This window comes from Mycobacteroides chelonae CCUG 47445, from assembly GCF_001632805.1.
In the GTDB taxonomy this organism is placed as follows: domain Bacteria; phylum Actinomycetota; class Actinomycetes; order Mycobacteriales; family Mycobacteriaceae; genus Mycobacterium; species Mycobacterium chelonae.
The window spans coordinates 1,607,729-1,723,071 of sequence record NZ_CP007220.1 but is presented as its reverse complement, the minus strand read 5'-3'; the positions used below and the strand labels follow the sequence as shown (position 1 = coordinate 1,723,071).

Sequence of the window (115,343 nt, the reverse complement as noted above, 5' to 3'; positions counted from 1 at the left end):
AGCTCGTCGAGTGTGGCCATGGGTCTCCTCCTAGATAACTGGGGTTTGGTAAACCTTAGCCAAGCAGATCAGCCCCTAGTGAACGAATGCCGAACATCACAACCCCAGACCCTTTACCGCTGTGGGGTCCACCCATAACGTCGAGCTATGAGCGACCACATCGTCGTGGTTGGTGCCGGTATCGCCGGCCTTGCCACCGCAGTCGCGTTACAACAGTCCGGACGTGATGCCGTCGTTCTCGACGATCGTGACGGCTCCTCCGCCGGATACGCGATTACCTTGTGGCCCAACGCACTAGCAGCCTGCGACGCCCTCGGCGTTGGTGATGACGTGCGTGATGTGAGTGCGCGCGTGGAGGCCGGCATGGTGCGCTGGCACGACGGACGAATACTGCGAGAGCCTCCGAACGGACAGCTCACCAAGGCCGTGGGCGAGCCGGTGGCGGTCACCGAACGTGATCAACTCCTCGCGATTCTGGCTGCCCGGCTGGCACCGGGAACGGTGCGCTATGGCGCCCGGGTGAGCAACGTTCGGGACGGGCTGCACGGAACTTCCGTCGAGCTCGCCGACGGCCAGTCACTGACCGCCGCCGCCGTCGTCGGGGCCGACGGAATCGGATCGTTGGCCGCGCAATATCTCAACGGGCCACTGTCCTTCCGATACTCCGGATACACCGCCTGGCGCGGCATCGCCGATATCGCGATTTCGGATGAGCTGGCCGGGATCACCGTGGGACCGGGAATCGAATTCGGCCACCTGCCTATGCCCGGCGGCCGCACCTACTGGTTCGCGGGTGAACGGTCGCACGAGGCGCAACGCGCATCCGGCGGCGAAATCGACTATCTGACAGGAAAGTTCGCCGAGTGGGCGAAGCCCATACCCGACCTGCTGGGCCAGAGCGGCGAGTCCTCGGTGCTGCGTGGAGACATCTACGATCGCGGACGACTGCGGCGAATCACCGGCGGCCGGGTCGTGCTGGTGGGTGACGCCGCGCACCCGATGCGACCGCACCTGGGCCAGGGCGGATGCCAGGCACTCGAGGATGCGGCGGTACTCGGGGCGGCCATATCCGAACGATCCTCTCTCCCAAGCGCTTTCCGCGAATACGCGCGCAGACGAAAGTCTCGCACTCGCACGGTGGTCGCCCGCAGCCGCCAGATCGGACACGCGACATACGCGCGCCCCGTGGCGTTGAGCGGATTGTTGATGCGCGCTTCGGGACGGGTACCCGCCTCTCTGTTCTGGCGACAGCTGCAGAACATCGCCGGATATGACGCATCTGACATCGCGGTTCACCCATAGGATTCCCCTGTGTCCCACCCCGAGCCCGCGCCCAGCGCCAGCCTCAAGGACTTCTGTATCGACGCGATACAGCCCGTTCCCGTCGCCAAGTTCTGGGCGGCGGCCATCGGCGGCGAGGCCGATATCGACGAGGCCGGTGAGGCGCTGATCCGGCGCGGCAAGGATGTCGACATCTGGGTCAATCGCGTACCGGAGGCCAAGTCCGTCAAGAACCGTGTGCATTTCGATGTCTACGCCCGCGCTGCCGAGGATCTCGTCGCGCTGGGCGCGACGGTGCTGACGGAGGAGCCGGAATGGGTCGTGATGGCTGATGTCGAGGGCAACGAGTTCTGTGCGTTTCTGGACCCGGGACTCGAAAGTGACACGCCCGCAAAACTCTTCGCGGTGTGCACCGACAGTGACAAACCGGTCGAAATCGCCCAGTGGTGGCATGGGCTCGTGGGTGGAACGCTCACGCCCGGGCCCGACGGCACACCGCGGTGGCTGCGTGGCGCCGCCGGCTGGGGTGAGCTGATCTGGAAATTTGTCCGGGTTGCCGATGAGCGCGTGGTGAAGAACCGCTGGCACTGGGATGTACGAGCCGACGCCGCCGAATTGGTGCACGGCGGCGCCCGCGCACTGCGCGGTCCCGATACCGATATCCGCTGGACCGTGCTGACCGACCCGGATGGAAACGAGTTCTGCGCCTTCGGTTAGGCCGCCGTGCCCGCCTTCAGTTAGGCCGCCAAGCCCGCCTTCAGTTAGGCCGCCGTGCCCGCCTTCGGTTAGGCAGCCGTGCCCGCCTTCGGTTGGACGCGCTTGCCCGGAGTCGCCAGGGCCGCTGCGATCGCGGTCGTCAACGGAACCGAAAGCACCAAGGCGATACCGCCGACCGCGGATCGGGCGATCTCGATCGCCACACCCTCACTGGTCAGCACATCCCCCAAGGATCGATTGGCGACACTGAACAACAGCATGAGCGGTAGCGAGTTCCCCGCATATGCGAGCACGAGGGTGTAGACCGTACTGGCGATGTGGTCGCGCCCCACCCGCATGGCACCGAGGAACACGTCCTTGCGCGTAGAACCGTCGCCCAGCTCGGCCAGTTCGAAGACCGTTGAGGCCTGCGTGACGGTCACATCGTTGAGAACACCGAGCGACCCGATGATGAACCCGGCCAGCAGCAGCCCCGATATCGACACTCCCCCCATGTACGCGGCAACTTCGTTGTTCTGCTCGTCGGAGAGACCGGTCAGGTGCGTCACCTCGATAACAACCCAGGACAGGGCCGCCGCGAAAAGCATCGCGGTGAGCGTGCCCAGGAGCGCCGCACTGGTACGCATGCTGACACCGTGGGCAAGGTAGATGACCACGAACAGGATCGTCGCCGACGCGACCAGGGCCAGCGGCAAGGCGGGCCCACCGTCCCTCAGCGCCGGAAGCAGGAACACCGCCAGCACCAGGAATGCCACCAGGATGCCTACCAACGCGCGGAGCCCACGCCAGCGCGCCACCAGACAGATGACGATCGCGAACGCCGCGGCGACAGCGACCAGCGGCCAGGTGCGTTCGTAGTCGTAGAAGCTGTAGGTGGTGGCGCCCTGCGCGTCGACCTGTCTGGTGATCCGGATGTGCTCGCCGGCGGCGAGAGTCGGTTGTCCCCCGCCGGAGGTGAACTCCAGCTGGGTCTTCGCACCCGAATTCGGGCCGGACGTGATGGCGATCAGGTCGAGCGCACACGTCGATTCGGGCGTCTGTCCCCCGGTGGGATCGGCGGTCAGCACCTGCCCGGTGGATGGACTGCCGCATTCGCCGAGGCGCGTCGACAGCACCGTGCCCGACTCCGTGGTCACCGCGCCACCGTGCGCGTTTTGGTAGGGCAGCGGAATGTCCACGGTGCGGTGCTCGGGCCACAACGTCACCAGCCCGATGAGAACCGCGACGCCCATCGCGGCGAGCAGGCCCACCACGATCCGGGCCGCGTTGGATCCAAGGGGCGCCGGCCCTGTCGACATCGCGTGGGAATGGCTATGAGAATGCGACACGCCTGTCAGGGTAGAGGTGGCAACGCGTTCAGCTCCGCCTCTGTGTTCACGTTCACGACCCAATTCGGGTCGGATATCGAAATTCGTTGCGCACCAACGTGCTCAACGAGTGCGCCGAGTCGGCGTTCCCCGGCGGTGGTCAATTCATCAATGGTGTCGCATAGGCCTACGTCATAGACGCCGGCCAGGTAGTGATCCCGGCCGCCGGCAGTGGCAAGGACGATGCGGCCGGTGCCGGTCGCGAGCTCCTCGATGAGTGCCGCGCGCACCAGCGGCATATCGACGGCGCAGACAAAGGCTCTGCGTGCCCCCACTCGCGCCGCGGCCCGTAGCCCCTGCCCCAGCGCCACCAGTGGACCCTGGCCGGGCTCACGGTCGGCGATGATGACCGCGTCCACATCGGCAATGTCCTGAGACGGCCCGCGCACCACAATCACCGGTGCGCATCGTGAACCCACCGTCTGCACGATGCGTTGTGTCAGCGTCTGTCCGCCCCAGCGGATGGCCGCCTTATCGCGCCCCATGCGGCGCGACGCCCCGCCGGTGAGCACCACCGCCGCGAGTTGGTTCATGGAAGAAAGGTACGCACAGATGCCAACAAGCCACCAAGAGGCGGGTCACCGAAGGTTCCGCTCTTGATGGCTTGTTGGGGTGGTTCTCTGTTGCTCGGGGTCTAGCCGCGCCGTCCGCAGACGGGCCATGCGCCGATCCCCTGACGGGACAGCACGTTCTCGGCAACCCGGATCTGCTCCTCGCGCGAGGCGAGGTGCGGGGAGCCGGCTCCGCCGTTGGCACGCCAGGTGCCCATGTTGAACTGCAGACCGCCGTAGTAGCCGTTTCCGGTGTTGATTCCCCAGTTGCCACCGGACTCGCACGCGGCGATGGCATCCCAGTTGACCGGATCCGCACTCGCTGTTCCAGCCAGTGCCATCGGAGCCGCGACAAGTGCAGCGGCCATGGCCCCGAAAGCAGCACGCGTGGTGAGCGTTTTGCGGATGTAATTCATGTCTTTCCTCTCGCCGGGTACGCACCGAACACCACCCGCTCGCGGATACCGCGGCGGGTTCAGGCACACCTCCAGCGAGGTGGACATCGTCGTCGGATCGCGCCGTCTCGGTCGGGCGCGACATGGGAGGCGGCTGCTGCCTCACCGGCTCATGGTGACCGGCGGCCAGCACCGCCTAACGGCGTTCCTGGCCCCATTTACACACAGGGTTCACGGTTCGGAGTTTTGCTCCGATTTCTTGACGTGTCGGACCGTACGGAACCATTCAGCGAAAGTCATCTCGCGACACGCGGATCCCAAACCAATAACGAAACAATTACAGAACCAATCTTCAGCGACTAACCCCAGGTCGCTTAGGAAATTCTCAGGTTCTCATAGGTTCGCCTCTACCAGGGATAAGTGAGTTAGATCACGGTCAATTTGTGAGCCGCGCCACGAATGCGGCAAATCACTCAAGTAACATTAGGAACTTTAACAACACACGGCGTGGCGAATTGACAAGTTCACTCTATTCACTCTGTTATCAATTGCACCACTATTTGCCATTTACCAATTGCGGCACACTATTAACGAGAAAACAATGCGGCCATTCCCTCGCCTCGTTGGCAATGCAAGTGAGACACACTGACATGCAGACTGATTCGCCGCTCGAATGCCAAAAGCGCAGTGCGCGTGCATCATACGCGACACGACTGCCGCAACTAGGGCGTCTCCCGGCTTGCCACTCAGAACCACTTGCGGCAGAGGGCCTTTCAGTACTACTGGATTAGCAGCGTAATGCGACGACAGCGATCTTGCGCGACGTCACCGGGACGGTGGTCGGATAGTTCTGCGCATCGCGCCCCGCCCCCACATCCGTCACCGGGGACTGCTTCTCCACAGAGGTGACCGTGCACTTGCTCAGGTCGCCACCCCCGCTTCGAGTGATGATCACCCGATACCCGTTGGCCTTGAGCTCGTTGATGACATCGTTGGCGTTGCCACCCGAAGGAGCGGCTGCCGCTGTGTCTGCGCCCCCCAACGAGACACCGATCATCGCCACTACTGCTGCTATCGCAATCAGCGACTGCCTCACGGCCTTCTCACCTCGCATCTAGGGCATGAAGGTTGCGTTCCACACCGGCTGCCCGGAACATCAACGTCTCTGCATCCTACGAGAGCAACCGCACATTGCGCGCGAGGAGACGCCGAAGCATCCGAACGAGCGGACGACAAAGAAGCCAAAATGCGTGCTGCCGACGCTATTTCCTCGGCAGCACGCCAGCACCTAGCTGACGGTCCAGGTGTCGCGACCGGTCAGCAGCGCCTGCAGCGCCGCGGTGTCGCTCGGCTTGGCGGCCGCAGCGGTGGTCAGCTGCTCACGAGCCAGATCGTCGTACGTCGGCCGCTGCACGCTGCGGAACACACCCATCACGGTGTGCTCCAGATCCTGCTCGGACAACCGCGACAGCGCGAAGGCGTAGGCCGGATCATCCGAGTGTGCGTCGTGCACCACGATGTCCTCGGCCTTCACATCCGCGGTCTTGGCCACTTCGAGTCCGAAACCCGAACGGATGACGCAGAGTTCGCCCTCGGCACCGAAGGTGATCGGCTGGCCGTGGCTCACGTTGATGACGCGCTGCTCGGCGCCTTCCTTACGCAGCAGGTCAAAGGACCCGTCGTTGAAGATCGGGCAGTCCTGCAGGATCTCCACCAGGGCCGAACCGCGGTGCGCGGCTGCAGCACGCAGCACCTCCGAGAGACCCTTCTTATCCGAATCCAGGGCCCGTCCCACGAACGTGGCCTCGGCTCCCAGGGCCAGCGACACCGGGTTGAAGGGGTAGTCCAGCGAACCCATCGGGGTCGACTTGGTGACCTTGCCGGTCTCCGAGGTCGGCGAGTACTGGCCCTTGGTGAGTCCGTAGATCCGGTTGTTGAACAACAGGATCGTCAGGTTCACGTTGCGGCGCAGGGTGTGGATCAGATGGTTGCCGCCGATGGACAGCGCGTCACCGTCACCGGTCACCACCCACACCGAAAGGTCCTCGCGAGCCAGCGCCAGGCCCGTCGCGATGGCCGGGGCACGCCCGTGGATCGAGTGCATGCCGTAGGTATCCAGGTAGTACGGGAACCGGCTCGAGCAGCCAATGCCGCTGATGAACACGATGTTCTCGCGCTTGAGTCCTAGCTCCGGCAGGAATCCGCGGATGGTGTTGAGGATGACGTAGTCACCGCAACCGGGGCACCAGCGCACTTCCTGATCGGAGGTGAAGTCCTTCGACTTCTGCTCCACATCGGTGGTTGGCACCAGAGCATTCGCGGTCAGGCCCAGATCGGTACCGGCCAGGCCACTGATCCCGTTGATTCCATTCAAAACGTCAGTCATGCTCGATCCCCTACGGCCACCGCGGATTCACGCGCGAGAACGGCCTTCTGGCTTTCCTTTTCGGCGAGCGACCCGTCCAGGGCCGCATCGATGATTTCTTCGACCTCATCAGCGAGGAAGGCCATACCCTGCACCTTCGTCACCGACTGCACATCCACCAGGAACTTGCCGCGCAGCAGCAGCGACAACTGTCCGAGGTTCATCTCCGGCGCGACAACCTTCGGGTACTTGCGCAGCACCTCACCCAGGTTCCCCGGGAACGGATTGAGATGGCGCAGGTGAGCGTGAGCCACCTTGAGTCCCTTGCGACGGGCGCGCCGGCATGCCTCGCCGATGGGGCCATAGGAGCTGCCCCACCCGATCATCAGCATTTGTGCGTCACCGGTCGGATCGTCAACCTCCAAGTCCGGCACGGTGATTCCGTCGATCTTGAGCTGGCGCAACCGCACCATCAAGTCGTGGTTGGCCGGGTCGTAAGAGATGTTGCCCGAACCGTTGGCCTTCTCCAGGCCACCGATACGGTGCTCCAGACCCGGGGTGCCCGGAACTGCGAACTGGCGGGCCAGCGTCTCCGGATCCCGGTTGTAGGGTGCGAAGTCCTGGTCAGGCGAGGCGAAGGTGTGCTCAATCGCCGGATAGCTCGCGATGTCCGGAATGGCCCACGGCTCAGAACCGTTGGCGATCGCGCCATCGGACAGGATCATCACCGGGGTCCGGTAGATCAGTGCGATGCGCACCGCCTCGATGGCGATGTCGAAGCAGTCCGAAGGCGAACGCGGTGCGAGCACCGCGATGGGCGACTCGCCGTTGCGGCCGTACAGCGCCTGCAACAGGTCGGCCTGCTCGGTCTTGGTGGGCAGGCCCGTCGACGGTCCGCCACGCTGCACGTCGATGACCAGCAGCGGCAGCTCTGTCATGACCGCCAGACCCACGGCCTCGCTCTTGAGCGCCACACCGGGGCCGGAGGTGCTGGTGACGCCCAGGGCACCACCGAACGACGCCCCCAGAGCCGCGCCGATTCCGGCGATCTCGTCCTCTGCCTGGAAGGTCAGCACATCGAAGTTCTTGTACTTGCTCAGCTCGTGCAGGATGTCCGATGCCGGCGTGATCGGGTAGGTACCCAGCACCACCTTGGTGTTCGCAAGCCGACCCGCAGCCACAACGCCGTAAGCCATCGCGGTGTTACCGGAAACCTGTCGGTACTCGCCCGGCGGCAGCGATGCCTTGGCCACCTCGTAGGTGGTGCCGAAGGCCTCCGTGGTCTCGCCGTAGTTCCACCCGGCACGGAAAGCCAGGATGTTGGCCTCGGCCACATCGGGCTTCTTCGCGAACTTCTCGCGCAGGAACTGCTCGGTGCCCTCGAGCGGGCGGTGGTACATCCAGGACAGCAGCCCCAACGCGAACATGTTCTTGGTGCGTGCGCCGTCCTTCTTCGAGACGCCGGCAGGCTCGACGGCGCCGAGCGCCAGCGTGGTCATCGGAACCTGGTAGACGACGTAATCCGACATGTCGTCGTGCTCCAGCGGGTCGGACTGATAGCCGACCTTGGCCAGGTTGCGCTTGGTGAACTCATCGGAATTGGCGATCACCATGCCACCGCGCGGAAGGTCGCCGATGTTGGCCTTGAGCGCCGCCGGGTTCATCGCCACCAGCACGTCGGGCCGGTCGCCCGCGGTGAGGATGTCGTAGTCGGCAATCTGGATCTGGAAGGACGAAACTCCCGGGAGCGTGCCCTGAGGGGCCCGGATCTCTGCGGGATAGTTCGGCTGGGTCGCGAGGTCATTGCCGAAGACGGCAGCCTCAGAGGTGAATCGGTCTCCGGTGAGCTGCATACCGTCACCAGAATCTCCAGCAAACCGGATGACGACCTTTTCCAGCTTCTCCGATACGGCTCCGTCGCCCACCGGTGACCTACCTTTCACGACGAACTCTGGCGGTGACGGTACGTACGCCACCATTCCGCAGAGTTTTCTGTCACTCTCGGTACCGATTATTGCACTTTCATACCGTTGACCTTGACGAGGGCATACCGGCAGGCACAGAACTTGACACCTGTCGAGTTCTGCCCTGCCGCCTGGCCTGTGCCGTTGCCTCACTACCCGCCAGTAGACGTGAGGCAAATCACAGGGAGAGGCCAAGCATCTGCTTGGTTGCCTCGTGGTGCCGTCACCGCGGGCCGGCCATCCAAGGGTGTGACACCCCGGCTCGACAACAGGTCCAGAATGAGAAGCATGACCGGGCACCGGATACCGACGGTTGGCCACCACGAGGAAGTCGGGCCGGGCGAGATCGGCGAACCCGATATCGCCGTCACCGGCGCGAAGGACGTCGCCGCGGGAATGACCGCTGTCGGCGTTTCCCTGCAACGCGGCCTCGAACAGATGGGTCCATTGCGCACCGCCGCAACGCTGTCCAAACTGAATCAACGCCACGGCTTTGACTGTCCCGGATGCGCCTGGCCTGAAACCCCGGGGCACCGCAAACTTGCCGAGTTCTGTGAGAACGGCGCCAAGGCAGTCGCCGAAGAGGCCACCAAACGCACGGTCACCCCTGCATTTTTCGCCCAGCACTCGGTGGAGGAACTCCGCGAACTACCCGAGTACTGGCTCAGCCAACAAGGTCGTCTCACCCACCCCATGGTGCTGCGCCCCGGCGAATCGCATTACCGGCCCATTGAGTGGGACGACGCGTACGCGCTCATCGCCGATGAGATCAGGGCGGCCGCCGATCCGGACCGGCTGGTTTTCTACACCTCAGGGCGCACCAGTAATGAAGCCGCGTTCTGCTACCAGCTGCTGGTCCGCAGCCTGGGCACCAACAACCTGCCCGACTGTTCCAACATGTGCCACGAGTCTTCGGGCACCGCGCTGACGGACTCGATCGGAATCGGCAAGGGCTCGGTGTCGGTACCCGATATCGAGCACGCGGACGTCATTCTCATCGCCGGCCAAAACCCCGGCACTAACCATCCGCGCATGCTTTCGGTACTTGAGAAGGCAAAGGCCAACGGCGCCAAGATCATTGCCGTCAACCCACTCCCCGAGGCCGGACTGCTCCGGTTCAAGGACCCGCAGAAGGTCAACGGCGTGGTCGGGCACGGTGTGGCCATCGCCGACGAGTTCGTACAGATCCGGCTCGGCGGCGACATGGCGCTCTTCGCAGGGCTCGGCAGACTGCTGCTGGAGGCCGACGACGCGAACCCCGGCAGCATCGTCGACCGGCAATTCATCGACGATCACTGCGCAGGATACGAGGAATGGGCCGCGCGGACACGGGCGGTTGATTGGGACACCGTCACGCAGGCAACGGGTATCGACATGGAGCAGCTGACCAGGGTTGCCACACTCCTGGCCGAATCACAGCGCACCATCTTCTGCTGGGCCATGGGCCTGACCCAGCACCGGCATGCGGTCGCCACCATCGGTGAGGCGACCAACCTGCTACTCATGCGCGGCATGATCGGCAAGCCGGGGGCCGGGGTGTGCCCGGTGCGCGGTCACTCGAACGTTCAGGGTGACCGCACCATGGGCATCTGGGAGAAAATGCCCGAATCCTTCCTAGCCGCACTGGATTCCGAGTTCGGCATCGAGACTCCCCGGAAGCACGGGTTCGATACGGTAGATGCGATCCGCGCCATGCGGGACGGCAAGGCCTCGGTCTTCATCGGCATGGGTGGCAATTTCGCCTCTGCCACCCCCGACACCGCCGTCACCGAGGCCGCGCTACGCAATTGCGCACTGACGGTGCAGATCTCCACCAAGCTCAATCGCAGCCATCTGGTGAATGGGCGCACCGCGCTGATCTTGCCCACCCTCGGACGCACCGATCGAGACATCCAAGAGTCGGGTAAACAACTTGTCTCCGTGGAAGATTCGATGTCCATAGTGCACCTCTCGCGTGGCAGTCTGCATCCACCGAGCCCCGTGCTACGCAGCGAGGTCGCCATCGTCTGTCAACTGGCGCGCATCGTCCTGGGACCGGAACACCCCGTGCCATGGGAAAGGTTTGTCGACGACTACGACACCGTCCGCGATGCCATCTCGCGGGTAGTACCCGGATGCGCCGACTACAACACCAAAGTCCGTCAACCGGATGGGTTCGCCTTGCCGCATCCGCCGCGCGACGATCGCCAATTCCCCACCCACACCGGTAAGGCCAATTTCTCTGCGGCACCGCTGGAGTGGGTGCCGGTACCGGCAGGCCGACTGGTGCTGCAGACACTGCGCAGCCATGACCAGTACAACACCACTATCTACGGCCTCGACGACCGCTACCGTGGCGTCAAGGGCGGCCGCCGGGTCGTCTTCGTCAATCCCGAAGACCTTGCGGCATTTGGGTTATCCGAGGGTGCGCGAGTTGATTTGGTGTCCGAATACCCGGGCGCCGACGGAGTGCTCGAGGAGCGGCGCGCCGAGGACTTTCTGGTGGTGCCGTACTCCACCCCGCGCGGTAACGCCGCCGCCTACTATCCAGAGACCAATCCACTTGTGCCCCTGGACCATGTTGCAGAACGGTCCAACACTCCGGTGTCGAAGGCCGTCGTAATCCGTCTGGTGGCTCGTGGGTAGGGTCACCGACAGGCGCAAGATACGCCGCATCGACGGGGTCGGACGGGGCGAGCGCAGCGAGACTCTCGTCGTCGAGGAGCCCTTGGAGATCCGGGTCAATGGGCAGCCAGTAGCCGTCACCATGCGCACCCCTGGATCGGATGTCGAACTCACCCAGGGATTCCTGCTCACCGAGGGGGTCATCACCGGCCGCGACGATCTGCTGACCGTGCGCTACTGCCAGGGCGAAGGGCCCGACGGCCTGAACACCTACAACGTCCTGGATGTGGCCCTCGCCCCCGGCGTTCCCGCCCCCGACCCGGCGGTGACGAGAAACTTCTACACCACCTCGTCCTGTGGTGTCTGCGGCAAGGGATCGCTGGAGGCGGTGCGCACCATCAGCCGCTTCTCCCCCGGCGACGACCCGTCCACCATCGAATCGACCACGCTGGTGGGCCTGCCCGACAAACTTCGCTCGGCGCAAAAGGTTTTCGCAACCACCGGCGGGCTGCATGCCGCGGCCCTGTTCACCACGGACGGCACCATGTTGGTGGTCCGCGAGGACATCGGACGGCATAACGCGGTGGACAAGGTCATCGGGTGGGCACTCGAAAACAGCAGGGTGCCGCTCACCGGGACCGCACTGTTGGTCAGCGGGCGGGCCTCCTTCGAACTCGCCCAGAAGGCCACCATGGCGGGCATTCCCATCCTGGCCGCGGTGTCGGCGCCGTCGTCGTTGGCTGTGGATCTCGCGGCGCAATCCGGGATGACGCTGGTGGCGTTCCTGCGTGAGGACAGCATGAACGTCTACACCCGGGCGGATCGGGTGCTCTAAGCCTCCGGCACCTCGACGGCGATCTCCCTGCCCAGCGAGTAGCCCGGCGCCAGCGGTAGGTCATCTCCGCTCCAGAACGATCCCGGATCGAAGTAGTTCGAGCGCTTCTCGGTGATGAGCAACCCCATCTCCTCGAGAGTGATCGCCACCGTCTCGGCGCAGAACGCCGTCTCCAGCCCGGCTTGCCGTTTCTTCGTGATGTCCCGCTCGGCCACCTCGCGAACCTTCTTGTGCACGAAGGGAAGTCCTCGCGTGAGATCGCTGACCGTGGGAAGCCGGCCGCGCATCCAGCGACCGGTCAGCCGTGCGGTGGCCGGAAACGGCGTCCCGTCCATCCGGGCCACCACGCGCAATGCGATGTCTTCCTGCTCACGGGTTATCCGCGGGCTCAGCTGCCGCAGCCAGCACCGCTGTCCATACACGTGCGCCCATCGCTCGATCGCCTGACGCGCATCGTGCAGTTGCACCCCCCGATGGTTATCGCCGGTCCACACATCGGTGAGCTTGTTACCGAGTTCGGCATGCCACATCAGCGGCGGCAGATCATCGATGGCCACCGTCATACCGACGTGGTTGACCGGGCTGTTCGACAAGGTCTGGATGAGGCGATCGGGACCCGACCGTCCACGGAACACCCAGATGTCGCCCGTCCGCGTCGCATCGAGCGCCTCGTCGATCGACACGGCACCTATCTCACTCATTCCCGCACCGTAGCCTGGAGCGATGGCCAACATGTGGAAGTGGCTCGGGCTCGCCGGGGCTGTCGGGGTGGCAGCAGGAGGCGTGCTGGTCGCCCGCGATCAACGCAAACGCGAGGCGTACACGGTCGATGAGATCCGCGACCGGTTGCATCAGCGACTCGGTGAATCGGGCGCGGGGGCTAGCGAGTCCTCACACTAACTGGAGCGCCAATTCTGCAGGCCGACGAAGGCCATGGTCAGGGCGCTGGTGGCACTGTCGACGACATCGTTGGTGTCGGCGTCGGGCTGTACCAACTCGGCTACCGCGTTGGCGCCGATCGATAGCAGCAGGCTGGCCGCCGTCGTGAGATCGGCGGAATCCCAGAGTCGCATCTTTTCGCGACGCGCCAGGTCGATTGCCAGCTCGCCGGCGAGCAGCCGCATCTCGATGTTCACGGCCCTTCGCACCTCGGTGGGTGCGGTGTACCGCTCGGTGACGACAAACCGCAGCTGATCAGGGTTTTCCTGTACCTGCTCGGCAAGGATGCGCATGGCTTCGGCCAACGTCGCCGGTTCGCGTCGACGTATCTCCCGGGCGATCCCCCGGGCGATACGCATTCCCTCTTCGGCCAGCGCGACACCCAGGTCATCCAGGGACGCGAAGTGCCGGTAGAAGGCCGTCGGCGAGATTCCTGCGCCCCGGGCGACGTCGCGCAGGCTCAGTCCCGAGAACGCCTGGGTGCGTGAAAGCTCGAGAGCGGCTTCCATCAATGCGGTGCGGGTGCGCAGTTTCTGCTCACCGCGAACCGTGTCACGTCGCGCGGAGGCGCCCGCATGCGAGCTCCGCTCTCGACGACTGGTCATGGCGATCACTGTATCGCTGTGATGACCGACACGGTGATTACGGCTTGACTCAGTGTGGGCATGTTGGTTCACAATTTCAGTGTACATTCGTTAACCTAACGGAGGGAGTTCGAATGACATTTCTAACTAAAGCCACCCGACGCATCCTCACTCCCGAGTCGTCACTGGGCCGGTTGTTGACCGCCGCCCTCACCCCCCACGCCGTCGACCGGTATCTCGAGCTGGTCGACCCGATGATCACCTGGGAAGAGGCTCGCGCCCGCGTCGTTCGCGTGCAGCGCCGCACTACCCGATCGGTGACCTTGACCTTGCGCACAACCCACCAGTTCAAGGGCTTTCGCGCAGGTCAGTTCGTACAGCTGGGCGTCGTGATCGATGGCGTGCGCCACGTCCGCTGCTTCTCACCGTCCGGCGCCGACGACGCCCGCGACCTCATCGAGCTGACCATTGCCCGCAGGCCCGAAGGGCTGGTGTCGAACTACCTGTACAAGCACGCCGCGGTGGGTGACGTGTACAGCATCACCCCGGCCGCCGGCACGTTCGTCCTCCCCTCGCCGCGCCCCATTCGGACAGTTCTGATCGCGGCCGGTAGTGGGATTACACCTGTTCTCTCAATGGCGAGAACTCTCATCGGCAATGGATACCCCGGGCAACTCGCAGTGCTCTACTACGCGCCGACAGCCGCGGACAATGCCTACGCACGCGAGCTCACCGCTCTCGGCGAGGTGCCATCGGTAACGGTGCACACGGTGTACACCCGTGACGGCGGGCGGCACTTCAGCGCCGAGCAGCTCGATGCGCTCGCGCCCTGGAGCGCGGACGCTCAGACGTTCCTGTGCGGGCCGCCCTCGCTGCACGACGCGGTGAGCACGCTGTACGCCGAGCGTGGACTCTCCGACCGTCTGCACACCGAAGAGTTCTATGTCACCACGTCGAGCACCACCGGGGAGGCCGGAGGCGTGCTGCGATTCGCCACCTCCGACATCACCGCCGACAACGACGGCAGGCCGATCCTCGAACAGGCCGAGGCCGCCGGACTGCGGCCCGAATTCGGCTGCCGGATGGGAATCTGCTTCGCCTGCACGGCGGTCAAGACATCCGGGTGCACCCGGAACCTGCGCACGGGCGATGAGAACGACGACCCCGATCAGCACATCCAGCTCTGCATCACCGCCCCCGTCGGTGACGTCTCGATCAACCTCTAAACAGACCCAAGGAAAGCAGCCAGATGCCAAGCAACGAAATCACCATCAGCGCATCGGATATCGAGGCGCTGGGCAAGGATCTCGATGAATTGCGCGACCGCATTGTCGCCGATCTGGGCGAGCGCGATCGCGAGTACATCTACTCGATCATCAAGACACAACGCGGCTGCGAGGCCGCCGGACGCGCCCTGATGTACCTGGGGTTCATCCCACCCGTGTGGCTCGCCGCGGTGGGCGCGCTGTCCGTCTCGAAGATCCTCGACAACATGGAGATCGGCCACAACGTCATGCACGGCCAGTACGACTGGATGCGCGAAAAGGGCCTTAACTCACGCGAGTTCGAATGGGACACCGTGTGCCCCGCCGACCAGTGGCGGCACTCGCACAACTACATGCACCACACCTACACCAACATCGTCGACATGGACCGCGACGTGGGTTACGGCATCCTGCGGATGGCGCCCGAGCAGAAGTGGAACCCCTACTACCTGGGCAACCTGGCCTGGGCGACCGCCCTGATGGTGCTCTTCGAGTGGGGCGTCATGGTGCACGAGCTTGAGGCCGAGAACATCGTGAGGGGCAAGCGCAAATGGTACGACCTCAAGCCGCTGATCAAAGGCATGTGGCGCAAGGCCAGTAAGCAGGTTCTCAAGGACTACGTGATCTTCCCGGCGCTGACCGGCCCGCTGTTTCCGATCACCTTCCTGGGCAACTTGTCCGCCAACTTCGTGCGCAACGTGTGGACGTTCTCGATCATCTTCTGCGGGCATTTCCCGTCCGGCACCCAGACCTTCTCCAAGGAGGAGACCGCCAACGAGACGCGTGGCGAGTGGTACATCCGGCAGCTGCTCGGTTCGGCGAACATCGAGGGCAGCAGGCTGTTTCACATCATGAGCGGCAACCTGTCCCACCAGATCGAGCATCACCTGTTCCCGGATCTGCCGGCCAATCGCTATCCGGAGATGGCCACCGAGGTGCGCGAGCTGTGCCAGAAGTACGGCCTGCCCTACAACACGGGGGGCCTCTTCGCCCAGCTCTCGTCCACCTGGAAGAAGATCGCTCGCCTGTCCTTGCCGAACGGCTGGTTCCGTGACGACGAGGAGCTCGTCGTGCACATCGAGCGGGACAAGCGCAAGGAACCGGCCGCCGAACCCGAGGTCGTGGTCGTCAACGAGCGCGGTGAGCTGGTCGACGCGTAAGTTAGGTGACGTGGTGAGCAAGTTCGAACGCAACAAGGACCTGGCCCAAGAGGTCGTGTCGTCAACCGCCGAGCACGTCGGCGAGATCGCCAAGATCATCACCAACGCGGTGGTCGATGTCACCCGGCAGATCGGCGAGATCGCCACGGACGCCTTCGAGATGCGCGAGGCGGCCAAGCGCGCCGAGCAGGATCAGTCTCGGGACGCCGTGGACGTCGACGAGGATCCGGCTCCGCACTGATCGGTCATCGGCCGAGCGCGACGTTCCGCTCCGCAGTGGACGTCGCGCTCAGTCGGAGGCATCTCGCCAGTCGGCGGCGGTAATGGTGAAGTACACGTAATCCTCCAGCGCGCCGTTGATCTCACGCTTCTGACGGTGATGCTCGTGCGCGCCGATCTTGGCGAGCGCCTTCTGCGACCGCAGATTGTCGGCAGCCACGTGGAACCACACCAGGTCGGCGTTGATGAACGCGTAGTCCAGCATGAGCGTCTTGAGCTCAGCGTTCACCGTGCCGCCCCAGTATTCGCGCGTGAGGAACGTGTACCCGATCGCGACCTCGCGCTTGTCTGCGTCCCACTCGTAAAAACGGGATGAGCCGATCATCTCCCCGGTGGAGTGATCGATGATGACAAGCGATTTTGCGGCGAGGGCGTCCACAAACCATTTCTCGAAAACCGGCCGCTGGTGACGGTCCGAGCTCGGATGCTGCGCCCAAATGAGCGGATCGCTGGCGGCACGGTACAGCGGCTCAAGGTCGTCGTCTGCCAATGGACGCAGGGTGAGCGTTGGCCCCTCCAGCGTCGGCTGGCTCATGAACTCGGTGGACATCACTACCAGCTTACGAGGGTTTACGAAATATGTTGCGCCAGGGTCGATTTACCCGGGCCTTCGAGATCCGCAAGCGCGCAGGGTCGCGCGGCCATCGCCATCAGCAGCGCCTCGGCAGGGCCGGTGACCTCGGGCCCGCTGCCGCGTGACCAGTCGAGGTCGGTAGCCACGAGCCGCACACCGCGGGCGCGCAACGCGCCCCGGATCGGGGGTGCCCAGCGCGCGAAATCCATGGCGACGCGCATCCGCTCCCCCGGAATGTCGCGCGGGAGCCCCAGTGGGCGACGGATGTCCTGTTGATGGACGATGCCGTCCAGCAAGGCAATCCGGCCGCCGAATCCCGATGTCAACGCTCCCGGCACTTCCGCCGCCCGAACCATTTCCAGCAGCTGCTCGGGGGTCCGTCCAGCCAATTCGGCAACACGATTCGCGTTGGCCTTATTCGGGTTGAAACCCGCCTTGGCCACCCGCGAGTAGAACGCTGCCCGGTTGAGGTCCTCGTACCCGATCATGTGTGTCACCACATCGCGCACCCGCCACTGGGTACACAGCGACGGCGCATCCCACTGTTCGGGGGTTAGACCCGCAAGGAAATCGGCGAGGTCGATACGTTCGGCCCGCGCCAGCTCCATGGCGCTCAGCACGGCGAACTACGCGGACTTATCGCGCCGTTCGGCACGTGAGGGCTTGCGCGGCACGATCGTCGGCAGCACGTTGTCGATGACGGTCTCCCCGGTCACGACAACCTTGGCGACATCGTCGCGGCTGGGGATGTCGTACATCACCGGCTGCAGCACTTCTTCCATGATGGCGCGCAGACCGCGAGCGCCGGTGCCACGGTGGATGGCCTGATCGGCGATGGCTTCCAGCGCATCCTGGCTGAATTCCAGCTCAACGCCGTCCATGTCGAAGAGGCGGGTGTATTGCTTCACCAACGCGTTCTTCGGCTCGGACAGGATCGTGATGAGCGATTCGCGGTCCAAGTTGGTCACCGAGGCGACGATCGGCAGACGACCGATGAACTCGGGGATCAGCCCGAACTTGATCAGATCCTCGGGCATGACTTCGGCGAAGTGGTCGGTGGTGTCGATATCGGCCTTCGACTTGACCTCGGCACCAAAGCCCAGGCCGCGCTTGCCGACGCGGTCCGACACGATCTTCTCCAGGCCCGCGAAGGCGCCGGCGACGATGAACAGCACGTTGGTGGTGTCGATCTGGATGAACTCCTGATGCGGATGCTTACGGCCGCCCTGCGGGGGCACCGAAGCCTGCGTGCCTTCCAGGATCTTCAGCAGCGCCTGCTGCACGCCCTCACCGGAGACGTCGCGGGTGATCGACGGGTTTTCGCTCTTGCGGGCGATCTTGTCGACCTCGTCGATGTAGATGATGCCGGTCTCGGCACGCTTCACGTCGTAGTCGGCGGCCTGAATCAGCTTGAGGAGAATGTTCTCGACATCCTCGCCCACGTAACCGGCCTCGGTGAGTGCGGTGGCGTCGGCGATGGCGAAGGGCACGTTGAGCATCTTGGCCAGCGTCTGGGCCAGGTAGGTCTTGCCGCAACCGGTGGGGCCCAGCATCAAGATGTTGGATTTGGCCAGCTCAACGGTCTCACCACGGGCGTCGCGGGCCTTATCTCCGGCCTGGATGCGCTTGTAGTGGTTGTAGACGGCGACAGCCAGTGTCTTCTTCGCGGTGTCCTGGCCGATGACGTAGTTCTCCAGGAACTCACGGATCTCGGCGGGCTTGGGCAGCTCATCGAGCTTGACGTCGTCGGCGTCGGCCAGTTCCTCTTCGATGATCTCGTTGCAGAGGTCGATGCATTCATCGCAGATGTACACGCCGGGGCCGGCGATGAGCTTCTTGACCTGCTTCTGGCTCTTTCCGCAGAACGAGCATTTCAGCAGGTCGCCGCCGTCTCCGATACGTGCCATGGTGGCCAGTCCTACTTCCTGTCACATGGTGGTGGATCGTGGTGTCAGCACGTCCTCTGACCTGTTGGTCCCGACGCTACCCGCTATACCGGACACCCCGCGACCGATAAACCGAATAGCACCGACGGCATTTACACCCTGCCGTGCTGGAGAACATATCGCCTCGCACCGACCGAAGCCGCCGATGACGCGCACCCGAGACCGGTGTGTTGCAACTGTTATCCGAGCCCGCCGGCAGGCAGCTAGGAAGCTGCCTGCGCGGAGAGCTTGCGGTACTCCAGGACGACGTCGATGATCCCGTACTCCTTGGCCTCCTCGGCCGTGAAGATCTTGTCGCGGTCGGTGTCCTTACGGATGATCTCGGCATCCTTACCGGTGTGCCGGGACAGGGTCGTCTCCTGCAGCACCCGCATGCGCTCGATCTCCTTGGCCTGGATCTCCAGGTCGGTGAACTGACCCTGGATCACACCGGACAGCGCGGGCTGATGGATGAGGACACGCGCGTTCGGCAGCGCCATCCGCTTGCCGGGGGTACCGGCGGCGAGCAGCACCGCGGCGGCCGAGGCGGCCTGGCCCAGCACCACTGTGCGGATGTCGGAGCGGACGTACTGCATGGTGTCGTAGATCGCCATCAACGAGGTGAACGAACCACCCGGGGAGTTGATGTACATGGTGATCTCACGGTCGGGATCCAGCGACTCCAGCACCAGCAGCTGAGCCATGATGTCGTTGGCCGAGGCGTCGTCCACCTGCACGCCGAGGAAGATGATGCGCTCCTCGAACAGCTTGTTGTAGGGGTTCGACTCCTTGACACCGAAGCTCGAGTGCTCGATGAACGAGGGCAGGATGTAGCGGGCCTGCGGAGCCAGTTCCGGGTTGAGGTGCTTCGAGATCACTTGGAGGCTCCCTTGCTGCCGTTGAGATTGCCGCGGGTGATGATCTTGTCCACGAACCCGTATTCGAGTGCCTCCGGGGCGGTGAACCAGCGGTCGCGGTCGGAGTCCTGTTCGATCTGCTCGATGCTCTTGCCGGTGAACTCGGCATTAAGCCGGAACATTTCCTTCTTGATGACCTGGAACTGCTCGGCCTGGATGGCGATGTCCGAGGCGCTTCCGGTCACACCACCGAGGGGCTGGTGCATCAGGATGCGGGCGTGCGGCAGGGCGTGGCGCTTGCCCTTGGTGCCGGCGGCCAGCAAGAACTCGCCCATGGACGCGGCCATACCCATCGCGTAGGTCGCGATATCGCACTCCGAGAGCTGCATGGTGTCGAAGATCGCCATACCCGCGCTGATCGACCCGCCCGGGGAGTTGATGTACAGGTGGATGTCCTTGGTGGGGTCCTCGGCTGTCAGCAGCAGAATCTGCGCGCACAGCTTGTTGGCGATGTCGTCGTCCACCTGCTGGCCCAGGAAAATGATGCGCTCGGAGAGCAGACGCTCATACACCGAGTCGATCAGGTTGAGCCCGGCTGTCGCCGAACGCATTTCAGTCACTGTGCAACCTGCCTTCGTCTAGCTCTTCGGGATTCCACTTAAGAAAACAATCTTGAGAACCACTTTGCGTACTGCCGACATTAACCAACATCGGGTGCTGTGCACTCCCCGCCACGGGCGAGTTCGCTCAGAGCGTGACGCGTACTACTCGGCCTCGTCGTCCTTGCTCTTCTTCTTGGCCTTCTTCTCGGCCTTCTCGGACTTGTCCTCGTCCTTGCTCTTCTTGGCCTTGGCTGGCTTGTCTTCGGCGGCGCCAGCCTCGGCACCGGCCTCTTCGGCCCCACCCCGGCGCGGCCCCAGGACGGCGTCAACGTCCACGTTGGCACCGGTGGAGTCGGTCACCTTGGCCTGACGGATGACCTCGGCGATGGCCTTACCGCGGCGCACGTCGACGTACAGTCCGGGCAGCTGCTGCTGCTGGGTGAGGTACTGGATCAGCTGCTGCGGCTCGATGCCGTACTGACGCGACATCAGGACCAGGCGCTCGGTGAGGTCCTGCTGGTCGACGTTGATGTCGAACTTGTCGGCGATCACGTCGAGCAGCAGCTCGGTCTTGATCGACTTGGTGGCGGACTCGCGCATGTCCTTGTCGAACTCTTCGCGCGAGGTGCCCTGCTCTTCCAGCAGTTCGTTGAGCTTGTCCTCGTTGTGGTCGAGGCCGTGGACAGCCTCATGCAGGCTGTTGCCGATCTGCTCCTCGAGGATCTTCTCGGGGACCGGAATCTCGATCTTCTCGAGCAGCGCGGTGATGGTCTCATCGCGGATCTCGTCGGCCTGCGCGATGCGCTTGCGACCCTTCACCTGCTCGGTGAGGCTCTCCTTGAGCTCGCCGATGGTGTCGAATTCGCTTGCCAGCTGGGCGAAATCGTCGTCAGCTGCGGGAAGCTCGCGCTCCTTGACGGAGCCGACCTTGACGGTGACCTCGGCGTCCTGTCCGGCGAATTCACCGGCAGCCAGCTTGGTGGTGAACACCTTCTCCTCGCCGGCCTTCAGACCGATGATGGCCTCGTCGAGGCCGTCGATCAGCTGTCCGGAGCCGATCTCATGAGACAGGCCAGTGGTCGAGGCCTCCTCGACCTCCTTGCCGTCCACGGTGGCCGACAGGTCGATCGAGACGAAGTCGCCGTTCTCGGCGGCACGCTCGACACCCTTGAGGGTTCCGAACCGCGCGCGGAGCGCTTCCAGCTCGGCGTCGACCTCGGTGTCCTCAACGGTGACGGGCTCGACCGTGACCGCGACGGTGCTCAGGTCGGGCAGCTCGATCTCGGGGCGCACGTCCACCTCGGCGGTGAAGGTCAGCTCCTGGCCGTCCTCGATCTTGGTGACCTCAATCTCCGGCTGTCCGAGCGGCTTGACGTCGGAGGCGGTGACGGCCTCGCTGTACCGGCCCGGGAGGGCGGAGTTGACGACCTGCTCCAACACCGCGGCGCGACCGACGCGCGCCTCGAGCAGCTTCGCGGGGGCCTTGCCGGGGCGGAAACCGGGCAGGCGGACCTGCTGGGCGAGCTCCTTGTAGGCCTTTGAGAAATCTGGTTCGAGCTCTGCGAAGGGAACCTCGACGTTGATGCGAACCCGGGTCGGGCTCAGCTTTTCGACGGTGCTCTTCACGTGCAGTGCTCCTTTATGGTTCGCGGCAGATCGTCGTGACCTGCGGTTCTTCGTGCTGTCGTGCTGTCGGGGTGACAGGATTTGAACCTGCGACCCTCCGCTCCCAAAGCGGATGCGCTACCAAGCTGCGCTACACCCCGTCGGACCTGCGTCCATACTTCGTCCAAGACTCCGTACGAGACCAAGCGATCTTACGGCCTCGACATGCAACGGTATGAATTGGATTTGATCCGCCCCGGCGCTGTACATTCGTCAACGCGTGCGGGACAACCTCGCAAGCATGCGGGTGTAGCTCAATGGTAGAGCCCTAGTCTTCCAAACTAGCTACGCGGGTTCGATTCCCGTCACCCGCTCCACACATCAGTACCGTAGGTGCCATGGAAATCATCCTGGGCCTGCTTCTCCTCGGCGTGATCGTCGGCGGCGCGATCATCTACACACAGGGATCGAGTCGCCGCCGTGGCGACCAACTCGAGGATGCCAAGGCAGACGCCCGCCGCCTCACCGAACGCCTCGGCGGTCAGGTGCTGGGACTGAGCGGGAACGATGACGCGTCCCGGCAGGCACTCGCCGACGCCTCCGAGCGCTACACCGCGGCGTCCTCGGCCATCGAGCAGGCCCGGACGCCCGCGCAGGCGACGCTGGCCAAGGAAAGCGCCATCGAGGGGTTGTACTACGTGCGGGCGGCTCGCCTGGCCATGGGCATGGATCCCGGACCTGAACTTCCCTCCACCGCCGGGCAGAGCAAGGCCGGGTCCGTCAGTGAGGATCGGCGCATCAACTTCGAGGGACGCGAGATCGAGGCTTCCCCGGAGCCGTCGGGCCGCACTCCCAACTACTACCCCGGCGGCACCGTCGCCGGGCGTCCCGTGCCCGCGGGCTGGTATTCCGAACCGTGGTGGAAGTCCGCTCTCGTCGCCGGCGCCTGGGGCGTGGGTTCGGCGCTGTTGTTCAACTCGCTCTTCTCCGGCATGCACGGCGTTGGGTACGGCGCCTCCGGCTTCGAAAGCGGTTTCGGCCAAGGCTATTCGGACGGATATGACGCCGGCCTGAACGCCGGCAACGACGGCGGCGCAAATCAAGGCGGTTGGGATCAGGGTTCGGGCGGAGCCGATCAAGGCGGCTGGGACCAGGGTGGTTCCAGCTGGGACCAAAGCGGCGGAGGCTGGGACCAGGGCGGTGGCAGCGGTGGCTGGGACGGCGGCGGTTGGGATGGTGGCGGCGGCGACTTCGGCGGGGACTTCGGCGACTTCTAGTGCGCGCTAATGCGCGTTAACGGGCACATTGGGCGCGAGCAGGATCGGCGCGAATGTCTCGCGCGCCAGCGCACGCACCTCTTCGGTGTTGCCGAGGTCGATCGTTGTCGCGGGCGAGGCCATGTACCCCAACACCAGATGAATCAAGACGTCGACCTGCCGCCTGGAATCACCCGGCGGAATACGCCCTTCCGCCCGCATCTGGTCGATCTGAGCGGCGAGATAGTTGCGCGCCAGCTCGATGGGGGCGGGGTCACCCTGAGTGATCGCTTCTATCGCCGTCATCCTGGCGACGAGTGAATCACCGCGCAGGAGAGGGTGATTCACAACCTCGATGCAGACCGCGAACCCCTCGGCGACCCGCTCACCGATGTCGTCGAAACCGCCCGCGCGTTCCTGCAGCTCGTCAAGGAACTTCTGCATTTCCTGAGCAAGGGCTCGCTCGAACAATTGATCCTTGCTGGAGAACCGCCGAAATACTGTGGCGCGGCCCACTTTCGCCCGCCGTGCGACCTCATCAATAGTGGCCGTCTGCGTCCCTCGCTCAGCCAGTACTTCAATGGCGGCGTCCAGCAACCGGATCTCGATATCGTCGGGTTCGGGGTGCGAACCCAATCCGCGCACCGCGCGCGCCATGAGCTTTCCCAATGGCGCACCCGGTCGCGTCATGAGCTCCCCTTTCGGGTTATTGGTACTCGCTGTCCCACTCAGTGCAGCTTACAACTCGACACGTCACCGCGGCTGACATCACGCAATTTGACATGAGGGACACCAGAACAGGTTTCGCGCGTCCATCTCCGCGGTGAGGATCGGCGTGCCGCACACCCGGCATGGCGCACCCGCGCGCCGATACACGTAGGTGCGCGGGCGGTCCGGCGCGTACGACGGCTCGCCATGGTCGTATTCGCGGTCGACGACAACGATCTTCCCGACGCGCAGCCCGACACGCATGCGGTCCACAAGGTCATCCCACAACGCGGTGAGTTCCTCGGATTGCAGGTGGCTGCCGGGCCGGTACGGGTCGATCCGCTGACGGAACAACACCTCGCTGCGGTACACATTGCCGACCCCGGCGATGATCTTCTGGTCCATCAGCAGTGCACCGATTGGCCTGTGCGACTTAGCGATCCGCTCGAAGGCCGGTGACGGGTCCGATCGGGGGCGCAGCGGGTCGGGGCCTAGGCGCGCCAGGATGGCATCGACCTGTGGTGCGTCGATCAGCTCACACGCCGTCGCGCCCCGTAGATCGGTGCCGAACTGCGGGCCCTCGATGCGCATCCGCACCTGCCCCACCGGCAGACCCATCGGCACCGGCAGCTCGGTGAACGTGCCATACAGCCCCAGGTGCACATGCACCACACCGGCCGGGCCGTAATCGTGGAACAGATGCTTGCCCCAGGCATGGGCCTTCACCAGGGTGCGGCCGTTGACCGCGGCCGCTCCTTCGGTGAATCGGCCTTGCGGACTACTGACGGCCACCACCGAACCGGCGAACCGGCGCTGATGCAGCCGGGCCAGCCGGTGCAGGGTATGCCCCTCCGGCACAGGCGTTTACGTGTCGGCGCCCGGTACCGGCGGCGCGTCGTGGGTGGTCTCGTATTCGGCCAGGATGTCGATGCGGCGCTGGTGCCGCGGCTCCTCCGACCACTTGGCCGCAAGGAACGCGTCGACGATGGCCAGTGCCTCGGGCACGGTGTGCATGCGTCCGCCGATGCCGATCAGTTGGGCGTTGTTGTGCTCGCGGGCCAGCACCGCCGTCTCCAGGCTCCATGCCAGCGCACAGCGCGCGCCCGGGACTTTGTTGGCCGCGATCTGCTCACCGTTACCCGAACCGCCCAGCACGATGCCGAGGCTGCCCGGATCGGCGACAGTGCGCCGTGCGGCATCGATGCAGAACGCCGGGTAGTCGTCCTGCGGGTCCAGCTCAAAGGCACCGCAGTCCACCGGCTCGTGGCCGCGGCCACGAAGATGCTCGATGATCTTCTGCTTCAACTCGTATCCGGCGTGATCGGCTCCGACATAGACGCGCATGCCGCTGATTGTGTCAGGTTGCCCTGCGGTCGGTTACCGTGGCGCGCATGTACCCGGTCGGACTGCCCCAGTACACCTATCCCCCACGCCGACATCCGTGGGAGATCGGGTTGCTCGTCGTCGTGATCCTGTTCACAGTGCTGCTGTACATCGGTGCGATTTTCAGCATCGTCGGGTATCTCGCCGACCCCGAGAACGCCGATCTGAACATCATCATCGTCGCGTTGGCCGCCACCCCCCTGACCTTGTACCTGGGTCGAGGCATTCTCTACGGGCAGCAGCGGGTGAACGGCGTGAAGATGTCCTCGACCCAGTTCCCCGAGGGGTACGCGCTGGTGGTCGAGGCAGCGCAGCGTTTCGGCCTGCAGGAGCTGCCCGACGCTTACGTCGTGCTGGGCAACGGCCAGATCAACGCCTTCGCCAGCGGCCACGGCTTCCGCCGGTTCGTCGTCGTCTACAGCGACCTGTTCGAGATCGGCGGCGAGGCGCGTGATCCGGAGGCCCTGGCCTTCATCATCGGGCACGAGGTCGGCCACATCGCCGCCGGGCACGCCTCCTATTGGCGGCAGTTCGCCCAGACCGCGATGAACTTCGTCCCATTCCTGGGCACCTCGCTGTCGCGGTCCATGGAGTACACCGCCGACAATCACGGATACGCCATGCGCCCCACCGGAATTCAGGGGGCCATCGGCGTCATGGCGGCCGGTAAGTACCTGCTCAAGCGGGTTGAGTTCGACACGCTGGCCAACCGCGCCACCCTGGAGACGGGGTTCTTCGTCTGGCTGGTCAACATGCTCTCCAGCCACCCTGTGCACACCTGGCGCGCGGCGGCGCTGCGGAATCGGCAGCAGGCCGGGTCGTTGTTCTTCCGGCCCAAGCTGCTGCCGCCGACTCCCATTCCTCCGGTGCCGCCGCTGCTACCGCCCGCCCCGCCGCCGATACCGCACGGCTACCTGCCGCATCAGCAGGCGTACACCTTCGACAATCCGCCGCCGCGCTACTAGTCGAACGTCGGTGGCTCGGTGCGGGTGCGCTTGAGTTCGAAGAAGTGCGGGTACGAGGCAAAGATCACCGACGCATCCCAAAGCTTCCCCGCCTCTTCGCCGCGCGGAATCTTGGAGATCACCGGGCCGAAGAAGGCCACACCATTGACGTGGATCGTCGGGGTGCCCACATCCGGGCCCACCTTGTCCATGCCGGCGTGGTGGCTTTCGCGTAGCGCCGCGTCGTACTCGGTCGACTCGGCCGCATCGGCCAGCTCGGCGGGCAGGCCCACCTCGGCCAGGGACTCGGCGATGACCGCCGGGAGGTCCTTGTTGTCCTGGTTGTGGATCCGGGTACCCAGCGCGGTGTACAGCGGCTCGAGGATCTCCGGGCCCTTGGCCTGCTCGGCGGCGATAGCCACCCGCACCGGCCCCCAGGCCGTCTTCATGAGTTCCTGGTAGCGCTCCGGCAGGTCCTCGCGGCCCTCGTTGAGGACGGCCAGGCTCATCACCCGGAACTTCACGTCGATATCGCGAACCTTCTGGACCTCCAGGATCCACCGCGAGGTGATCCAGCACCACGGACATAGCGGGTCGAACCAGAACTCGGCGAGATCCTTCTTGTCTGCAGACATTGCGCGCCTTTCGGATGTGAGTCGGGCTGGGTTAGCTCCAGTTTGTCCCAACTCACGTTCCCGCCGCCGTGTTCCCGACGCGTCTACCGGCTACGTTGGGTACGTGGCACTCCCCAACCTCACCCGTGACCAGGCCGCGGCCCGCGCCGCTGCGATCGACGTCGAGCATTACGCGATAACCCTCGACCTCACCGACGGTAACGGCGGTCCGAGTACGGAAACCTTCCACTCGTCGACCACCGTCACCTTCACCGCGCAGCCGGGGGCCTCGACGGTTATCGATATCGCCGCCCGCACCGTGCGCCGCGCCGAGCTCAACGGCGTCGAGTTAGACGTCAGTGGGTACGACGAGGAGAACGGCATCACACTCGCCGGGCTGGCCGCCACGAACACCGTGGTGGTCGAGGCCGACCTTGAGTACTCGCACACCGGTGAGGGTCTGCACCGCTTCGTTGACCCGGTGGACGACGAGGTGTACCTGTACTCACAGTTCGAAACCGCCGATGCCAAGCGCATGTTCGCGTGCTTCGATCAGCCCGATCTCAAGGCTGCCTTCGACGTCACGGTGACCGCCCCGGCGCATTGGCAGGTGATCTCCAACGGTGCGCCGCTATCGGTTGCCGACGGCGTGCACACCTTCGCGACCACCGCGAAGATGAGCACCTACCTGGTCGCGCTGATCGCCGGGCCGTACGCGCGGTGGAACGACGTGTACTCCGATGACCACGGCACCATCGACCTGGGCATCTACTGCCGCGCCTCCCTGTCGGAGTTCATGGACGCCGACCGGCTTTTCACCGAAACCAAGCAGGGATTCGGCTTCTATCACAAGAACTTTGGCACTCCGTACGCGTTCGGCAAGTACGACCAGCTGTTCGTGCCCGAGTTCAACGCGGGCGCGATGGAGAACGCCGGTGCGGTGACCTTCCTGGAGGACTATGTCTTCCGCTCCAAGGTCACCAAGTACTCCTATGAGCGACGTGCCGAGACCGTGCTGCACGAGATGGCGCACATGTGGTTCGGCGATCTGGTCACCATGCGTTGGTGGGATGACCTGTGGCTCAACGAGTCCTTCGCGACCTTCGCCTCGGTGCTGTGCCAGGCGGAGGCCACCGAGTACACCGAGGCATGGACCACGTTCGCCAACGTCGAGAAGTCGTGGGCGTACCGCCAGGATCAGCTGCCGTCGACCCATCCGGTGGCCGCCGACATCCCCGATCTGGCCGCTGTGGAGGTGAACTTCGACGGCATCACCTACGCCAAGGGCGCCAGTGTGCTCAAACAGCTTGTGGCGTATGTCGGTTTGGAGAACTTCCTCTCTGGTCTGCGCGCGTACTTCACGGCGCACGCGTTCGGCAATGCGACATTCGACGATCTGCTGGGTGCGCTGGAAGAGGCCTCGGGACGCGATCTGTCGGACTGGGGCACGCAGTGGCTCAAGACCACCGGACTGAACACGCTCTCCCCCGACTTCGAGGTGGACGCGGACGGCAAGTTCACCCGGTTCGCCGTCAAGCAGTCCGGGGCCGCCCCGGGCGCCGGCGAGACACGGGTGCACCGCCTGGCCGTCGGAATCTACGACGACGTGGACGGCAAGCTGGTGCGCACCCACCGGCTTGAGTTGGACGTCGAGGGACCATCGACGGACGTGCCCGGGCTGGTTGGTGTTTCCCGAGGGAAGCTGATCATCGTCAACGACGACGATCTGACCTACTGCTCGCTGCGCCTGGACGACGAGTCACTTCAGACTGTGCTCTCGCGGGTAGCCGATATCGCCGAGCCGCTGCCGCGCACCCTGGCGTGGTCGGCGGCATGGGAGATGACCCGCGAGGCCGAGTTGCGGGCACGCGACTTCGTGGCACTGGTGTCCTCGGGCGTGCACGCCGAGTCGGAAGTCGGTGTGGCGCAGCGTCTGCTGCTGCAGGCGCAGACGGCGTTGAGCTCGTATGTGGAGCCCGAGTGGGCACGCGAGCATGGCTGGCCGGCGTTCGCCGACCGGCTGCTGGAGCTGGCGCGCGCCGCCGAGGCAGGCTCGGATCATCAGCTGGCATTCGTGAATGCCTTCACCAACTCGGTGTTGTCGGCGGGACATACCGTCGTGCTGCAGGCGCTGCTGGACTCCGATCCGGCGTCGCTGGATCTGCCCGGCCTGACGGTGGACACCGACCTGCGGTGGCGAATCGTGAACGCGCTGGCGGCCTCCGGAGCACTGGAGCCGGACGCGTCGGTGTTCATCGATGCGGAGCTGGAGCGCGACCCGACGGCCGCAGGCAAGCGTCAGGCCGCTCAGGCTCGCGCGGCCAGGCCGGTTGCCGAGGTGAAAGAGGCGGCGTGGAAGCAGGTCATCGACGATGACACGCTGCCGAACATCACCGCGCGTTCGGTCATCGCGGGAATCGTGCAGCCCGGACAGGCTGAGCTGCTGGCACCGTTCGCGGGTCGCTACTTCGATGTCATCGAGGATGTGTGGGCGCGACGTTCCAGCGAGGTGGCGCAGACCGTGGTGATCGGCCTGTACCCGTCGTGGGACATCTCGCAGCGTGCGGTCGAGTCAGCAGATGGCTTTTTGGCCAAGGAGATCCCGTCGGCGCTGCGTCGTCTGGTCTCCGAGGGACGCGCGGGCATCGTCAGGTCACTGCGGGCCCGCGAGTTCGACGCCCAGTAGCACCCCTGTGCTTAAACGCCGAGTGTGAATCTGTGGCGAGATTTCGCCCGATTTCCCGCCCAGATTTCACGCTCGGTGTGGTGTCGGAGGTCCGGCGCAGACTACGCGCATGGGGGGACCATTCATCGGTAGCGAGGCGCTTCAGGCCGGACTACTCACGCGGCATTCGTTGCGGACACGACATCGCACCGTCTATCCCGGCGTTTTCGTCGAGCGGGATGTCGAGATAACGGCCGCTCTGCGGGCCAAGGCTGGCTGGCTATGGTCTGGCCGTGGAGGAGTACTCGCCGGCCACTCGGCGTCCGCACTACACGGCGCGCGGTGGGTCGACCCCACTCGGAATGCGGAGATGCTGCATCTGAATAGGCATTGCCCGCCAGGGGTGACTGTGTGGTCCGATGCGGTCACCGACGACCAAGTCAGCGTGGTCGATGGCATGAAGGTGACCACGCCTGCGCGCACGGCGCTCGACTTAGCGTGTCGTTTCCCGACAGAGCAGGCCGTCGCCGCCATCGATGCTCTGTGCCGCGCGACGCAGCTCAATACCCTGGAGGTCAGTGAGCTCGCGGCGCGTGCCATAGGGCGACGTGACATCAGAAAAGCCAGGGCAACACTGGAACTGGTCGACCCCGGCGCACAGTCACCCAAGGAAACATGGCTGCGGCTCTTGCTCTGCCGAGCCGGACTACCGCGGCCGACGACCCAGATCCTGGTGCATAACGGCGACTACGTCCCGCTCGCCTACATCGATATGGGGTGGGAAGACGTGATGGTCGGTATCGAATATGACGGTGATCAACACCGCACCGATCGCCGCCAATACGTGAAGGACATCAGACGGCAGGAAATGCTTGAGGGTCTCGGTTGGCTGATCGTTCGGGTCGTCTCCGAAGACCACCCGGACGACGTCATTCGCCGTGTACGCGAGGCCCTATCGCGCCGAGCGTGAACCTACGGCGGGATCTCGTCAGGTTTTCCGCCCAGGATTCACACTCGGCGTAAAGGCAAAAAGGATAGGGATCAGGGGCGCGAGATGGCGGCGCTCATCACACGCACCGCACTGATGATCCCGTCGAGCAGGTTGCCTTCCTTGAACGACGCCACAGCCGCAGCGACTCCCAGGTCGGCGGCCGACTCGGCGCCGCGTCCCTTGAGTCCCTCGCCGTAGACGACCTCCACGACATGCTGGTTAGGCGACACCGCGATCAGCACGGCCTCATCCGGCGTAGGCACCTTGAGGAAGACGTCCCGTGCTCCAGCGGCGGTGTCCGATCCCAGATCGCCGATGTACACGGAGAATCGCGCCTTCGACTGACGCGACCCGTAGGTCAGCGCATCGTCGAGCGTCGCCAGCTCGTAGTTGGGGAACGGGTACTCGACCGACAGCGCGCCCGGCTCGGTGACCCCCGAGAGGCGTCCGCTGATGGTCTCGGCCCAGCCGCGCGGCAGATCGGCGGGAGCAGTCTTGATGACTTCACCACTTGCCACTTGCGGACCCTCCAATCGCCTCGGTGCCTGCGTGTCCATGGCCGTGGCCATGCCCGTGCGCGTCACCAATGTTCTCGTCGACAGCGGCCCACAGGATCGGGGCGTGCGTCCAGCCGTCGTTCATGTTGAAGGTCGCGGGGTGCGGGCCCTTCTTGCGCATCGTCCACAATCCGACGAGCACAAAGAAGACCGGCGTGATCAGGGCTACCCAGACCGGCATCCCGATGTATGTGGGGCTGTTGAGAAAGCTCACGATGCAAACCGTAGCCGACCGCGCCGGGAAGTCACGCCGCGCCCTCCCCTAGATATCGCACCCATGCCGGGTCGAGTTCCTTGACCGACGACAGCAGTCGCCAGTGTTGGCCCTTCGGCGGCATCGGTGTGGTGTGCAACGCCCAGCCCAAGTCCGCCAGCAGCCGGTCCGCCTTGCGGTGATTACACGACGAACAGCAGGCCACGCAGTTCTCCCAGGAGTGCGCGCCGCCCTTGCTGCGCGGGATGACGTGATCGATGGTGTCGGCGCGTCCACCGCAGTACGCGCAGCGGAACCGGTCGCGGTGCATCAGCGCGGCCCGCGTCATCGGAACCCGGGCCCGGTAGGGCACCCGCACGAAGGTCCTGAGTCTGATCACCGACGGCACCGCCACCGATGTGGTGGCCGAATGGATGACGGGAGCGCCCGGGTCGTCGTGCACCACATCGGCCTTACCGCACAGCAGCATGATCACCGCACGGCGCATCGGCAGCGCTGTGAGCGGCTCATATGTGGAGTTCAGCAATAACACACGACGCCGGCCCCATAGGGAACCGGCGTCGTTGGATTGCTGTGGGGGGATGGCCCCGGGGACCCTCGTCCCTGGGACACTGTGCAGTATTCGGGCCGACCCGTTCTGGGTCGGCCCAGCGCTGGCACTGTTATGCCGGTGCCCGCGGCTCTTCTTGTGTTGCACCATTACAACCAGTGCACCACGATTCGCCGGTCTTCGCACGACAATTTGCGCCGTGTTCGCAGGTCAATCCAATGAACATCGCGTAACCAACCCGGCTGACCTACCCAAGTGCGTACCGGCACAATGGACGACGTGGCAGCCCCCACCCCTGAAAACTTCTACGACGCCGTCGGTGGCGCCGCCACTTTCCATGCGATCGTGGCTCGTTTCTACGAGCTTGTCGCCGACGATGAGGTGCTGCGGCCCCTGTATCCGGAGGAAGACCTCACCGGCGCCGAGGATCGCCTGCGGATGTTTCTGGAGCAGTATTGGGGCGGCCCGCGCACCTACTCCGACCAGCGCGGACATCCTCGACTGCGGATGCGCCACGCGCCGTATCGGATCGGCCCCATCGAGCGTGACGCGTGGTTGCGCTGCATGCGGACCGCCGTTGATTCCATCGACCGAAACACCCTTGACGACGACCATCGCGCCCAGCTGTGGAGCTACCTGGAGATGGCTGCGCAGTCGATGGTCAACTCGCCATTCTGATACGTCGATCGCGATTCGAGGCCAGCGCCGTCGTGGTGCAGAATGATCAACCGTGACCGCCGCCTACTTGGGCCAACATGACGACCCCTGGTGGTCGCGAGCCGTCTTCTATCAGATCTACCCTCGGTCGTTCGGCGACAGCGACGGCGATGGCGTGGGTGATCTCGATGGCATATCAGCAAAACTCGGCTACCTTGATTTGCTCGGTATCCAAGGGATCTGGCTAAATCCCGTTACCAAATCGCCGATGGCCGACCACGGCTACGACGTGTCGAATCCCCGGGAGATCGACCCGTTGTTCGGCGGATCGATCGCGATGCACCGGCTCATCGCCTCCGCTCACCGCCACAACATCAAGGTCATCATGGACCTGGTGCCCAACCACACCAGCTCAGAACACCGCTGGTTCATCGAGGCCCTCGCCGCCGAACCCGGCAGTGAGGCCCGCTCGCGTTACATCTTCCGCGACGGCAAGGGCGTCAACGGCGAACTGCCACCTAACAATTGGCCCTCGGTGTTCGGCGGTCCGGCCTGGACCCGGGTGACCGAGCCCGATGGCACGCCCGGCCAGTGGTACCTGCATTTGTTCGCCCCGGAACAGCCAGATGTCAACTGGGACAACCCGGAAGTGTTTGACGACTTCGCCGAGACCCTGCGGTTCTGGCTGGACCGTGGCATTGACGGCTTCCGGCTCGATGTCGCCCATGGCATGGCCAAGCCGCCGGGCCTCCCCGATATCGAGGACACCGAAACCTCGATGCTGCACATCGCCGATGAGGACCCACGTTTCAACAACGAGGGCGTGCACGAGTACCACCGCGAGATCCGCAAGGTGCTCGACCAGTACCGCGATGTGGTCGCCGTCGGCGAGATCTGGGTGAACGACAACACTCGCTTCGCCGAGTACGTCAGGCCCGACGAGCTGCATCTCGGATTCAACTTCAAGCTGGTAGAGGCCGACTTCGACGCGGACAAGATCCGCGCCGCCATCGAAAATTCCCTCGCTGCGGTCGATTCCGTAGGGGCGACCCCCACCTGGACGCTGTCCAACCATGACGTGGAGCGCGAGGTGACCCGCTACGGCAACGGCCAGATCGGCCAGTGGCGGGCCCGCGCCATGGCCCTGGTGATGCTTGCGCTGCCCGGAACTGTGTTCATCTACAACGGTTCCGAACTGGGGCTGCCGAATGTGGATCTACCCGACGAGGCCCTGCAGGACCCGGTATGGGAACGCTCCGGCCACACCGAACGGGGGCGCGACGGCTGCCGGGTTCCGATCCCCTGGGAGGGCACCGATCCGCCGTACGGCTTCTCGTCCAACGATCAGACCTGGCTGCCGATGCCCCATGGCTGGGCCGACTTCACCGTCGAAAGTCAGTTGGAACAGGCCGATTCCACCCTGTCGCTGTACCGGCGCGCCATCGAATTACGCAAGAACAGAAAAGAATTCAACGGCACCAGCCTGGAGTGGTACGGCAGCCCACCGGGAGCGCTGGCGTTTCGTGTCAAGGGCGGCGGGCTGACCTGCGCCCTGAATGTCAGCAGCGACCTGGTGGACTTACCTGCGGGCGAGGTCATCCTGACCAGCGGGCCACTCGTCAACGGCAAGCTGCCGCGCAACACCGCGGCCTGGATCGTCTAGCGGACCGATAGCGACAGATCGGTCCGGCGGCGGTACACCGACCCGAAGCGGGCGTCCAGCCGTAACCACGCGGGCACGGCGCGCACCCGCACCGGTTCGTCCTCGGCGGGGTTAGTGGGCACGAATCCCATTGCCGCCAGGGCAAATACGCATCGCATCGGTACGTCGACCGGTCGACCGTCGGATCCGTCGACCGTGACGACGGACTGATCCAACAGCGACACCGGCGGGCCGTGGGCGCTGCCGTGTTCGCGTGCCAGCTCTCCCCCACGCTGCGCCAGTTCGAGCACCGTCCGTGCCGGAATGTCGTCGAGATACTCGAATCCGTTATCGGCGGGTAGCGCACCTCGCCACGCCGAGTCCATCGGGAACCCCGTGTGCACATAGCCGTCAGCGTCCGGGGCCTGCAGGCCGCGCAGCACTTCATCGACGGCGGCGGTGATATCGGGAGTCCTCAGCTCACCACGCACGGCGCGGCAGGCCAGCACATCGAATTGCGTTGCAGTCCAGACGACTATCCGGCCGTCGTCTCGAAGACGCAGCCGCACCACCGCAGACTCGTCCAGTCGTGCAGCGCGGGTGAGGAACGTCGCCAGATCCTTGCGGTCGACGGCGTCCGGCACCCGCAGCGGGGCCTCGGTCACGGTCGCGACCAGCGTTGCAGGTACTCGCGGTGGGTGTCGGTGAGACGCAACAAAGTTTGGCTGTCTAGGTGAAAAGTCACCAGCTGGGTGTCCGCGATCACCGCGGGTTTGGAATCCGGCGCCGCGTTCACCGAACGCACCTCATAGTTGATCGTGAAGTCGACCGCTCTGATCTTCGAGACCCACATGGTCACCTGCAGTGGAGAATCGGCGAGCCGCACCTGCCCCTTGTATTTCACGTGGACATCGGCGATGAGCAGGCCGGTGGTGGTGATCTCGGCGCCAAACACGTCGCGCAGGAACGGTACTCGCGCTTCTTCCAGGATTGTCACCATCGTCGCGTGGTTCACGTGCTGGTACATGTCGATATCGGACCAGCGGACCGGCACCGCCGCGACATAGCCCGGCTTGTCGCCCATGCTCATCCGTGCCTGCTGCTCTTCGCTAACGCTCATCGCACCATCATGCAGGACCGCTGATGCTGCTCCTGATCATCCCTCTGATCTGGCGTGCTGCCACCGACAACGTCGCCAGGTCCGGCTCACCCGAGGCGAAGATCTCTGCGAGCGTGCCGCGGGCCCGCTCCAGGCGCGAGGCATTGGTGAACTCCCACTCGGCGATCTTCTGCTCGCCGGTCTCATCGGGTTCGCCGACAGAAAGCACGTCCATGGTGAGCGCCCGCAACGAGGAGTAGATGTCGTCGCGGATCGCCAACCGGGCCAGGGAGTGCCAACGGTCATTGCGCTCCAGCTGTGAGACTGCGGTCAGCAGATCATCCACCCTCAGGTCGTCCATCAGGGTGAAGTACAGATCGGCAACCTCCGCACCGTCACGGTCGGCGATGTCGGCGATGTCGATGATGTCCAGCAGGCTGAAGCCGTACAAGCAGCCGGCCACATCACGGGCAAGATCGGCGGGAACACCCAGCTCCATCAGGTCATCGGCCTGCTTGGTGACGATCTCCAGATCGTGACCACGCAGCCAGGTGGTGAGCATTGGGGTCAGCTCGGCGATGCCCTGGGCGAACCGGTTGATCTCGGCGCCGACAGCCAAGGGCTGCGGCCGGTAGCTGATGAGCCACCGTGAGGCACGATCCAGCAGGCGCCGCATGTCCAGCGTCAGCCGATCCGAAACCGCAACTGGCACATCGGCATGCCGGATGCGGTCCCACAATGAGCGCAGTCCGAAGATTGCCTCGACGGCCACATATGTCTTGAGCCCGTCCACCGAACCCGTTCCGGCATCCTCGAAGAGCCGGTACACGTAGGTGATTCCGCCGCAGTCGACCACCGAGTTGACCAGCATGGTGGCGTAGATCTCCTTGCGCAGCGGATGCTGGCGGATCTCCGCATCGAACCGTTCACGCAGCACGTTCGGGAAGTAGTGCACCATGCGGCGCAGGGTGACCTCTTGATCCGGAGCGTCGCTGGCCAACAGATCATCCTTGAGCCCGAGCTTGACATGCGCCATGAGGGTTGCCAATTCCGGTGAGGTCAAGCCGATCCCGAGTGCCGCGCGGCGCTCGATCTCCTTCTCGGACGGCAACGCCTCCAGTTCACGGTCGAGTCCACGTTCGGCAACCAGGTAGGCGATCTGGCGCGCGTGCACGCTCAGCAGCGAGGCCGCGTTGGCCCGGCTGGTGCCCATGAGGTTGTTCTGGGATTCGTTGTCGGCCAACACAAGCGTGGCAACATCGTCGGTCATCGACTCCAGCAATGCCGTCCGTTCGGAGGCTGCGACCTTGCCCGCACTGACCAATGAATCGATCAGAATCTTGATGTTGACCTCGTGGTCCGAGCAGTCCACTCCGGCAGAGTTGTCCAGCGCGTCGGTGTTGACCCGACCACCGTTGAGCTCGAACTCGATGCGACCCCGCGACGTTAGGCCGAGGTTGCCACCTTCGCCGATGACTCGGGCGCGCACCTGGTTTCCGTTGACGCGCACGGCGTCGTTGGCCTTGTCCCCCACGTCCGCGTGCGATTCGCTCTCGGCCTTGACATAGGTGCCGATACCGCCGTTGAAGAACAGGTCGACCGGGGCCAGCAGAATCGCGCGGACGAGCTGCGGCGGTGTCATCTCCTTGACGTCGCTGTCGATTCCGAGCGCGTCACGAACCTCGGGGCTGATCGGTATGGATTTTTGCGCCTTGCTGAAGACACCGCCGCCCGGGCTGATGAGCGCCGCGTTGTAGTCGGCCCAGCTGGAGCGCTCGAGTGCGAACATCCTCTTACGTTCGACCCAGGACGATGCCGGATCGGGGTTCGGGTCCAAGAAGATGTCCCGGTGGTCGAAGGCAGCCACCAGCTTGATGTGCTGAGACAGCAGCATGCCGTTGCCGAACACGTCTCCACTCATGTCGCCGACCCCGGCGACAGTGAAATCCTGTGTCTGGGTATCGATCCCCATTTCCAGGAAGTGGCGTTTCACGCTCTCCCAGGCGCCGCGGGCGGTGATGCCCATGGCCTTGTGGTCGTAGCCGACGGAGCCGCCCGAGGCGAACGCGTCGCCGAGCCAGAACCCGTACGACAGGGCGACATCGTTGGCGATATCGGAGAAGGTGGCGGTGCCCTTGTCCGCCGCGACAACGAGGTACGGGTCGTCGCCGTCACGACGCCGCACTCCCTCGGGAGGCACAACCGCATTGGTGGCACGGTCTCGGTTGTCAGTGATATCGAGCAGTCCGCTGATGAAGCGCCGATAGCACTCGACACCCTCGGCGCGGAACGCGTCGCGGTCAACGGCGGCGTCACCGGTGCTGGCAGGCGGATTCTTGACGACGAATCCGCCCTTGGCGCCGACCGGAACGATGACCGCGTTCTTCACGGCCTGCGCCTTGACCAGACCCAGGATCTCGGTACGGAAGTCCTCGCGGCGGTCCGACCAGCGCAGCCCGCCGCGGGCGACCGGGCCGAAGCGCAGATGCACGCCTTCCACCCGCGGCGAGTACACGAAGATCTCGAAGCGGGGCCGCGGCTCGGGCAGCTCGGTGATCTCACGCGGGTTGAGCTTGAAGGACAGCACGCCGTTGGCGCGTGCCGAATCCGGCTTGTTCACAAAGTAATTGGTACGCAAGGTAGCTTGGATCAGGCCGAAGAAGGCGCGCAACACCCGGTCGGTGTCCAGGCTGACCACCTTGTCGATTTCGGTGAGCACTAGAGCGGCCTTGGCATCGGCCAGCGTGTCTTCGGTGACGGCGGGGTCGAACCGGGCCTCGAACAGTTCGACGAAATCGCGTGCGGTCCGGGAGTTGTCGGCCAGCACCGTCTCGATATGTGCCTGGCTGTAGGGGAACCCGGCCTGCCGGAGGTACTTGGCATAACCGCGCAGGATGGTGATCTGACCGGCCGTGAGCCCGGCGCGCAGTACCAGCTCGTTGAATCTATCGATTTCGACACGGCCATGCCACACATCGTCGATGGCGTTGGTGAGTAGCTCTGCGCGACGTGCGGTGCCCTCGGCATCGAAGGTACGCGTGATCTCCGGGTGCACCACGATGCGGAATGCGTACAGCGAGACCGCCAGACCGTCTGGCCGGGTGAAGTGATACGGACGTTCCTCGAGCACGTCGACACCCATGCTGTGCAACACCGGCAGCACCTGGCTCAGGGAGGCCGAGCGCCCACCGAGGTACATGCTGAGCACGCCGGTGCCCAGCTCGTCGGCGTCATAGGCCAGGTCGATGGAGTTCTCTTCTAGCCCTTCGATTCTTGCGATGTCGGCAATGGCCTCTGCGGGCGGCACATTTGTCTTGAAAACCTCGGGCAAGATGACCGAGTACCGTTCCGCGCAGGCGCGGTCGATCGGCGAATCTGGGCGCACCGCGCGGACCAGACGATCACTCCATGTCCGGGTGGTCTGGGTGAGCAACGCCTGGATGCGTACCCGGTTAGCTTCCGAGGTGTCGACGCTGGCGTGCAGGCTGTTCTCCGGCATGCGGACGGTGAAATGAACCAATGCCCAGGGCGATTCACTGACACGGGCGGTGTAGTCGATACCCGTACCGCCGAGTTCGCGCACCAGGATGTCTTGCATGGCCAGCCGCACGGTGGTGGTGTAGCGGTCGCGAGGCAGATACACCAGCGCCGTGACGAAGTTCCCCAACTCGTCGGCACGCAGGAACAGTAACGAACCCGGATGCGCGCCAATGTTTCTCACGGCGGTCACCACGTCGTAGAGCCTGTCGACACTCGATGCGAACAGCTCCGCACGAGGCAGGTTCTGCATGAACTCGATCAGCATGTGACCCGCCAACGAGTCCTGGCTGGCATCTGAGCGGCCCAGCACCTGGTGCACGCGGTCGGAGATCACCGGGATGGCCAGCACATCGGCGTTGGTCGCAGCGACGGTGAAGACGCCGACAAGGCGATGCTCGACGGCCGGACCGTTGCCGTCTTCTTGTCTGATCACCACGATGTTCGGGTAGATGGCGTAGCGCAGATAGGTAGGTGTGGTGGCCTGCGCGAGGACCAGCAGCTGGTCGTTGTGGGTGAGCTGCGGCAGCACCTCTTCACGGCGTTTGAGCAGGCCGAGCCGGCTCGACTCGTCAGCGGTTGCGCGACCGTTCTCGACGGTGCAGCGCTGGTAGCCCAATATGGTGAAGTTTCCGTCGACGAGCCAGCGCAGCAGGTTGGCCACTTCAGTCAGCTCTGCGGACGAAAACCTGGCGCTACCGGCCGAGGCGTCCAGGGCGCCCGCAAGGTCGACGACCGCATCGCGCATGGCATCGGTATCCGCGGCGACATGGCTGCCGTCCTCCAGGGTGTGCGGTAGCTGCGTCTCGATGAATCCCAGACGCTCGGCGTCGATGGAGGGCGGCAGCTGCAGGTGGATCCAGCACTCGGTATCGGGCGCGATATCGCTTTGCAGGTTTTCCACCGGGACCGCTGACAGCAGCGTGCCATCGGCGGCACGTTTCACGGTGAAGACCGGGTCCATCAGATCGACGATCGCCACGCCTTGACGGCGCAGAAGCACCGTGATGGATTCGGTCAACAACGGCGTGTAATCGGTGACCAGTTGCAGAGCAGTTCCCAGTCCCGCGTCGTCACCATTGCGGTAGGTGGCCATCGTTATCTCGTGCGGCGCTCGCCGTGCGGCCAACCGCAGCAGCGCGCGCATCAGAGCCTCGCGCACCGGCGGCGCCGGTGTCGCGGCGTGCCCATCTGCGTCGACCACCTCGTCCCAATCCATCTCCCCCGCGTACCGGGCGTGGCTGAACGCAGCGCTCAGCGCCTCGATGGTGGGCACGCCAGATCCATTGGCAGATGGCGTGTTTTCGGAAGTTGTGGTCCCTGTGTTAACAGTCACGCAGAACGCTCCTGGCCGAGTTTGCGTACCGGGTTTCGGCACGCAATCTCACCCTAGTCGCGTGTCAGGCGGCGGTGGGTAACTCTATGAGGTCTGGCTGCATCGATACCCAAACGTTCCACTTTGTTCTCTTCGTAGGCCTGGAAGTTGCCTTCAAACCAGAACCAGGAAGCAGGGTTATCGTCGCTTCCCTCCCACGCCAGGATGTGGGTGCAGGTGCGGTCCAGGAACCATCGGTCGTGCGAGATGACGACCGCGCAGCCCGGGAACTGCTCAAGCGCGTTTTCCAGTGAGCTCAGGGTTTCGACATCCAGGTCGTTGGTGGGCTCGTCCAGCAGGATCAAGTTGCCGCCCTGCTTGAGGGTCAACGCCAGGTTCAAACGGTTGCGCTCACCGCCGGAGAGCACACCCGCAGGCTTCTGCTGATCCGGCCCCTTGAAACCGAATGCGGAAACATAAGCCCGCGAAGGCATTTCATTCTGACCGACCACAATGTGGTCGAGTCCGTCGGAAACGACCTCCCAGACGTTCTTCTTGGGATCGATACCGGCACGGCTCTGGTCGACATAACTCAGCTTGACGGTCTCACCCACCTTGACCTCGCCACCGTCGGGATTCTCCAACCCGACGATGGTCTTGAACAGGGTGGTCTTACCGACACCGTTGGGGCCGATGACGCCGACGATGCCGTTACGGGGCAGCGTGAACGAGAGATCTTTGATGAGGGCACGTTCCTCGAATCCCTTGTCGAGATGACTCACCTCGACCACCACGTTGCCCAGGCGCGGGCCGGTGGGAATCTGGATTTCCTCGAAGTCGAGCTTCCGCGTCTTCTCCGCCTCGGCGGCCATCTCCTCATAGCGCCCGAGTCGTGCCTTGTTCTTGGCTTGACGGGCCTTGGCGCCTGAACGCACCCATGCGAGCTCTTCCTGCAGGCGCTTGTGCAGCTTGGCGTCCTTGCGCCCCTGTACGGCGATGCGCTCGGCCTTCTTCTCCAGGTAAGTGGAGTAGTTGCCCTCGTAGGGGTACGCGCGGCCGCGGTCCAGCTCGAGGATCCACTCGGCCACGTTGTCCAGGAAGTACCGGTCGTGGGTGACGGCCAGAATGGCACCCGGGTAATTGGCCAGGTGCTGTTCAAGCCACAGCACGCTCTCAGCGTCCAAGTGGTTGGTGGGCTCGTCGAGCAGCAGCAGATCAGGCTTGGACAGCAGCAGCTTGCACAGCGCGACCCGGCGGCGCTCACCACCGGACAGGTGTGTCACCGGCTCATCCGGCGGCGGGCAGCGCAGCGCATCCATCGCCTGCTCCAGCTGCGAGTCGATGTCCCAGGCATCGGCCGCATCCAGCTCTTCCTGGAGCTTGCCCATCTCTTCCATGAGTTCATCGGAATAATCGGTGGCCATCAATTCGGCGACCTCGTTGTACCGATTCAGCTTGCCCTTGAGCGCGACACCAGCCTCGACGTTCTCGCGCACCGTCTTCGTCTCGTCCAGCTCCGGCTCCTGCATCAGGATTCCGACGCTGGCCCCGTTGGCCAGGAATGCTTCGCCGTTGTTCGGCTTGTCCAGCCCGGCCATGATCTTCAGGACGCTGGATTTACCAGCACCGTTGGGTCCGACCACACCAATCTTGGCGCCGGGCAGGAAGTTCAGGGTGACATCGTCGAGGATGACCTTGTCGCCATGCGCCTTGCGGACTTTCATCATCGTGTAGATGTACTCAGCCATTGCCGCGCTGTCGCCTCTCCTCTAAGTTCTTTAGCCGCAGCTCACGACCGTTCTGGTGGGCTGCCCGAACCATCCTAGGTGAGAGGCGACCGCGCGGTCGCCGGTGTCAGCTCGCAGATCACGCGCTAAGGCGCAGGTTCACCGACTCCTCGCTGCTCTCGTCGGTTTCCGAGAGCTCCGGGGTGGCGTCTTCGGTGCCGGTATCGGGTTGCTCCACCGCCTCGGCGCCCTCCTGCTTACCGGTGTAGCCGACCTTCTCGATCCGCGCGATGGTCCGCGACAGATCCGGCCCGACGGCGATCGCCTTCATCTCGGTGACCTGACGGCGGTTGCCGTCCTTGTCCTCGAACTCGCTGGTATGCAGATGACCGTGCACGATCACCGGCGCTCCCTTACCCAGCGCAGCACCCACGCCGGTGACCAGACGTCCCCAGCAGGTGACATTGATGAAGAGAGAATTCGAATTCACCCAACTGCCGTCCTCACGCCGTCGGCGTGCATTACTGGCGACGCGGAACTTGATCATTTCGTCGGAGCCGACCTGGCGCCGCTTGAGGTCTCCGACGATGGAGCCGATCACAGTCACTGGAGTTTCAAACATGGTTCGTGCCTTTCCTCAATCTCTCTATCTCTTCTCGGCACCGCCGAACGGGTGCCCTTGGCCACTCCAGTAGCCCGCCATGCACCGACACCGCGGACCGACATGTGGGCACGTTCCGGTGACAGCTGTGGATGAATGCGAGATTGGGGACAACTGGCCGATGAGTCCGGCCCCCCGTACCTTGCTTGACATGACGGTTTGGATCATGCAGCGCCCCGAGGACGACATCGCCGCCGAATTGCAGTCCTCATCAGGGACGTTGGCCGGTGTTCGGCTCGCGGTGAAGGACAACGTAGATGTCGGTGGCGTGCCGACAACGGCCGCCTGTCCGGAGTACGCCTACATTCCCGAGCACGATGCACCGGTGGTCGCGGCCTTGCGCGCGGCCGGTGCCGTTGTCGTCGGCAAGACCAACCTGGACCAGTTCGCGACTGGCCTCGTCGGTACGCGCTCCCCGTACGGCCCGGTGCCGGATTCACGCCGTCCCGAATACATCAGCGGTGGCTCCAGTTCGGGTTCCGCCGTAGCCGTGGCCACCGGCGAGGTCGATATCGCGATCGGTACCGACACCGCCGGCTCGGGGCGCGTCCCTGCGGGGCTGCAGGGCATTGTCGGGATCAAACCGACCGTCGGCGTCATCTCCACCCAAGGCGTGGTCCCGGCCTGTGAATCCTATGACTGTGTCACTATTTTCGCCGCGTCACTGGCTACCGCCAATCGGGCGATGGCCGCCATGAGTGCCGCGTCAGGGCCCCGGCTCTGGCCCGCCAACACCCGTCTCGCGGCGCCTCCTCAGCCCACCGTCGCCGTCCCGCGTGAGCTGCCCGCACTCGACGAGGTGTGGGGCAACGCTTTTCACGCGGCCATAGAGCGTCTACGCGCGACGGGCGCGACGATCGTCGAAATCGATCTGGCCCCGTTCCTTGCCGCCGCGAAATTGCTGTACGAGGGCGCTCTGGTCAGTGAGCGTTACGCGGCCGTCGGCGAGTTCATCGACGCCAATCCCGGGGCGGCACTCGATCCCACTGTTGCGCAGATTGTTTCCGGTGCACGTGACATCCCCGCACACCGCTTGGTGCGCGATCGCGCCGAGGTGCAGCGCCTGCGCGACGAGGCCATGACCACCCTGGCCGGCGCGGATGCGCTGTTGGTACCCACGGCGCCGCTGCATCCGACGATCGAACAGGTGCAGGCTGACCCGATCGGTGTCAACGCGACGATGGGCACCTACACCAACTTCTGCAACCTGTTCGACCTGTGCGCGGTCGCGGTGCCCGCCGGTACCGCCGGTGACGCCCAGTTCGGGGTGACGGTCCTGGCACGCGCCTTCGATGATGCGGTGGCCTTGGACATCGCCGCTCTGATCACCGGAGATGCTGCAGAACAAGATGTTTGGCCGACCGCGATCACCTTGTCCTATGAGCTTGCGGTGTTCGGCGCGCATCTCAAGGGCGGTCCCTTGGAGTTTCAGCTCACCGACCTGGGTGCACGCTGGGTGGGTCCGGTCCGTACCGCTTCGAAGTACCGGATGGCGGCGCTGCGCACCACTCCCCCTAAGCCTGGCCTGACCCGCTCGGAAGAGGACGGGGTGAGCATCGGCGGAGAAATCTGGCGCCTGTCCCCCGCCGCACTGGGCACTTTCCTCGCGCAGCTGCCCGAGCCCATGCTGCTGGGCAAGGTGGAGTGCGAAGACGGCGTGTGGCGCACCGGCTTTGGGTGTGACGGCGGCGCCGCGCAGGCAGGCATCGACATCAGCGAGCATGGCAGCTGGCCGGCGGCCGTCGCGGCGGGCGCGGTGAGCTAGCGCGAGTTCTCGTCCAGCTGAGCCATTTTGGCGAGCATAGCGTTGTAGGCGGCCAGGTCTGCGTCGTCGTCACGGTCGGCGGCGCGGTCCTGTCGGCGGGCCAGCCGTTCGTCCGAACGCGACCACTGGATGACTAGGGCGATCATGACCACCAGCAGCGGCAGCTCTCCTGTCGCCCAGGTGATAGCGCCGCCCATGTGCTGATCGGCGGCCAGATCGATCCGCCACGGTAGCGCCAGGTTGCTGTAAAACTTCTCGCCCAGAATCGATTTCGTGCCCATCAGGATGACACCGAAGAAGGCGTGCAGGGGCAGCGACACCAGCACGATGCCCAGCTTGGCTACCGGAGGCAGCCGCCGCGGCGACGGGTCGATGCCGATGACCACCCAATAGAACAGGTATCCACTGAGCAGGAAGTGCACATTCATCGCCAAGTGCGCAGCATGCACATCGACGGCGGCGTCATAGAGCCCACTGAGATACAGGCCGTAGAACCCCCCGATGAACAGCGACGTCGCCACCAGCGGATGGGTCAGAAAGCGAGAGAAGCTGCTGTGCAACGCAATCTGCACCCATTCACGCAGCCCCGGCGGATCCCCCTTGCCTGCGGCGGGTAACACGCGAAGCAGCAGCGTGATAGGGCCACCGAGAACAAGCAGCACGGGCACCAGCATCGAGAGCATCATGTGCGCCACCATGTGCATGCTGAACATCGCGGGCATGTACCGGCCGACACCCGACGATGTGGCAATGAGCAGGAAGGCACAACCAGACAGCCAGGCGATGGTGCGCCCCACGGGCCACGCGTCACCACGGGCCTTGAGGCGACGGACACCCACCAAGTAGGTAACCGCGAAAACGATGGCGGCCGTTCCGAAGATGAGATCAAAGCGCCAGTCGAACATCAATCGCTGCGGGGTCGGCGGGCCATCGAGCGTGTAACCGATGGCGACCTCGACCGGTGAGGGGTTGAGATTGACCGGAGGCGGCGGTGGGGTGCGACCCAGGCCGACGGCGATACCGAACGTGACTGCGAAGATCACGGCCTCCATCCCGGCGAGCCGGATCAGCGGTCGACGGTTCTGCGGTTCCTCGCTCAGTGCCGTGATCGCCGAACGCCGCTGTAAATACCCCAAGACACCGAGGACCAGCAACGCGGTGGCCTTGCCCACCAGCAGCCAGCCATAGCGGGTGGTGAACAGGTCCGAAAGCTGCACCCGGATAAGCGCGTTGATGATTCCGCTGAGCCCGATCGCGACATAGCACCACAGCGCCAGCGTGGAGAACCGGCGTGCGGCCACGTCGAGATAGCCGCCGCCGCGCAGCGCGTGGATCAGCAATGCGACAAGGCCGCCGGCCCACAGCGCCGCCGATACCAAATGGATGATGAGGCTGTTGGTGCCCAGATCATGTGCGCCACCGGTGGCCGAATGTCCCACCAGGGCCAACGGCATCAGCGTCGCCACCGACCCGACCACGAGCAGCGGGGTCCACGACCAGCGCAGCACCACCCGGCTGGCGATCGCGACGCCGGCAGCGATGAAGGCCATCCAGCGCCAGGCATTGACGGTTTCAATCTCACCTGCGAGCGTCCACAGCTCCCCGAGCCCGAAATCGCTCACCGGCTGACCGGCCACATCGGAGATCGACAACGGCACCATCACCGCCGAGAGCACCGCAAGCGCAGTCGATGCCGCGGTGCCGACGCGCAGCGAGCGGTAGCCGTCCACGTCGAGCACGCCGGTGGACTGCGGTGGGACGAAGAAGGCCGTGAGCAGGAACGCACCGACGGCAACCACGGCGACGATTTCGGCGGCCGCGCGCACGAACGGCAGACCGTAGGAGGTGACGGGGCCAGGGTTGGGCAGACCCGTCGCGAGCAGGGCCTCTGCCAGTGACAGCGCGCCGATAGCAGCCGCGACCAGGCCCGCCAGTGCCGCAAGGCCGACGACGATCGTCCAGATCGGCGAATCGGTCTTGCTGGCGGTGGAGGTGGTGGTCACCAGTCAAGGGTATGGCGAGATGCGATCCGCACGGTCACCGGTTCGATAGACTGCGGTCCGGCTAGCGCCGCATGCCTCCGTAGCTCAGTTGGATAGAGCAAGGGCCTTCTAATCCCTAGGTCGCAGGTTCGATTCCTGCCGGGGGCGCTGTATATCGCCTGGTAGATGGACTAACAGGTCAATCACGCGGTCGGGCCGGGGTGAATTTACCGGCGTTTTACCGGCGACCCGGATATGCCCGTTCCCCGAGCTAACATCGGGCGAACTGGGGAGTCGTACGTGGTGAGGTTGCATGGTTAGGCCAGTTCTGTCGGCCCATGGCCATAGGCTTTCCTATATGCCGTGGCAACCGCTGTCTGATAGAAGCGCCGGAACGCAACCCGACGGGCCTTACGAAGGCGCACCGGACCATTTGAAGTTCCCTATCCTGGAGTGGATTAGCGACCATCTTGGCGTTCACGAGCATTCACATTTCGTAAATCCAGACCGAGACGTACTGCGTGAGATTGGTATTCGGTTCCGTTTGCCGCTAGCCACCGATACCGACCCTACGATGTTCGCTCTTGCGCTGATTTCGCGCGCGAAGACACATGAAGCGTTTGTCCTTGACCTCGCGGACGCACTTTTGGACATGGTCATTCCTCAACGTAACCGGTGGCGGGATCTAAACCACATCCTTAGCTACGGGGCATCCGTTTGGCGGGTTAACGACGACGGCACTTCACTGGTGCGCACGGTCACCGAGGAGGCGCAGGCCACGTTTGACGCCGCGACAGCCACCGCTGGCGAAGCCACCAACGAGCTTCGCGAAGCCTGGACAAACGCATTTGGCCGTAACGGCGACGCATCTGACGCATGGGATCACGCGATCAAGGCTGTTGAGGACGTGCTGATTCCTGCAGTCGTACCCAGTAAGGCGAAGGCGACTCTTGGTGACGTCCTTGGCCAGCTCGGCAGCTCTCAGAGCGCAGGCAACTGGAAAATGATCTTGCCCGGCCATGATCAAACCCACGACGTGGCGCCACTCGTCGCAATGCTGCGGTTGATGTGGCCGAACCATGACCGGCATGGCGGTGGGCCGACCCCGAAGCGAATGCCGTCAGCCGAAGAAGCGCGCGCTGTGGTGTCTCTTGCGGCAACTATCCTCCAGTGGCATCGCGACGGGTGGGCAATCCAGAGGAGATAGCCATGCACATGCGCGATTCGTATGTGCATGGCTGGTACCAGAGTTTTGGCTACGGCGTACAGTTCGGCTATCAGCAGTCTTGCGCCCAAGGGGGAACTAATGCCTGAACCTTTGAGTTACGACCCGGAGTTGTTGTTCAAGCAGGCAAACAAGCTGTTGGACCATGTGGAGACCCATCGCCAGGACCACGTTGGTCATGATGCGGATCTGGCCGAGTTGGCGTCACGTTGGCCGGGGGTTGTTGGTTCAGCGATGGAAGATTTGCGAACCGGCTGGCACGAGCAGCACGAGGTGATCCGCAAGCAAGTCGGCGAGCACGCGACTTGGATCTTTGAGGCCACCGCCAAAGTTGTTGGCACCGATGACGGTAGCGCTGGGCGCTTCGGCAAGACCGGAAACGCGTAACCGATGGCCAAGATCGGTGACATCAGGCATTGGAAAGTCGAAACTCTAGAGAAGCTGTTCGCACATTCGCCCCTACGACACCAAGCGCAAGCGCAAAGGCAAGACCGTTCGCGTCTATCGCGTCGTCTGGCGCGAACCCGTCACCGATGCGTTCGGCGTGCCCATTCCAGGCAAGACACGCGCCCGTCAGGAGTCTTACCCCACGCGGGAACAAGCAGAAGAGCGACGGGATGCCCTCAACAACGCCAAGCACACGGTCGGCGGCACAACCGCCTTGGCCGACGCCAAGAAGGCTGGTGAGCAGCCATTCGGCTACTACGCGCAAAGCTGGCTCGACGCACAGAGCGCAGCGGTAAGCAACGGCGATATCAAGGCCGCGACAGCCGCCAAGTACCAACGGTTGCTTGAGTTTTACGTCCTGCCGGAGCTGAGCGGTACGGCTATCGCGGCGCTATCGGCTGCGGAATGCCGGCGCTTCCGGGCGGCCCTACTCAACCGAAGCAGCCGCGTAGGCGACGGTGAGAGGCTGAGCACAGGCACCGTAGGCCATATCTGGCGGGTGTTCCGGGCGGTACTCGACCAGGCACTCAGTGACGGCGCAATCCCCAGTAACCCCACTAGTGCCAAAGAGTTTCAGCGCAAGCGTGGTACCGGCGACAAGACCACGTTCGAACACCACCCGCTCACCACCGATCAACTCGGCGCGGTAAGCGCTGCCGTCGCGGGTGAAGTGGCGGAGCTACCTGCATACCCGGTGTACGCGCTGATGGTCGAGTTCCTGGCTGCCAGTGGCGTGCGCGCCAGCGAGAACACCGGCCTTGAGATCGGTGACCTTGTGTTCCCGCCCGTGCCCGTGGGCACGCCTGTGCGGGCAGCGGTGAAGGTGCAGCGGACCAAGAAACGCAAAGACGGCAAGTGGGTACCAGGCACGCTCAAGTCCAAGAAGTCCCGGCGCACAGTGCCACTCCCGGACTGGCTCGCGGAGCGTCTGGCAGCGTACCTCGCGGAGCACCCCCGTCGCGACGACCCAACCGCGCCACTATGGCCGGGGCGAAGCGCGAGCGTCGTAGCCCGAAGCGTTGCGCGGCGACAGACCGCCCTGGATTGGAGCGAGCCCGTCGATATGGGAACGTTCTACCGGCGCATCTTCCGGCCAGCACTAGTCGCGGTCGGACTCCCGGCAAGCGAACCAGCAAGGCCCGCAACAAAAGACCGCCCAGCGCGCCCAGCAGTCGCAGGGACTCGCATACACGATTTGCGGCATACCTTTGCCGTGCAACATCTTTCGAGCGGCACACCATTTATGCAGGTGTCCGAACGGCTCGGCCACGCGGACTACGTTGTAACCCTGACCGTGTATGCCGACTGGATGCCCACCGAGGCTACGACTAACACACTGCCAGAACCACCCCGGTGCGTACCCATCAAACCGCCAAATAGCAACGTGGTCAATCTGTTTGAGGAACAGGCGGGTTAGAGCGGTCGCGTATCAATTTTCGTATACGCCGACGAGCGGTGGTACCTGTCGCTTCCAGAACGATTGCGTTTACGAAAACCCCGATCACGACCATAAGGATGAACACGAGGAAAGGCATCGAGTCGTTACCGGAGGAAGTGTAAAGGCGAAGTATGCCGCTCTCGTCACGACGAAACTTCCAACCGTAACTCAATATCACTGTCCCAAAAGTTAGGGCTAGCCATGCTGCCGACGGAATAATGGCAGCCGCAAACCGTAAGATTAGTGACGGTGTCGGTTCAACGGCCAAGCCGTCCACCCGCTGCTCAATCCTTGCCAGCAATCTCGACTTTGCGTCACCGTCCGGTAACTGAGTCCAAACGGAGAGATCAGCCTTGATTGACTCGTGAAGATTACGCCGTCTGAACCACTCGCTTAGCGCGTTACCGACAGCCGCAGAGCCCACAAGTCCGATTAGCGCGATGACGACGGCGATCATGGGGGTCATCGTTGCACCAACCACCGACTCTCACGGGTAGTTAAGATCGAACGACCGGCGTTTTACCGGCGGCTGAGGGCGATATAGCGGCGAACCTACGGCGTACCGATACCGTACCGGCGACGGCTTAATATGCGCTCTTGCAGGGGTTTTGCGGTCGACTGCAAATCTAAAACGCCTGGCCGCGACTACCCCGACTAAGAGCTTCTAATCCCTAGGTCGCAGGTTCGATTCCTGCCGGGGGCGCTGATAGATACGGATTTGTTCCGCAACGCGGCGCGAGGCCAGGCGAGACACCCTCGGAGCCGCTAGACGACGACGCCAGCGGGATGATGGTGCGTTGACAAAAGGCACGGCGCGTCACGCACCTTGGTCACGACGATCCGGCATTGCAAGGAAAATTCGACCGATGGCCCGCTGGGTGGACACATGGAAACACAGAGCCAAGAACGAACCAAGAGTTACGTCCGGCATCTGCGTGCGATCAATATGGTCATGCAGACTCGACGCCAGCGCGGATTGCATGCTGGTGAACAGCTTCGCATGGCCACGGGTTGTCGTGTCCACAAAATCCATCAACCCACCGGACAGGCCCGGAAGCGCTGGTGCTCGTAATGCGTTGGTAGAGAAGCCGACACCTGGCCTACCGATATTGGTTGCAGCGTCGGCGATAGCGACGATGACGGACTCGGAGTAGTCAGCTGCAATGCGCTGTCCCGCCAGTGGGCGTGGCTGGCGGCATCAGTGGTTGTAGAGCCATCACGGAAGGCAAGTCGGCGCGGGACGTACGTTTCCCAGTGACCTGTTGCGCAATAGGCACGCCACACCCCATCATCGTCAGGCCTGGAAGCTATTTCGTCGTTGCGGGGTCGCCATTCCTTTGGCCTGCGATCAGTGTGGCCATCGCTCACTTACAAGATGATGTCTTGCGGGCCGACTTCCTCGATAGCCTCATTGACAAACTTTACGGTGAGCCCGAGTTCAGGTTCCCAGGTGCAGTTGTACAGGGGCCCAATAACGCGGTCGGTCGAGCCCCGGAAGGGGTTCGGCACAAAAAGTGTTGTGGGCGTAATCATTCGGGCGAGGTCCTCTTTATCTCCGATGATCGGCATAAGTTCGTCGGCGCTGCCCCCGAACTGTTCGCGAAGCTCAGGCAGTCGTTCGAGATAGTGCGCGTAGAGCGCGTCATCCGCCCGCCGAGATAGTTCAACCTTCCGTTCGGTGAACAGTTGGACTGCATCTCTCTGGGCTGTTTCTATTGCATCAGCCTCGTCCCATGCCGCAACGATGAGTGGGACTGTCACCTCGCGCCCTAGGAATGGGAAAGTGTAGCTACCTTCCCAACCGCGTTCCTCGGTGTAGACAATTTCTCCAAGTACGGGGTCGATCACGGTGCGCCTTCTCCAATCGGGGGGAGGGTTTTGCCGGCATTGAGTTCACCGATGCCGCCCAGGTGTCCCAACCTGTTGTTAACTACGGATGGTACAAGCTGCATAGTCGTCAGGTTTGGTTCCTCGTGCCACGTGTACTTGTTGGCCTTGCGGAAGTCGGCAATATCCTGCGGTGAGACTCCCCATTGTTTCGCAAGCAACTTGTCGGCTGCCTTGAAGTTTACGTCTCTGTTGGTCGACATATTTGGAATCTCTACTTGCCCCTGCGCGACAGGCCCGAAATCAGGTCGGGCGTTGCTGTATTCGATCCCCTCGACTCCTGCTTCGCGCAGGAACTGATTAACCATTGGGTTCTGTGACAGCCACGTCGACTCCCCGCGCTGGTCTGTCCATTGCCCGTTGTTGATGGGCGTTTGATCGAGGCGCTGCTTGTAGGTTGACCCACCCGCCGAGGATGGTGTTGGTAGTTCGCGAGGTTCGGGTAGGCCGCGGGTGATTTCAGCTCGCGTGCCGGACACGGCTGCGTCTTCGAGGCCGACACGTGCGAGCGCGCCTTCGCCGCCGAGCATGGCTCCGGGTATTGCCTGTACGCCAATGGCTGCCTGTTCGCCCAGGAATGCCTTGGGGTTGTCGATCATTCGCTGCATGTTGTCGACCCGCTGGGGGGTGACTTCCGTGGGATGGGCTAGCTCGCCAAAGCTGCTCTTGATACCCGTACCGATGTCGCCCCAGGCATCTTTGGCGGCATCGAGTCCATTAGCTCCCACCAAGTCCTGAGTGCCTTTGATGCCCTTATCCCACGAGTCATGGAACGCATCGCTAAAGGTCTCCCGGACAGGCTGCGGCAGACCTTCGGGCACCGCGTAGAGCGGGCGATCCTGTTGTGATCCCTTGACAGCCTCGGCCACCTTCGCGTCAACCTGGTCAGGGGGCAGTTGCGTGGACAAGATGCTGCTGAACTGATCGACCGCTGCCTTGTCGGCGGGGTTGTTCATGTCCAGCTTCGGCGCGGGCACGGTGCGCGGATCTGGCGCGGGCGCAGGTTTGTCCAAAGGGCTCTTGGGTTCGGTAATGCCCATTTTGTTCAGTGAGCCCGTGAACGCACCAGCGGTCGGATCGGGTTCGGCAGGTTGCTTGGGATACCAGTCTTTATAGAAGTTGTTCTGGGTCGTCTTCGGTGCAACCGGGGTGGGCTGCTGGGGTGCCCGAGTGGTGGTGCTGTCGAGTGCCTGCACGCTCGATGACGATTGCGGCGGCACAGATGGCGGTGTGGGTGGTTTGGGGACGTCGGTGGGTCCGTTGACCGCGGTCGCCGTCCCCGACAACGCATCCGTAGCACCGGAGGTGTCGGGCATGCCGGAGGCGCCGAGGCTAGAGACGGTGTTGACGACACCGGACACCTGGGAGATGCCGCCTGCGACTTGGCCAGTGAGGTCGGCGACCTGGCCACCGGCCTGGGTGAGCTGCTGGATCTGCTCGGCCTGAGGTTTGAGTTGCGGGTTCACGTCGGCGGCCAGTTGTGCGCCCTGCCCGGCCTCATTGAGCCATGTCGAGGCAATCGAAGCCCCGGAGCCCACGGCGTCCGCTGTATCGCTGATACCCCCAGACACCCCTTGTACCAACGCAACAGCGTCCATGGGGTTGACTGCACCGGACTGCGCCGACGACGCGAGCGAAGCCCCAGCTTGGGCAGCGGACCCGAAGTTCTGTGCCGCTGATCCCGCCGATTGACCCAGATTCACACTGTCGGAGACGGTATTGGAGATATCTCCAGGCAGGGACTGCCCCAACTGCGCGCCGTCTTGCGCGAGCGCCTGAGTGTCCGGACCCTGCTCCTGCTGTTGGTCGGGCTGAGACTGGTCGTCCTGCTTGCGGCGGCGCGTGGACGCCGCCCCCATCAACAACGCCGACAGGTCATTATTGCCTGATTGGTCGTCCTGATCCTGCTGGTCTTTGTCGTCCTGCTTCTTATCCTTGGACGGCGCTTTGGGGAGTTTCTCGTTGCCGCTCTGCTTCTGCTGTCCCTGCTGTTGCAGCTGCTTAGTCAGATCATCAATGCGCTGCCGATCCTGACCGGACTGCTGCTGCTTCTCCTGCAGCTGACGCGTCAGGTCATCGATCTTCTGCTGATCCGGCTGATCCGGTGACTGGTTCGGCTGCTGGCCCGCATCTTGTTGCGGCGGCTGCTGCTGAGGTGCCTGCTGCGAACCCTGCTGCGGTTGTTGGGCTGGCTGCTGCATACCCTGATTCGATTGACCACCTTGCGATCCCGCATTGCTACCGGAGTTAGTTTGTCCGCCGTTGAAATCCGGATTCGGCTTACCCGGTCCTTGCGTATACGGCGTCGCGTTCTGATAATCCGGAATCTGAGTACCGTGCGCAGGCTGATCCCACCCCTGCTGAGACCCCTGCCGCCCACTGGACCCCTGAGTACCGTTATTGCTGACCGAAGGCGCCTGAGTGTTGTAGATGCTGATGCCGTTGTTCTGATCCAGCGGCGCCTGATTAATACCGCCCTGATAGTCGGGCATCTGCTGCCCACCTTGACTCGGCGGCTGGAAAATCTGCCCGCCCCCAGGTGGGCCATCCAAACCACCACCGCCACCACAATCCGGTGGGCACGCCGCATGCGCCTGCGGCACCGTGTCCGGGGTGAACCAGCCCAAACCCAGACCGCTTGCCGAAAACATCAGCAACGCAACCACACCGGCAACCGCTGAGGCTCTCTGGGAAGCATCCGTTGCCCACGCATACAGGCCCGCAAGACCTTTCCACCACCCCAGATTCGACCCGATCCCCCACACCAACGTGGCCGCAATCGCCGCCACAGCGGGCAGCACGTCAGGGCCCGTGATCCACACATACAACTTCGGGGTGATTCCAGCTGCCAACAACACCAGCCCGGCCCCGCCCGCGATCAACGCAGCCAACAACCCCGGATGCCACACCGACTCATCCCGATTGTTCCGGGACTGATTACGATGTGCCCCAACATCTTCTGCAACAGCAGCGTGGTCGCGCGCCCCGAGCATCCCGACATCGGTCAAGACCTCTTTGACCAGGCCCGTCAGGTACTTACCGCCCATAAACAGCGCAGCTCCAGCGAGCACGGCCACCATCATCTGCCCGATACCGAGGAGCAACGACCAACGAGTTTCTCCGGAAAGGTGTTGCCACCAGGCGGCATAGCCGCCCCGGAAGGTCCACCACATACCCAGCGCCCCGGCGATGATCGCGACAGCAGCAATCACGGTCTGTACCGGCTCAGACAACCGTTCTTTACCGGCAGCGGACACAGCCGCGATCACAGGCCTGCTACCCCACATGATGAGCTTGATCCCGCCGCCCAGCGCCGTCATCCCCGCCAGCAGCGCCACCACCCACACACCCCAGGCTCCGACATCGCCACCGGCCCGATTCAAGCCATGCAGGCCTGCGACCGCCGCAACCACCAACACCGCTCCGGCAACCACAGCACCGCCCCGGCGACCGCCGTCACCCGCAGACGTCGACTCGGCGACGGGCACCTTCTGCGGTTCGCTGGCATGAGTCAGATCCCGGCATGTCAGTACGCTTGTCGCCTCGGTTACATCACGGTTCACGGAACTCACCGACAGCTCACCCTCCCGACACCCGCAACCAAGCTATGCATTGCGGCCCAACAATCAGCCCAGCATAAGCCACAAATCAAGATCGCGTTAGACCAAGTGGCAAACAATGTTCACCACGTCCTCTTTGATGTGCGAGACAACAAGATCCAATTTGACATGACCAGCGGACACTCACTCAACCAACGTTGCCCAAATCCCGTTAGGTAACCCCAAGTCAGAGCGACTCTCAATCCCTAGGTTGCAGGTTCGGTTCCTGCCAGGCGCACTGGTAGATCCTGAAGGCAAAGTGTTACCTGCAGCTCTATCCAGACGGCGGCGCAATCTAGTCTGCAAGTCGGGCGAGGTGCTGCCCCTCAGCGATCAATCGAGGTCGAATGCTCGCTGGTTCTGGCACTGTAATACCGCACTCCATTCGGTCCAGATCGGATTCGATGTAACCGAGAGTCGCGGCAAGAATCGGCGCGCACGTAATATCAGTCATATACTCGATCTCGTTACGGTGCAAAACAAGGTCCGCCAGGTTGAACAGACTTTCTGCTGCGTAATACGCACTCTCCGAACTTGTCGCAACAGAGCCAGTTAGAGCACTGATTGCATATGCCGTCGCGGCCACAGCATCATTGACAACCGAGTCGCAGAACGAATACCCCTCTTCCTCTTCAGGAATTATCCGTTGAAGCAACCCAGGAACGTGTGCTGCTAGGTCAGCACTCAAGATCCCTTTGACCTCATTCCAGGAGGCCTCTAGAGCGGCATCAATAATCACCTTCTCGGGCTCAGCAAGGCCTCCAAGAACCTCAGCTCCAAACGTCACCGCGCGCTGTGCACTCGACAGCCCATAAACAAACAACTGTCTTAACGAAGCGGCCTCTGTAGCGGCTTCGATGCGATCCTTCGGAAACGGATTTGGGTATCGCGTTACTGGGGCCACGTTGCTCCTAATCCATTTGGCAGGATCGAGTCATCTGACGCCAGAGTAGGACTGTGGTGCCCCTGGAGCGCTGGGGGTTCAAGCTCTGAGTCACCGTCAGACCATCAACACAACGTCTGAACCACCTGCCGCGTAGCGACGTGGATCTGCCGGAACAGCTGGGAAGAAAGACTGAGTTCCCTCAGATGGGGAACATCGATGACCGTGGTGACTACCCCCAGCCCATCCGATTCCCACTGCGCACCGTACCGATTCAGAATCCTGCGCATCGCATAGTTCTCCGAGAGCACCGAGGCCGTGAATCTGTGGACACCGTCGGCATGCGCCGACACCGACATCGCCTCCATCAGCAGTGTTCCGATCCCACGGCCCTGGTAGTCATCACCGACCGTGAACGCCAACTCGGCACTGTCAGGGTCATCGACATGGCGGATGAATCGAGCATCGGCCACGACAAGACCGTCGGGGCCATCGGTGAGGGCCCATGCGAAGTGGTCGCGGTAGTCCACCTCGAAGAGGTAGGTAATCATCCGCTTGTTGGGCACTCCCAGAAACCGGCGGTACACCGTGCGTCGCGACATCCTCGCCAGCCGCCTCCTATCACCGGGAAGGATCGGCCGCAGGTAGAACTGGGCACCGTCGCGCAGCCGCACCGGAATAGGAGCGACGAATGCGGCCAGCCGCTGGCGCGCCGTTGATACCAATGCATCTGACACACCAGGGATTTCAAGCATCGCGGTGAACGCATCGCTGCCACCGGCCCAGCCGCGAAGCGGTTCGGTCGCCACGACGGTCGCCGTCCGGGCATTCCCACGCAATAGCGCGATCTCACCGACGACCATGCCGGGCACCAGATGCGCGACGACCGAATCTCCGTTGTCGCCGGCGTGAAGGATCTCGCCGCCACCCGAACCGACGAGCAGGAACCAGTCGGCCGGCTCGCGCTGACGCATCAGCACCTGCCCGGGAGCCGCTTCAAGGGGCGAAAGAAGCTCGGCCAGTGGAGCAAGCGCATTGGCCGGATTACCTGCGAAAAACTCCAACTCCGCGAGTTCGACGGCGTCTACACCCGCGGATCCGGCCATCTCCTACAGGGCCCTCGAGCAGTTCAGCGATGCCCAGGTGGCCCACACTGCGTCCACGATGTGCACCGCCCTTAGTTCGAACAGCTGAGCCTGTTCGCATCGTAATCATCACCGCAATATCCGATGAGGTATTCACGGAACCACAACGTTCTCACGCCGCCAGCGCGGCCAAGCGGTCCAGCGTGCGCAATGTGGTGTCGCGGGACTCCACCGGCAGCCCCAACAGCACACGATGCACGCCAAGGTCGGCGCGGCGTTCGATATCTCCAGGCTGGGGCGCCAGGATGGTCGCGATCACCGGAACCGTCGGCTTGCCCCTCTGCGCTGCGAGCAGATTGAGTTCACCGATCCCCTTCTGAAGCTCTTCTACTCCAAGCATTGTCGGTGCCATCCAGCCGTCGGCGTGGTCGAGAATCCGCTCGTGGGTAGACGGCCCCCAGCCCCCTAGCCACACCGGCGGGTGCGGTTGTTGAACGGGCTTGGGCCAGGAATGGATCGGATCGAAAGCCACATACTTGCCGTGGAATTGGGCCTGCTCTTCCGTCCAGATTTTCTTGACCGCCTGGATGCGCTCGCTCTGCAATGCCACCCGCGTGCGCGGGTCGGTGCCGTGATTTCGTATCTCCTCACGCAGCCATCCAACGCCGATTCCCAATTCCAACCGCCCACCTGATGCCCTGTCCAGTGTCGCGGTCTCTTTGGCGAACGTGATCGGATCTCGCTGGACCAGCAGCGCCACGGCGGTACCGATGCGGAGATCCCTCGTCGCGGCCGCAGCGAAGGACAGTGCCACGAACGGATCGAGGCTGCGGCAGTAGTCGCGGGGTATCTCTTCCCATCCGGCATGGAGCGCTTCGATCGTCACCGGTATGTGGGTGTGCTCCGGCACGAAGAGGGATTCGAACCCACGCGACTCGATCTCGACCGCCAGCTCGCCGGGCTCCATGCCTTCGTCGGTGAGCGCGGTGAAGATACCAATCCGCATGGCATTAAACGCTTTTGTTGGGCAGCGGCACTGCCGCGGAAAGGGCTTCGAACTCGGCATCACTGAGCACAATGTCTGCAGCGGCAACATTCTGCGCAAGGTGTGCTCCTGAGGATGTTCCCGGGATCGGAAGCATGATCGGAGAGCGGTGCAGTAGCCATGCCAGGGCAATCTGCGCTGGGGCGCGGCCGTGGGCATGCGCCACGACATCCAGAACACCCCCGGAACCTTCAAAGCCATCGGTAGCCAGCGGGAAGTAAGGAATGAACGCGATGCCGTGGGTAGTGGCGTAGTCCACCACGTCGGCTGCTGACCGATTGGCGAGGTTGAACAGGTTTTGCACCGAGGCGATGGGCACGATCTGCCGCGCCGCCTGCAGCTGGCCGACCGAAACCTCCGAGAGCCCAATGTGCCGGATCTTGCCTTCGTCTCGCAGAAGCTTGAGTTCGCCGATCTGATCCTCGAACGGAACGGTGGGGTCGACACGATGCAGCTGGAGCAGGTCGATGCGCTCCAACTTCAGGCGCCGCAGGCTCATTTCCGTCTGCTGGCGCAAGTACTCGGGCCGCCCCAGCGGAATCCAACCCGACTCCGAAGGGCCGGTGCGTGCGAGACCGACTTTTGTCGCGATCGTGAGACCACGGGGATACGGGTACAACGCCTCGCGGATCAAGTCTTCGACGACGTGCGGACCGTATGCATCCGCGGTGTCCAGGAAATTGACTCCTAGCTCAACCACGCGTTTCAGCAACCGCACCGCCGACTCTGGATCCCGCGGCGGGCCCCACGCCCCCGGCTCGGTCAACTGCATCGTGCCGTAGCCGAGCCGATTGATGGTGATGTCGCCACCGATGGTCAGCGTTCCCGCTCCAACCGGCCGTAATGATGTCACGATTCGATCCTGCACAATCTGAAATCATGAGGCTTTGAATACCGTTTGCCTCAAATGGATTTGGATATGGTTCCCGTTATTCGGGCGGCTGATCCAGCGCAAGCGTGGCCAGGAGCTCGAGCCCATCGGCATCGGCACTGCCAGGGTCGCTCGAGTAGATGAGCAGCTGTTGCCCGGGGGCATCACCGACAGCGAAGGTGTCGTACTGAAGGCTGATCTCACCGACCTGGCTGTGACGGAATCGCTTGGTCCCACTTGTTCGCGGCCGGACATCATGCTGCATCCATACGAACGTGAAGGCATCGCTTTGGATCGTCAACTCCCCCACAACTTCTGCCACGCGAGGGTCATCACGAAACGACACCGACATAGCGCGCAGGTTTCGGGCAGTATCCCGCGCAACGTCGTCCCATTCGGCGTAGAACCGCGTGGCCACTGGGTCAAGGAAAACCATATACGCCAGGTTGTCTGCCCGGGAGAAGTCGCTGTAGAGGGCCAGTGCGTGGGAATTCATGGCCAGAATGTCCATTGCCGGGCTGATGATCAACGCCGGTGCGTGCACCACATTGTTGACGATCCTCATGGCCCCCTCGCTGGCATCTCGCTGACCGGCCACAGTAGGCGCTGCTCCAGACGGCCGCGCAAGGCTGGCCAGGTGTTCAGTCGCGTGCGTATCCAACTGCAGTGCACGGGAAATCGCCCGTAGCACCTGGTCTGAGGGATGCCGCTCACGCCCTTGTTCAAGCCTGCTGTAGTAGTCGGCACTCACCCCGGCCAGCGCGGCAACCTCTTGCCTGCGTAAGCCCAAGACACGGCGCGGCTCATCCTCTGGCAGCCCCGCTTGCCGCGGCGAGACCAGAGCACGGCGCGCCTTCAGAAAGTCGCCCAACTCATTTCGCCGATCCATGTCCTCAACATACTCACGGCAAAGCGACCCAACCAGGGTGTAATACACCCACCCAGTGACACATCACCTCGGCCGCAACGGGTGCCTAGGTAGGAGCAGCACACCCTTCCACGCCGACGAGTGCAAATCTACGCTGAAAAGCAATCAGGTAGAGGCGAAACATATTGCAGCCAAACGAAAGAGAGGAATCCATGGGCATATTGGCAGGCAAGACGGCACTTGTCACAGGCGCGTCGAAGGGAATCGGGGCGGCCATCGCGCGAGACCTCGCGTCAGCGGGCGCGCATGTGGCAGTCCACTACTCGTCAAGCAAGAGCGGCGCTGATCATGTCGTGAAGTCAATACACGACGCCGGAGGCCGCGCCTTTGCCCTCCAGGCCGATATCTCTGATCCGGCCAGCGTCAAAGAACTGTTCGCCGAACTCACCACTCGGATCGAGACGCTCGACATCCTTGTGAACAACGCCGGGGTATACGAGATGGGTGCGATTGAATCGGTAACCGCAGCTGAACTTCAACGTCAATTCAGCCTCAATGTCTTCGGCCTGGCGATCACGATCACCGAAGCACTCGGGACTGTCCTTCACCCCGGCTCGAGCATCGTCAACATCGGGTCAAGTGTCACGAGCTTCACGCCCGCCAACTCACTGGTGTACACCGCCTCGAAGGGCGCTGTCGACACGATCACCGGCACCCTCGCCAAGGAGCTGGGCCCACGGGGCATCCGAGTGAACTCGGTCAATCCTGGGCTGACCGTGACCGACGGCATGCAATCCAGCGCCTTCTCAAGCCGAGAGTTCCGCACCGAGATTGAGAAGATCACACCCCTTGGCCGGATCGGCGTACCCGAAGACATCGCACCAGCGGTGACATTCCTGGCCTCGGACCGCGCATCGTGGATCACCGGAGAGGTCCTGGTCATCGGCGGCGGCCTGAACTAAACAGCTCCTTCTTCGTCCGTTCGCCGATGTAGAGCCCGCTCCCCTGGCAATAATGCTGGTGGCCGGAAGGAATCAACGATGGGCAAGCTCCGCACCAGGATCGTCGTCGCGATCGCCGCCACAGGCATGTCAGCGAGCGGCCTCTTCGGCATGGGGACTGCGCAGGCGAATGACCACACATTTCTGGACAGCCTGCGCGCCGCGGGGGTCTTCATCCACAAGGATGCCGAACCGTATGTGGTTCAGGCGGGACACCAAGCATGCCGCGATCTACGCAACGGTGTCCCACCCGAAGAAGTGGGATCGCAGTTCCCGGTGGGCTCCGGCGTGGCTCCCGCGCCAGCACCCAATGTGTACGTCGACATTCTGCAAAGCGAGCTGTGCCCGAACGCACTGAACCCCGCACCACCCCAACCGGCATAACCGTTCTCCGCGACCTTGCTGTAGCAGTGGCGGCCTCGCCGATGTAGCAGTGACTACCCGGACACACAGCAAGCCTTCAACCTGTCAGAATGTTTGCTGTGAACATTCGGTTGCTACTGGCTCCGCGGTGGATGCGTTGGTCGGTACTGGTCGCCCTCATGACGGCGATCGGCGGCCCGCTGTGGATCTTGCTCATGCCCGACGATGGATCGGACTGGAAAGTCCGTGCGGTGCAGATACCGGTGCTCAGCGTCGGCGCTGGAACCCTGCTCATCGTTGCTCAGGAACGGTTCCGCCAGGCCTTTCTCGCCGTCCTTGATGGGTTGGACGCGACGCAGCGACGCCAGGCCATCGACGCAAGCCAGCGCGGTGCCGCACCCACCGAGGCGCCGGTGCTGTCGGCGGCGGTGCGGCTGTGCACGCTCCTTGTTGGAACCAGATTGCGGACACCCACATGGGCGCGATGGATCGCATACCTAGTTCCAGCGGGTGCAGCGCTCATCGCAGTCACCCGTCTCATTGATCACGATGTCCGGCGCGCCACGGCGTGGCTCGGGTTGTCTGCGCTTATGGCCATGATTTTTTGGTGGGATGCACGCATATTGCGTCGGCTGCAACAGCAGCTGATCCTGTTACGTGCCACAGCTGCCTCGTCGATAGGAGAAGTTCCCACCCTTGCCGAGTCCGAGTACCCGTCCGTCATGCCGTCACGGAAGGTGTGGCTGATCGTCGTCGGCGTCGTGATCGTCATGTCCGTAATCGCCGGTGCCGCCGCCTATCTGATGGGACGCGCACAGCCCGGACACGGCATCACCAGGCGCAGCGAATGCGGTAAGGCAATAGCAACCCTCGCTGTGTTCAGCGGGCGCGAGGATCTCACGAACGCCCAATCGATCGTCCCGGGCGGACCAAGCCTGACCGATTACGAGAAGTGGTCCAACGAGATTCGCACTCACGCGGCGCAGGTGACCAGGCCCGATCTGACACCGCGGACGCAACACATTGCCGAGCTGTCCGATCAAGCCGTCTCCGTTGTCCGCCAGATCCGTAAAGAACCAGGGACGCAACTCGAGCAGCTACAGCAGCAAGATATCTACGCCAAGCTTATCGCCCACATGTATGACGAAGCGGCGGTAGTTCTTGAGGTATGCCATAGCTGACCGGCACTCACCCGCAGTCGTACTGCACTCCGATACCGCGCGGTGGAGTTGCCCGCTTGGTGCATCCGTACACCTCAAGCTCGTCGCTCATTCGGATGGCCGAGTGATGCGGGTAGTTCACGCAATACAGACCCTTCTGGTCCGATCTGCATTGGTAGTCACCGAATTTCAGCCGCTTGCCGTGTTCCAACGGCAGGCCCACTCCCTCGCTGAACGGCCCGGGGTCTCCATGCAGGCTCCCCACGGTGACGGTCGCTCCGTCGAAACTCACCCAGCCCGAGATCCATTGGCCGGGCAAATCGGGAGGACGGGGCGGCGCATTGCGAATCCCCGGCAGACAGGACAGCGGCATCTTGTACTTGAACGCCGTGATGCATCCCCCGATGACCCGGGGACCAAGCTCACCGGGTGAGCGGAACGCCACCTCACCTTCGGACAGCTCAGACGGTGCGCCGTCCTGATCGACCGTGCGAAATTCCTCGGCGTCGACGGGCTCACCCGCCTCAATCCAATGGGTCACCGACTCCACGGACGCATGCGGCCCCGGCGCAGGTGCGGGAGAGAACGTCGACGTCGTCGGAGGCATCTGGCGCGAAGTACTTACCGATGGCGCGGTGGATGATGTCGACGGCCCCTGCTGCGTGTGTGCGGCACAACCCGCGACCAGAAAGATCAGGCACAACACGCTCCAGACACGCACCCGGTGAGCGTAGCTTCTCCTCCGCATTGGGTAGGGTCCCTCGGCGTGACTCAGAGCGTGACCGTGAAATCTGTAAATGCCCGCCTCGCTGCCGAACTGGAGGTCGCCGAGGCCCAGGTCGCGGCGGCTGTGCGGCTGCTCGACGAGGGTGCCACGGTCCCATTCATCGCGCGTTACCGCAAGGAAGTCACCGGCAGCCTGGACGACGGCCAGCTGCGCAGTCTGGAAGAGCGGCTGCGCTACCTGCGGGAACTCGACGAACGCCGCGCCGCGGTGCTGTCCTCCATCGAGGAACAGGGCAAGCTCACCGACGAGCTCAAGGTGGCGCTGCTCTCGGCCGATACCAAGGCGCGTGTCGAAGACATCTATCTGCCGTACAAGCCCAAGCGACGCACCAAGGCGCAGATCGCTCGTGAGGCCGGCCTGGAGCCGCTGGCCGACCGGCTGCTGGCGGACCCGAACCTGGTGCCCGATGAGGTGGCCTCCGAGTTCCTCACCGAGGATGTCGCAGACGCCAGCGCCGCCCTCGACGGCGCGCGCCACATCCTGATCGAGCGCGCGTCCGAGGATGCCGAACTCGTCGGTGCCACCCGCACCAAGTTCTGGGCGGACGGTGCGCTGCGCACTGCCCCATGGTCGGAGGACGCCGCGAAAACCGAAGCGGCACAAAAGTACCGTGATTACTTCGAGTTCTCCGAAGCCCTGGAGACCATGCCCTCGCACCGCGTGCTCGCCGTCATGCGCGGCGAGAAGGAGCAGGTCCTGGCCCTGAATTTCGACGGCGGCGACGACGCACCGTATGAGGCCATGGTCGCGCAGTCCCTCGGGGTCAACCTCACCGCCAAGACCCCGGCGACGCCGTGGCTGGCCGGTACCGTCCGGGTCGCCTGGCGGGCCAAGCTCATGTTCTCCGCCTCCGTCGATGCCCGCCTCAAGCTGCGTCAACGCGCTGAGGAAGACGCCGTCGGCGTCTTCGCCCGCAACCTCAAGGATCTGCTCCTCGCGGCCCCCGCCGGCACGCGCGCCACCCTCGGCCTGGACCCCGGGTTCCGGACCGGCGTCAAGGTGGCTGTGGTGGACGGCACCGGCAAGGTGGTCGATACCTGCGCGGTCTACCCGCACCAGCCGCAGAAGAAGTGGGACGAGGCCAAGGCCACGCTCGCGGCGTTCGTCGCCCGCCATGGTGTCGAGCTGATCGCCGTCGGCAACGGCACGGCCTCACGCGAAACCGATGCTCTGGCAGCCGAACTCATCGCCGACATCAAGGCCGCCGGTGCCAAGGCCCCGACGAAGGCGATGGTCAGTGAGGCGGGCGCATCGGTGTATTCGGCCTCCGCTTACGCCGCGCATGAGCTCCCCGAACTCGACGTGACGCTGCGGGGTGCGGTCTCGATCGCACGGCGCCTGCAGGATCCGCTGGCCGAGCTCGTGAAGATCGAGCCCAAATCGATCGGCGTCGGGCAGTACCAGCACGACGTCACTCCCGGCACCCTCGCGCGCAGCCTCAACGCCGTCGTCGAAGACGCCGTCAATGCCGTGGGTGTCGACCTGAACACCGCCTCGGTGCCGCTGCTGGCGCGAGTCTCCGGGGTGACGGAATCCCTGGCCGAGTCCATCGTCGCGCACCGCGAGAAGGTGGGCGCATTCCGTAGCCGCAAGGGCCTGTTGGAGGTTCCCCGCCTGGGCCCCAAGGCCTTTGAACAGTGCGCCGGATTCCTGCGTATCCGTGAAGGCGACGACCCGCTCGATGCGTCCGGCGTGCATCCCGAGTCCTACCCGGTGGTGCGCAAGATTCTGGATCGCTCCGGTGTCACCCTCGCCGAACTGATCGGCAACGAGCGATCGCTGCGCTCGCTCAAGCCCGCCGATTTCGCCGACGACCGGTTCGGGATTCCCACCGTGACAGACATTCTCGGCGAGCTGGAGAAGCCGGGACGCGACCCGCGACCCGCGTTCACCACGGCCACCTTCGCCGCGGGCGTCGAAAAGGTCTCGGACCTGAAGGTCGGCATGGTGCTCGAGGGTGTGGTGACCAACGTCGCCGCCTTCGGCGCGTTTGTCGATGTCGGTGTGCACCAGGACGGCCTCGTGCACGTGTCGGCGATGTCGGATCGGTATGTCTCCGACCCCCACGAGGTGGTCAAGTCCGGCCAGGTGGTTCGGGTCAAGGTCACCGAGGTCGACATTCCGCGTCAGCGCATCGGTCTGACCCTGCGCCTCAATGACGATCCACAACAGGGCAAGCGTCCCGAGCGTTCCGGCGCTCCCCGCCGTGACGACAGGAACCGCGACGACCGGAATCAGGGTCGCCGGAACCAGAACCGCGACAAGAATTCCCGCCAGCGGGAAGAGTCTCGTCCGACGGGTTCGATGGCGGACGCACTGCGCAACGCAGGTTTCGGGCGGTAGACGACGACTACCCGCGCCGCTTTTCGGTGGCGGCACAGAACCGATCTCGGGCCTGATCCGCTGTGAGATTCGTGCGCCGTAGGTCGTATGACGTCGCCAGCCGACAAGGACCGGCGGTGCCGTCCAACCGAACGCCATCGTTCTGAACCGACAAGATCGGCGCAAGCTCGTCACCATCGAACCGATAGATCCGCGTGAGCCAGCTGCGTGTTGGGCCGGTCCCGTACTCCGCGATAAAACCGTCTCCGGCATGCCAGAAGTCACTGCCGAACAGTGCACCGACATCATGCATCACGTCATCAGGCAAGTGCGGTGCGCGCACCGCACGGAACTGCGTGGACTCGCCGGAGGTCCGCCACAGCGCCCAGTGCGAATTCGGATGCGCGCCACCGGTGTCCAATGACAGGAGCAGCTCATCTCGGCCGTCGCCGTCCAAATCTCGCAGCAGCATGATGCCGGATTCGGGCGAGTCCTCGATGGCGTGGCTGACCGTTTGAACCATCACTCCGGAACGAGTGAAGATGCGAATCCGGGCAGATGTTCCAACAATCCGTTTCTCGAACCGGAGCCCCAGCGCGTCGGTCGAGGTGAGCTCGCAGTTCTTGGCACCGACGCTACTGAAGATGTTCCTGCACTGCGCGAGCGAATCGGCGCCGACACGACAGGACGGCACCCCCGCAGCGCAGAGCAGCGCTACCGCGAATGCCAATAGCCGTCGTACCCGGAGCATAGACGCAGCGTAACCGCTTGCCGCTCGCTTGTCGGTCCCCCTGGCTAACCTTGCGCCGTGCTCACCACCATCGCCATCCGGGGGTACCGGTCGTTGCGCGATATTGTGCTGCCCCTTACCCAACTCACAGTCGTCACCGGCGCTAACGGCACCGGGAAATCCTCCCTATACCGGGCACTGCAGCTACTGGCCGACTGCGGCCGCGGCGAGATCATCGGCTCGCTGGCGCGCCAGGGCGGACTGCAATCGGCGATGTGGGCAGGGCCGGAGTATCTCAAGGGCGCACGACGCACCGGCACCGTTGAGCCTACGGTCCGCACCCGACCTATCTCGATCGAACTAGGTTATGCGTCAACAGATTTTGGCTATCTGGTGGACCTCGGACTGCCGATTCCCAGCGATTCCGCCTTCGGCCGGGACCCGGAGATCAAGCGTGAGGTCGTGTTCACCGGACCATCGGTTCGCCCGAGCTCGACCCTGGTCCGCAGAACCCGCCCCGTGGTTGAGGCCCGCGCGGAGTCGGGGCGCGGGTTCGAGGGTTTCAGTCGCTCGCTGCCGACCTATCGCAGCGTGCTCTCCGAATTCCCCGGCAGGTTTCCGGAGTTGGGCGCCGTCCGGGATACGCTGCGCGGCTGGCGGTTCTACGACGGCTTCCGTGTCGACATGCTCTCCCCGGCACGCCAGCCCCAGATCGGTACGCGCACAACAGTGCTCTCGAATGATGGCAGCGATCTGGCTGCCGCTATCCAGACCATCATCGAGACTCGCAGTGACATCCTGGACAGAGTTGTCGCCGACGCATTCGACGGCGCCTCGGTGGCCGTTGCGGTTCGTGAGGGTGTCTTCGATCTGCAGGTGCAGCAGTCCGGCATGCTGCGCGCATTGCGCGCGGCCGAATTATCCGATGGCACTCTGCGTTTCCTGCTGTGGGCGGCAGCGCTGCTCAGCCCTGAACCACCACCACTGATGGTGCTCAACGAGCCGGAGACCTCACTGCATCCGGATCTCATCGCACCGCTGGCGACCCTCATTCGCGCCGCTGCGGCGAAAACCCAGGTGGTGGTGATCACCCACGCCAATGCGTTGGTGGATCATCTTGCGGCGCGGCCGCTGCGCGAGATCCTCGCCGGCGATGAGGATCGATTCGATGATGCGGGATCAGCGGTGCGGCTCGAACTCGTCAAAGACTGGGGCGAGACGCAGATCGTGGGACTTGACGCGCTCAAAGCCCCGTCATGGCATTGGGGTACCCGGTAGGCAGGGCGCCGCATCACCACTGGTTGTTGAGCTTGGCGCCGCCGCTGTTGATGGCGCTCTGGTGGCTGGCATCGCCGGTCTGGGTGACGGCGTGATGATGATGTGCGCTCTGGCTGCTGCCTTCGGCCACGACACTGGGTGCGGCCATCATCCAGAGGCCGGCGATGACGGGAGCGAGCACTGCGAGTACCAATCCGGCCCAGATGACGACCTTGCCGGCTGCGTTGGCGACGAAAGTGTTCATGGTCATTTCCTTTGCATTGGAGGATGTCTTGCTCATGAATCAATCGTCGATCCGAGGGAGATCAGGCAGTAGACCTCGCGAATTTGTGGGCTCACAAGGCAGATTTGTGCCTAACATGGATCATGTTGAGCAGCCGGATGCCAGAACTGTCCGCATTCGAGGTGCTGCTGGGTATCGCCAGGACCGGCAGTCTCGGTGCGACGGGTCGCGATCTCGGCCTGACACAGCAGGCCGTATCGGCACGTATCGCCTCCCTCGAAGCACAGACCGGCGTGCCACTGGTCACCAGAACTCCACGCGGGTCTCAGCTCACCACCACCGGCGTCGCGGTAGCCGAATGGGCCGCCAAGCTGCTGGCGGTCGCCACGCAGGTCGACACCGCGCTGGCATCACTGCGCGAAGAGAGCCGGGCCCGCGTCAAGGTCGCGGCGAGCCAGACCATCGCCGAGCAGCTGATGCCGCGCTGGTTGGTGTCGTTACAGGCTGCCGCGGCACGCTTGGGCACCTCGGCTGCCACCGTGGTGCTCACCGCGACCAACAGCGAGCACGCCGCCGAAGCGGTGCAGGACGGCAGCACCGACGTCGGATTCATTGAGAGCCCCCTCGCACCCAAGGGCCTACGCAGCAAGGTGGTGGCCCACGACCAACTCGTCGTCGTGGTAGCGCCGGATCACAAGTGGGCCAAGCGAACCCGCCCCGTGATCCCCATCGAGCTCGCCCAGACACCGTTGGTCGCGCGCGAGGCCGGATCGGGTACCCGAGACTCGCTGACCGCAGCGCTGCACGCCGCGCTCGGCACCGTCGAGCAGACCGCGCCTGTCCTGGAGCTTTCCTCCGCCGCGGCGGTACGGGCAGCGGTACGCGCGGGAGCCGGCCCCGCGGTGATGAGTGCGTTGGCGGTCGGCGACGACTTGGCCATGGGCAGACTCCGCGCCGTCACGGTGACCGATATCGACCTGCACCGCGATCTTCGCGCCATCTGGCGCGGAGCGCGCGTACCACCTGCCGGGGCCGTCCGTGACCTTCTCAGCCATATCGTGGGATTCCGGGGCTCGCGTTGAGAGTTAGTTGCTCCGGGTGAGCCGAAGGGTTGCCAGATAACCGAGGCACACTGTTGGGTAGACCGTCGAACCTCAGGAAGGGAGCGCAGTGACCGAAGCGTCACGGGACAACGTTCTGATCGTCCATTGGCACGACCTCGGTCGCTACCTGGGCGTCTACGGGCATCCCGATGTGTCCAGCCCACACCTGGACCAGCTGGCGGCCGACGGCATCCTGTTCACCCGCGCACATGCCACAGCACCGCTGTGTTCACCATCGCGCGGCTCGCTTTTCACCGGCCGATACCCGCAGAGCAATGGCCTCATCGGCTTGGCCCATCACGGCTGGGAGTATCGCGCCGGCGTGCGCACACTCCCCCACATTCTGTCCGGATCGGGCTGGCACACAGCGCTGTTCGGAATGCAGCACGAAACGGCGTATCCCGCGACGCTGGGATTCGACGAGTACGACGTGTCGAACTCGTATTGCGAATACGTGGTGGAGCATGCGTCCCGGTGGTTGCGCAATTCTCCCAAGGCACCGTTTCTGCTCACCGCTGGATTCTTCGAAACACATCGCCCGTTTCCACGGGAGCGCTATGAACCCTCCGATGCCGACACGGTGAACGTCCCCGACTATCTGCCCGACACCCCGGAGGTGCGCGACGACCTGGCCGAGTTCTATGGCTCAATTGCGGTGGCCGATGCCAAAGTCGGTGAATTGCTGGACGTGTTAACCGAGACGGGCCTCGACGAGAACACCTGGGTCGTCTTCATGACCGATCACGGCCCGGCATTGCCGCGCGCCAAGTCCACCCTGTACGACGCCGGCACCGGCATCGCGCTGATCGTGCGCCCCCCACGTGGCCGACGCACCGAGTCACTGCGATACGACGAGCTCTTCAGCGGGGTCGATCTGCTGCCCACGCTCCTGGAATTACTCGGTGTCGACATTCCCGGGGAAATTCAGGGAATTTCCCACGCCGGTAATATCCTGAAACCAGCAGACGAATTAGAACAAGTCCGCTCCGAACTTTTCACCGCCAAGACATATCACGATTCCTTTGACCCCATTCGGGCTATTCGGACAAAGAATTACAGCTATATAGAGAATTACGCACCCAGGCCGGTCCTGGACCTGCCATGGGACATTGCCGACAGCCCCCCGGGCCGGGCTGTCGCCACGCACATCACCAATCCACGCCCGCACCGGGAGCTCTACGACCTTGTCGCAGACCCGGGAGAAGCACATAACCTGCTGGGACTGGATGCCGATCCGGAGGCGCGGGCCGTCGCCGACGACTTGGCGCTGCGCCTCAACGACTGGCGCGAGAAGACCCTCGACGTCATTCCCTCGGATTTTGCGGGCACACGCATATCTGAGCGCTACACCGAGACATTCCTGCGCATCCATGGCCGCCCTGGAGCGAACCGTTCCGCCATCGCCGACGAACGCGGCATCGAACAATAGTTATGTTCGCTATGATTGCAATTCACGGCGAACCCAATTAGTCGAATACAAAACAATTGCGGTTAGGCTACTGCGCATGCCCGAACATCCCACCGCATATCTGGTGCTCGCCTCGCAGCGCAGTGGCAGCACACTCCTGGTGGAATCTCTGCGCGCAACCGGTGTAGCGGGCGAGCCGCAGGAGTTCTTCCAGTACCTGCCCACCACGAGCCAGTCCCCGCAGCCGCGGGAGTGGTTCGCCGACGTCCAGGACGAGTCGATCCTGCGTCTGCTCGATCCGCTGGACGCGGGCAAGCCCGACCTGGCGCCCGCCACCATCTGGCGCGATTACATCCGCACCGTGGGGCGCACCCCCAACGGAATCTGGGGCGGCAAGCTCATGTGGAACCAGACCCCGCTACTGCTGAACCGCGCCCAAGGTCTTCCCGACCGATCCGGCGACGGTCTACTCGCCGCGATACGCGACGTCGTCGGCAGCGACCCGGTGCTGGTGCACGTATACCGACCAGACGTGGTGTCCCAAGCGGTTTCGTTCTGGCGTGCGGTGCAGACCCGCGTGTGGCGCGGACGCCCCGACCCGGTCCGCGATGCCCGCGCCGAATATCACGCAGGGGCCATCGCTCATGTCATCACCATGTTGCAGGCGCAAGAAGCGGGGTGGCGCCGCTGGTTCGCCGAGGAGAACATCCAGCCCATCGATGTCTCGTACCCCTTCCTGTGGCGCAACCTGACGCAGGTGGTGGGCACCGTGCTGGAGGCATTGGGCCAAGACCCCCGACTCGCACCGGCACCGGTGCTGGAACGGCAGGCAGATCAGCGGTCTGACGACTGGGTGGACCGCTACCGGAGCGATGCGGAACGAGAGGGACTGCCACTATGAGCGACACCGCGACAACGCCCGATCTATTACAGGTCAACGAGCTTCGGCTGTTGGAGGCCGAGGCGGTGCACATCATCCGGGAGGTGGTTGCCGAGCTACAACGCCCGGTACTGCTGTTCTCGGCGGGCAAGGACTCAATCGTCCTGCTGAGGTTGGCCGAGAAGGCATTTCGCCCCGCGCCATTGCCCTTCCCCGTGCTGCACGTCGACACCGGGCACAACTTCCCCGAGGTCATCGAGTTCCGTGACCGCCGCACCACCGGGCACGGACACAAGCTGATCGTGGCCTCGGTGCAGGACACGATCGACGCGGGGCGCGTCGCCGACCCTGGCCCGGGCGCCTCACGCAACCGTCAGCAGACGCGCACCCTGCTGGATGCGTTGGAGGCCGGCGATTTCGACGCCGCATTCGGCGGCGCCCGCCGTGACGAGGAACGCGCCCGAGCCAAGGAACGCATCCTGAGCTTCCGCGACGAGTTCGGGCAATGGGATCCACGGGCACAACGTCCCGAACCCTGGTCGCTGTACAACGGCCGTATCCGTAAGGGCGAACAGGTCCGGGTCTTTCCGTTGAGCAACTGGACCGAACTGGATATCTGGCGCTACATACAGCTGGAAAACCTTGAGCTGCCGTCGATCTACTACGCACACCAACGCGAGGTGTTCGAGCGTGACGGCATCCTGCTGGCCACCTCCGAGTACGCCACCCCGCAGGGCGACGAGGCGGCAGCCACCGAGTGGGTGCGCTACCGCACCGTCGGCGACATGACGATCACCGGCGCGGTCCGCTCCCAGGCCACCGAGATCGAAGGGGTGATCGCGGAGATCTCCGTGGCCACCGTGTCTGAGCGCGGCGAGACTCGCGCCGATGACCGCACATCCGTGGCCGCCATGGAAGACCGGAAACGAGAGGGCTACTTCTGATGAGCACCCACACCGCGGTGGACACCCGCCAACTACTGCGCATCGCCACCGCCGGTTCGGTGGACGACGGCAAGAGCACCCTCATCGGGCGACTGCTACATGACACCGACAGCCTGCCGGTCGACCACCTGGAGGCCGTCACCGACGACGAGGGAAACGCCGACCTCGCTGCGCTTTCAGACGGACTGCGCGCCGAACGCGAGCAGGGCATCACGATCGACGTCGCCTACCGCTTCTTCTCCACCGCGACCCGCAGCTACATCCTGGCCGACACACCGGGTCACGAGCGCTACACCCGCAACATGTTCACCGGCGCCTCTAACGCGCATGTCGCGATCCTGCTGGTCGACGCCCGAGCCGGTGTGCTTCGCCAGACCCGTCGCCACGCCCGCATCGCAAAGCTGTTGGGTATCAAGCATTTCGTGGCCGCGATCAACAAGATCGATCTGGTCGACTTCGATGCGGAGCGGTTCGCGGAGGTCGAACGCGAGTTGCATCTGCTGGCCGACCGGCTCGGCAAGGTAGACATCACCGTCATTCCTATCGCGGCCAAGCTCGGCGACAATGTGGTGCACCGCTCCGAGAACACCGCCTGGTACAGCGGGCCGACTCTACTCGAATACCTTGAGAATGTTGAGCTTTCGCCCCCGCAACCGGAGGCCGCCAAACTGCGTCTGCCCGTGCAGTGGGTGTCGCGCCCAACGGCCGATCAGCGTCGCCGATACACCGGCCGGTTGGCCGGTGGCACCCTCAGCGTCGGAGACCCGGTGGTGAACCTGCCGTCGGGAACTCGGTCGACCGTGACGGTGGTCGACACTCTGGATGAGAACCGTTCCACCGGTGTGGCCCCACTGTCGGTGTCGATCGAGTTGGCCGACGACATCGATGTGGGCCGCGGCGACGTGCTGGTGAGCGGCGTAGAGGATGCGGTGCTACCGGTGCTGGCGCGCGAGCTGGACGCCACGGTCTGCTGGTTCACCAACGGCCCGCTACGGGCCGGTGACCGGCTCGCACTCAAGCAGGGCACCCGGACGGTGCGGGCCACCGTTCAGGCTCTGCACACCCGGCTGTACCCGGAAACTCTCGACGAGCTGGACGGTCCGGTTGAGTTGGCGCTCAACGACATCGGCTCGGTGACTCTGCGCACCAGCTCGGTCGTGGTGGCCGACTCCTACGCCGACAGCAGGGATAGCGGCGCGTTCATCCTGATCGATGAGGCATCCAACGACACCGTCGGCGCCGGAACCATCACCGAGGCACGCGAGGTAAAACCGGAGACGCACTCGCGGACCGATATCCGGTGGCATCCCTCGGCCCTGGACCGCGAATACCGCTGGGACAGCACCACTCAGCGCGGCGCCATCATCTGGTTCACCGGCCTGCCCGCGTCCGGCAAGTCGACCATCGCGGTAGCGGTGGAACGGGCGCTGGTGGAGTCCGGCCAGGTGGCCTACCTACTCGACGGCGACAACCTGCGCCATGGACTTTCCGATGACCTCGGGTTTTCACCGGGCGACCGCGCCGAGAACATTCGCCGGGTGTCACACCTGGCGCGGCTCTTCGCCGACGCCGGGGTGGTCGCGCTGGCATCACTGGTGTCACCGCTGCGCTCCGATCGGGAGACCGCACGCAGCATCAACGCCGCGGCCAAACTGCCGTTCATCGAGGTATACATCTCCACCCCGCTGGCCGAATGCGAGAAGCGGGACCCCAAGGGGCTGTATGCACGGGCTCGCGCCGGCGAATTGAAGGGGTTGACGGGCGTGGAAGCACCCTACGAAGCTCCGGAAAATCCAGAACTCGTTCTCGACACCACCGGTGCCGATATCGACGGCCTGGTGGCTCAGGTGATCGACGTTCTTAACCGCGCTCGCTGAGCGCGGTTAAGAACGAACCGGCTTAGGTACGGCTGGCCGCGCGCTCGAGAACGGGACGCTGCTCGGGGCAGTACTCGTCGATGGAAGCGCCCAGGAACTGCCACTTCTGCTCGGTAGAGGTGTTGCGGTCCAGGTTCTTGGTCAGGAAGCTGGTGGCCTGGTAGGCGTCCTTGTCCAGACCGGTGTCTAGACGATGGCAGGCAATCTTGCCGAGGTAGGCAGTCTTGTCCGGCGGCGCGTAGATGCCGTAGGAGTGCAGTGTCTCGTTGAAGCTGACGTCATCGGCATGCGCCGGGGAGGCCATGGCGATCGCGGCAGCACCCGCACCCATCGCGATCATCGCAGTAAGACTGAGTCCCTTCATGCCGGTGAGTCTACATCCGTTGACCTCATGGGACATAGGTTCAACGATGTCATCGTGATTGACACCACTACCGGGGCCTCAAGATCGCGTAAAGACCCATGAAAAGCGCTACATCCGGGTCTACTCTCCCTCGGTGGTTTCTGCGCCCCCGACCCAGCCCGTGCCGCCGCGCGTCGCCGACCCGCGGCTGCGCCGCGTCCTGAAGGATGACGCACACAAACTGACTGCCGTCGGCGGCCTCGCCGCGCTGTCCCTGGATGCGCTGTCCTCGGTGGCCTACGGCCCGGAGGCCATCGTCCTGGCCCTGATCGCCGGCGGCGTTGGCGCCGTCGCCTTCACCTTGCCGGTGGCCATCGCGATCTCGGTGCTGCTCATCGTGTTGGTGTTCTCCTACCGCCAGGTGATCGCGGTACACCCCGAAGGTGGCGGCTCCTACGCCGTGGCCAAGAAGGACCTCGGCCGGGGCGCGAGCCTGCTGGCGGCCGCGAGCCTCGTCGTCGACTATGTGCTGACTGTCGCGGTGAGCCTGGCTGCGGGGGCGGCGAGCCTGGCGAGCGCCTTTCCCGCCCTCGCCCCCGCACCTGCTGTCCATCACGCTGATCGGACTGGCCATCCTGACCGTCCTCAATCTCATCGGCATCAGCGAGTCGGCCAAGGTGCTCATGCTGCCGACCTTCGTCTTCATCGTGTGCATCCTCGCGGTCATCGTCTTTGGGTTGTCACATCCCACCCCCGTGGCCGTCATCGGCAAGGACCTCGGCCCCATCGAACCGGTCAGCGCGCTCGGAATCATCCTGGTTCTCAAGGCATTCGCGGCCGGATGTTCGTCGCTGACGGGTGTCGAGGCCATCGCGAACGGCGTCCCGGCATTCAAGACACCCGCCATCAAACGGGCCCAGCACACCGAGGTCGCGTTGGGAATTCTCTTGGGCGTCATGTTGATCGGACTGAGCATCCTCATCAAGGCGCACCATGTGGTCCCCCGCGGCGACGTCACCATTCTGGCGCAGCTTTCCGCTGCCGCCTTCGGCACCGGAATCCCCTTCTACATCACCAATGTGACCGTCGCCCTGATCCTCGGGTTCGCCGCCAACACCAGCTTCGGTGGGTTGCCGGTGTTGATGAGTCTGCTCGCCAAAGACGATCGGATGCCTCATCTCTTCGCGTTGCGGGCCGAGAAGCCGGTCTACCGATACGGTGTGGCGGCACTGGCCGCCTTCGCGGCGGTGATCCTCATCGCCAGCGGCGCCGACACCCACCGGCTGCTGCCCCTGTTCGCGATCGGTGTGTTCATCGGATTCACCATCAGCCAAGCCGGTTTGGTCAAACACTGGTTTTGTGCCCGCACCCCGGGCTGGCACTGGAAGGCCGCACTGAACGGGTTCGGCGCGGCCCTGTCGGCCATCGCCATGGTCGTGTTCTTCAGCAGCAAGTTCACCGAGGGTGCGTGGCTGCTGGTCATCGTCATTCCCCTGCTGATTCTGCTTTTCGGGCGCACCGAGAACTACTACCAGGGCGTCAAACGCGAACTGGAGCTCGATGAATTGCCCACGCTGACACCCAATCCCCCCGATCAAACACCCCTGGTGATCGTGCCGATCGACGACATCAACAAACGAACGGTTCAGCTACTCGAGGCGGCATTGCACCTCGGTGGCGAGGTGGTGCCGGTCACGATCAGCCGCACGGATCAGAAGGCGCACGCCATGACCAAACGCTGGGATCAATGGAACCCCGGGCTTGAGCTCGTGGTGCTGCCGACCGCACACCGATCGCTGGTGACACCACTGGTGGAGTACGTCAAGAAGCGTCAGTCCGACGGTCGCCAGGTGACCGTGCTCATCACCGAGATCAAGACCAAGCGCCGCTGGCACCAGATCCTGCACAATCAGACCGGAATTGTGCTGACGGCCAATCTCATTGATCGCACCGACGCGATTGTCGCGAACTATCCATACCGCATGAACTGACGGCGCACACCGCCGTCAGTTGGCCGCCTGCGCGGGCACCTTCTCGGCGACGGCGTCGTCTGTGTGATCGTCGAGCATGGTGGTTTCGTCGAACGGATCGGCACCGGAGAGCACCGTCTTGATCCGCTCACGATCCGTCGTCTTGGTCCAGGTTCCGATGAGCAACGTGGCCACCGCATTACCGGAGAAGTTGGTCAGCGCCCGCGCCTCCGACATGAACCGGTCGATGCCGACAATCATCCCGACCCCGTCGATCAAGTCGGGCCGATGGCTCTGCAATCCACCCGCCAGCGTGGCCATGCCGGCACCGGTCACCCCGGCCGCGCCCTTGGAAGCGATAATCATGAACGCCAGCAGCGAGATCTGCTCACCGATCGACAACGGCTTGCCCATCGCGTCGGCGACGAACAATGAGGCCATCGTCAGATAAATCGCCGTCCCATCCAGGTTGAACGAGTAGCCGGTCGGGACAACGATTCCCACCGTCGACTTCTCGACACCGAGGTGCGTCATCTTCGCGATCAGCCGCGGCAGCGCCGATTCAGAGGAGGACGTCGAAACGATCAGCAGATACTCGCGCGCCAGGTAGCGCACCAGCTTGAAGATCGACACCCGGGCCACCGCCCACAGCAGCGCGCCCAGCACACCGAAGATGAAGATCACACACGTGGTGTAGAAGCCGAGCATGAGTGCGCCCAGCTCCTTCACGGCGTTCCAGCCGGTCTGGCCGACCACGTTGGCGATGGCGCCGAAGGCGCCGATGGGCGCCAGCCAGAGCACCATGATGAGGACCTTGAAAACGAGCTTCTGAAGCATCCCGACACCGCGCACAATCGACTCACCGGTGGATCCCAGGGCCTGCACCGCGAAACCGACAAGCAGCGCGATGAACAGCGTCTGCAGCACGCTGCCTGAGGTCAGTGCCGAGAACATCGTCTCCGGCACAATCGATTTGATGAAATGCCAGGTGCCACCGGCGGCATGCGCCTGGTCGGCATACTTGGCACCCGCCCCCTGATTCGCCCCGGACAAATGCAACCCGGTGCCGGGCGCGAGCAGGTTGCCGACAACCAGGCCGATCGCGAGCGCGACGGTCGACATCGCCAGGAAGTACACGAACGCCAGCCCGCCGACGCGGCCGACACTGGCGGCCTTGCGCACCGATCCGATGCCCAACACGATCGTGCAAAAGATCACCGGACTGATCATCATTTTGATGAGGCTGACGAAGATCTCGCCGAGCACGCCCACCGACTTGCCGAACCCCGGCCACAGCATGCCGACCACGACGCCCAGCACCACCGCGACGATGACCGCGATATAGAGCCAATGGGTGCGGTCCTTGCGTTTCTTGGGCGGGGCGCTCTCGGAAGCCGTGGATTCGGTCACTGTCATGGCCCCTATCGTGCCGTACCATGACCGGGATCACAGCACGGCCCCGCCCATTGACCCACGTGCGGCGATGAACTGCCGGAAACACGGCCGACGGGCTTTCACCTGCATCGATAGGTTGGCGGGTACCCTGGCGGCCATGGACAGCAACCGCCGCGACGATGCGGCCGCCCAGGGCGGCTCCACGTCATACGGGTCGTGGTCGCAGTCCAGCCAACCGTTGGATTACCCCGATGACCCGGCTTACGCCTCGCAAGCGTTTGAGTATCCCGCGCTCTCCAGCACTGCCCAGCCCAACCAAACGGCCGTGCTGCCGCAGCAATACGGGTCCTACGGTCCTCCCCCACAGGATCCCCCGCCCCCGCGCCGATCGAACACCTTCTGGCTATGGGTCGTCGGGATCGGGGCGCTGGTCGTCATCATCGCGCTCATCGCCACACTCGTCGTTCTGATTCAGCGCCAGGATGAGCAGCCCCCCACAGTTATCGCCACTCCCTCCACCCGAACCTCGACGACCACCGCGCCCAGCGTGCCGAGCCTCCCCCCGATACCGAGTTTCACCATTCCCCCAATTCCGGTGAATCCTCCGACACAGGGAAGCCAGGCGGCCACCGAGACCGTCGTCTATGAGGTGTCCGGACGCGGCCCCGCCCTCAACATCACCTACTTCGACGCCAGCGGCTCCCTGCAGATGGAGTTCAACGTCAAGCTGCCGTGGCGCAAGGAAGTCAAGCTCAACTCCGAACAGTTGACGAACGCCGTCGTGATCGCCGCCGATTTCTCGCACGACGTGTCCTGCACCCTGCTCGTCAACGGCGCGCAGAAGAGCAACACCTCGGGAAAGATGGCGACCTGTAGCGGTATGGGCTAGCTTGCGCCGCTGATGTTTTCGCCGGTCACCGGATGGTATCGGGGAACCTTCACGAACATCACCGCCACCATGCCCAGCGCGATCATCAGCACCGGACCGGCGATTCCCGCGCGGGTGGCGTGGAACAGCAGCGCGAAGACGGCGAAAAGCCACGGACCGACGAAAGAGACCGCCCGCCCGGTCATGGTGTAGAGGCCGAAGACGAACGCTTCCCGGCCCGCCGGCGCCATGCGCAGCACCAGCGTTCGGGCCGCAGACTGGGGCGGGCCGACGAACGCGGCGATCGCGAGCCCACAGATCCAGAACGAGGGCTCACCGGACAGACACATCATCACGATGCCGAGGGTGACGATCGCGACCAAGGAGCCGACGATGATCCCCTTGGAACCCAGACGAGTGTCGATCAAACCGCCGACAATCGCACCCGCCGCCGCCATCACATTCCCGGCCACACCGAACAACGTGATGTCCGCCCCGGATAAGTGGAAGACCCCATTGGCGATGACGGGGGTCAGCGCGAACATCGCGACCATTCCATCGCGGAAGATCGCGCTTGCCCCCAGGAAGTAGATGATGCGTCGATCCATGTGCCACTGCTCTACGAGGTCACGCCACAACTCCCGGTACACCCCGAAAAACCCGGGCGAGCTGGGTGGCGGGTCCTCCGGATCTGCCACCGGACGGCTGAGCACGAGCGGCAGCGCGAACACCGCGAACCACGCCGCCGCCAACAACGCGGAGACTCGCACGTCATATCCGTCGGCGGCGGGTATGTGGAGGAGGCCGCGGGTCGGTCCGTCCCCCGAGATGAAGCCCAAATAGCAGATCAGCAGAACGACAACGCCGCCGATGTAGGCGGCCGCCAGGCCGAGCCCGGATACCCGCGAGGCGTTGGCGGATGTGGTGAGTCCGTGCAGCGTCGCGTTGTAGGGAACCTGCGCTAGTTCGTTGAATACCGAACCGGCGCAATACAACCCGAGGCCCAACCAGAGGTAACGGTTGTCCTCACGCACCAGGCTCATCGCCGTGGCGACCGCCACCACCAATGTGGTGAGTGTGCCCAGCGCAATACGGCGCCGTTGTGGCGTGTCCGCCCATACCCCGATCACCGGTGCGAGCAGGAAAACAAGGACACCGCCCAGGCCCATCATCCAGCCGAGGAGTCCCTGCGGGACGCCATCGGGCATCCCGGCGCCGACCCGACCCGTCAGATACGGCGTGAAGATGAACATCACGATGACGGTGTTGAAGGCCGCAGACCCCCAGTCAAACGCCGCCCAGGCAGCTATCCGGCCACGTGAGGTGGGGGTGTCCGATTGTCGGTCCGGTCCTGGGTCTTGACGCCCCACAGGCTCCTCGACGCCAGGCATGCTCATTAACGACAAGCGTAGCTTGGCCTACGAACGCCGCCCGATGCTCTTCGCGCGGGCGCTCATCGCAAACCTTTACGATTGCCCCATGCCGATACCCGCACCAAGTCCCGATGCCCGCGCCGTTGTCACCGGAGCCTCTCAGGGGATCGGAGCGGCGCTTGCCGAAGAGCTTGCCGCCCGCGGACACAGCCTCATCGTCACCGCCCGCCGCGGCGAGATCCTCAATGATCTGGCCAACACCCTCACCGAGAAGACGGGGGTGATCGTCGAGGTGCGCGCAGTGGACCTCGCCGACCCTGGTGCGCGCGGCGCTCTGTGCACGGAATTGTCCGAGCGCAACATCTCGATCCTGTGCAATAACGCGGGGACCGCAACGTTCGGACCCATCCGTAGCCTGGATCCCGAGGGCGAACGCAAGCAGGTGCAGCTCAACGCGGTTGCGGTGCATGACCTTACGCTGGCGGTACTGCCGGGCATGCTTGAGCGTGGGGCCGGCGGCATCCTCATCTCGGGCTCGGCTGCTGGGAACTCTCCGATTCCCAACAATGCCACCTACGCCGCGACCAAGGCATTCGCGAACACCTTCTCCGAGTCGCTGCGCGGTGAACTCAAGGGCACCGGGGTGCATGTCACGCTGCTGGCACCCGGACCTGTGCGCACCGTCGAACCCGACCCCGCCGAGGCCTCGATTGTCGACAAGGTGGTCCCGGACTTCCTGTGGATCAACGGGGAGTACACCGCTCGCGTGTCACTGAATGCCCTGGAACGCAACAAGATGCGCGTCGTGCCCGGCATCACTTCCAAGGCGATGTCGGTAGCCGCGGGGTATGCGCCGCGTGCCATCGTGGCCCCGATCGTGGGCAGCTTCTACAAGAAGCTCGGCGACTGACCCTCGTCCCGTAAGTCCAGTAGCGCGGCACGGGCGGCCGTGATCCTCGCCTGATCAAGTGCTTGATCAGGATCGACGATGACACCCTTGGACCGCAGGAAGACGTCGACCGAGGCCCACAACGTCTCGGCAAGTCGTTGGCCCACAGCCTCATCGGGTGCGGCACCCTGTGCTGCTTGCCATATCGCTGTCGTCGCCGCCGTACCGATCAATGCGGCGGCCAGCTGATCGACACCGGCGGGATGCACGTTGACCCGCTCGAGGAACGATGACATCGCCGCGGCCAGTTCAGCGATCGCCCCATCGTGCCGAAGCGCCGGGGCGGACTTTCCGCGCACACTCACCATCTGATGTTCGAAAAGGAATCGGGTCGACTGCGGATACCGCTGCACCAGCTCGATGAAGCGGGATGCTGCGCGCTGCGCGGATTTTCGCGGCGGGATAGCGATGTCGACGGCCGAGGTCAGCTGCCGCCGGATGGCCCCCACCATGGCCTGCGCCACCGAGTCGAAGAGGTCGTTGCGGTCTTCGAAGTGCCTGTACAGCTTGGGTTTAGCGGAGTGCGCCGCGCGGACGACGTCCTCCACTGTGGCTGACGGGCCGTTTCTCTCGATTGCCACCACCGCCGCCGAGACAAATTTTCGGCGCACACGAACCTTGTGCTGAGCCCATCGGTCGCGCCGCGCATCGCCGCCATCCGCCATGCCATTGACGATACGCGAAGTACCCGGTACTTTTCGGTACTACCTACGAAATGCCGGACTGAGCAGCGGGAGGCATGTCATGTCGCAAACGCCTATCGATCACGACTCACCTATCGAACGCACGGCGGTGCGGCTCCTGCGCTCATCGGTCGAGCGTTCCTACAACCCGGAGGTGGATGTCGATTGGGACGCCCCCGACGTGCCGGGCCTGCGCTACGTGCCCGACAAGTACATCTCGCTGTTCGGCACGAAAATGTTCGAGCGGATGACCGAGGACGAGAAGATCACACTCGGGCGGCTGGAGGCATCGGCCCTGGCCAGTTGGGGCATTCTTGCCGAGAGCGCCTTGATGCATCCGATGCTCAAGCTGGCCTCAGTCAGCGATCCCCGCAGCGCCACAGCGCAATACGCTCTGACCGAAGTCGCCGACGAGTGCCGCCACTCGGTGATGTTCGGCCGCCAGATCAACACACTGAGCGACCGCAGCTATGACCCGCCCAAGATCGCCCGGGCATTGGTGGGCATCACTGCGCTCGCACCGTTGTCCGCGACGATCTTCTCGATGATGCTCATGGTCGAGGAGATACTGGACCGATTGCAGCGCCAGACCATGAATGACGAGACGCTGCAACCCCGCACCCGTGCGATCGCCAAGATTCACGTCATCGAAGAGGCCCGCCACATCAGCTACGCCCGCACAGCGCTGAACCGCGCGGTCACACGAACGGGCCGCGGCCGAATGGCCGTCGAGCGCGTGATCGTCGCCGCCGGGGCATCGGTAATCCCACTGGTCATGGTGCAACCGGCCGTGTACCGCGACGCCGGGCTTCCACCCCTCAAGGCGACGTGGGCGGCACTACGCAATCCGCACTATCACGCAAATCTGCGGTTCTTCGGCGAGCGCCTCGTCCGCGTCATGGATGAGGCGAACATGCTGGAGGGCCGTCTGGTGCAGTTCCTCTGGCAGCGCTCCCGGATGTTGCCCGAAGGCTTTGTGCCACAGTCGAAACGGGCAGCAGAAGCCTAGATCAATGAGCTGCTCGGCGGCCCTTACTTCTTACCCATATTGCGGATGAGCTGCTTGCCCAGCGCGCTGAGGAAGCTCTGAAAGCTCCTGTTGCTGAGTAGGCGCCGCCACCAGCTGGGCTTCTCGGGTGCCGGCTTGGCGCCCTTCTTCGCGGGAGCCTCGAGGGGTGCGTCCTGCGCTGCCTGGGCTGCCTTCTCGGCGAGGACCTCGAAGGCGGATCGCGAATCGACCGTCTGGCCGTACTTGGATTGCAGGGGGCTGGACGCGGCGGCGGCCTTGATGGCGTCATCACCGATGGCGGCCATCAGCGAGCGCGGCGCGCGCATCCGGGTCCACGCCACCGGCGTCGGCGCGCCTCTCTCGGAGAGCACCGTGACGATCGCCTCGCCGATGCCCAGCGAGGTCAGCGCCGTGCCCATGTCGTACACGTCGGTCTTGGGATAGGTCTTGACGGTCTTGGTAAGGGCCTGCTGGTCCTCGGGTGTGAAGGCACGCAGCGCGTGCTGAATGCGCGCACCCAACTGCGAGAGCACGTTGTTGGGCACGTCAGTGGGCAGCTGGGTGCAGAAGAAGACGCCAACACCCTTGGACCGGATGAGCTTGACCGTCTGCTCCACCTGCTCCAGGAACGCCTTCGACGCGTCGGCGAACAGCAGGTGCGCCTCGTCGAAGATGAACACGAGCTTCGGCTTGTCAACGTCGCCGACCTCGGGCAGCTTCGTGAACAGGTTGGCCAGAATCCACATCAGGAAAGTGGAGAACAGAACCGGCCGCGCAGCCTGCGCCCCTAGCTCGACAAGCGTGATAACGCCCTTGTCTCCGGATGTACGCATCAGATCGTTCGGATCGATTTCGGGTTCGCCGAAGAACGTGTCGCCGCCGTCGGCCTCCAGGTTGATCAGCGCTCGCAGGATCACGCCCGCCGTCGCCGCCGACACGCCACCGAGGTTCTTCAGGTCCGCCTTGCCCTCGTCGCTGGTCAGGTACGTGATGACCGCGCGCAGATCCTTCAGATCCTGCAGTGGTAGCTGCTGTTGGTCTGCCCAGTGGAAGATCAGCCCCAGCGTGGATTCCTGGGTGGCGTTGAGCCCCAGCACCTTTGACAACAAGATCGGCCCGAAGCTACGGATGGTGGCGCGGATGGGCACACCGATTCCGGTGGTACCGAGGGACACGAACTCCGCCGGGAAGCCCGAGGCCGCCCAATCGTCGCCGGTGTCCTTGGCACGTGCCGCCGTCTTGTCGCTGGCCTCGCCGGGCTTGGAGATGCCGGACAGGTCACCCTTGACGTCGGCCATGACCACCGGCACTCCCGCGGCGCTGAGCTGCTCGGCGATCACCTGAAGGGTCTTGGTCTTACCGGTACCGGTCGCGCCGGCGATGAGGCCGTGCCGGTTGAGGGTCGCCAACGGAATGCGGATACGCGCCGCAGGATCGACGGTGCCGTCGACCACGACCGACCCCAGTTCAAGTGCCTGACCTGTGGTGGCGTATCCGGCGGCGATCTGCTGTGCGGGCGTGGATCCCGCGGTGGTCTGCTCGGCCATGGCCACGACCCTAATGCCCCCAACCGTCTCCGTCATCGCTCAGTGTGGCGTCGACACGGGATTGCTCGCGAAATTCCGTGCTGACGTCACACTCACGGATCGCACGTACCGCTAATGTGGTCAGACTGTGAGTGCCCCACGCGATGAACTGGTCTGGATCGACTGCGAGATGACCGGGCTCGACCTCGGCTCAGACAAACTGATCGAGATCGCCGCCCTGGTCACCGACGGCGACCTCAACATCCTCGGCGAGGGTGTTGACCTCGTCATTCACGCCGACGATGCGGCGCTGGCCGCGATGCCCCCGGTGGTCAAGGACATGCATGCCAAGTCCGGGCTCACCAATGAGGTCCGCAAGTCGACGGTCACCTTGGAAGAGGCCGAGGCGCAGGTGCTCGACTACATCCGCCAGCACGTGCCCTCGGCCAAGGTCGCTCCCCTGGCCGGGAACTCCATTGCCACTGACCGCGGATTCATCGCACGGGATATGCCCGCGCTCGACGAGTTCCTGCACTACCGGATGATCGACGTCAGCTCCATCAAGGAGCTCTGCCGCCGCTGGTACCCGCGGATCTACTTCGGCCAGCCCGACAAGGGCCTGGCCCACCGGGCGCTGGCCGACATCAAGGAGTCGATCCGCGAGCTGCGCTACTACCGGCGCGCCGCCTTCGTGCCCGACCCCGGGCCCTCTACCAGTGACCTTGTCGCGATCGTGGCGAACCTGGACAACGCTGCGGATACCGATTCGGCCTAAGGCGCCATCACCGGTTAAGATCTTTCACGCCGCTTCGCGCGGCAATGGTGGCTGTAGTTCAGTTGGTAGAGCACCAGGTTGTGATCCTGGCTGTCGCGGGTTCGAGTCCCGTCAGCCACCCCGCAGGTGGGAGGTCATTTTTGGCCTCCCACCTTTTGCATTCGGAGCAACCCTTGCATCCTTAGCGCAACCTTGTGGATGTGCATCAGAGTTCTGACTGACTCAGCCTGCGATCAGATTCAATCCCCCCGAACTGCATATCCGCACCGATGCAGCTAGAGCCGATTTGTTTCCGAGAAAGGGCCTCATGAACTACTGGTGCACTCGGCGGTCGCAACACTAAGGCCAGTTCAGGCACAGCGCGTAGTGACCGGCCACGACGCACCGCCATTCTGCATATCGAGGCTCATGCCGTACGACCGCGATACTCTGCCGTCGATCATCAGGTTCGACGAAGAGGCGGGGAATGGGAACGATTCACGAGGTCATCGAGGCGTTCCGGCAGGCTCCGTCGAACTCTGAACGGGGCACCAAGTTCGAGAAGCTGATGGTCCGATACTTCGAGCTGGACCCCACGCAAGCTCAGGAGTACGACGCGGTGTGGCGGTGGATCGACTACCCCGACCGCAAGGGCAAACCCGACACCGGCATCGACCTGGTGGCGCGGTCCCGCGACACGGGTGAACTGACCGCGATTCAGTGCAAGTTCTACGAGCCCGAGCACACCTTGTCCAAGGGGGATATCGACTCGTTCTTCACCGCGCTCGGCAAGGCCCCGTTCGCCAAGGGAATCATCGTCTCGACCACGGACAAGTGGGGCAAGAACGCCGAAGACACTCTCGAAGACCAGTCCAAGCCCGTGTCGCGGCTGTCGCTGGCTGAGATTGCGGGCTCTCCGATTGACTGGGAGGTCGAGTGGGCGGGCGACCACATCAGCAGATCGCCGTTGAGAAGGTGTTCGCAGGCTTCGGGGTCGGCAACGCGCGCGGCAAGCTCATCATGGCATGCGGCACCGGTAAGACTTTCACCTCGCTGAGGATCGCCGAACGCACCGCCAAAGAGAACAACGGACAAGCCTTCATCTTGTTCTGTGTCCCGTCCATCTCTCTGCTTTCCCAAACACTTCGGGAATGGACCGCACAGACCACCATGCCGCTGCGGGCGTTCGCGGTGTGCTCGGACACCAAGGTCTCCCGCGCCGCCGAAGACTCCAAGGTTCACGACGTAGCTATCCCGGTGACTACCAAGGCTGACCAACTCGCTGCCGCTCTCGTCTCGCACGGGAAGTCCGAAGGGATGACGGTGGTGTTCACCACATACCAGTCCCTCCCCGCAGTGTCGGGAGCACAAGGGCTCGGAGCACCCAGCTTCGACCTGGTGCTCTGCGACGAGGCGCACCGCACCACCGGAGTGACGTTGTACGGCGAGGACGAGTCAAACTTCGTCCGCATCCACGACAAGGACTTCATCAAAGCCGAGCGGCGACTGTACATGACCGCCACGCCGCGCATCTATGACCAGAAGGTCAAAGGCAAGGCAGAAGAACACTCCGCCGAGATTACGTCGATGGACAACGAGGAGGTCTATGGACCCGAGTTCCATCACCTACCGTTCGGCGAAGCCGTCGAGAAAGGCTTGCTCACCGACTACAAGGTGCTCGTGCTGACCGTGGATCAGAACCTGGTCGCAGGTCCGATGCAAAATCAGCTCGCCGGTCCCGACAACGAATTGAATCTCGATGACGCGACCCGCATCGTGGGCTGCTGGAACGGACTCGCCAAACGAGCGGGCGCGACCGTGGATGGCACAGGATTTGCCCCCGGCGAGAATCCGATGCGTCGCGCAGTCGCGTTCGCCAAGGACATCGCCGCGTCGAAACAGGTAGCCGAAATGTTCCCCCGCGTCGTTGACGCCTACCGCGACACTCTGGACGATGACAGCGATGACGACAGCGCGACCACCAACAACCCGGACCTCTATTGCTCTGTGCAGCACGTGGACGGCACGTTCAACGCCCTGCAACGCAACGCACGGCTGTCCTGGCTGAAAGCCCCTCTGGCAGAGAATGAATGTCGCATCCTCACGAACGCCCGCTGCCTATCCGAAGGCGTGGATGTCCCTGCCCTGGACGCGGTGCTGTTCCTGCATCCCCGCAACTCGATTGTCGATGTGGTGCAGTCAGTCGGTCGCGTGATGCGCAAAGCCGAAGGCAAGAACTACGGCTACATCATCCTGCCTGTCGCCGTCCCCGCCGACATGAGCCCCTCGCAAGCACTGTCGGACAACCGCCGATTCAAGGTGGTGTGGGACGTCCTCAACGCGCTGCGCGCCCACGACGAACGCTTCGACGCCCATGTGAACTCCATTGCCCTGAACACGGGCAAGAACACCGTCAAGAGCGGTAAAGGCAGCAGCGCCCTGCTCGGCGGTCATATCGGTGCCGCCGACCCAAACACCGACGAATCACTGAAACCCAGAGGCGAATCCTCCGACACCGGTACCGATTCAGGCGACGACTCTTCCGGCTTCACCTCCCAGATGGCTCTGTTCTCGTTGTCGCAATGGCGCGAAGCGATCTTTGCCCGCATCGTGGACAAGGTGGGCAAACGCGCCTACTGGGAAGACTGGGCACATGACGTTGCCGGTATCTCCACTGCGCTCATCGCCCGCATCACAGCCGTCCTGGACAAGGGCAACAAGAAGACCGCCAAGGAGTTCGACCGGTTCCTGAAAGGGTTGCGCGACAACCTCAACGACTCCATTAGCGAAGCTGACGCGATCAGCATGCTGTCCCAGCACCTGATCACCAAACCAGTCTTCGATGCGCTGTTCGAGGGGCACGACTTCGCCTCCCACAACCCCGTGTCCAAGGTCATGCAACGCATGGTGGACACCCTCGGCGGCAGTGGTCTGGAATCCGAGACTAACGACCTGGAGAAGTTCTACGATTCCGTTCGTGTCCGGGCCTCGGAAGTCAACAGCGCCGAAGGCAAGCAACAGGTGATTGCCGAACTCTACGAGCGCTTCTTCAAGATCGGGTTCGCCAAACAGGCTGAGGCACTGGGCATCGTCTACACCCCCGTGCAGGTCGTGGACTGGATTCTATACGCCGCTGACACTGTGTCCCGCCAGCATTTCGGCAAGGGGTTGACCGATGAGAACGTGCACATCCTCGACCCGTTCGTGGGCACCGGCACCTTCGTCGCACGACTCATGCAAACAGGGCTCATCACCCCGAAAGACTTGGCACGCAAATACGCAGGCGAGCTGCACGCCAACGAAATCATGCTGCTCGCCTACTACGTCGCAGCGGTCAACATCGAATCCACCTACCACGCCCTGGCAGGCAAGACCGAGGCTGACGAATACGAACCTTTCCCCGGCATCGTTCTCGCGGACACATTCCAAATCAGCGAGTCCGACGACACCTTCGACGCTGAGATGTTCCCGCAGAACAATGAACGCATCACCAAACAGCTCGCCACGAAAATCAATGTCATCGTTGCCAACCCGCCCTACTCAGTGGGTCAGGACAGTGCCAATGACAACAACGCGAACATCAAGTACCCCACCCTCGATAAGCACATCGAGAACACGTACGCCAAAAGGTCAACGGCGACCAACAAGAACAGCCTCTACGACTCCTACATCCGCGCCTTCCGGTGGGCGTCCAGCCGTATTGGAGATACCGGCGTCGTAGCCTTTGTCTCCAACGGCGGGTGGATCGACGGAAACACGCAGGACGGTATGCGCCTCACCCTCGCAGCGGACTACTCAGACATCTACGTTTACAACCTCCGTGGCAACCAGAAGGATTCCAACTGGAAAGCGGAGGGAGGGAAGATATTTGGATCGGGATCGCAGAATACGATCGCCATCTTCATCGGGGTGAAAGACCCAGCCTCAACCACACCGCGTGCCATTCACTACCGCGACATCGGGGACTACCTGACCCGCGACGACAAGCTGCGCATCCTTGATTCCGACGACATCGAAGCCGTTGAGTGGGAGTCGATTACCCCCAACAAGCACGGCGACTGGATCAACCATCGCGACGACAACTATGGGTCGTATCCAGCGATTGGAGACAAAGACACCAAGACGCTCCGTGTGTTCCAAGTGCACTCCGGCGGCTTGAAGACCAACCGCGACCTATGGGTTTACAACTACTCAATTCAGTCGCTACACAACCAACTAAAGCGAATGATCACGTTCTACAACCAGCACGTGAAGGAGTTCACCAGCAAGCACGAAGCGGCGAGTCTATCGGATCGAAAGAAAGCAGCGGCAGGATTCGGCAGTTCGGACCCCAGCAAGATTAGCTGGAGCGGCACCCTACGGTCCGAGTTAGCCTCTTTGCGAGCTGTTGAGTACAGCGCTGAAGCCGTCAGGACCGGCACCTATCGACCATTTGAGAAGCAACACGTCTACTTCGACAAGGTGCTGAATGAGCGGCGCTATCAACTCCCGACCATGTTTCCGACGCCCCACCACAGGAACACTGGAATCGTATTGACAGCGCCCGCTTCACATTTCGAGTTCACACCATTCATCACGCGGCTGCTTCCGAACCTCCACACCTTGGACACAGGGCAGTACTTCCCTCGTTACACCTACGAGAAGTTCGAAGCCGAGGAAGGCACCCTCGACATCTTGATCAGCAACGCGGAGGTCGATGAGTGGGGCTACCGCCGCATCGACAACATCACCGACAACATCCTCAGCTTGTACCGAAACACGCTGGCCGAGGAGAAGATCACCAAGGATAACATCTTTGAGTTCGTCTATGGTCTGCTGCATTCCCCGAGCTACCGCACCAAGTACGTCGCCGACCTGAAGAAGATGCTTCCACGAATCCCGACACCTAATTCTCTGGATGAGTTCGAGCAGTTCAGGCTTGCCGGAAGACAACTCATGATCCTGCACGCGGACTACGAGGATGCTGAGCCGTACGCGCTTGACGTGCAGCTCAAGAACGGCGCGGACCCGCAGGACCGTGAAACGTGGCGAGTTCAGAAGATGAAATGGAAGTCCAAGACGGACCATTCGACCATCGTCTACAGCCCGCAGGTCATCGTTTCCGGCATCCCCGATGACGCCGAGCGCTACGTGCTCGGATCACGGTCGGCGTTGGGCTGGATCATCGACCGCTACCAGGTCAAGACCGACAAGGATTCGGGCATCGTCAATGACCCGAACGACTGGTGCGACGAACACGATGACCCAACTTACATCGTGGACCTCATCAAGAAGGTGACGACGGTCGCCGTGGAGACTATGCAGATCGTGGATTCGTTGCCGTAGTGGGGATTAACACCCTGCCTACCTACAGCGCTGCGCGGCCTGGCTCGTCTGTGGGCTCCTCGTCACACGAGCAACGCAAGAGTTGTCTGTTCTGACGGAACATCAGCGGGCGGTGACGTTCACCAGCAGGTGCTCCAGTTCGTTTGGGTCGATCTTTATGAGGCGTGGGCCGATACGGTATGCAGTTAGGCGACCAGCCGCAATGTAGCGGCGGATGGTGCGGGGGCATACGTCGAGCCGGTCAGCAGCCTCGGCGATCGAGATCAATCGCAGCCGGGGCGACGGGGCGGAGCGCTTCACGACTGAGCCTCCCGTAGGGCGGCGCGGTACTCGGTGAATGCGATGCGCCTGGCCTCGATGTGGCGGTAGGCCGCGCTGATGACCAAAGCCCGGTCACCTAGGCTGGTATATCCGGCGCGGTCGAACTCCCAGCACACGCCCCAATCATTTTGGGAATCAACGCTTTCAACGTACCCGAGCTCCTGGCGAACTGACACATTCCGTTGGCGGGTCCAAGTGGCGCGGCGGGCGCGGAGTTCGCCGAGGGTAGTTGAGTAGCGGCGGGATTTAGTGGTGATATGCCCTCGGTAACCGAGGGTGTGCAGCCAACGCCCGATTCCCGTCAGCGACTCTATGCCGAGGTCGCAGGCACGGCCCGCCAGATGCTCAATAGTGGTCAGGATGGTCCGTACGTGGTCAGTCACGTCAAGGTCCGAAATGGCTTCGCCCGAGAGTCGGCGGGCGCTGATACCGAGTTCTTGTAAGGATTTGGTGACGTACTTTGCGAGGTATCCCGCAACCCGACGAGGCGACAACCGCCCGGTGGCGATACTGTTTTCCGGTGAATCATGTTGATCCACAGCACCTTCAGAGGTGATTGGTTGCGTGTCGATCTGAGTACCGAATCGTACGTTTACCGTTGGGGCCTCTGCGTCGTTGTCGGCGCGCGGGTCGGGAATGTCCAGGGTGGCGGTGCGTGCTGATTGTTGGATGAGTGCTGCCAGTTCAGCGGCAGTGACGGGCGACTCCCAGAGATGGCCGGTGTCGTGACGGTGCTCCCCACCACCACGAGTGGCGGCGTGGCCGCGGGCTTTGTGGTCACCCACCGTCACGGTCTCGGGGTCTGTGGGATCGAGGCGGATGAGGGCGTGGATATGCGGGATGGCGCGGGCCTGCATCTCCACGACTTTCACGAAGCTGACCTTCACCGAACTAGGCGAGATGCCTTGATTTTTCAGGTACTTGGCAAGGTTGCGTCGGAGGGTGATGGTGAGGCGTCTCCATAGTTCGGGCAGGTGCCAGGTGAACAGCACGTGCCCGAGGTAATCGTAGCAGTGGACACATAGTGGCTGACCGACTGCCTTGTCGCCGTGATCGTGGATCTTGCTGCACCACAGTGGTTTTCCGTGTGGGCAGCGCCGGAACTCCCCGACCCGACGATGGTCCCGACACAGACTGGCCGTGCTGGCATGCACGGGGCCGAAGCTGGGCGCGGTGAGTGTCGCGAACACCTGCGGGTGACTGCTCACGGTGGCCGGGATGTCGTGGTGGCCTCCTGCGCATCCGGCGTGCACGAGGTGCCAGGTGTCGCGGGCATACAAATCCGAACATGACGGACACACTGATGCGCGGCGGTTATTGCACCGCGCCCACACAATCTTTTCCCGCCCGTAGTGGTCGGTGCCGACAAGCTGGATGGGGTGTGCACAGTATCCGACTGATTGGGCGCGCTGCCACCACGCCTCGAATCCCATGGAGCTAGCGCGGCGCAGCATTTGAACGATGATGGGCCGTGGGTCGATGGTGGCGGGGATACCCGGCAGGACCACTGCCGGGTTCCCTGCACCGCTGCGGGTTGTCACTGCTGCTCCTCTGCCGCGTTGTTGATGTCTTCGCTATCGGTGCCCTTGCGTGAGTGAGGCGTGGCGAAGATCCGCACCATGTAGGCGATATCGGCGTCGGTGACATGAAAGGCCCGTACCCGTGTGGGTTTGGCGGTGCCGTCGATCATCACGTACCCCACCCCCGGCGTGCTGTCGGGGATCAGGTCGCATTCGGCCCCGCCGTCGCGTGCGCCTTGGCCTAGGACCATGGCGGTTTGGGATGCTTCGGTCAGGCGTAGCCCGATGCGTACGGTAAACAGTTGCCGCAGCGGCAGGCTGTCTTTCGACGGGTCTTGAATCGCCCCCGCTACCGAGATGCCGACCGCGCGACCCTGTGAGAGCAGCAGACCCAAGAGTTGTTCAATCTCAGCGCGCACCTTGCGGTCGGTCACATACGCCGTCAGAGCGGCGATCTCGTCCACCACAATCACAAACAGCGGGTCGGCTTTAGTAGGCGTGTACAGGCGGGCTTGCCCGCGCAGCCGGTTGGCTCGCTCATTCATCAGATCGACCAACGCGCGCAACAGTTCCAAGGTTTGGCCGGTGGCATCGTGGGCGAAGAATGAGAACATCGGCTCCCCCGCCCCCAGTTCCATGCCGCCCTTGGGGTCGATCACGCACAACCGGACTCGCCCCGACTTGATATCCGGTGCCAATCCGGCGATCAGCGCCCACAACACCGAGCCCTTGCCCGCTCCGGTCGCACCGGCGACCAGGATGTGGTGGCCCAGGATCGGCAGCCGCCACAGCCCGCGTGTTTCCGTGACCCCCACAGGTATGGCCGACAGATTCACGCTCGCCCCGACAACGGGCCTCGGCAACTGCACGGTTTCGGCGAGCACGTCGCCGCGCATGACCGTCACTCGAATTTCGCCGGGTGTCGTCGCCGTGACGGTGACGCGGTCAGCCTTGAATGCCGCCCCGAGCGCATCAATCTGCTTCTGCCAGTTCGTGACGGACTGCCCGGTCACCACCGACACCTCTAGCACATCGGTGTACTCACCAATCGAGACAGCGCGCAGAGCCGGCACCAGTTCCCGTTCGCCGCGTTTGGCCGTTAAGCCGTGTAGGGCGCACACATGCGTCCAACGGCGGGTGTAGCGCCACCAGATCAGGAAACGTTTCCGTACTGGCTGAAATACCCACGCGTCGAACGAATCCTCATCAATGAATGCCCATATGCCATACGCGACGGTGAAGCCCATGGCGGCAAGGAATCCCGCGTTCATGCCGTACTTGACGGCCACGACGAGCGCGGCCACGGTAGGGATGCTGATGGCGGGGAACAAGATGGCCCACCACAGCAGGTATCCCGCCGCTTTCACTAGCCCAATCAGTAGCTCGCCGACCCATTTATCATTTGATGACTGGTTTGTGTTGCTGTTCTTGCTATTTGACGTATTCGACACGATCAATCACTCCTTCCAAGAAATCTGAGGGAGGGATCGCCCCGACCAACGCAAATCTGGCGCGCATGTGGCCGGGGCGTACCCCTCGACTAGGTGCGGGGCTGCCCGCCGCCAGCCTTGGCAGCGCTGTCTGCAGCGGTGATGGCATCAGCACGGAACGCCACCCCCGAGCGGCCTTCCTGAGACCACGGGGTAGCCACCAGGTTCGTAACCGTGACCGGCTGACCGACTGTGACTTTCGGCTCCCCCACCACGGTCACCGACAGCACATCGCCGCCATCGGCATCCAGGGCCATCATCTGCACCTGATGCAGCACCGCGCCCGTGGCCTTGTCGATCTTTGGCTGCCCGGAACCGAAATCGGTTCGCGGCTCAGGAGCCTTTGTGCACATAAACGACACCGCAGCGGTGTCCACCTTGAGTTTCATTCCCTTACTGCTCTTTTCGCTTGTAGTGTTCACGCCCGGTCAGGCGCTGGCTCCACTAAAGCTGGACATTTGGGACATGAGGGTGGACATTGGCGGGCATTTGGGACACGACCGGGGGCATTTGAGACATTCGGGTGGACATCTGCCGGGCACAAGGGCGGACATCGGCCTACTTGGCGGCTATCGGTGCTGGCCATGGCAGACTGAAGAGCCAGTAACGGTGACGGTGCGGCAAGAGGAGCAAAGAGTCCCGCGATGAGCACAGCTGGCGATACACAGGCCGATGCGGCCGCTATGGTCCCGAACGAGCGGCTGAAAGCTAAGTTGCGTGAGCACGGGCTTACCCAGGCCCAGTTCGCTCGGCGGGTCGGTGTCGAGTTAAAGACGGTGCGGCGCTGGCTGGCCAATGCCGATGCCAGCCTGCGCGAGGACAACGCATGCGAGGCCGCCAAGGTACTTCACTGCACCCCGCACGATTTGTGGCCTGCCAAATTCGCACCAGAAGCGGCCCCTATACGGCCCGACGCCCCGGTGCCTTTTAGCCCTACGATGTATGCCAGCCGCACTCAGGTGCCATTGGCGGTGTGGCACTAGCATTTCGCCGCCGCCCAGAACGGGATAGACGTCCTGGTTTTCGCAGCGACGTTCTTGTTCGACACGCTCGATGGCTTCACCACCACCCTCACCGACGCCGCTGGGCGTGGCGTACATGTGCGTTTCCTGGTAGGTGATCCTCACGGGGACAACATGGCCCTTCGCGGCGAAGAGGAAGGCATCGGCGAATCGGTGAAAGCCCGTTCGCATAACTCCGTTGAGCTGCTAAGGCCTTACGCGGCAACGTCAGGGTTTAATGTACGCACCCATCAAACCACCCTCTACAACTCGATCTTCCGCGTTGATGACGACATGATTATCAACTTCCACGTCTATGGCTCACCCGGACGCGACAACCCCGTGATGATCTTCTCCCGCAGTCAAGAACCCCGCCTATGGGCTACCTTTGAGCGCGCATTCGCCCAGGTCTGGGACGACGCTCAGCCCCTGGCAAGTCCCACGAATCCGTCACTGTAGGAAGGGCTTTACCGCATGGCGCGCACCGACTACTACAACGACCCGAACGCCCCCGAACCCAACAGCGTCGTGCCATCAGCCTCGGCCATCGTCACCGATGAACAAGGCCGTATCCTGCTGATCAAACGCCGCGACAACACCCTATGGGCACTGCCCGGAGGTGGCCATGACATCGGGGAGAGCATCGAACAGACCGCTATCCGCGAGGTTAAAGAAGAAACCGGCCTCAACGTCGAGATCACCGGCCTGGTAGGCATCTACACTAACCCCGCCCACGTGGTGGCTTTCTCCGATGGTGAAGTGCGCCAGCAATTCTCGCTATGCTTCGCCACCAACCTGCGCGGCGGGGAACTGGCCATCGATCACGAAAGCACCGACATCGCCTGGACCGAACCGGCCCACATCGAACAACTCAACATGCATCCGTCAATGCGGCTGCGCATCACCCACTACCTGGAACATCGGCCGACCCCGTACCTCGGATAGCGCGCCCGCTCACTGCCAGGACTGCACGCGCCTCACTGCAGCCAATAGATCATCACGCGATAGGTCAATGGCTTGGTGCACAGGATCATCCGGACCATACCGTTGCAATACCTCACCTAAGCGGACAGCAGCGGATACCGACGTGCCATCTGGGCCAGTTGTCAAATCACAGAATGTCAACGCATCCAACAGCTCACGGTCAGGCTCGGAGAACTCCGACAAACCCTGAACACCGCGTACCTGGGCCTCGACGGTGGCCCCGCTGTGAAATGCCACCAAGGACACGACCAACTCTGGGAAACCCTGACTGCGCACAAACCGTGCACCGTCGAGCGGATGAAAACCCGTCGCACGCACCGACGGTCCATAACCAATGTCGTGAGTCCACGCCGCAGCCACCAGACAGTCCCCAGCAGTCACGTCGAAGTGCCCCCGAATCCGCGCAGCAGCCGCCGCCACACCCTGCACATGCGCCCACCGACGCGGCAACTCAGCAAGCCGCGCCCCGGCCACCCGTCGCGCACGCTCGACCAGCTCGCCCATGACAACCAGCCTACGAGCCCCATGCCGCATAGCCAACGGCGACATTCACGCACTAACCCAACATGGCGATACAAGCTGAGCATGTCAGCGGGGGCGGCTACCGTCCGCTTCGCTCCCGTCCACCGCCCCCGAAAACGACCAGGCAACCGCCTGTCTAGAACGCCGAAAACAGCCCTTAACTGCGGTGAGTATTTCGTTTACTGCTATTAAAAGACTGCCGGCGTTTCCGGATGATCCGAGCTCGGAGCTTCGGGCTCGCCGGTTGGGTCCGCGTTCGCCGCCGTGATCTGACCCCTTTTTGTTTACCGGCCACTTCCGGGTGGGCTCTTCATCAGCACCTCGCACGCGAAATCTTCCATGCGCTCCAGCAGGCTCTCGAGACCGGCCAGCGTGTAGCAACGACTGCAGGGATCAATTGAGTCGAGGGCCGATACCATCAACTCATGTTGGGGGATAGGCGACTGCCGCACCGCGGGCACGGCAACGTCCGCTACACCTGCACCACGTCTCTTCCGGGACGGCTCGTCGAGTTCACCTTCGACTCCGTGCATGGACGAATCATCGACGGCAGGCACGTATTCGAAGCGGTCCCCCGGAACTTTTGGACAATCTCGAACGCGCCCTCACTGGCACCATCCAACGACCGCACCACTGGAGTCCACGCGTCCGCGCGATCCGCCGCGCCGTAGGCGTGCCTCGGAAATCCTCACAATGACACGCCTTCCCGGAAATCTCTTCTCTTCTGCAGCTCAATTCGCCACCGTGGCACCGAAGGATCTGATTGTTTTTCTAGCTTGACCGTGAGGAAAAGGTCACATTGAGCAAAACTCTCGTTGAGCGAGACGTAGGCGCTCGGCAGTTCTAAAGTACGTTGTGTCAGTCATTGCGAAGGGGGGGCGATGAAGTTTGTCCGGCTAGCTACCGTGCTGGTTATCACTGTTGCGGCACTCATGCCTGCGGGTTGCGGTGACCTAGCGACTCATGCGCCTGCGGGATATTTCAGCGCTTTCATCACTGAGCCGCGGAATCCGCTGGTCCCGGGAAACACCACTGAGAATCAAGGCGCGCGGATTTTGCGTTCGTTGTTCACTGCCCTTGTCGAGTTCAACAGTGATACCGCTGCCGTGGAATACAGCGGTGCCGCCGAGTCGATCACCAGCACAAACAATGTGAACTGGACGATAAAGCTTAAGCCCAGCTGGACATTCCACAACGGAGAGCCCGTGACCGCGCAGTCTTACGTGGACGCGTGGAACTACACGGCCCTAAGTACGAACGCACAAGGATCGTCGAGTTTTTTTGCCAACATCGATGGTTTCGATGACCTGCAGGGCGACTCCCAGACCAATGCCCCTCCTCGTGAAACAAAGATGCGCGGGCTGCAGTTTGTTGATGATCTGACCTTCACTGTGCGGCTCAGCGCGCCGTTCGCAATCTTTCCGATGACGTTGGGGTACAACGCGTTCCTGCCGCTGCCCAAGGTCTTCTATCAAGATCCGCAGAAATTTGGCGTGCACCCCATCGGCAACGGCCCGTTCAAGGCAGACACCGATTGGGTGCGCGGCGTCGGTTTCACACTGAGCCGCTACGACCAGTACCCGGGGCCAAAGAAAGCCAAGGGCAAAGGGATCGAGTTTCGGGTTTACACCGAGCTGCGCACCGCCTACACGGACATGCAGGCCGGCTCTCTCGATATCCAACTGGACCTTCCCGAGGACGCGTTCGAGAACGCCAAAGCCGAATTCGGGGATGCCTACCTGGAGCGGCAACGGTCGGACATCACGTCCCTGGGTTTCCCGCTCTACGATCAACGTTATGCCGATCCCCGTGTGCGGAAGGCGATTTCGATGGCCATCGACCGGGAAGTGATCTCATCGGTGATCTTTTCGGGCACCCAAACACCAGCAAGCTCATACGGATCCCCAGCGATCTTTGATTTCCGCAAGGGGGCCTGCGGGAAGCTATGCGAACTACACGTCGAAGAGGCCAACAAGCTGCTCGACGAGGCGGGCTTTGACCGCAGCCAACCAGTCGACCTGTGGTTCAACTCGGGCGCTGGGCACGAAGGCTGGGTGCAGGCGATAGGTCACCAGCTGCAATCGAACCTGGGATTGTCATACCGGCTCAAAACGTTGCCGTTCTCGCAGATTCTCCCGTTACAGGACCAGAAAGGGATGACAGGCCCTTTTCGCGACGGCTGGGTGATGGACTACCCATCGATCTACAACTTCTTGGATTCGCTATACGGGACAGTGGCACTACCCCCACGCGGCTCCAACCACACCTTCTACAGCAATCCAGAATTCGACAAACTCCTCCGCCAGGGCAACAGTGCACCCACGATCGAGGAAGCAAACCGTGGATACCAGAAGGCCGAAGACTTATTGTTCAAAGACTTTCCCGCCGCGCCACTGTTCTACGGAGTAAATCAAGCCGTGCACTCCAACCGAGTAAGCAACGTCAAGATCGGTATCAACGACTGCATCGAATGGGCCGACGTACAGGTCGCAGACTGACTCCAAAAAGTAGTTTCGAAGAGTGATGAATCGCGTCGACAAGCGCGACCACCACATTGCTAGTATTGGCCTTCGATCCGACTTGAGGCGGGGACTTCCACTAATCGCCGACGGCAACGACTGGGTAACCGGCCAGCTCACGTAAACGCCCATCACGTTCAGACAACGCGCTTTGTGCCTGAAGTTCCAAGCCCGATGGCCACCTGACAACGCCATAGCTGGGGAGAAGCCGACAGCCGCGCTCAGCCTTCGCTGAATAGGTGCCCGTGCCGAAAACGAACGTCCGGATGCCATGCGCGAGGCCCCAACTGATCGGCTCGTAGAACGTCGTATTGAAGTAGACGAAGTCGGAACCGAGCGCTGAGTACTCGAAGCCAGATAACCGAACATGCATCCGCTCGCCGTCGAGCAGGCACATCGTGAGGCCGATCGGTTTTCCATCGCGTGAACACAGGAAGACTCGGATGTCGTCCTCGACGGTGGCGCGCAGCGACGCGTAGTCCGCCAGGATCTGCTCGATAGATCCGCTGACGCCATACTTCTCGCGAAGCTGCAGTTGCAGCGCGGCGGTGCGCTCGTCCAACCGGGCGGTGCCGTGTTCAACGCTCACCTGCAGGCCGGAGTCCAGGAACCGCCGCCGTTCGCGCCGCCGCTTCGCCCGAGACTTCGACGGCAACGACATCAGATAGCCCTCGAAGTCGTCGGCATCGCAGACGAGCTCGGTATTCAGATCTACAAGGAAGGGGCGCTCAGACCCGAGTGCCGCCGCGACTACGTCCGCGTCTGCCCGATCCTGGAGGTAGAGGAAGCCGATGGTTAGGTAGCCTTCGCTGCGAGCCACTTCTGCGATGGCCTCTACGAGGCGCTGTAGCAACACGTCCCGATCGTGTCTCTCGACTGGCGGTAGCAGGAGGACGCAGTGCGCGCCCGAGACGGCTGCGACGAGATTAGGGAAAACCCCGAACGGCGCCTGCTCCGGTTCCTCGATGATCAAACTGCCTATGTTGTAGAGATCCATGGTGCGGGGGTCCGCTACTCGCCGGAGTGCGCACAGCCCTTGAAGTCGGCCTCGCCTATCCTCTAACCCGACATACATCATGCTGGACCCGGGAGCTCGTTCGCAGTATCTCAACCATCGCGCGCTGACGTAAAGGCCTTCCATCTGCAGCGCGGCCATCCGCTCTTCTGACAGTTCGTCGATGCTGTGCATCACCACCGTCCGCAGCGCGTCTGTTTCGGTACACGATTCTTGCCGTGTTGTATCTGGGCTCACGAGTCCACCGCCCGACCGCGCGCTAACGTCAACACTGCACCGCCGAGGGCGATCCGATCGTCGATGCGAAGCCGCAGATGTCCGTGTTGTGTCAAGTCCGTGCCTCCCTGGCGGACCGCGATCTCGGCGCGAACGCCCTCACGGCGGAGGAGGCTGGCGACAGACATTACCGCGCCGCCGGTCGCGGTATCCTCAGCGCCGGCAAGGGAAGTCGTGAACACACGCACTCGGACTCCCGCTTCATGGACACCGAAGATCACTAGGCCGTTGAGCCTGCTCTCGGTGCACAGATTTCGGACTGCAACGGCAGGGACCACAGCACCAGATAGGGCGTTTATGTCATCGCACCGCACCAGGAGTCGCGGCCGGGTGCCGCCGACTCGTACGGCATCCGCATGGCCGATCTGCTCGACGAGCCATCGCGGCGTCGTGCTCGCTTCCTCGTGGCTGTCGGCATCAGTTGATCCCGAGTGAGCCCACACCAGATCGCCCTCCCGCTCCACTTGTAGCGGTTCGGTGGTCAAATGCCGTACATCGTGTGACCGCCCAGACGGTAAATCGAGTGCGACAATTGAGGCGAGCGACGTCTGGACGCACTGTCCGAGCTCTTCGACGGGAGAGAACGTGCGCAACAGCACGCCTCGCTCGTCGGAGGACACTACGACGGCGGTGTCCGGAACGCCGAGGCGCTGTGCGGCGACTGCCGGGTCCGTGACCGCGCCAGGGTTGAGTACCACCGTGTGATTGCCGCCGACGACCCCGTCGACGAAAACGCGACCCCACCACAGCGGCCTCGCTGCTGACCCGGCGATCATCGCCGTGCCTCTGTTTCGAGCGCCGTAGCCACGATGTCAGTGGCTCTGGAGCACTCGGCTCGGGACAGCGTCAGTGGTGGAGTCAGCTTGATGACGTTACCGCGGGGGCCCCCCCGTAGAGCGAGCACACCGGCATGCTGCATTCGGCGCATCACGCGGGCCGTCGCATTCCCTGGAGTCGGTGTGCTGTCGTCTACGACGATGCCCATCATTAGTCCGCGACCGGTTGTTCGAAGTGAGATTCCCGGTACGTCCAGAGATGTAATGGCATTGTTGATTTCGATTCCACGGGTTACCACGTCTTGTAGTAGCTCGTCGTCAAGGCGTTCGAGAACGGCGAGGCCTGCCGCGCATGCGACCGGATTGGCGGAGAATGTGCTGGTCTGCGCCAGCGCGGGAATGCTTTCCATGATCTCGCGTGGACCTGCGACCAAGGACAAGGGCAACCCACCTCCGAGTGCCTTTCCGAGCACCATCAGATCCGGTATCACCGCATCGTGATCAATGCCGAACAGTCGCCCTGTGCGCCCGAGACCGGTGAAGATCTCATCGACGATGAGCAGCATGTCGCGCTCCCGAGTGTACTGGCGCAGCTCCTCGAGCAAGCCGGGCGCTGCGGCCTGCATTCCGCCAGCGCCCTGCACTACTTCAATGATCAGCCCGGCGACGTCGGCCGCGCCGAAGTCCGGGTGGTCAAGGATTTCCCGACCGTATGCGTACTGGGTCCGCATCTCATCAGTTGGCTCGCTTCCGGCCATTGGATCGAGATAACCGGGTGCCGCAGGATACGGCAGTGATAGCCCCGCGACGGGTACTTGCGTCACCCCGGCGCGGAACGCGGCATTGGCGGTCACGTTGAGCGATCCAGCGGTCTTGCCGTGGTATCCGCCCAGGAACCCCAACACTTGTGAGCGGCCAGTCGCCGCTCGCGCAACCTTGAGGGCACCTTCGACGGCCTCAGTGCCGGTCGTGCAAAACAGCAACACCGGATCCGGCCATGGAAGAAGCGCCGCAACGGCTTCGGTGAGCCTTGCTCGCGCGCTAGAGGTGAGCTGCCATCCGCCATGCACGAAGCTGCCGACCTGGGCCTGCATGGCAGCAACTACGGCCGGCGCTGAATGCCCAAGCGCGAGCACTCCCGACCCGGACGTCAGATCCATATAGCTTCTCCCGATCTCGTCGACAAGGAAAGAGCCTTGGGCCGAGTCAACTGCGATCCCAATGTCAGCCACAGCAGACATCGAAGGGGATTCCATTTTCGTGGCAACGGTGATCGAATCCGCGTGTGGTTCATTCGGCAAACCCGATGATGGGGCCGTATCTGCGACGCCGCTGGTGTCGATCATTGCCATCTCCGCTCGTTCACTAACAGGCCGATCCGTTCGACGAGCGCATCTGCGATCAGGGCGCCCTTCTGCGCAGATGCTGGGCGGGGATCCCCGAGAACACCGGTCGGCACCTCGTCCCTGGTGTAACTCTGCGGATTGTGTGCAAGTATTTCGACGTGCAAGTCATCGGCCAAAACGCCTCCAGCGGGCATAGCTCCAGCTGAGATCCGTTCTTTCACAACGTGTTCGGGATACCAATGCAGAAGAAGCGAGGTAAGCGCTTCTCCGGCGTGAGACTCTGAGGTCGACGTCGAATTGTTACGGATGACATCGGTTACGAGCTGTGCCCACTCGACAACGACCACGTCCGTGCCGAACTCACTGCTGAGCGTCCGTGCAGCGACCATCAACGGCTCGTGATTCTCGTCGTGACCGTTCAGTAAGAGCAGCCGGTTGCCATACGCGCGCGCGGGCGCCGCGTACGCAATAACCTGCTCAATCAGCAGCGACGAGTCGATACGGATATGGGGCCACTCGCGGAATGCGTGCAAAGCGCCGACCCGGATTCCTGGAAGAATGAGCGATCCGTCACGCGCAGCGGCAATCTCGGCAAGGCGTTCAACTACCAGCGCATCGGCCATGAGCGGAAGGTGGGGGCCATGCTGCTCTATGCTCCCCGTAGTCAAAATCCAGTAGGGAATCGACCTGGCGCGCGCTTCGAATGCTGTCCAGCTCAAATTAGATAGATACAGCGACTGGTCGGATGAATGTGCGATCACGAGAGCCTTCCTCCGTCAACTAAAACTGTTTGGCCTGTGATGTAGGTGTTGGACCGGACAAAGAACTCCACGACATCGGCGACCTCGTCCACGGTCGCGAGTCGGCCGATCGGGATCTCACCGAGGTAACGATCAATAGCGGTCCGGTCATCCAGCCACCCCGGCGACCCAAATTTGCCTGGTGCGACCCCGCAGATCAGAACACCCTGTGAGGAGTACTGCGCAGCGAATGAGCGTGTCAGTGCGTCGAGCCCTGCCTTCGCTGCCGCATAGCCTGCTGTCGCGGTCGTCCTGCCGGTATAGGCGGCAGCAGAGCTGATGTTGACTACTCTGCCGACGCCCGCCTCTGCCATCGCAGGCACGATGTGGCGCATTGTTGTGTAGCAACTTGTGAGATTGATGTCGACGACCATGCTGAACAATTCAGTCCCGACGCTTCCAGGACTGATCCCGGTGTCAGGCTTGGGAGACCAGCCTTGGGCATTGACAAGAACGGACGGAGCGCCGCGACCTGCTATTAGTGCCTCGATTTCCCTGCCCACCAGTGCGTGATCGACTAGATCGAGTTTTACTGTCACGACGCCATCAACTGCCGACTCTGCCCGGTCGAGGACGACAACGTCGAGACCGCCGGCCCGCAGCCCGCGGGAGATCTGCGCTCCAAGATTGCCCGCTCCACCAGCGACGACTGCGTACTCTCGCCTCACGCAGCCGGGCTTTCCATCGCGGCAGTCATCTGGCGGACGTGGTCGAGATCGTGACCGGCCAGCACGGCGAGAAGAACCCTCACAGATTCTGCTCCGCGGTAGGAAAGTACCCCTCGACGACTTAGATCCCCCTCCGACAGCGATTCCACCAGGCGAACCGTGTTGAGCCGCAGAATCTCGAAGCGATGTAGGGCTTCATCGACAGACTCCAGATCGAAGAACCGTGTCCAGGGGTCGGAGTCGTATCCGAAAATCTCGGGTTCGTCCTCTGTGAGGATCGAGCGGATCCTCACAGCATTGACGGCCTCGTTATCGGCTAGATGATGGATCACTTGCACAGCGTTCCATTCGCCTTCTGCAGGTGAACGACGCCAGGTTTCTTCTGGATGGGAGTTGAAGATGCCACGGAATTGTGCAGGCGCGTCTCGCAGCAATTGCAAAACATGGGCTCCTCCGCCGCTGAGAACGATTTCGAACGCGTTGCGTTGGCCGGGCGTCGATTCTTGGGCGGCAAGCTCTTTCACCGCCTGCGCGCGCAGCGCAGGATCGTCGGCCGAATCGACGAGTTGGTCGAGAAGGACAGCAAGGTCAACGGTCATGACAGTTCTCCAGACTTTGTGACGGCGAGCGGGGCGTTGAAGAGATGACTCCGAAAAAGCGCGAGGCTTAGTAGGACGAGAGATAAGACACAGGCAAGTACCGCGGCGTAGAACAGCGCAGTCTTACCGAAACCAATGCTGGTCGCGAGGACCCCGAACGTGGGTAGGAATAGGACCGCCAGGAGCGAGGTCGCAAACTCTTGGGCGATCGCGATCCGGCCGAGGATCTGCGGTTCAGAACGTAACTGGAGCATGGTGTCGGTCGCGCTGCCGCCGAGCGCGGCTGATAAACCGAGCACCATAAACGCGATTGTCGCGAAGGCAAGGCTGGAAGAGATCCCAACGCCGGCTAGCCCGAGCCCTGCGAGTATGACTGACGCGACCAGCAACATTGGCAGGCGCGCGCTAGGAGCCCGCCGCGTGAAGAAGACCACTCCGAGTGCACCAAGGGTCTCGCCGCCGTCCAGCAGTGCAATACCGAGTGATCCTCCGTTGAAGGCACTGTTGACAGGGGCCACGAGCACGATGCTGATTGACGTCACGAGAGCCGGTATTGCGCCTACCGCGAAATGGATTATCACGGTCGGCACCGAACGGATGACGCTGCCGAGTTCTCGCCAAGGGCCAATGATCGATCGAACTATTGAACCTGCGTCCTGGGGGGCGCTTTCTCGCGCTTCCAGCGGCTGTACATGTGGACGAAGGCGCAGTAGCAGCGCGCTACCGAGAAGAAACAGTGCAGACACTCCAACCAGTGCTGAGGGGGCGCCAGCGATAGCGTTCAGTCCGCTTACCGCGGCCAGCCCACCCAGCTGGGCGATCTGGAGCAAACCGAAGCGGATGCTGTTCACTCGAACCAATTCTGTGGTGTGGCAGACGCGACCTACGAGAGCAAAACTTGCCGAACGGTAGATCGGGCGAAGGACGCTGACCAAAAGGAACACGATGATTGCTGGTGCGGCTTTCCCAGTCGCGAGGACCATCGCCCCGCCAACGAGTACGGCTACACCGCGGGCGGTGTTACATACCAGGGCGACCGGAAGTAGTCGCAGTCTGTCTAAGATGCTGCCGCCGACGAGTTGACCGGCCAAGCCGAGTAAATACTCTGCAGCCACAGCGATTCCGAATGCTGCCGCTGACCCAGTCGCGGCGAATAACGTCAGGCCGATGGCGAGTGTGAAGCCGCCAACGCCAGCGTTAGTGACTGTGAAGGCGACGAGGTAGATCTTTGCGGGGGCGGATAGCTGGGCAAGCCGCGGCTCTGCTGCATGGCCAGGATGAACTTCGGTGGGAGTCACGAGCGAGAGACCATCGCCGAGAGCACTATCACTGCATGGACGGCGTTGTCCTGAGCCGTTTTTGGGAGGGGTCGCGCGGTGTTGAGGACCGCGTGCGAGCCGCCAGGTGTGATGCTGTCGCCGTTGATGTCAGTGCTCATCGAGTGCCCAGTCCCGATTGCGTCGCTTCGCTATGGCCAACCCGGAAACGGAACGAACGCAATGCAGGCTCGCCGAATATGTCGACCGGCACCTCCGGCATCAGCAGGTCGCGATTCTGTACGGCGTGGTACTGGACGCCGAACCAAAGTGGTATCAGGGGCAGGTCCCTGCATGCGATTCTTTCGGCCGCCGTATATGCAGCCACTCGCGCTTCGTGCGATGCGGTTGCACGAGCAATATCAATCTGACGGTCGAACTGGGCACTGCGATAGCGGGTGAAGTTGTCATCTCCGATGGACCGGGAGTGCAGGAGCGGATAGAGGAAGTTATCGACTGACGGATAGTCGATCGCCCAGGTCATCCGGAACGGCTCGTTGGCCTCGCCGAGCCAGACGAGGAAGTCGCGCCACTCCATAGGCTGTGGGGTGAGCGACCAGCCGAGGGCAAGGTTGATGTCGTCAAGCACGCGCTCGACCCAACCGTCGTGACCAAGCCCGGCGTTGTAACGGAACGAGGTGGTGACGGAATGCGTCACGCCTGCCTCTTTCAGCAGACGGCGAGCCTCGGCGGGGTCATGTTTCACGCCAGTCAGGTCGGCGTCGTCGTCGTCAGAGAGTATCGGCGGGATGATCCGCTGAGCGATCGGCCGCGTCCCAAGGAAAACGTCATCGAGAATACTGCGGCGATCGATGGCAAGCCCGATTGCGCGACGTACCCGGGGGTCGTCGAACGGAGGAACTTCCGTTGGGAGTCCTATGTATTGCATGAGCGCGCACGGGGTCTTACGAAATTGTTCGCCCAGCGCTTCTGCCTCGGCGATGCGTCCCGGGGGGACTTTGGTGATGTCAAGTCGGCCGTCGTGCCACGACGCGTAGGCGTCCTCGATGTCGTCGTAGATGACGAACTCGATCGCGGCGACATGTCCAGCTCCGCCGTCTGAGTGGGCACCGTTGAGGCCGTAGTAGCTTTCGAAGCGTTCGAGGCGCAGTCCGGCGCCATGTTGCCAAGGACTCGTCACTCGGTATGGGCCCGTGCTTACCGGGGCTGCGGCAAAATGCGCAGCATCGCCAGAGATGAGCTCGTGAGGCACGGCTGAGGTCATCCGGTGCCCGAAAACCGCAGCAATTTCATGGAATGGCTCGGTCAGACGGATCTCAAGTCGGGTGTCGTCGAGCGCGGACACCCCGCGGAGCGTTGTCGCCGCCCCTGACCGCACCTCGTCGTATCCCTCGATCACGGCGAGATGGTAAGCGAGCTTCGATCCCGTGCGCGGGTCGACTGCCCGCGAAAGTGCGAAGACGTAATCGCTGGCGACAACGGTGCGTCCGTGGTGGAAACGGACACCTTCACGCAACTCGAAAACAACCCGCCGCCCGTCGGGGTCAACCGCCCAGCTGCGGGCTGCAGCGGGGCGCAGCGCTCCGGTATCGGGTTCGAAGTCGACGAGCGGATCGGCGAGAAATCTCATGATGAGCGTGCCATCGTGTTCGAACGCACATGCAGGGTCAATCGAGCTAGGTTCCCCGATGAAGACACGGACAGGTCGACGGGTCATCGCGTGGTCCTTTCATCCGCGGCCGGGAGCAATTTGAAGTAGTCGGTGCTACTGAGTCGGCTGCCGAGCGCGGCAAGCTCATCCTGCGAATCGGCAGTTGCCAAGAGCCGCAGTAGATTGCTACTGGTTCCGTCATGTGCGTCTACAACCGCACCGACTGCCTGGACTTCCCAGATTTCTGCGATAGCGCGCTCACGTCCAAGGTCCTGGCGCGACGCTGCTGCCGTTAGACGCCAACGACCCAGCGGTGGCTGCGGGCTCAAATAGGCAGCGAAGGAGCGAAATTTCACCTCTGGCGGGCAGTAATCGACATCAACGGCAGCGCGAGCTTGATGTAGTACCAGGTCGTAGTCCGCTGCGAGGGCAAGCATCTCGCATACCCCACCCCCCGGACGACCGTTCACCTCGATGATCCGAGGTCCTTCAGCGGTGAGCTTGATCTCGGTGTGCGTGACGCCGAAGGTTATCCCGAGCGCAGATAGAGCCCCCTGAGCACACTCGATGATCGCGTCGAGTTCTTCGCCTTCACGAACTGTTGGCATCAGGTCGCCAGTCTCGCGAAACGGTTGAGCGAGTGGAAGCTTGTCTTGTACAGCAAGAATTCTCGTACCAGCCGCTGTCGTCAGCGCCTCGACCGAAACATAGTCGCCGCGAGTGTTTCCGTGCGTCGCTTCGGGATCGCCCAGTAGCTCCTCCTCGAGCACGAGCTGAGGGGTGAGGTGCGCGGTACGCGGGTCGCATTCGACTATCTGCCGCACCGATCGGACCGCGGCAGCCAGGTCGTCCAGTGCGGCGATGCGGACTGTGCCGATACTTCCCATTCCCGCCACTGGCTTCAGAACCGCCGGAAGAGGGAAGGCCAGCGCGATCTGATCTGAATCCGTGTCGGCGTCTATAACAACCTGGCGAGGAGTCGGGATCGACGCCGCCCTGAACATGCGCCGCTGACGTACCTTGTCTCGCAAAGCGATCAGTGTCGGCTCGGCATTGCTCGGCAGGTGCGCGTCCAGCGCGCCAAACTGCGCGGCCTGAACCACGCGTTCGCTAAAGGCTACAACTCCGTGCGCCCCTATAGCGATCGCTTGGGCAGCGACCGTCGCGCGAACCTCGTTCGGATCGTCGACGACAACGACGCTGCCAGCGCCTGACAGTGGTTCCAGGCGGCGCTGCGTAGAAGAATCATCTTGACCCGCGAGTGCAACGACATGGACTTCGAATGCACTGGTGAGCCGCGGGCTATAAAACTGAGGAGTCGGTCCGCCCGGGGCATCTACGACAAGCAGCGGAACGCGCTCGCGACCAGTTTGACGTTCACCGCTCATATGCGCACCTCATCCCACTCCACAAACGTTGACAGACTGCGGAATACACCAGGAAAGGATGTCGCCGCCGCGTCCACTCCGAGCAGCACTGTGCCCGGGCCGGCTAACACAGCCAGCACCATCGCCGCGAAAATGATGCGGTGATCGGCGGGCAGATCGACGTGTGGCGGGCTGGTCAGCTGCGATGGCTGGACAACAAACCCATCGTCAGTCGCTTCCGCTTCAGCACCGAATGCTCTCAATAGCGTGACCGTCTCGCTGATGCGGTCGGTGTCCTTATCACGCATTTCGGCTGCGTCTGCGATTACGGTGGGACCGCTCGCTTGTGTTGCGAGTGCCGCGAGCAGTGGGAGTTCGTCGATGCCGCTCTGAATCAGCTGGGACGATCGCACTGTGACACCGCGCCAGGGCCCGGCCCGCTGCACGGTAATGGTCCCAACATCCTCGGGTGAGTTTTTCACCGCGTCCACTTCTAACTGCACGTTGACTCCGAGATCGCGCAGCATCGTGAAGAAGCCAAGCCTGCGGGGATTCAAGCAGACGTCGTCGATCGCCAGTTGCTCGTCTGCGTCCGTACTTGCGAGGTGAAGAGCCGCAAGCACCGCGGCTGCAGAAGGGTCGCCGGGAATTCGCATCTCAAACGCGTGGGGACGCCCCGGGTATCCAGTCACGCTCTGCGGAGTCTCGAGGACATCTAGGCCGCTCCAGCGGAGCAGTCGCTCAGTATGGTCGCGAGCGATAGCTGTTCTCTCAATACGGACGGGCCCGGATGCCATCGTCGAGGCCAAAAGTATGGCGGAAACCGGCTGCGCCGAATCGACTTTCACCTCGACCGCTCCCCCGGACAGGCGCTGACCCCTCACCTGCACGGGCAGCGTACCGACGTTTGCCCTGTATGCGATGTCGGCACCCAATGCTCGGAGAGGTTCAACTACCTCGGTCATCGGTCGCCTGCTCAGCAGCTCATTGCCGAGGATCGTGCCGGAGGCAGGCACTCCGGAAAGCAACGCGATGAGCATACGTGCGGTCGTCGCGCTATTGCCGGCTTCGATGACGACGTTCTGCCGGCAGAGTGTGTGCGCATAGACGCCGTCAACCACAAAAGCCCCCACCCCGTCGACCGTTGTCGCCTCGATGGCGATGCCGAGCGTCCGGATCGCCGCGACGTTGTGAACCATGTCGCGGCAGTGGGCCGGATTGACAATGAGGGAGCGCCCGTTGGCGATGGCGGCCACTAACGTCGCCCGCTGGCTAATTGCCTTGTCGGGGTGACCGGTCATCTGTCGCTCGCTTGCGGCTGCCTTTCGAGAACCGACGCGAATCGTTGTGGGTAACCCATTCTGGGCGGTCACAGCAGTCATTGGCTCAACCGATCGATCACTTCGGCGTCCTCGATCAAGGCGGGCTCAACTGCCTCCTCGCTAGGAGGATTCGGTACTGCGCTCGGGTCAGCCCGACGGTGCCGGTTGTATCGCTGACGCTTACGTTGAAGACCAAGGTTCTTCTCCGGGGCAAACTCAGCCGGAAAGACATCGAGCGTAGCCGCCGACACAGCGAGATCGACGAGATCGTCACCCGCCTCGGTGCGTGTGACCACTAGAGACGTCGCATCTGCCGCTTCGCCGGAGCGGCTCGTCTTGAAGATGTTGGGGTCCCCGTCTGCGACGGAGACATCCGCCAGCCCGCTCCACCAATCCGGACACACCAAGCAGCGACGCGTCTTGAAGGCGGTAAACGTTCGGACTAGTTCGTGGAATGGCAGAGTCGCGGGGTCCGCATTATCTCGCCAGGCAGTGAACTGCCCCGGGTAGTTGCCGGACCGGTAGCGCATACCAGTGACATCGGTTAGCGGGACACTCAGACGATCCTTGATGAGATGCTCGGTTCCGGCGCGACGGGTGTTGGATGAGCACGCGATCTCTATAAGCAAGGCGACCTTCAAGGCCGCCGGCGGCAGAGCATCGAGATTGCGCATCTTCTGTATCGCCTGGATTTGGCACGGGAGCCCTACTACGCCGACCCGCTCAAACGCCGTGTCTCCGAGCAACTGCAGGTTGGGAGTGATGCAATAGTTCGCCTGGGCGCAGGAGACGATATCTTCTACAGTCGTCACCAGGCGTGGGACGGGCACCCACGGGCGATTCTCATCTCGTCCGATAACGAGGGCCGCATCGATTCGCCCAGCTGTCAACGCAGCCACCAGCATGGCGGTGGCAGCTCCTCCAGCCGATGCCGCCTCCCGGATTTCGGTCGGCCGCGCCTTTCCTATCAGGACGCGGCTAGTGATGCCACCCCAGCGCTCATCTACCGTCCGGTTTCGGCCAAAGATACGCAATTCGGAAGTCCCGGAGCCCGTTTCGCTCCCAGGGCAGACATCCAAGCAGAGCGTGCAACTCCCACACACGGCGCCAACATCGCTTGAGATGACGAGCGAAGGGACTGGCTCGTCGGCGTCGACGTGGATCACGTTGGTCGGGCATACGGCAGCGCACGCACCGCAGGAGGCGCACAATTCCTTTTCCAGCACAGCCTTCTGTAGATCATAGAATCCCCCGCTTCCTGGGCGTATGGTGCTGATTGGCAGCGTGGACGAAGTTGCTGGGATTCTCATCGCGTCAACACCTTCAGCGACGCAACAGCCTTGTCTAGGGTCTGCTCGACCGCAGGGCTGTGCGCGCCCTGAGCTCGAACGTGGCCGAGACGCGAGTACGAACTCTCGAGCCCCTTCATCTGCGTACTCACCTCGGCCGCATTCTCGACGGAGACCACGCCGTCGAGACCTTCGATGGCATCCCAGCCTTCAACGCCAACCAACTCGCCATCCTCGAGCGGCACGAGGTAGCGAATTCCAGCAGCGCTGCGATATTGCGGTCGCTCGACGCGGGCGCGAAGTTCGGGTATCGCTGCAATGTCTTCGCCGACTAGCTGGCGGAGCAGAAGCTCCGTCATGTCGATGCCCGTCGCGTCCTGCACGAGGAGCGGGATATCGTCGCCGGCTAGCCGCAGATGCGTCTCGATGATGATCGGGCCGTCCACAGACACGATCACTTCGGTGTGAGTGATTCCGCTCTCGACGCCTATCGCGGTCAACGCTGCGCGAGTATGGGCCAGAATCGCCTTCTCGGTGGCACCGTCGATTATCGCTGGAACTACATGTCCCAGTTCCACCTTCGATTTCGGATCCGTGTGCTTACCGGTGATCGCAAGGACGAAGTGTCGGCCTCGATGCGATAGCGACTCGACGCTGTACTCACGCCCTATGATGAAACGCTCTGCGAGTACAGGAGACGGTTGAAGACGTGGCGCACGCGCGTCGGCTGCACGCGTGAAGGCCCCCGGTACGTCGTCCAGAGATTCCACCACCGCGATACCCGCGCTCGCGCGGCCCCGTTGCGGCTTAACTATGAGCGGCAGGCCGAGCTCCTCGACAGCGCGATACAACGCGGCCTCGTCTGGAATCAGCACATGAGGAACGTCTTCAACCCCAGCCTCGCGCAGACGTTCCCGAAGCGCGAGCTTGTCGTGAGCGCAAGTAATCGTCTCAGCTGCATGAAATGGGATGCCGAGCGAGTACGCGATCATTGCGGCGCGATCCTGATCGATCTCGGCGAACGAGACGACATTGTCGAACGGCCAAAGTTCACGAAGCGCTTTCGCGGCATCAATCCACTGCGCCACCGGCAACTCATCATTTAGCACGATGACGGCGCGGTTCTCTCCGAGTTCGTGGACCCACGGCAACACCGACGCCCGGCAGAGCACCGCCGTTTCCACGTTATGGGCGATCCGTCGCAGGCGCGGTTGCAACTCCGAACCGCCGCCGACCACCAGAAGTCTGATAGGCATCTCCACGACAGTCATGCCAACTCGGACGCACTCAGCACGAACTCGCGGGCTCGTCGCTGACGGATCTCGGAGTGTGAACGACTGGCCGAGGACCCGCCAGCTCCACGGCGGCAATCGTTGGCGCTGACGACTTGCGCCATGATCGCGCAACCTTGCAGAAGTTCCCTTACCTGAATCAGCTGCCCGAAATTCTTCTCGTTCGAGCAGCTGATGACCACCCTGAGCATGTAGTTGCCCATATGTCCCCGCCTTCAGTTAAGTCACGCAACGACATCGTGCAGTCTCAGATGACTCGCGCATCTCTACTTCATTCATATCAGCTGATATCGAGACACTACACATGCCGCGCGATGTGGGGCAACTGAAAAATCATCATGCGCGCAGCGGCGTCCATCTTGGCTTATAGTTGTCAAGTGTTTCCGCCCTCAGCATCCTGCGACAGGGCAGGACCGAGATCGGGAGCGTTAGGATTGTCGAAACCCCAGGAAGACGGGCCTTTGGCCCGGAAGATAGACCGTCTGTTCGATGTCATTCGGCGTGAAAGCGGCGAGCAACACAGTCACGAAGAGGTTGCGCGGGCTTGCCGAGAATTTTCGGGCGAGAGCTTTTCGGCGACCTACCTGTGGCAACTCCGTACAGGTCGGCGCGACAATCCGACGAAACGGCATCTAGAGGCCCTAGCTGAATTCTTCCAAGTTCCTGTGGCCTACTTCTTTGACGAACAGATCGGCGCCGAAGTCGACTCTGAGCTCAAGTTTCTTGGGGCGCTACGCAATGCAGGAGTACAGCACCTCGCACTGCGCGCATTGGAATTGTCGCCTGCAGGATTAACCACCATCACCGACATGCTCGAAGTCATCGCAAAACGGGAAGTCGACGGGTCTCAATAGACGATCCAAAACACGGGGAGGAAGCGTTCATGGAAATGAACCTGAAGCAGCGGTGCAGAAGTCTTGCACGTACGTTGGATTTGCGTGCCACATGGACGGTGCCCGATCTTGCTTCCCGGCTCTCCGCGCTCAGGGGGCGTCCCCTGCACATCGAGGTCCTACCCCATACCCGTGCCGGTTCTATTCCGTGCGGGCTGTGGGTCGCGACTGAGACAACTGACTATATCTTTGTCAGGCAGGGCGCAAGCAGCCTTCACCACAAGCATTTCGTTTTGCACGAGGTCGGCCATATGGTCTGTGGCCATCAGGGTCTCAACATACCTAACGGGCTCTCGTCGATCCTTCCTCACCTCAAGCCTGAGCTCATTCGTCGGGCGCTTGCGCGGACCACGCCATACTCTACTCCGCAGGAACGAGAGGCAGAGTTCTTCGCTGGCCTGCTCTATCACTCTTCCAGGCAAAACCGCAACGAACGAGAAACCGATCAATTGGCGCGTCGAGCGAGCGGAGCAATGGGAATACCGTGACCGAACGGGAATACGGTATCTCCATCCCGGAGTTTATCGAGGTTCTCTGCGTAGGCTTCCTCTGGCTCGTTGTACTCTTACGCATTCCATCAATTCGACAGCAGAGCCAGCGCAGTCTTTGGTTAGCTCTTTTGCTGGGCGCCTCGGCGATGAGCGTGCAGATCACCGTTATCTACGAATTTGCCACATGCCTTGTTGGGCGGGATCTGTTGGGCGCCAACCGTGACATCTTCGCGGACGTTGTCGGGCTCTTCGCGGCGGCGGCAATCTTTAGCTTTGTACTCAACGTACTCGGGAAAGCTACGTATGCCCGTCTGACATATGGCGCCGCGTTCCTGGTCGCCACGGTGCTGCTGCTGATCAACTGCTATTTTGATCCGAGAACGCTGACCGGTTTGTCCCAAGGCTCCACCGCAGGCGTCGCCTACTGGCTAGTCCTCCTTCTGTACCATTTCATCGCAAATACATGGTGTGCCTATATCTGCTGGCGCTGCTTCCTCAGGACGCGATCCTCACCATTGAAGGCGGCCTTGCTACTTTTCTCGGCTGGGACGGCCCTGGCGGCGCTACTGATGCTCCTGTCATTGCTACATTTCTTTACCCATTCTAATTCAATCACACATCTATTCCCACTAGTCAGAGGCGCCGAAGCACTCTTGTACGGGGCAGCGGCTTCTGTCCCGATCGTGAATTTAATTTCACGATTCATCCGTAAAACTGCCTGGCTGTCGCGGCTTTACCCACTCTGGCGGGACCTCACCCAGAACATAGAAGGCCTAACTCTGAATAAGCCACGCGGCTATTTTCTGTATCTATTCCTGGCGAGTGCAGACCAACGCCAGGGATTGTACCGGAAAATTATCGAGATCCAAGACGGGATTTTGGAACTAAAGCGCTACGTTGCTCCCCCGGAACTATTAGCAGCGAGCCACTACGCGCAATTACGGGGTCTCGACGAGGCTGCCGCCCCCGCAGCCATAGCCGCCTGCTGGATCGCATCGGCGTTACGCAACAGATCGCAGGGCCGCGTACCTTTCGCTGAACATCAGGACCAACCCCAACAGAATTCAAGCCTGTCTGCCGAAGCCGCTCACCTGAGCAAGGTAACCTTCTTCTATACCTCGCCATTTCCCGCCCAGTTCGGCAAATTCCTCAGAGAATCACGTAACACGCCGAGGCAAGATCAGATCTCTTCTACTACGCAAGCGTAAAGTCGTCGAAATCGAAACCAGGACACACCACGCAACTCACCAGTACCTCGTGGTCACCCGCGGGCCGAGCGGTTTGCCAAATCCCCCCAGGAACCAAAACCTGCGGGCGCTGTCCGGCCCTCACATCTGGTCCCAGGGTTATCGACTGAGCCTCGTCGCCAGAATCCGGTCCTGCTGCATTGAGAACCATCTCAATTGGGCCTCCCGCATGCCAAAACCACAATTCATCAGAGCGCACTACATGCCAACGTGACTTGTCGCCCGGCGTGAGTAGGAAGTAGATCGCCGTACCACTCGGACGTTCATGCCCGCGGCCTGGGACTTCGAAGATGACATCGCTGCGCCACGTCTCTCCATACCACCCGCCTTCCGGATGTCGAGCTAATCCAAGGATTCGTGCAGTATCAGGAATCTGTTCGTCCACTAGCGCAGTCTCCCTAATCCCGGCCGCGGGGCCGCCAGTCACGTCACAACAGCTATCGCTCAAACAGGCTAGCAGCACTGGTGGCGGCCGGAAACTTCTTCAAGCACAACCACATTCCACCGCCTCCACACCTGTATCAGGGATCGAACGTCGAAACTACTCGGCGGCCAAGTCGCGCTTGCCATCTGATGGAAATCCGGGTCTTCATGCCACCAGGTGGCCATCTCGAAGCGATCTGAACATGAGCCGATGCCGCGGACGAGGGGGTGGGTGGTGTTGGAGTTCCGCTACTCCGGCATGTAAATCCGCAGCACTCCGACGTTCGCAAACGGAGCAGTTGGATCAACTACTCGGGCAGCCGCACGCCGAGTTGGCGCTCAGTGGTAACGAGCAACTCGTGAGTGACGGGGGTTGGTGCACAAACGGGCAGGCGGCATTCTCCACACCTGTCCTCCCACCGAACGCAACTCCCACCTCTGGTGCGGACGCAAATTGGCCGGCGAATCTCTTAGCCTGGGCGGGGGGGTGACGCAGTCC

100 protein-coding genes, 4 tRNA genes and 3 pseudogenes (1 of these 107 cut by a window edge) are annotated in these 115,343 nt (G+C 63.0%); 43 read left to right on the top strand and 64 right to left on the bottom strand.

The window, feature by feature from the left end:
* Positions 1-20 carry the 5' portion of a DUF937 domain-containing protein gene (locus BB28_RS08505; RefSeq protein WP_030095120.1) on the bottom strand. 592 nt of this gene lie to the left of the window's left edge, so the window shows 20 of its 612 coding nt (coding positions 1-20); the start codon lies at positions 18-20; the stop codon falls past the left edge of the window.
* 127 nt (positions 21-147) lie between these two features.
* Here BB28_RS08505 and BB28_RS08500 point away from each other — a divergent pair, with 127 nt between their 5' ends.
* A complete protein-coding gene (locus tag BB28_RS08500; protein ID WP_046253175.1) occupies positions 148-1,302 on the top strand; it encodes an FAD-dependent monooxygenase in 1,155 nt (384 codons plus the stop codon).
* Between the two features lie 9 nt (positions 1,303-1,311).
* Positions 1,312-1,998, top strand: coding sequence for a VOC family protein (locus tag BB28_RS08495; protein ID WP_046253174.1), 687 nt, complete (start codon positions 1,312-1,314; stop codon positions 1,996-1,998).
* 68 nt (positions 1,999-2,066) lie between these two features.
* Here the strand turns inward: BB28_RS08495 and BB28_RS08490 are convergent, their stop codons facing one another.
* The 6 genes from BB28_RS08490 to BB28_RS08465 form a co-directional block, all read right to left on the bottom strand.
* On the bottom strand, positions 2,067-3,326 hold the full coding sequence (locus tag BB28_RS08490) for a YibE/F family protein (protein ID WP_170225404.1): 1,260 nt from the start codon (positions 3,324-3,326) through the stop codon (positions 2,067-2,069).
* Between the two features lie 5 nt (positions 3,327-3,331).
* Entirely contained in the window at positions 3,332-3,898 is a 567-nt protein-coding gene (gene mobA, locus BB28_RS08485) for a molybdenum cofactor guanylyltransferase (protein WP_046253173.1), read from the bottom strand.
* A 101-nt stretch (positions 3,899-3,999) separates the two neighbouring features.
* Entirely contained in the window at positions 4,000-4,332 is a 333-nt protein-coding gene (locus BB28_RS08480; protein ID WP_046253172.1) for a transglycosylase family protein, read from the bottom strand.
* Positions 4,333-5,098: 766 nt separating this feature from the next.
* Complete coding sequence (locus BB28_RS08475; RefSeq protein WP_046255672.1) at positions 5,099-5,407, bottom strand: hypothetical protein; 309 nt, start codon at positions 5,405-5,407, stop codon at positions 5,099-5,101.
* A gap of 192 nt (positions 5,408-5,599) precedes the next feature.
* Positions 5,600-6,697, bottom strand: coding sequence for a 2-oxoacid:ferredoxin oxidoreductase subunit beta (locus BB28_RS08470; protein WP_030095113.1), 1,098 nt, complete (start codon positions 6,695-6,697; stop codon positions 5,600-5,602).
* Positions 6,694-8,655 (bottom strand): 2-oxoacid:acceptor oxidoreductase subunit alpha, encoded by a 1,962-nt coding sequence (locus BB28_RS08465; RefSeq protein WP_046253171.1) that lies wholly within the window; start codon positions 8,653-8,655, stop codon positions 6,694-6,696. The genes BB28_RS08470 and BB28_RS08465 overlap by 4 nt, the downstream gene beginning before the upstream one ends.
* A 273-nt stretch (positions 8,656-8,928) precedes the next feature.
* On the opposite strand from BB28_RS08465, the gene BB28_RS08460 reads away from it, so the two are divergent.
* Positions 8,929-11,265 (top strand): FdhF/YdeP family oxidoreductase, encoded by a 2,337-nt coding sequence (locus BB28_RS08460; protein ID WP_046253170.1) that lies wholly within the window; start codon positions 8,929-8,931, stop codon positions 11,263-11,265.
* Positions 11,258-12,079 (top strand): formate dehydrogenase accessory sulfurtransferase FdhD, encoded by an 822-nt coding sequence (fdhD, locus tag BB28_RS08455; RefSeq protein WP_046253169.1) that lies wholly within the window; start codon positions 11,258-11,260, stop codon positions 12,077-12,079. Before BB28_RS08460 ends, fdhD begins: the two co-directional genes overlap by 8 nt.
* Here the strand turns inward: fdhD and BB28_RS08450 are convergent.
* The gene (locus tag BB28_RS08450) at positions 12,076-12,762 is read right to left on the bottom strand and encodes a guanylate cyclase (RefSeq protein ID WP_191985266.1); all 687 of its coding nucleotides are present in this window, start codon (positions 12,760-12,762) and stop codon (positions 12,076-12,078) included. The two genes, fdhD and BB28_RS08450, sit on opposite strands and share 4 nt — an antisense overlap.
* A 40-nt stretch (positions 12,763-12,802) precedes the next feature.
* Between BB28_RS08450 and BB28_RS25325 the strand changes: the two genes are divergently transcribed.
* Positions 12,803-12,979: a hypothetical protein gene (locus BB28_RS25325; RefSeq protein WP_046253167.1), complete on the top strand. Its 177-nt coding sequence runs from the start codon at positions 12,803-12,805 to the stop codon at positions 12,977-12,979.
* On the opposite strand, the gene BB28_RS08445 is transcribed toward BB28_RS25325, so the two are convergent.
* The gene (locus BB28_RS08445; RefSeq protein WP_046255671.1) at positions 12,976-13,632 is read right to left on the bottom strand and encodes a TetR family transcriptional regulator; all 657 of its coding nucleotides are present in this window, start codon (positions 13,630-13,632) and stop codon (positions 12,976-12,978) included. The genes BB28_RS25325 and BB28_RS08445 overlap by 4 nt on opposite strands.
* 104 nt (positions 13,633-13,736) lie before the next feature.
* Here BB28_RS08445 and BB28_RS08440 point away from each other — a divergent pair, with 104 nt between their 5' ends.
* Genes BB28_RS08440 through BB28_RS08430 form a run of 3 tightly spaced genes read left to right on the top strand, consistent with a single transcriptional unit; the run spans position 13,737 to position 16,268 of the window.
* Complete coding sequence (locus tag BB28_RS08440; RefSeq protein WP_046253166.1) at positions 13,737-14,828, top strand: ferredoxin reductase; 1,092 nt, start codon at positions 13,737-13,739, stop codon at positions 14,826-14,828.
* 23 nt (positions 14,829-14,851) lie between these two features.
* Positions 14,852-16,027, top strand: a complete 1,176-nt coding sequence (locus BB28_RS08435) for a fatty acid desaturase family protein (protein WP_046253165.1) — start codon at positions 14,852-14,854, stop codon at positions 16,025-16,027.
* A gap of 10 nt (positions 16,028-16,037) precedes the next feature.
* On the top strand, positions 16,038-16,268 hold the full coding sequence (locus tag BB28_RS08430; protein WP_046253164.1) for a hypothetical protein: 231 nt from the start codon (positions 16,038-16,040) through the stop codon (positions 16,266-16,268).
* A gap of 48 nt (positions 16,269-16,316) precedes the next feature.
* On the opposite strand, the gene BB28_RS08425 is transcribed toward BB28_RS08430, so the two are convergent.
* The 7 genes from BB28_RS08425 to BB28_RS08395 form a co-directional block, all read right to left on the bottom strand.
* The gene (locus BB28_RS08425) at positions 16,317-16,856 is read right to left on the bottom strand and encodes a GNAT family N-acetyltransferase (RefSeq protein WP_046253163.1); all 540 of its coding nucleotides are present in this window, start codon (positions 16,854-16,856) and stop codon (positions 16,317-16,319) included.
* Positions 16,857-16,876: 20 nt separating this feature from the next.
* Positions 16,877-17,488: a maleylpyruvate isomerase family mycothiol-dependent enzyme gene (locus BB28_RS08420; protein WP_046253162.1), complete on the bottom strand. Its 612-nt coding sequence runs from the start codon at positions 17,486-17,488 to the stop codon at positions 16,877-16,879.
* A gap of 18 nt (positions 17,489-17,506) precedes the next feature.
* Positions 17,507-18,787 carry an ATP-dependent Clp protease ATP-binding subunit ClpX gene (clpX, locus tag BB28_RS08415; protein ID WP_030095103.1) on the bottom strand — a complete coding sequence of 427 codons (1,281 nt, stop codon included), beginning with the start codon at positions 18,785-18,787 and terminating at the stop codon, positions 17,507-17,509.
* Positions 18,788-19,029: 242 nt separating this feature from the next.
* Positions 19,030-19,683 (bottom strand): ATP-dependent Clp protease proteolytic subunit, encoded by a 654-nt coding sequence (locus BB28_RS08410; RefSeq protein ID WP_046253161.1) that lies wholly within the window; start codon positions 19,681-19,683, stop codon positions 19,030-19,032.
* Positions 19,680-20,273, bottom strand: coding sequence for an ATP-dependent Clp protease proteolytic subunit (locus BB28_RS08405; RefSeq protein ID WP_005060147.1), 594 nt, complete (start codon positions 20,271-20,273; stop codon positions 19,680-19,682). The genes BB28_RS08410 and BB28_RS08405 overlap by 4 nt, the downstream gene beginning before the upstream one ends.
* Before the next feature lie 153 nt (positions 20,274-20,426).
* Entirely contained in the window at positions 20,427-21,890 is a 1,464-nt protein-coding gene (gene tig, locus BB28_RS08400; RefSeq protein ID WP_046253160.1) for a trigger factor, read from the bottom strand.
* Between the two features lie 66 nt (positions 21,891-21,956).
* A tRNA-Pro gene (locus tag BB28_RS08395) sits at positions 21,957-22,030 on the bottom strand.
* A gap of 142 nt (positions 22,031-22,172) precedes the next feature.
* Between BB28_RS08395 and BB28_RS08390 the strand changes: the two genes are divergently transcribed.
* Both BB28_RS08390 and BB28_RS08385 read left to right on the top strand, forming a co-directional pair.
* A tRNA-Gly gene (locus BB28_RS08390) sits at positions 22,173-22,246 on the top strand.
* A 21-nt stretch (positions 22,247-22,267) separates the two neighbouring features.
* Positions 22,268-23,146, top strand: a complete 879-nt coding sequence (locus tag BB28_RS08385) for a hypothetical protein (RefSeq protein WP_046255670.1) — start codon at positions 22,268-22,270, stop codon at positions 23,144-23,146.
* Between the two features lie 6 nt (positions 23,147-23,152).
* On the opposite strand, the gene BB28_RS08380 is transcribed toward BB28_RS08385, so the two are convergent.
* The 3 genes from BB28_RS08380 to BB28_RS08370 form a co-directional block, all read right to left on the bottom strand.
* Entirely contained in the window at positions 23,153-23,815 is a 663-nt protein-coding gene (locus BB28_RS08380) for a TetR/AcrR family transcriptional regulator (RefSeq protein WP_046253159.1), read from the bottom strand.
* Between the two features lie 78 nt (positions 23,816-23,893).
* Positions 23,894-24,691: an Fpg/Nei family DNA glycosylase gene (locus BB28_RS08375; protein ID WP_046253158.1), complete on the bottom strand. Its 798-nt coding sequence runs from the start codon at positions 24,689-24,691 to the stop codon at positions 23,894-23,896.
* Positions 24,692-24,697: 6 nt separating this feature from the next.
* A complete protein-coding gene (locus BB28_RS08370; RefSeq protein ID WP_046253157.1) occupies positions 24,698-25,177 on the bottom strand; it encodes a ribose-5-phosphate isomerase in 480 nt (159 codons plus the stop codon).
* A gap of 47 nt (positions 25,178-25,224) precedes the next feature.
* Here BB28_RS08370 and BB28_RS08365 point away from each other — a divergent pair, with 47 nt between their 5' ends.
* Entirely contained in the window at positions 25,225-26,181 is a 957-nt protein-coding gene (locus BB28_RS08365; protein ID WP_046253156.1) for a M48 family metallopeptidase, read from the top strand.
* Here the strand turns inward: BB28_RS08365 and BB28_RS08360 are convergent.
* Positions 26,178-26,795, bottom strand: a complete 618-nt coding sequence (locus BB28_RS08360; protein ID WP_030095094.1) for a mycothiol-dependent nitroreductase Rv2466c family protein — start codon at positions 26,793-26,795, stop codon at positions 26,178-26,180. The two genes, BB28_RS08365 and BB28_RS08360, sit on opposite strands and share 4 nt — an antisense overlap.
* A gap of 103 nt (positions 26,796-26,898) precedes the next feature.
* Here BB28_RS08360 and pepN point away from each other — a divergent pair, with 103 nt between their 5' ends.
* Both pepN and BB28_RS08350 read left to right on the top strand, forming a co-directional pair.
* Positions 26,899-29,460 carry an aminopeptidase N gene (gene pepN / locus BB28_RS08355; protein WP_046253155.1) on the top strand — a complete coding sequence of 854 codons (2,562 nt, stop codon included), beginning with the start codon at positions 26,899-26,901 and terminating at the stop codon, positions 29,458-29,460.
* Between the two features lie 109 nt (positions 29,461-29,569).
* Positions 29,570-30,409, top strand: coding sequence for a hypothetical protein (locus BB28_RS08350; RefSeq protein ID WP_046253154.1), 840 nt, complete (start codon positions 29,570-29,572; stop codon positions 30,407-30,409).
* A 71-nt stretch (positions 30,410-30,480) separates the two neighbouring features.
* Here the strand turns inward: BB28_RS08350 and BB28_RS08345 are convergent, their stop codons facing one another.
* Genes BB28_RS08345 through BB28_RS08335 form a run of 3 tightly spaced genes read right to left on the bottom strand, consistent with a single transcriptional unit; the run spans position 30,481 to position 31,784 of the window.
* The gene (locus BB28_RS08345) at positions 30,481-30,948 is read right to left on the bottom strand and encodes a DUF5130 domain-containing protein (protein ID WP_030095091.1); all 468 of its coding nucleotides are present in this window, start codon (positions 30,946-30,948) and stop codon (positions 30,481-30,483) included.
* Positions 30,935-31,201 (bottom strand): aa3-type cytochrome oxidase subunit CtaJ, encoded by a 267-nt coding sequence (gene ctaJ / locus BB28_RS24495; RefSeq protein ID WP_030095090.1) that lies wholly within the window; start codon positions 31,199-31,201, stop codon positions 30,935-30,937. Before ctaJ ends, BB28_RS08345 begins: the two co-directional genes overlap by 14 nt.
* Positions 31,202-31,232: 31 nt before the next feature.
* Positions 31,233-31,784 carry an HNH endonuclease gene (locus BB28_RS08335; protein ID WP_101312223.1) on the bottom strand — a complete coding sequence of 184 codons (552 nt, stop codon included), beginning with the start codon at positions 31,782-31,784 and terminating at the stop codon, positions 31,233-31,235.
* A gap of 237 nt (positions 31,785-32,021) precedes the next feature.
* Between BB28_RS08335 and BB28_RS08330 the strand changes: the two genes are divergently transcribed.
* Positions 32,022-32,429: a globin gene (locus BB28_RS08330; RefSeq protein WP_046253153.1), complete on the top strand. Its 408-nt coding sequence runs from the start codon at positions 32,022-32,024 to the stop codon at positions 32,427-32,429.
* Positions 32,430-32,481: 52 nt separating this feature from the next.
* The gene (locus tag BB28_RS08325) at positions 32,482-34,071 is read left to right on the top strand and encodes a glycoside hydrolase family 13 protein (protein WP_046253152.1); all 1,590 of its coding nucleotides are present in this window, start codon (positions 32,482-32,484) and stop codon (positions 34,069-34,071) included.
* On the opposite strand, the gene BB28_RS08320 is transcribed toward BB28_RS08325, so the two are convergent.
* The 5 genes from BB28_RS08320 to ssb all read right to left on the bottom strand — a co-directional run bounded on the left by BB28_RS08320 (position 34,068) and on the right by ssb (position 42,350).
* On the bottom strand, positions 34,068-34,715 hold the full coding sequence (locus tag BB28_RS08320; RefSeq protein ID WP_046253151.1) for a DUF8185 domain-containing protein: 648 nt from the start codon (positions 34,713-34,715) through the stop codon (positions 34,068-34,070). The genes BB28_RS08325 and BB28_RS08320 overlap by 4 nt on opposite strands.
* Complete coding sequence (locus BB28_RS08315; protein WP_081252232.1) at positions 34,712-35,170, bottom strand: acyl-CoA thioesterase; 459 nt, start codon at positions 35,168-35,170, stop codon at positions 34,712-34,714. The genes BB28_RS08320 and BB28_RS08315 overlap by 4 nt, the downstream gene beginning before the upstream one ends.
* 7 nt (positions 35,171-35,177) lie before the next feature.
* Complete coding sequence (locus BB28_RS08310; protein WP_046255668.1) at positions 35,178-39,848, bottom strand: NAD-glutamate dehydrogenase; 4,671 nt, start codon at positions 39,846-39,848, stop codon at positions 35,178-35,180.
* Positions 39,849-40,075: 227 nt separating this feature from the next.
* On the bottom strand, positions 40,076-41,749 hold the full coding sequence (gene ettA / locus BB28_RS08305) for an energy-dependent translational throttle protein EttA (RefSeq protein ID WP_046253150.1): 1,674 nt from the start codon (positions 41,747-41,749) through the stop codon (positions 40,076-40,078).
* A 118-nt stretch (positions 41,750-41,867) separates the two neighbouring features.
* Positions 41,868-42,350 carry a single-stranded DNA-binding protein gene (gene ssb / locus BB28_RS08300; RefSeq protein WP_046253149.1) on the bottom strand — a complete coding sequence of 161 codons (483 nt, stop codon included), beginning with the start codon at positions 42,348-42,350 and terminating at the stop codon, positions 41,868-41,870.
* A gap of 190 nt (positions 42,351-42,540) precedes the next feature.
* Between ssb and atzF the strand changes: the two genes are divergently transcribed.
* Positions 42,541-44,154 (top strand): allophanate hydrolase, encoded by a 1,614-nt coding sequence (gene atzF, locus BB28_RS08295; protein WP_046255667.1) that lies wholly within the window; start codon positions 42,541-42,543, stop codon positions 44,152-44,154.
* Here the strand turns inward: atzF and BB28_RS08290 are convergent.
* A complete protein-coding gene (locus tag BB28_RS08290) occupies positions 44,151-46,157 on the bottom strand; it encodes a bifunctional copper resistance protein CopD/cytochrome c oxidase assembly protein (RefSeq protein WP_046253148.1) in 2,007 nt (668 codons plus the stop codon). The genes atzF and BB28_RS08290 overlap by 4 nt on opposite strands.
* Positions 46,158-46,230: 73 nt before the next feature.
* Between BB28_RS08290 and BB28_RS08285 the strand changes: the two genes are divergently transcribed.
* The 4 genes from BB28_RS08285 to BB28_RS08270 all read left to right on the top strand — a co-directional run bounded on the left by BB28_RS08285 (position 46,231) and on the right by BB28_RS08270 (position 49,225).
* Positions 46,231-46,304 (top strand) — tRNA-Arg (locus BB28_RS08285).
* Between the two features lie 190 nt (positions 46,305-46,494).
* Positions 46,495-47,343, top strand: coding sequence for a hypothetical protein (locus tag BB28_RS08280; RefSeq protein ID WP_126315382.1), 849 nt, complete (start codon positions 46,495-46,497; stop codon positions 47,341-47,343).
* A 99-nt stretch (positions 47,344-47,442) separates the two neighbouring features.
* Positions 47,443-47,748, top strand: a complete 306-nt coding sequence (locus BB28_RS08275; RefSeq protein WP_046253147.1) for a WXG100 family type VII secretion target — start codon at positions 47,443-47,445, stop codon at positions 47,746-47,748.
* A gap of 157 nt (positions 47,749-47,905) precedes the next feature.
* Complete coding sequence (locus BB28_RS08270) at positions 47,906-49,225, top strand: tyrosine-type recombinase/integrase (RefSeq protein WP_225422013.1); 1,320 nt, start codon at positions 47,906-47,908, stop codon at positions 49,223-49,225.
* A gap of 838 nt (positions 49,226-50,063) precedes the next feature.
* Here the strand turns inward: BB28_RS08270 and BB28_RS25505 are convergent.
* From BB28_RS25505 to BB28_RS08230, 8 genes are all read right to left on the bottom strand, one after another.
* Positions 50,064-50,279: a hypothetical protein gene (locus BB28_RS25505; RefSeq protein ID WP_225422012.1), complete on the bottom strand. Its 216-nt coding sequence runs from the start codon at positions 50,277-50,279 to the stop codon at positions 50,064-50,066.
* 335 nt (positions 50,280-50,614) lie between these two features.
* Positions 50,615-51,094 (bottom strand): DUF6985 domain-containing protein, encoded by a 480-nt coding sequence (locus BB28_RS08260; RefSeq protein WP_046253145.1) that lies wholly within the window; start codon positions 51,092-51,094, stop codon positions 50,615-50,617.
* Positions 51,091-54,705 carry an HNH endonuclease gene (locus BB28_RS08255; protein WP_081252231.1) on the bottom strand — a complete coding sequence of 1,205 codons (3,615 nt, stop codon included), beginning with the start codon at positions 54,703-54,705 and terminating at the stop codon, positions 51,091-51,093. The genes BB28_RS08260 and BB28_RS08255 overlap by 4 nt, the downstream gene beginning before the upstream one ends.
* A 322-nt stretch (positions 54,706-55,027) precedes the next feature.
* Positions 55,028-55,636: a hypothetical protein gene (locus BB28_RS08250; protein ID WP_225422011.1), complete on the bottom strand. Its 609-nt coding sequence runs from the start codon at positions 55,634-55,636 to the stop codon at positions 55,028-55,030.
* A 104-nt stretch (positions 55,637-55,740) separates the two neighbouring features.
* The gene (locus BB28_RS08245; RefSeq protein ID WP_046253143.1) at positions 55,741-56,721 is read right to left on the bottom strand and encodes a GNAT family N-acetyltransferase; all 981 of its coding nucleotides are present in this window, start codon (positions 56,719-56,721) and stop codon (positions 55,741-55,743) included.
* A gap of 151 nt (positions 56,722-56,872) precedes the next feature.
* Entirely contained in the window at positions 56,873-57,706 is an 834-nt protein-coding gene (locus tag BB28_RS08240; RefSeq protein ID WP_046253142.1) for an LLM class F420-dependent oxidoreductase, read from the bottom strand.
* Positions 57,707-57,710: 4 nt separating this feature from the next.
* The gene (locus BB28_RS08235) at positions 57,711-58,598 is read right to left on the bottom strand and encodes an aldo/keto reductase (RefSeq protein ID WP_201257833.1); all 888 of its coding nucleotides are present in this window, start codon (positions 58,596-58,598) and stop codon (positions 57,711-57,713) included.
* Positions 58,599-58,674: 76 nt separating this feature from the next.
* A complete protein-coding gene (locus BB28_RS08230) occupies positions 58,675-59,505 on the bottom strand; it encodes a helix-turn-helix domain-containing protein (protein WP_046253141.1) in 831 nt (276 codons plus the stop codon).
* Positions 59,506-59,696: 191 nt separating this feature from the next.
* Between BB28_RS08230 and BB28_RS08225 the strand changes: the two genes are divergently transcribed.
* The 3 genes from BB28_RS08225 (at position 59,697) to BB28_RS08215 (ending at position 62,029) form a co-directional block, all read left to right on the top strand.
* Positions 59,697-60,446, top strand: coding sequence for an SDR family NAD(P)-dependent oxidoreductase (locus tag BB28_RS08225; RefSeq protein ID WP_046253140.1), 750 nt, complete (start codon positions 59,697-59,699; stop codon positions 60,444-60,446).
* Between the two features lie 78 nt (positions 60,447-60,524).
* Positions 60,525-60,869: a DUF732 domain-containing protein gene (locus tag BB28_RS08220; RefSeq protein ID WP_046253139.1), complete on the top strand. Its 345-nt coding sequence runs from the start codon at positions 60,525-60,527 to the stop codon at positions 60,867-60,869.
* A gap of 98 nt (positions 60,870-60,967) precedes the next feature.
* Positions 60,968-62,029 (top strand): hypothetical protein, encoded by a 1,062-nt coding sequence (locus tag BB28_RS08215; RefSeq protein ID WP_064393442.1) that lies wholly within the window; start codon positions 60,968-60,970, stop codon positions 62,027-62,029.
* Between the two features lie 7 nt (positions 62,030-62,036).
* Here BB28_RS08215 and BB28_RS08210 read toward each other — a convergent pair whose 3' ends face one another.
* The gene (locus tag BB28_RS08210; RefSeq protein ID WP_046253137.1) at positions 62,037-62,729 is read right to left on the bottom strand and encodes a hypothetical protein; all 693 of its coding nucleotides are present in this window, start codon (positions 62,727-62,729) and stop codon (positions 62,037-62,039) included.
* A gap of 45 nt (positions 62,730-62,774) precedes the next feature.
* Between BB28_RS08210 and BB28_RS08205 the strand changes: the two genes are divergently transcribed.
* A complete protein-coding gene (locus BB28_RS08205) occupies positions 62,775-65,138 on the top strand; it encodes a Tex family protein (RefSeq protein ID WP_046253136.1) in 2,364 nt (787 codons plus the stop codon).
* Positions 65,139-65,145: 7 nt separating this feature from the next.
* On the opposite strand, the gene BB28_RS08200 is transcribed toward BB28_RS08205, so the two are convergent.
* Positions 65,146-65,868 (bottom strand): hypothetical protein, encoded by a 723-nt coding sequence (locus BB28_RS08200; protein WP_046253135.1) that lies wholly within the window; start codon positions 65,866-65,868, stop codon positions 65,146-65,148.
* Positions 65,869-65,925: 57 nt separating this feature from the next.
* Here BB28_RS08200 and BB28_RS08195 point away from each other — a divergent pair, with 57 nt between their 5' ends.
* On the top strand, positions 65,926-67,125 hold the full coding sequence (locus BB28_RS08195) for an AAA family ATPase (RefSeq protein WP_046253134.1): 1,200 nt from the start codon (positions 65,926-65,928) through the stop codon (positions 67,123-67,125).
* A gap of 13 nt (positions 67,126-67,138) precedes the next feature.
* Here the strand turns inward: BB28_RS08195 and BB28_RS08190 are convergent, their stop codons facing one another.
* Positions 67,139-67,405, bottom strand: a complete 267-nt coding sequence (locus BB28_RS08190) for a hypothetical protein (RefSeq protein WP_064393441.1) — start codon at positions 67,403-67,405, stop codon at positions 67,139-67,141.
* Between the two features lie 83 nt (positions 67,406-67,488).
* Here BB28_RS08190 and BB28_RS08185 point away from each other — a divergent pair, with 83 nt between their 5' ends.
* The 5 genes from BB28_RS08185 (at position 67,489) to cysC (ending at position 73,560) form a co-directional block, all read left to right on the top strand.
* Entirely contained in the window at positions 67,489-68,430 is a 942-nt protein-coding gene (locus BB28_RS08185; RefSeq protein WP_046255663.1) for a LysR family transcriptional regulator, read from the top strand.
* A gap of 88 nt (positions 68,431-68,518) precedes the next feature.
* A complete protein-coding gene (locus tag BB28_RS08180; RefSeq protein ID WP_046253132.1) occupies positions 68,519-69,880 on the top strand; it encodes a sulfatase family protein in 1,362 nt (453 codons plus the stop codon).
* A 76-nt stretch (positions 69,881-69,956) separates the two neighbouring features.
* A complete protein-coding gene (stf0, locus tag BB28_RS08175) occupies positions 69,957-70,760 on the top strand; it encodes a trehalose 2-sulfotransferase (protein ID WP_030095061.1) in 804 nt (267 codons plus the stop codon).
* Entirely contained in the window at positions 70,757-71,683 is a 927-nt protein-coding gene (cysD, locus tag BB28_RS08170) for a sulfate adenylyltransferase subunit CysD (RefSeq protein WP_046253131.1), read from the top strand. The genes stf0 and cysD overlap by 4 nt, the downstream gene beginning before the upstream one ends.
* Positions 71,683-73,560, top strand: coding sequence for an adenylyl-sulfate kinase (cysC, locus tag BB28_RS08165; protein ID WP_046253130.1), 1,878 nt, complete (start codon positions 71,683-71,685; stop codon positions 73,558-73,560). The genes cysD and cysC overlap by 1 nt, the downstream gene beginning before the upstream one ends.
* Before the next feature lie 22 nt (positions 73,561-73,582).
* Here cysC and BB28_RS08160 read toward each other — a convergent pair whose 3' ends face one another.
* Positions 73,583-73,924, bottom strand: a complete 342-nt coding sequence (locus BB28_RS08160) for a DUF732 domain-containing protein (RefSeq protein ID WP_030095058.1) — start codon at positions 73,922-73,924, stop codon at positions 73,583-73,585.
* A gap of 133 nt (positions 73,925-74,057) precedes the next feature.
* Here BB28_RS08160 and BB28_RS08155 point away from each other — a divergent pair.
* Positions 74,058-75,894: pseudogene (locus BB28_RS08155) on the top strand (APC family permease).
* Between the two features lie 15 nt (positions 75,895-75,909).
* On the opposite strand, the gene BB28_RS08150 reads toward BB28_RS08155, so the two are convergent.
* Entirely contained in the window at positions 75,910-77,289 is a 1,380-nt protein-coding gene (locus BB28_RS08150) for a cation:dicarboxylate symporter family transporter (RefSeq protein WP_046253129.1), read from the bottom strand.
* Positions 77,290-77,425: 136 nt separating this feature from the next.
* On the opposite strand from BB28_RS08150, the gene BB28_RS08145 reads away from it, so the two are divergent.
* Positions 77,426-78,157: an MmpS family transport accessory protein gene (locus BB28_RS08145; protein ID WP_046253128.1), complete on the top strand. Its 732-nt coding sequence runs from the start codon at positions 77,426-77,428 to the stop codon at positions 78,155-78,157.
* Here BB28_RS08145 and BB28_RS08140 read toward each other — a convergent pair.
* Positions 78,154-79,527, bottom strand: coding sequence for an MFS transporter (locus BB28_RS08140; protein ID WP_046253127.1), 1,374 nt, complete (start codon positions 79,525-79,527; stop codon positions 78,154-78,156). The genes BB28_RS08145 and BB28_RS08140 overlap by 4 nt on opposite strands.
* Before the next feature lie 88 nt (positions 79,528-79,615).
* On the opposite strand from BB28_RS08140, the gene cmrA reads away from it, so the two are divergent.
* Positions 79,616-80,419 (top strand): mycolate reductase, encoded by an 804-nt coding sequence (gene cmrA, locus BB28_RS08135; protein ID WP_046255662.1) that lies wholly within the window; start codon positions 79,616-79,618, stop codon positions 80,417-80,419.
* Here cmrA and BB28_RS08130 read toward each other — a convergent pair.
* Positions 80,398-81,123, bottom strand: a complete 726-nt coding sequence (locus tag BB28_RS08130) for a TetR/AcrR family transcriptional regulator (RefSeq protein ID WP_046253126.1) — start codon at positions 81,121-81,123, stop codon at positions 80,398-80,400. The genes cmrA and BB28_RS08130 overlap by 22 nt on opposite strands.
* Before the next feature lie 79 nt (positions 81,124-81,202).
* Between BB28_RS08130 and BB28_RS08125 the strand changes: the two genes are divergently transcribed.
* A complete protein-coding gene (locus tag BB28_RS08125) occupies positions 81,203-82,150 on the top strand; it encodes an AurF N-oxygenase family protein (RefSeq protein WP_046253125.1) in 948 nt (315 codons plus the stop codon).
* 23 nt (positions 82,151-82,173) lie between these two features.
* Here BB28_RS08125 and BB28_RS08120 read toward each other — a convergent pair whose 3' ends face one another.
* Complete coding sequence (locus BB28_RS08120) at positions 82,174-83,697, bottom strand: helicase HerA-like domain-containing protein (RefSeq protein WP_046253124.1); 1,524 nt, start codon at positions 83,695-83,697, stop codon at positions 82,174-82,176.
* Between the two features lie 127 nt (positions 83,698-83,824).
* Here BB28_RS08120 and orn point away from each other — a divergent pair, with 127 nt between their 5' ends.
* From orn to BB28_RS08105, 3 genes and pseudogenes are all read left to right on the top strand, one after another.
* A complete protein-coding gene (gene orn / locus BB28_RS08115) occupies positions 83,825-84,451 on the top strand; it encodes an oligoribonuclease (protein WP_030095049.1) in 627 nt (208 codons plus the stop codon).
* 47 nt (positions 84,452-84,498) lie between these two features.
* A tRNA-His gene (locus BB28_RS08110) sits at positions 84,499-84,571 on the top strand.
* 346 nt (positions 84,572-84,917) lie between these two features.
* A pseudogene (locus BB28_RS08105) lies at positions 84,918-89,755 on the top strand (DEAD/DEAH box helicase).
* A gap of 102 nt (positions 89,756-89,857) precedes the next feature.
* Here the strand turns inward: BB28_RS08105 and BB28_RS08100 are convergent.
* The 4 genes from BB28_RS08100 to BB28_RS08085 form a co-directional block, all read right to left on the bottom strand.
* Positions 89,858-90,055: a helix-turn-helix domain-containing protein gene (locus tag BB28_RS08100; protein WP_046253123.1), complete on the bottom strand. Its 198-nt coding sequence runs from the start codon at positions 90,053-90,055 to the stop codon at positions 89,858-89,860.
* The gene (locus BB28_RS08095; protein WP_046253122.1) at positions 90,052-91,617 is read right to left on the bottom strand and encodes a replication initiator; all 1,566 of its coding nucleotides are present in this window, start codon (positions 91,615-91,617) and stop codon (positions 90,052-90,054) included. Before BB28_RS08095 ends, BB28_RS08100 begins: the two co-directional genes overlap by 4 nt.
* On the bottom strand, positions 91,614-93,047 hold the full coding sequence (locus tag BB28_RS08090; protein WP_419894513.1) for an FtsK/SpoIIIE domain-containing protein: 1,434 nt from the start codon (positions 93,045-93,047) through the stop codon (positions 91,614-91,616). Before BB28_RS08090 ends, BB28_RS08095 begins: the two co-directional genes overlap by 4 nt.
* A gap of 89 nt (positions 93,048-93,136) precedes the next feature.
* Positions 93,137-93,475, bottom strand: coding sequence for an SCO3933 family regulatory protein (locus BB28_RS08085; protein ID WP_046253121.1), 339 nt, complete (start codon positions 93,473-93,475; stop codon positions 93,137-93,139).
* Positions 93,476-93,730: 255 nt separating this feature from the next.
* Between BB28_RS08085 and BB28_RS08080 the strand changes: the two are divergent.
* Positions 93,731-94,546, top strand: a pseudogene (locus tag BB28_RS08080) (helix-turn-helix domain-containing protein).
* A gap of 15 nt (positions 94,547-94,561) precedes the next feature.
* On the top strand, positions 94,562-95,032 hold the full coding sequence (locus BB28_RS08075; RefSeq protein WP_046253120.1) for an NUDIX hydrolase: 471 nt from the start codon (positions 94,562-94,564) through the stop codon (positions 95,030-95,032).
* A 9-nt stretch (positions 95,033-95,041) separates the two neighbouring features.
* On the opposite strand, the gene BB28_RS08070 is transcribed toward BB28_RS08075, so the two are convergent.
* Positions 95,042-95,575: an HD domain-containing protein gene (locus tag BB28_RS08070; RefSeq protein ID WP_081252230.1), complete on the bottom strand. Its 534-nt coding sequence runs from the start codon at positions 95,573-95,575 to the stop codon at positions 95,042-95,044.
* Between the two features lie 443 nt (positions 95,576-96,018).
* On the opposite strand from BB28_RS08070, the gene BB28_RS25005 reads away from it, so the two are divergent.
* Positions 96,019-96,264 (top strand): hypothetical protein, encoded by a 246-nt coding sequence (locus BB28_RS25005; RefSeq protein ID WP_126315381.1) that lies wholly within the window; start codon positions 96,019-96,021, stop codon positions 96,262-96,264.
* Between the two features lie 210 nt (positions 96,265-96,474).
* Entirely contained in the window at positions 96,475-98,091 is a 1,617-nt protein-coding gene (locus BB28_RS08060; RefSeq protein WP_046253117.1) for a peptide ABC transporter substrate-binding protein, read from the top strand.
* Between the two features lie 100 nt (positions 98,092-98,191).
* Here BB28_RS08060 and BB28_RS08055 read toward each other — a convergent pair whose 3' ends face one another.
* The 13 genes from BB28_RS08055 to BB28_RS07995 all read right to left on the bottom strand — a co-directional run bounded on the left by BB28_RS08055 (position 98,192) and on the right by BB28_RS07995 (position 111,993).
* Positions 98,192-99,109, bottom strand: coding sequence for a GNAT family N-acetyltransferase (locus BB28_RS08055; protein ID WP_157889431.1), 918 nt, complete (start codon positions 99,107-99,109; stop codon positions 98,192-98,194).
* 251 nt (positions 99,110-99,360) lie between these two features.
* Positions 99,361-100,179 carry a PhzF family phenazine biosynthesis protein gene (locus BB28_RS08050; RefSeq protein ID WP_046253115.1) on the bottom strand — a complete coding sequence of 273 codons (819 nt, stop codon included), beginning with the start codon at positions 100,177-100,179 and terminating at the stop codon, positions 99,361-99,363.
* Positions 100,176-101,411, bottom strand: a complete 1,236-nt coding sequence (locus tag BB28_RS08045) for an aspartate aminotransferase family protein (RefSeq protein WP_157889430.1) — start codon at positions 101,409-101,411, stop codon at positions 100,176-100,178. Before BB28_RS08045 ends, BB28_RS08050 begins: the two co-directional genes overlap by 4 nt.
* Before the next feature lie 110 nt (positions 101,412-101,521).
* The gene (locus BB28_RS08040; protein ID WP_075874210.1) at positions 101,522-102,286 is read right to left on the bottom strand and encodes a creatininase family protein; all 765 of its coding nucleotides are present in this window, start codon (positions 102,284-102,286) and stop codon (positions 101,522-101,524) included.
* Positions 102,283-102,993: an SDR family NAD(P)-dependent oxidoreductase gene (locus BB28_RS08035; RefSeq protein ID WP_052740163.1), complete on the bottom strand. Its 711-nt coding sequence runs from the start codon at positions 102,991-102,993 to the stop codon at positions 102,283-102,285. Before BB28_RS08035 ends, BB28_RS08040 begins: the two co-directional genes overlap by 4 nt.
* Positions 102,990-103,592, bottom strand: a complete 603-nt coding sequence (locus BB28_RS08030; RefSeq protein WP_046253113.1) for a DinB family protein — start codon at positions 103,590-103,592, stop codon at positions 102,990-102,992. The genes BB28_RS08035 and BB28_RS08030 overlap by 4 nt, the downstream gene beginning before the upstream one ends.
* Positions 103,589-104,890 (bottom strand): MFS transporter, encoded by a 1,302-nt coding sequence (locus BB28_RS08025; protein ID WP_046253112.1) that lies wholly within the window; start codon positions 104,888-104,890, stop codon positions 103,589-103,591. The genes BB28_RS08030 and BB28_RS08025 overlap by 4 nt, the downstream gene beginning before the upstream one ends.
* Positions 104,891-105,026: 136 nt before the next feature.
* Positions 105,027-106,586 carry an ABC transporter substrate-binding protein gene (locus BB28_RS08020; RefSeq protein ID WP_046253111.1) on the bottom strand — a complete coding sequence of 520 codons (1,560 nt, stop codon included), beginning with the start codon at positions 106,584-106,586 and terminating at the stop codon, positions 105,027-105,029.
* On the bottom strand, positions 106,583-107,908 hold the full coding sequence (locus tag BB28_RS08015; RefSeq protein ID WP_064393439.1) for an ATP-grasp domain-containing protein: 1,326 nt from the start codon (positions 107,906-107,908) through the stop codon (positions 106,583-106,585). The genes BB28_RS08020 and BB28_RS08015 overlap by 4 nt, the downstream gene beginning before the upstream one ends.
* Positions 107,905-109,188: a 3-phosphoshikimate 1-carboxyvinyltransferase gene (locus tag BB28_RS08010; RefSeq protein WP_157889429.1), complete on the bottom strand. Its 1,284-nt coding sequence runs from the start codon at positions 109,186-109,188 to the stop codon at positions 107,905-107,907. Before BB28_RS08010 ends, BB28_RS08015 begins: the two co-directional genes overlap by 4 nt.
* Positions 109,189-109,265: 77 nt before the next feature.
* Positions 109,266-110,519, bottom strand: coding sequence for a Coenzyme F420 hydrogenase/dehydrogenase, beta subunit C-terminal domain (locus BB28_RS08005; protein WP_081252227.1), 1,254 nt, complete (start codon positions 110,517-110,519; stop codon positions 109,266-109,268).
* On the bottom strand, positions 110,516-111,769 hold the full coding sequence (locus tag BB28_RS08000; protein ID WP_052740158.1) for an ATP-grasp domain-containing protein: 1,254 nt from the start codon (positions 111,767-111,769) through the stop codon (positions 110,516-110,518). The genes BB28_RS08005 and BB28_RS08000 overlap by 4 nt, the downstream gene beginning before the upstream one ends.
* Positions 111,766-111,993: a hypothetical protein gene (locus BB28_RS07995; protein WP_046253109.1), complete on the bottom strand. Its 228-nt coding sequence runs from the start codon at positions 111,991-111,993 to the stop codon at positions 111,766-111,768. Before BB28_RS07995 ends, BB28_RS08000 begins: the two co-directional genes overlap by 4 nt.
* Positions 111,994-112,251: 258 nt before the next feature.
* On the opposite strand from BB28_RS07995, the gene BB28_RS07990 reads away from it, so the two are divergent.
* Positions 112,252-112,644 (top strand): helix-turn-helix domain-containing protein, encoded by a 393-nt coding sequence (locus BB28_RS07990; RefSeq protein WP_225422010.1) that lies wholly within the window; start codon positions 112,252-112,254, stop codon positions 112,642-112,644.
* A 523-nt stretch (positions 112,645-113,167) separates the two neighbouring features.
* Positions 113,168-114,382 carry an MAB_1171c family putative transporter gene (locus tag BB28_RS07980; RefSeq protein WP_046253107.1) on the top strand — a complete coding sequence of 405 codons (1,215 nt, stop codon included), beginning with the start codon at positions 113,168-113,170 and terminating at the stop codon, positions 114,380-114,382.
* On the opposite strand, the gene BB28_RS24490 is transcribed toward BB28_RS07980, so the two are convergent.
* Positions 114,369-114,824, bottom strand: a complete 456-nt coding sequence (locus tag BB28_RS24490; RefSeq protein ID WP_075874232.1) for a cupin domain-containing protein — start codon at positions 114,822-114,824, stop codon at positions 114,369-114,371. The genes BB28_RS07980 and BB28_RS24490 overlap by 14 nt on opposite strands.
* Between the last annotated feature and the right edge of the window lie 519 nt (positions 114,825-115,343).

What these genes read in the sequence shown, in the direction of transcription:
- BB28_RS08200 (WP_046253135.1), bottom strand. Translation starts at nt 65,868, where the DNA reads ATGCTCCGGGTACGACGGCTATTGGCATTCGCGGTAGCGCTGCTCTGC.
- BB28_RS25325 (WP_046253167.1), top strand. Translation starts at nt 12,803, where the DNA reads ATGGCCAACATGTGGAAGTGGCTCGGGCTCGCCGGGGCTGTCGGGGTG.
- BB28_RS08350 (WP_046253154.1), top strand. Translation starts at nt 29,570, where the DNA reads ATGGGGGGACCATTCATCGGTAGCGAGGCGCTTCAGGCCGGACTACTC.
- BB28_RS08005 (WP_081252227.1), bottom strand. Translation starts at nt 110,519, where the DNA reads ATGAGAATCCCAGCAACTTCGTCCACGCTGCCAATCAGCACCATACGC.
- BB28_RS08145 (WP_046253128.1), top strand. Translation starts at nt 77,426, where the DNA reads ATGGACAGCAACCGCCGCGACGATGCGGCCGCCCAGGGCGGCTCCACG.
- BB28_RS08225 (WP_046253140.1), top strand. Translation starts at nt 59,697, where the DNA reads ATGGGCATATTGGCAGGCAAGACGGCACTTGTCACAGGCGCGTCGAAG.
- BB28_RS08050 (WP_046253115.1), bottom strand. Translation starts at nt 100,179, where the DNA reads ATGATCGCCGGGTCAGCAGCGAGGCCGCTGTGGTGGGGTCGCGTTTTC.
- BB28_RS08385 (WP_046255670.1), top strand. Translation starts at nt 22,268, where the DNA reads ATGGAAATCATCCTGGGCCTGCTTCTCCTCGGCGTGATCGTCGGCGGC.
- BB28_RS08380 (WP_046253159.1), bottom strand. Translation starts at nt 23,815, where the DNA reads ATGACGCGACCGGGTGCGCCATTGGGAAAGCTCATGGCGCGCGCGGTG.
- BB28_RS08360 (WP_030095094.1), bottom strand. Translation starts at nt 26,795, where the DNA reads ATGTCTGCAGACAAGAAGGATCTCGCCGAGTTCTGGTTCGACCCGCTA.
- BB28_RS08500 (WP_046253175.1), top strand. Translation starts at nt 148, where the DNA reads ATGAGCGACCACATCGTCGTGGTTGGTGCCGGTATCGCCGGCCTTGCC.
- BB28_RS08160 (WP_030095058.1), bottom strand. Translation starts at nt 73,924, where the DNA reads ATGAAGGGACTCAGTCTTACTGCGATGATCGCGATGGGTGCGGGTGCT.
- BB28_RS08015 (WP_064393439.1), bottom strand. Translation starts at nt 107,908, where the DNA reads ATGAGCGGTGAACGTCAAACTGGTCGCGAGCGCGTTCCGCTGCTTGTC.
- BB28_RS08070 (WP_081252230.1), bottom strand. Translation starts at nt 95,575, where the DNA reads ATGGGCGAGCTGGTCGAGCGTGCGCGACGGGTGGCCGGGGCGCGGCTT.
- BB28_RS08405 (WP_005060147.1), bottom strand. Translation starts at nt 20,273, where the DNA reads ATGCGTTCGGCGACAGCCGGGCTCAACCTGATCGACTCGGTGTATGAG.
- BB28_RS08470 (WP_030095113.1), bottom strand. Translation starts at nt 6,697, where the DNA reads ATGACTGACGTTTTGAATGGAATCAACGGGATCAGTGGCCTGGCCGGT.
- BB28_RS08330 (WP_046253153.1), top strand. Translation starts at nt 32,022, where the DNA reads ATGGACGACGTGGCAGCCCCCACCCCTGAAAACTTCTACGACGCCGTC.
- BB28_RS08460 (WP_046253170.1), top strand. Translation starts at nt 8,929, where the DNA reads ATGACCGGGCACCGGATACCGACGGTTGGCCACCACGAGGAAGTCGGG.
- BB28_RS08420 (WP_046253162.1), bottom strand. Translation starts at nt 17,488, where the DNA reads ATGGAGCTGGCGCGGGCCGAACGTATCGACCTCGCCGATTTCCTTGCG.
- BB28_RS08315 (WP_081252232.1), bottom strand. Translation starts at nt 35,170, where the DNA reads ATGAGCGTTAGCGAAGAGCAGCAGGCACGGATGAGCATGGGCGACAAG.
- BB28_RS08150 (WP_046253129.1), bottom strand. Translation starts at nt 77,289, where the DNA reads ATGACAGTGACCGAATCCACGGCTTCCGAGAGCGCCCCGCCCAAGAAA.
- BB28_RS08435 (WP_046253165.1), top strand. Translation starts at nt 14,852, where the DNA reads ATGCCAAGCAACGAAATCACCATCAGCGCATCGGATATCGAGGCGCTG.
- stf0 (WP_030095061.1), top strand. Translation starts at nt 69,957, where the DNA reads ATGCCCGAACATCCCACCGCATATCTGGTGCTCGCCTCGCAGCGCAGT.
- BB28_RS07995 (WP_046253109.1), bottom strand. Translation starts at nt 111,993, where the DNA reads ATGGGCAACTACATGCTCAGGGTGGTCATCAGCTGCTCGAACGAGAAG.
- BB28_RS08055 (WP_157889431.1), bottom strand. Translation starts at nt 99,109, where the DNA reads ATGGATCTCTACAACATAGGCAGTTTGATCATCGAGGAACCGGAGCAG.
- BB28_RS08130 (WP_046253126.1), bottom strand. Translation starts at nt 81,123, where the DNA reads ATGGCGGATGGCGGCGATGCGCGGCGCGACCGATGGGCTCAGCACAAG.
- BB28_RS08370 (WP_046253157.1), bottom strand. Translation starts at nt 25,177, where the DNA reads ATGCGCGTCTATGTCGGAGCCGATCACGCCGGATACGAGTTGAAGCAG.
- ettA (WP_046253150.1), bottom strand. Translation starts at nt 41,749, where the DNA reads ATGGCTGAGTACATCTACACGATGATGAAAGTCCGCAAGGCGCATGGC.
- clpX (WP_030095103.1), bottom strand. Translation starts at nt 18,787, where the DNA reads ATGGCACGTATCGGAGACGGCGGCGACCTGCTGAAATGCTCGTTCTGC.
- BB28_RS08220 (WP_046253139.1), top strand. Translation starts at nt 60,525, where the DNA reads ATGGGCAAGCTCCGCACCAGGATCGTCGTCGCGATCGCCGCCACAGGC.
- BB28_RS08230 (WP_046253141.1), bottom strand. Translation starts at nt 59,505, where the DNA reads ATGGATCGGCGAAATGAGTTGGGCGACTTTCTGAAGGCGCGCCGTGCT.
- BB28_RS08030 (WP_046253113.1), bottom strand. Translation starts at nt 103,592, where the DNA reads ATGACCGTTGACCTTGCTGTCCTTCTCGACCAACTCGTCGATTCGGCC.
- BB28_RS08085 (WP_046253121.1), bottom strand. Translation starts at nt 93,475, where the DNA reads ATGAAACTCAAGGTGGACACCGCTGCGGTGTCGTTTATGTGCACAAAG.
- BB28_RS08140 (WP_046253127.1), bottom strand. Translation starts at nt 79,527, where the DNA reads ATGCCTGGCGTCGAGGAGCCTGTGGGGCGTCAAGACCCAGGACCGGAC.
- BB28_RS08075 (WP_046253120.1), top strand. Translation starts at nt 94,562, where the DNA reads ATGGCGCGCACCGACTACTACAACGACCCGAACGCCCCCGAACCCAAC.
- BB28_RS08465 (WP_046253171.1), bottom strand. Translation starts at nt 8,655, where the DNA reads ATGGTGGCGTACGTACCGTCACCGCCAGAGTTCGTCGTGAAAGGTAGG.
- BB28_RS08440 (WP_046253166.1), top strand. Translation starts at nt 13,737, where the DNA reads ATGACATTTCTAACTAAAGCCACCCGACGCATCCTCACTCCCGAGTCG.
- BB28_RS08125 (WP_046253125.1), top strand. Translation starts at nt 81,203, where the DNA reads ATGTCGCAAACGCCTATCGATCACGACTCACCTATCGAACGCACGGCG.
- BB28_RS08000 (WP_052740158.1), bottom strand. Translation starts at nt 111,769, where the DNA reads ATGACTGTCGTGGAGATGCCTATCAGACTTCTGGTGGTCGGCGGCGGT.
- BB28_RS08120 (WP_046253124.1), bottom strand. Translation starts at nt 83,697, where the DNA reads ATGGCCGAGCAGACCACCGCGGGATCCACGCCCGCACAGCAGATCGCC.
- BB28_RS25005 (WP_126315381.1), top strand. Translation starts at nt 96,019, where the DNA reads ATGTTGGGGGATAGGCGACTGCCGCACCGCGGGCACGGCAACGTCCGC.
- BB28_RS08010 (WP_157889429.1), bottom strand. Translation starts at nt 109,188, where the DNA reads ATGACCGGTCACCCCGACAAGGCAATTAGCCAGCGGGCGACGTTAGTG.
- BB28_RS08240 (WP_046253142.1), bottom strand. Translation starts at nt 57,706, where the DNA reads ATGCGGATTGGTATCTTCACCGCGCTCACCGACGAAGGCATGGAGCCC.
- BB28_RS08425 (WP_046253163.1), bottom strand. Translation starts at nt 16,856, where the DNA reads ATGTCCACCGAGTTCATGAGCCAGCCGACGCTGGAGGGGCCAACGCTC.
- BB28_RS08275 (WP_046253147.1), top strand. Translation starts at nt 47,443, where the DNA reads ATGCCTGAACCTTTGAGTTACGACCCGGAGTTGTTGTTCAAGCAGGCA.
- BB28_RS25505 (WP_225422012.1), bottom strand. Translation starts at nt 50,279, where the DNA reads ATGGATTTTGTGGACACGACAACCCGTGGCCATGCGAAGCTGTTCACC.
- BB28_RS08060 (WP_046253117.1), top strand. Translation starts at nt 96,475, where the DNA reads ATGAAGTTTGTCCGGCTAGCTACCGTGCTGGTTATCACTGTTGCGGCA.
- BB28_RS08190 (WP_064393441.1), bottom strand. Translation starts at nt 67,405, where the DNA reads ATGAGCAAGACATCCTCCAATGCAAAGGAAATGACCATGAACACTTTC.
- cysC (WP_046253130.1), top strand. Translation starts at nt 71,683, where the DNA reads ATGAGCACCCACACCGCGGTGGACACCCGCCAACTACTGCGCATCGCC.
- BB28_RS08020 (WP_046253111.1), bottom strand. Translation starts at nt 106,586, where the DNA reads ATGACCCGTCGACCTGTCCGTGTCTTCATCGGGGAACCTAGCTCGATT.
- atzF (WP_046255667.1), top strand. Translation starts at nt 42,541, where the DNA reads ATGACGGTTTGGATCATGCAGCGCCCCGAGGACGACATCGCCGCCGAA.
- cysD (WP_046253131.1), top strand. Translation starts at nt 70,757, where the DNA reads ATGAGCGACACCGCGACAACGCCCGATCTATTACAGGTCAACGAGCTT.
- BB28_RS08245 (WP_046253143.1), bottom strand. Translation starts at nt 56,721, where the DNA reads ATGGCCGGATCCGCGGGTGTAGACGCCGTCGAACTCGCGGAGTTGGAG.
- BB28_RS08365 (WP_046253156.1), top strand. Translation starts at nt 25,225, where the DNA reads ATGTACCCGGTCGGACTGCCCCAGTACACCTATCCCCCACGCCGACAT.
- BB28_RS08280 (WP_126315382.1), top strand. Translation starts at nt 46,495, where the DNA reads ATGCCGTGGCAACCGCTGTCTGATAGAAGCGCCGGAACGCAACCCGAC.
- mobA (WP_046253173.1), bottom strand. Translation starts at nt 3,898, where the DNA reads ATGAACCAACTCGCGGCGGTGGTGCTCACCGGCGGGGCGTCGCGCCGC.
- ssb (WP_046253149.1), bottom strand. Translation starts at nt 42,350, where the DNA reads ATGTTTGAAACTCCAGTGACTGTGATCGGCTCCATCGTCGGAGACCTC.
- BB28_RS08480 (WP_046253172.1), bottom strand. Translation starts at nt 4,332, where the DNA reads ATGAATTACATCCGCAAAACGCTCACCACGCGTGCTGCTTTCGGGGCC.
- cmrA (WP_046255662.1), top strand. Translation starts at nt 79,616, where the DNA reads ATGCCGATACCCGCACCAAGTCCCGATGCCCGCGCCGTTGTCACCGGA.